Source organism: Thioclava sp. 'Guangxiensis' (assembly GCF_045348365.1).
Taxonomy (GTDB): Bacteria; Pseudomonadota; Alphaproteobacteria; order Rhodobacterales; family Rhodobacteraceae; genus Thioclava; species Thioclava kandeliae.
In genome coordinates, this window is sequence record NZ_CP155822.1 from 900,001 (window position 1) to 1,011,695 (window position 111,695).

111 protein-coding genes and 4 tRNA genes (2 of these 115 only partly in view) are annotated in these 111,695 nt (G+C 60.9%); 60 read left to right on the top strand and 55 right to left on the bottom strand.

The window, feature by feature from the left end; genetic code table 11:
* A protein-coding gene (gene msrP / locus ABEB22_RS04490; RefSeq protein ID WP_406870921.1) for a protein-methionine-sulfoxide reductase catalytic subunit MsrP crosses the window boundary here: on the bottom strand, positions 1 to 842 show its 5' portion. 67 nt of this gene lie to the left of the window's left edge; only the first 842 of its 909 coding nucleotides appear in the window; it begins with the start codon at positions 840 to 842; its stop codon lies beyond the left edge, outside the window.
* Between the two features lie 152 nt (positions 843 to 994).
* On the opposite strand from msrP, the gene smpB reads away from it, so the two are divergent.
* The 4 genes from smpB (at position 995) to ABEB22_RS04510 (ending at position 4,191) form a co-directional block, all read left to right on the top strand.
* Complete coding sequence (gene smpB, locus ABEB22_RS04495; RefSeq protein WP_339114061.1) at positions 995 to 1,471, top strand: SsrA-binding protein SmpB; 477 nt, start codon at positions 995 to 997, stop codon at positions 1,469 to 1,471.
* A gap of 102 nt (positions 1,472 to 1,573) precedes the next feature.
* Entirely contained in the window at positions 1,574 to 2,425 is an 852-nt protein-coding gene (gene sseA, locus ABEB22_RS04500) for a 3-mercaptopyruvate sulfurtransferase (RefSeq protein ID WP_406870922.1), read from the top strand.
* Positions 2,425 to 3,606: an amino acid aminotransferase gene (locus tag ABEB22_RS04505; protein ID WP_339114455.1), complete on the top strand. Its 1,182-nt coding sequence runs from the start codon at positions 2,425 to 2,427 to the stop codon at positions 3,604 to 3,606. Before sseA ends, ABEB22_RS04505 begins: the two co-directional genes overlap by 1 nt.
* A gap of 147 nt (positions 3,607 to 3,753) precedes the next feature.
* Positions 3,754 to 4,191 (top strand): MarR family transcriptional regulator, encoded by a 438-nt coding sequence (locus ABEB22_RS04510; protein ID WP_339114059.1) that lies wholly within the window; start codon positions 3,754 to 3,756, stop codon positions 4,189 to 4,191.
* A 99-nt stretch (positions 4,192 to 4,290) separates the two neighbouring features.
* Here the strand turns inward: ABEB22_RS04510 and ABEB22_RS04515 are convergent, their stop codons facing one another.
* Positions 4,291 to 5,640 carry an ammonium transporter gene (locus ABEB22_RS04515; RefSeq protein WP_339114058.1) on the bottom strand — a complete coding sequence of 450 codons (1,350 nt, stop codon included), beginning with the start codon at positions 5,638 to 5,640 and terminating at the stop codon, positions 4,291 to 4,293.
* Positions 5,641 to 5,667: 27 nt separating this feature from the next.
* Positions 5,668 to 6,006, bottom strand: coding sequence for a P-II family nitrogen regulator (locus ABEB22_RS04520; protein ID WP_339114057.1), 339 nt, complete (start codon positions 6,004 to 6,006; stop codon positions 5,668 to 5,670).
* Between the two features lie 266 nt (positions 6,007 to 6,272).
* Here ABEB22_RS04520 and ABEB22_RS04525 point away from each other — a divergent pair, with 266 nt between their 5' ends.
* The 4 genes from ABEB22_RS04525 (at position 6,273) to ABEB22_RS04540 (ending at position 13,106) form a co-directional block, all read left to right on the top strand.
* The gene (locus ABEB22_RS04525) at positions 6,273 to 8,489 is read left to right on the top strand and encodes a transglycosylase domain-containing protein (RefSeq protein ID WP_406870923.1); all 2,217 of its coding nucleotides are present in this window, start codon (positions 6,273 to 6,275) and stop codon (positions 8,487 to 8,489) included.
* A 118-nt stretch (positions 8,490 to 8,607) separates the two neighbouring features.
* A complete protein-coding gene (locus ABEB22_RS04530) occupies positions 8,608 to 10,365 on the top strand; it encodes a type I secretion system permease/ATPase (protein WP_406870924.1) in 1,758 nt (585 codons plus the stop codon).
* Positions 10,365 to 11,771, top strand: a complete 1,407-nt coding sequence (locus tag ABEB22_RS04535) for an HlyD family type I secretion periplasmic adaptor subunit (protein WP_339114054.1) — start codon at positions 10,365 to 10,367, stop codon at positions 11,769 to 11,771. Before ABEB22_RS04530 ends, ABEB22_RS04535 begins: the two co-directional genes overlap by 1 nt.
* A gap of 957 nt (positions 11,772 to 12,728) precedes the next feature.
* A complete protein-coding gene (locus ABEB22_RS04540; protein WP_339114053.1) occupies positions 12,729 to 13,106 on the top strand; it encodes a hypothetical protein in 378 nt (125 codons plus the stop codon).
* Positions 13,107 to 13,148: 42 nt separating this feature from the next.
* On the opposite strand, the gene ABEB22_RS04545 is transcribed toward ABEB22_RS04540, so the two are convergent.
* Positions 13,149 to 14,327 carry a MalY/PatB family protein gene (locus tag ABEB22_RS04545; RefSeq protein ID WP_339114052.1) on the bottom strand — a complete coding sequence of 393 codons (1,179 nt, stop codon included), beginning with the start codon at positions 14,325 to 14,327 and terminating at the stop codon, positions 13,149 to 13,151.
* Between the two features lie 135 nt (positions 14,328 to 14,462).
* On the opposite strand from ABEB22_RS04545, the gene def (ABEB22_RS04550) reads away from it, so the two are divergent.
* From def (ABEB22_RS04550) to ABEB22_RS04575, 6 genes are all read left to right on the top strand, one after another.
* On the top strand, positions 14,463 to 15,005 hold the full coding sequence (gene def / locus ABEB22_RS04550; RefSeq protein ID WP_406870925.1) for a peptide deformylase: 543 nt from the start codon (positions 14,463 to 14,465) through the stop codon (positions 15,003 to 15,005).
* Positions 15,005 to 15,505, top strand: a complete 501-nt coding sequence (gene def / locus ABEB22_RS04555; protein WP_339114050.1) for a peptide deformylase — start codon at positions 15,005 to 15,007, stop codon at positions 15,503 to 15,505. The genes def (ABEB22_RS04550) and def (ABEB22_RS04555) overlap by 1 nt, the downstream gene beginning before the upstream one ends.
* Positions 15,506 to 15,509: 4 nt before the next feature.
* A complete protein-coding gene (fmt, locus tag ABEB22_RS04560) occupies positions 15,510 to 16,406 on the top strand; it encodes a methionyl-tRNA formyltransferase (RefSeq protein ID WP_406870926.1) in 897 nt (298 codons plus the stop codon).
* 4 nt (positions 16,407 to 16,410) lie between these two features.
* Positions 16,411 to 16,620, top strand: coding sequence for a hypothetical protein (locus ABEB22_RS04565; protein WP_339114048.1), 210 nt, complete (start codon positions 16,411 to 16,413; stop codon positions 16,618 to 16,620).
* A gap of 22 nt (positions 16,621 to 16,642) precedes the next feature.
* Positions 16,643 to 16,846: a hypothetical protein gene (locus ABEB22_RS04570; protein ID WP_350936566.1), complete on the top strand. Its 204-nt coding sequence runs from the start codon at positions 16,643 to 16,645 to the stop codon at positions 16,844 to 16,846.
* A gap of 120 nt (positions 16,847 to 16,966) precedes the next feature.
* Complete coding sequence (locus ABEB22_RS04575; RefSeq protein ID WP_339114046.1) at positions 16,967 to 17,230, top strand: hypothetical protein; 264 nt, start codon at positions 16,967 to 16,969, stop codon at positions 17,228 to 17,230.
* Positions 17,231 to 17,286: 56 nt separating this feature from the next.
* Here ABEB22_RS04575 and pyrF read toward each other — a convergent pair whose 3' ends face one another.
* Entirely contained in the window at positions 17,287 to 17,997 is a 711-nt protein-coding gene (pyrF, locus tag ABEB22_RS04580) for an orotidine-5'-phosphate decarboxylase (RefSeq protein WP_406870927.1), read from the bottom strand.
* A 465-nt stretch (positions 17,998 to 18,462) separates the two neighbouring features.
* Between pyrF and clpB the strand changes: the two genes are divergently transcribed.
* Both clpB and ABEB22_RS04590 read left to right on the top strand, forming a co-directional pair.
* The gene (gene clpB / locus ABEB22_RS04585; RefSeq protein ID WP_406870928.1) at positions 18,463 to 21,075 is read left to right on the top strand and encodes an ATP-dependent chaperone ClpB; all 2,613 of its coding nucleotides are present in this window, start codon (positions 18,463 to 18,465) and stop codon (positions 21,073 to 21,075) included.
* 208 nt (positions 21,076 to 21,283) lie between these two features.
* Positions 21,284 to 22,549, top strand: coding sequence for a DNA polymerase IV (locus tag ABEB22_RS04590; protein WP_406870929.1), 1,266 nt, complete (start codon positions 21,284 to 21,286; stop codon positions 22,547 to 22,549).
* Position 22,550: 1 nt separating this feature from the next.
* Here ABEB22_RS04590 and ABEB22_RS04595 read toward each other — a convergent pair whose 3' ends face one another.
* The gene (locus tag ABEB22_RS04595; RefSeq protein WP_406870930.1) at positions 22,551 to 23,414 is read right to left on the bottom strand and encodes an N-formylglutamate amidohydrolase; all 864 of its coding nucleotides are present in this window, start codon (positions 23,412 to 23,414) and stop codon (positions 22,551 to 22,553) included.
* A gap of 192 nt (positions 23,415 to 23,606) precedes the next feature.
* Between ABEB22_RS04595 and ABEB22_RS04600 the strand changes: the two genes are divergently transcribed.
* The 3 genes from ABEB22_RS04600 to ABEB22_RS04610 all read left to right on the top strand — a co-directional run bounded on the left by ABEB22_RS04600 (position 23,607) and on the right by ABEB22_RS04610 (position 24,287).
* Positions 23,607 to 23,681, top strand: a tRNA-Val gene (locus tag ABEB22_RS04600).
* A gap of 83 nt (positions 23,682 to 23,764) precedes the next feature.
* Entirely contained in the window at positions 23,765 to 23,890 is a 126-nt protein-coding gene (gene ykgO / locus ABEB22_RS04605; RefSeq protein WP_096433353.1) for a type B 50S ribosomal protein L36, read from the top strand.
* Positions 23,891 to 24,053: 163 nt separating this feature from the next.
* Positions 24,054 to 24,287 (top strand): WGR domain-containing protein, encoded by a 234-nt coding sequence (locus ABEB22_RS04610; protein ID WP_350936575.1) that lies wholly within the window; start codon positions 24,054 to 24,056, stop codon positions 24,285 to 24,287.
* Between the two features lie 6 nt (positions 24,288 to 24,293).
* Here the strand turns inward: ABEB22_RS04610 and ABEB22_RS04615 are convergent, their stop codons facing one another.
* A complete protein-coding gene (locus ABEB22_RS04615; protein WP_339114454.1) occupies positions 24,294 to 24,944 on the bottom strand; it encodes a pseudouridine synthase in 651 nt (216 codons plus the stop codon).
* A gap of 177 nt (positions 24,945 to 25,121) precedes the next feature.
* Here ABEB22_RS04615 and ABEB22_RS04620 point away from each other — a divergent pair, with 177 nt between their 5' ends.
* Both ABEB22_RS04620 and ABEB22_RS04625 read left to right on the top strand, forming a co-directional pair.
* A complete protein-coding gene (locus ABEB22_RS04620) occupies positions 25,122 to 25,469 on the top strand; it encodes an STAS domain-containing protein (RefSeq protein WP_339114040.1) in 348 nt (115 codons plus the stop codon).
* Positions 25,459 to 25,971, top strand: coding sequence for an ATP-binding protein (locus ABEB22_RS04625; protein ID WP_339114039.1), 513 nt, complete (start codon positions 25,459 to 25,461; stop codon positions 25,969 to 25,971). The genes ABEB22_RS04620 and ABEB22_RS04625 overlap by 11 nt, the downstream gene beginning before the upstream one ends.
* Positions 25,972 to 25,977: 6 nt before the next feature.
* Here the strand turns inward: ABEB22_RS04625 and hspQ are convergent, their stop codons facing one another.
* On the bottom strand, positions 25,978 to 26,304 hold the full coding sequence (gene hspQ, locus ABEB22_RS04630; RefSeq protein WP_339114038.1) for a heat shock protein HspQ: 327 nt from the start codon (positions 26,302 to 26,304) through the stop codon (positions 25,978 to 25,980).
* A 191-nt stretch (positions 26,305 to 26,495) separates the two neighbouring features.
* Here hspQ and ABEB22_RS04635 point away from each other — a divergent pair, with 191 nt between their 5' ends.
* Positions 26,496 to 27,077, top strand: a complete 582-nt coding sequence (locus ABEB22_RS04635; RefSeq protein WP_339114037.1) for a lytic transglycosylase — start codon at positions 26,496 to 26,498, stop codon at positions 27,075 to 27,077.
* A gap of 9 nt (positions 27,078 to 27,086) precedes the next feature.
* Here the strand turns inward: ABEB22_RS04635 and ABEB22_RS04640 are convergent, their stop codons facing one another.
* The 4 genes from ABEB22_RS04640 to ABEB22_RS04655 form a co-directional block, all read right to left on the bottom strand.
* Positions 27,087 to 27,689 carry an outer membrane lipoprotein carrier protein LolA gene (locus tag ABEB22_RS04640; protein ID WP_339114036.1) on the bottom strand — a complete coding sequence of 201 codons (603 nt, stop codon included), beginning with the start codon at positions 27,687 to 27,689 and terminating at the stop codon, positions 27,087 to 27,089.
* A gap of 89 nt (positions 27,690 to 27,778) precedes the next feature.
* The gene (locus tag ABEB22_RS04645) at positions 27,779 to 31,132 is read right to left on the bottom strand and encodes a DNA translocase FtsK 4TM domain-containing protein (protein WP_406870931.1); all 3,354 of its coding nucleotides are present in this window, start codon (positions 31,130 to 31,132) and stop codon (positions 27,779 to 27,781) included.
* Positions 31,133 to 31,145: 13 nt separating this feature from the next.
* A complete protein-coding gene (locus tag ABEB22_RS04650; RefSeq protein WP_406870932.1) occupies positions 31,146 to 32,324 on the bottom strand; it encodes an aminotransferase class I/II-fold pyridoxal phosphate-dependent enzyme in 1,179 nt (392 codons plus the stop codon).
* A 120-nt stretch (positions 32,325 to 32,444) separates the two neighbouring features.
* Positions 32,445 to 33,764 carry an amidase gene (locus tag ABEB22_RS04655; RefSeq protein ID WP_406870933.1) on the bottom strand — a complete coding sequence of 440 codons (1,320 nt, stop codon included), beginning with the start codon at positions 33,762 to 33,764 and terminating at the stop codon, positions 32,445 to 32,447.
* A 124-nt stretch (positions 33,765 to 33,888) separates the two neighbouring features.
* Here ABEB22_RS04655 and ABEB22_RS04660 point away from each other — a divergent pair, with 124 nt between their 5' ends.
* A complete protein-coding gene (locus ABEB22_RS04660) occupies positions 33,889 to 35,115 on the top strand; it encodes a UbiH/UbiF/VisC/COQ6 family ubiquinone biosynthesis hydroxylase (RefSeq protein ID WP_406871122.1) in 1,227 nt (408 codons plus the stop codon).
* Here ABEB22_RS04660 and ABEB22_RS04665 read toward each other — a convergent pair.
* From ABEB22_RS04665 to ABEB22_RS04700, 8 genes are all read right to left on the bottom strand, one after another.
* Positions 35,112 to 35,270 carry a Trm112 family protein gene (locus tag ABEB22_RS04665; RefSeq protein ID WP_339114452.1) on the bottom strand — a complete coding sequence of 53 codons (159 nt, stop codon included), beginning with the start codon at positions 35,268 to 35,270 and terminating at the stop codon, positions 35,112 to 35,114. The two genes, ABEB22_RS04660 and ABEB22_RS04665, sit on opposite strands and share 4 nt — an antisense overlap.
* A 59-nt stretch (positions 35,271 to 35,329) precedes the next feature.
* The gene (locus ABEB22_RS04670; protein WP_339114032.1) at positions 35,330 to 35,968 is read right to left on the bottom strand and encodes an LON peptidase substrate-binding domain-containing protein; all 639 of its coding nucleotides are present in this window, start codon (positions 35,966 to 35,968) and stop codon (positions 35,330 to 35,332) included.
* Positions 35,969 to 35,995: 27 nt separating this feature from the next.
* Positions 35,996 to 36,913 (bottom strand): thioredoxin, encoded by a 918-nt coding sequence (gene trxA, locus ABEB22_RS04675; RefSeq protein WP_406870934.1) that lies wholly within the window; start codon positions 36,911 to 36,913, stop codon positions 35,996 to 35,998.
* 84 nt (positions 36,914 to 36,997) lie between these two features.
* Entirely contained in the window at positions 36,998 to 37,786 is a 789-nt protein-coding gene (locus ABEB22_RS04680) for an exodeoxyribonuclease III (RefSeq protein WP_339114030.1), read from the bottom strand.
* Between the two features lie 123 nt (positions 37,787 to 37,909).
* Positions 37,910 to 37,992, bottom strand: a tRNA-Leu gene (locus tag ABEB22_RS04685).
* A gap of 52 nt (positions 37,993 to 38,044) precedes the next feature.
* Positions 38,045 to 38,509 carry a cytochrome c-type biogenesis protein gene (locus ABEB22_RS04690; RefSeq protein ID WP_339114029.1) on the bottom strand — a complete coding sequence of 155 codons (465 nt, stop codon included), beginning with the start codon at positions 38,507 to 38,509 and terminating at the stop codon, positions 38,045 to 38,047.
* A 9-nt stretch (positions 38,510 to 38,518) separates the two neighbouring features.
* Complete coding sequence (locus tag ABEB22_RS04695) at positions 38,519 to 40,477, bottom strand: heme lyase CcmF/NrfE family subunit (RefSeq protein WP_406870935.1); 1,959 nt, start codon at positions 40,475 to 40,477, stop codon at positions 38,519 to 38,521.
* A gap of 103 nt (positions 40,478 to 40,580) precedes the next feature.
* Positions 40,581 to 41,045 (bottom strand): Lrp/AsnC family transcriptional regulator, encoded by a 465-nt coding sequence (locus tag ABEB22_RS04700; RefSeq protein ID WP_339114027.1) that lies wholly within the window; start codon positions 41,043 to 41,045, stop codon positions 40,581 to 40,583.
* Positions 41,046 to 41,233: 188 nt separating this feature from the next.
* On the opposite strand from ABEB22_RS04700, the gene ABEB22_RS04705 reads away from it, so the two are divergent.
* Positions 41,234 to 41,647, top strand: coding sequence for an META domain-containing protein (locus tag ABEB22_RS04705; protein WP_406870936.1), 414 nt, complete (start codon positions 41,234 to 41,236; stop codon positions 41,645 to 41,647).
* On the opposite strand, the gene ABEB22_RS04710 is transcribed toward ABEB22_RS04705, so the two are convergent.
* A complete protein-coding gene (locus ABEB22_RS04710) occupies positions 41,631 to 42,110 on the bottom strand; it encodes an Lrp/AsnC family transcriptional regulator (RefSeq protein WP_339114025.1) in 480 nt (159 codons plus the stop codon). The two genes, ABEB22_RS04705 and ABEB22_RS04710, sit on opposite strands and share 17 nt — an antisense overlap.
* 108 nt (positions 42,111 to 42,218) lie before the next feature.
* On the opposite strand from ABEB22_RS04710, the gene putA reads away from it, so the two are divergent.
* The 4 genes from putA to ABEB22_RS04730 all read left to right on the top strand — a co-directional run bounded on the left by putA (position 42,219) and on the right by ABEB22_RS04730 (position 47,174).
* Entirely contained in the window at positions 42,219 to 45,614 is a 3,396-nt protein-coding gene (gene putA, locus ABEB22_RS04715) for a bifunctional proline dehydrogenase/L-glutamate gamma-semialdehyde dehydrogenase PutA (protein WP_406870937.1), read from the top strand.
* An 87-nt stretch (positions 45,615 to 45,701) separates the two neighbouring features.
* On the top strand, positions 45,702 to 46,082 hold the full coding sequence (locus ABEB22_RS04720) for a GFA family protein (protein WP_406870938.1): 381 nt from the start codon (positions 45,702 to 45,704) through the stop codon (positions 46,080 to 46,082).
* Positions 46,079 to 46,774 (top strand): YafY family protein, encoded by a 696-nt coding sequence (locus tag ABEB22_RS04725; protein WP_350936604.1) that lies wholly within the window; start codon positions 46,079 to 46,081, stop codon positions 46,772 to 46,774. The genes ABEB22_RS04720 and ABEB22_RS04725 overlap by 4 nt, the downstream gene beginning before the upstream one ends.
* Positions 46,775 to 46,817: 43 nt before the next feature.
* Complete coding sequence (locus tag ABEB22_RS04730; protein WP_339114021.1) at positions 46,818 to 47,174, top strand: VOC family protein; 357 nt, start codon at positions 46,818 to 46,820, stop codon at positions 47,172 to 47,174.
* On the opposite strand, the gene ABEB22_RS04735 is transcribed toward ABEB22_RS04730, so the two are convergent.
* The 10 genes from ABEB22_RS04735 to pyk all read right to left on the bottom strand — a co-directional run bounded on the left by ABEB22_RS04735 (position 47,175) and on the right by pyk (position 56,092).
* Complete coding sequence (locus ABEB22_RS04735; protein ID WP_406870939.1) at positions 47,175 to 47,444, bottom strand: DksA/TraR family C4-type zinc finger protein; 270 nt, start codon at positions 47,442 to 47,444, stop codon at positions 47,175 to 47,177.
* Between the two features lie 143 nt (positions 47,445 to 47,587).
* A complete protein-coding gene (gene pheT / locus ABEB22_RS04740; protein WP_406870940.1) occupies positions 47,588 to 49,996 on the bottom strand; it encodes a phenylalanine--tRNA ligase subunit beta in 2,409 nt (802 codons plus the stop codon).
* Positions 49,997 to 50,068: 72 nt separating this feature from the next.
* Entirely contained in the window at positions 50,069 to 50,362 is a 294-nt protein-coding gene (locus tag ABEB22_RS04745) for a YrhK family protein (RefSeq protein WP_339114018.1), read from the bottom strand.
* Positions 50,363 to 50,372: 10 nt separating this feature from the next.
* Entirely contained in the window at positions 50,373 to 50,870 is a 498-nt protein-coding gene (locus ABEB22_RS04750; RefSeq protein WP_339114017.1) for a hypothetical protein, read from the bottom strand.
* A 222-nt stretch (positions 50,871 to 51,092) separates the two neighbouring features.
* A complete protein-coding gene (gene pheS, locus ABEB22_RS04755) occupies positions 51,093 to 52,175 on the bottom strand; it encodes a phenylalanine--tRNA ligase subunit alpha (protein WP_339114016.1) in 1,083 nt (360 codons plus the stop codon).
* A gap of 89 nt (positions 52,176 to 52,264) precedes the next feature.
* Positions 52,265 to 53,320: an acyltransferase family protein gene (locus tag ABEB22_RS04760; RefSeq protein ID WP_406870941.1), complete on the bottom strand. Its 1,056-nt coding sequence runs from the start codon at positions 53,318 to 53,320 to the stop codon at positions 52,265 to 52,267.
* A gap of 236 nt (positions 53,321 to 53,556) precedes the next feature.
* Positions 53,557 to 53,916 (bottom strand): 50S ribosomal protein L20, encoded by a 360-nt coding sequence (rplT, locus tag ABEB22_RS04765; protein WP_339114014.1) that lies wholly within the window; start codon positions 53,914 to 53,916, stop codon positions 53,557 to 53,559.
* 18 nt (positions 53,917 to 53,934) lie between these two features.
* Entirely contained in the window at positions 53,935 to 54,135 is a 201-nt protein-coding gene (gene rpmI, locus ABEB22_RS04770) for a 50S ribosomal protein L35 (RefSeq protein WP_339108460.1), read from the bottom strand.
* Positions 54,136 to 54,269: 134 nt separating this feature from the next.
* On the bottom strand, positions 54,270 to 54,506 hold the full coding sequence (locus ABEB22_RS04775) for a hypothetical protein (protein ID WP_339114013.1): 237 nt from the start codon (positions 54,504 to 54,506) through the stop codon (positions 54,270 to 54,272).
* A 131-nt stretch (positions 54,507 to 54,637) separates the two neighbouring features.
* Positions 54,638 to 56,092: a pyruvate kinase gene (pyk, locus tag ABEB22_RS04780; protein ID WP_339114012.1), complete on the bottom strand. Its 1,455-nt coding sequence runs from the start codon at positions 56,090 to 56,092 to the stop codon at positions 54,638 to 54,640.
* A 155-nt stretch (positions 56,093 to 56,247) separates the two neighbouring features.
* Between pyk and ABEB22_RS04785 the strand changes: the two genes are divergently transcribed.
* A complete protein-coding gene (locus ABEB22_RS04785; protein WP_339114011.1) occupies positions 56,248 to 57,003 on the top strand; it encodes an N-formylglutamate amidohydrolase in 756 nt (251 codons plus the stop codon).
* A 125-nt stretch (positions 57,004 to 57,128) separates the two neighbouring features.
* On the top strand, positions 57,129 to 58,685 hold the full coding sequence (locus tag ABEB22_RS04790; protein ID WP_406870942.1) for a calcium-binding protein: 1,557 nt from the start codon (positions 57,129 to 57,131) through the stop codon (positions 58,683 to 58,685).
* Positions 58,686 to 58,762: 77 nt separating this feature from the next.
* Here the strand turns inward: ABEB22_RS04790 and ABEB22_RS04795 are convergent, their stop codons facing one another.
* From ABEB22_RS04795 to dgcN, 3 genes are all read right to left on the bottom strand, one after another.
* Positions 58,763 to 59,626, bottom strand: a complete 864-nt coding sequence (locus ABEB22_RS04795; protein WP_350936621.1) for a D-amino-acid transaminase — start codon at positions 59,624 to 59,626, stop codon at positions 58,763 to 58,765.
* Between the two features lie 20 nt (positions 59,627 to 59,646).
* On the bottom strand, positions 59,647 to 60,612 hold the full coding sequence (gene dgcA, locus ABEB22_RS04800; RefSeq protein ID WP_406871123.1) for an N-acetyl-D-Glu racemase DgcA: 966 nt from the start codon (positions 60,610 to 60,612) through the stop codon (positions 59,647 to 59,649).
* A 118-nt stretch (positions 60,613 to 60,730) separates the two neighbouring features.
* On the bottom strand, positions 60,731 to 61,756 hold the full coding sequence (gene dgcN / locus ABEB22_RS04805) for an N-acetyltransferase DgcN (RefSeq protein WP_350936624.1): 1,026 nt from the start codon (positions 61,754 to 61,756) through the stop codon (positions 60,731 to 60,733).
* Between the two features lie 302 nt (positions 61,757 to 62,058).
* On the opposite strand from dgcN, the gene ABEB22_RS04810 reads away from it, so the two are divergent.
* Entirely contained in the window at positions 62,059 to 63,015 is a 957-nt protein-coding gene (locus ABEB22_RS04810; RefSeq protein WP_339114007.1) for an L-malyl-CoA/beta-methylmalyl-CoA lyase, read from the top strand.
* Here ABEB22_RS04810 and ABEB22_RS04815 read toward each other — a convergent pair whose 3' ends face one another.
* Complete coding sequence (locus ABEB22_RS04815) at positions 63,016 to 63,483, bottom strand: GyrI-like domain-containing protein (RefSeq protein ID WP_350936629.1); 468 nt, start codon at positions 63,481 to 63,483, stop codon at positions 63,016 to 63,018. It abuts the gene before it with no gap.
* A 123-nt stretch (positions 63,484 to 63,606) separates the two neighbouring features.
* Between ABEB22_RS04815 and ABEB22_RS04820 the strand changes: the two genes are divergently transcribed.
* Positions 63,607 to 64,566 carry an acetyl-CoA carboxylase carboxyltransferase subunit alpha gene (locus tag ABEB22_RS04820; protein WP_350936824.1) on the top strand — a complete coding sequence of 320 codons (960 nt, stop codon included), beginning with the start codon at positions 63,607 to 63,609 and terminating at the stop codon, positions 64,564 to 64,566.
* Between the two features lie 77 nt (positions 64,567 to 64,643).
* Here ABEB22_RS04820 and ABEB22_RS04825 read toward each other — a convergent pair whose 3' ends face one another.
* From ABEB22_RS04825 to ABEB22_RS04835, 3 genes are read right to left on the bottom strand one after another with little or no spacing between them, the layout of a single operon-like run.
* Complete coding sequence (locus ABEB22_RS04825) at positions 64,644 to 65,387, bottom strand: lysophospholipid acyltransferase family protein (RefSeq protein WP_350936631.1); 744 nt, start codon at positions 65,385 to 65,387, stop codon at positions 64,644 to 64,646.
* Positions 65,387 to 66,274, bottom strand: coding sequence for a cell division protein FtsX (locus ABEB22_RS04830; protein ID WP_406870943.1), 888 nt, complete (start codon positions 66,272 to 66,274; stop codon positions 65,387 to 65,389). The genes ABEB22_RS04825 and ABEB22_RS04830 overlap by 1 nt, the downstream gene beginning before the upstream one ends.
* Positions 66,274 to 66,945 (bottom strand): ATP-binding cassette domain-containing protein, encoded by a 672-nt coding sequence (locus tag ABEB22_RS04835; protein ID WP_339114003.1) that lies wholly within the window; start codon positions 66,943 to 66,945, stop codon positions 66,274 to 66,276. Before ABEB22_RS04835 ends, ABEB22_RS04830 begins: the two co-directional genes overlap by 1 nt.
* A gap of 157 nt (positions 66,946 to 67,102) precedes the next feature.
* Here ABEB22_RS04835 and ABEB22_RS04840 point away from each other — a divergent pair, with 157 nt between their 5' ends.
* Entirely contained in the window at positions 67,103 to 68,617 is a 1,515-nt protein-coding gene (locus ABEB22_RS04840) for a zinc-ribbon domain-containing protein (protein WP_406870944.1), read from the top strand.
* Between the two features lie 25 nt (positions 68,618 to 68,642).
* Here ABEB22_RS04840 and ABEB22_RS04845 read toward each other — a convergent pair whose 3' ends face one another.
* From ABEB22_RS04845 to argH, 3 genes are all read right to left on the bottom strand, one after another.
* Positions 68,643 to 71,213: a TIGR02302 family protein gene (locus ABEB22_RS04845; protein WP_406870945.1), complete on the bottom strand. Its 2,571-nt coding sequence runs from the start codon at positions 71,211 to 71,213 to the stop codon at positions 68,643 to 68,645.
* Positions 71,214 to 71,258: 45 nt separating this feature from the next.
* Entirely contained in the window at positions 71,259 to 72,524 is a 1,266-nt protein-coding gene (lysA, locus tag ABEB22_RS04850) for a diaminopimelate decarboxylase (protein WP_406870946.1), read from the bottom strand.
* A gap of 144 nt (positions 72,525 to 72,668) precedes the next feature.
* A complete protein-coding gene (gene argH, locus ABEB22_RS04855; RefSeq protein ID WP_406870947.1) occupies positions 72,669 to 74,075 on the bottom strand; it encodes an argininosuccinate lyase in 1,407 nt (468 codons plus the stop codon).
* Positions 74,076 to 74,102: 27 nt separating this feature from the next.
* Between argH and ABEB22_RS04860 the strand changes: the two genes are divergently transcribed.
* Entirely contained in the window at positions 74,103 to 74,645 is a 543-nt protein-coding gene (locus ABEB22_RS04860) for a TlpA disulfide reductase family protein (protein WP_339113998.1), read from the top strand.
* A 15-nt stretch (positions 74,646 to 74,660) separates the two neighbouring features.
* On the opposite strand, the gene ABEB22_RS04865 is transcribed toward ABEB22_RS04860, so the two are convergent.
* Positions 74,661 to 75,890, bottom strand: a complete 1,230-nt coding sequence (locus ABEB22_RS04865; protein WP_339113997.1) for a PAS domain-containing protein — start codon at positions 75,888 to 75,890, stop codon at positions 74,661 to 74,663.
* 185 nt (positions 75,891 to 76,075) lie between these two features.
* On the opposite strand from ABEB22_RS04865, the gene ABEB22_RS04870 reads away from it, so the two are divergent.
* The 3 genes from ABEB22_RS04870 to phbB all read left to right on the top strand — a co-directional run bounded on the left by ABEB22_RS04870 (position 76,076) and on the right by phbB (position 79,109).
* Positions 76,076 to 76,915: an EAL domain-containing protein gene (locus ABEB22_RS04870; protein WP_339113996.1), complete on the top strand. Its 840-nt coding sequence runs from the start codon at positions 76,076 to 76,078 to the stop codon at positions 76,913 to 76,915.
* Between the two features lie 224 nt (positions 76,916 to 77,139).
* On the top strand, positions 77,140 to 78,318 hold the full coding sequence (locus ABEB22_RS04875) for an acetyl-CoA C-acetyltransferase (protein ID WP_339113995.1): 1,179 nt from the start codon (positions 77,140 to 77,142) through the stop codon (positions 78,316 to 78,318).
* A gap of 68 nt (positions 78,319 to 78,386) precedes the next feature.
* Entirely contained in the window at positions 78,387 to 79,109 is a 723-nt protein-coding gene (gene phbB, locus ABEB22_RS04880) for an acetoacetyl-CoA reductase (protein WP_339113994.1), read from the top strand.
* A gap of 282 nt (positions 79,110 to 79,391) precedes the next feature.
* On the opposite strand, the gene ABEB22_RS04885 is transcribed toward phbB, so the two are convergent.
* From ABEB22_RS04885 to ABEB22_RS04895, 3 genes are all read right to left on the bottom strand, one after another.
* The gene (locus ABEB22_RS04885) at positions 79,392 to 79,559 is read right to left on the bottom strand and encodes a YdcH family protein (protein ID WP_339113993.1); all 168 of its coding nucleotides are present in this window, start codon (positions 79,557 to 79,559) and stop codon (positions 79,392 to 79,394) included.
* Between the two features lie 123 nt (positions 79,560 to 79,682).
* Positions 79,683 to 80,438 (bottom strand): tRNA1(Val) (adenine(37)-N6)-methyltransferase, encoded by a 756-nt coding sequence (locus tag ABEB22_RS04890; protein WP_406870948.1) that lies wholly within the window; start codon positions 80,436 to 80,438, stop codon positions 79,683 to 79,685.
* The gene (locus tag ABEB22_RS04895; protein WP_339113991.1) at positions 80,438 to 80,650 is read right to left on the bottom strand and encodes a DUF2007 domain-containing protein; all 213 of its coding nucleotides are present in this window, start codon (positions 80,648 to 80,650) and stop codon (positions 80,438 to 80,440) included. Before ABEB22_RS04895 ends, ABEB22_RS04890 begins: the two co-directional genes overlap by 1 nt.
* A gap of 63 nt (positions 80,651 to 80,713) precedes the next feature.
* Between ABEB22_RS04895 and ABEB22_RS04900 the strand changes: the two genes are divergently transcribed.
* Positions 80,714 to 81,715: a polyprenyl synthetase family protein gene (locus ABEB22_RS04900; protein WP_406870949.1), complete on the top strand. Its 1,002-nt coding sequence runs from the start codon at positions 80,714 to 80,716 to the stop codon at positions 81,713 to 81,715.
* Positions 81,716 to 81,725: 10 nt separating this feature from the next.
* Here ABEB22_RS04900 and ABEB22_RS04905 read toward each other — a convergent pair whose 3' ends face one another.
* From ABEB22_RS04905 to dapF, 4 genes are all read right to left on the bottom strand, one after another.
* Positions 81,726 to 82,601, bottom strand: a complete 876-nt coding sequence (locus tag ABEB22_RS04905; RefSeq protein WP_406870950.1) for a 4-(cytidine 5'-diphospho)-2-C-methyl-D-erythritol kinase — start codon at positions 82,599 to 82,601, stop codon at positions 81,726 to 81,728.
* On the bottom strand, positions 82,598 to 84,325 hold the full coding sequence (locus ABEB22_RS04910; RefSeq protein WP_406870951.1) for a tetratricopeptide repeat protein: 1,728 nt from the start codon (positions 84,323 to 84,325) through the stop codon (positions 82,598 to 82,600). Before ABEB22_RS04910 ends, ABEB22_RS04905 begins: the two co-directional genes overlap by 4 nt.
* Before the next feature lie 140 nt (positions 84,326 to 84,465).
* Positions 84,466 to 85,719, bottom strand: coding sequence for a tRNA (N(6)-L-threonylcarbamoyladenosine(37)-C(2))-methylthiotransferase MtaB (mtaB, locus tag ABEB22_RS04915; protein ID WP_406870952.1), 1,254 nt, complete (start codon positions 85,717 to 85,719; stop codon positions 84,466 to 84,468).
* Positions 85,716 to 86,504 (bottom strand): diaminopimelate epimerase, encoded by a 789-nt coding sequence (gene dapF / locus ABEB22_RS04920; protein ID WP_406870953.1) that lies wholly within the window; start codon positions 86,502 to 86,504, stop codon positions 85,716 to 85,718. Before dapF ends, mtaB begins: the two co-directional genes overlap by 4 nt.
* 191 nt (positions 86,505 to 86,695) lie before the next feature.
* Between dapF and ABEB22_RS04925 the strand changes: the two genes are divergently transcribed.
* The 11 genes from ABEB22_RS04925 (at position 86,696) to ABEB22_RS04975 (ending at position 95,878) form a co-directional block, all read left to right on the top strand.
* Positions 86,696 to 86,771: transfer RNA gene (locus ABEB22_RS04925), tRNA-Lys, on the top strand.
* A gap of 520 nt (positions 86,772 to 87,291) precedes the next feature.
* Positions 87,292 to 88,383, top strand: a complete 1,092-nt coding sequence (locus ABEB22_RS04930) for a helix-turn-helix domain-containing protein (protein ID WP_406870954.1) — start codon at positions 87,292 to 87,294, stop codon at positions 88,381 to 88,383.
* A gap of 19 nt (positions 88,384 to 88,402) precedes the next feature.
* The gene (locus ABEB22_RS04935) at positions 88,403 to 88,843 is read left to right on the top strand and encodes a plasmid mobilization protein (RefSeq protein WP_406870955.1); all 441 of its coding nucleotides are present in this window, start codon (positions 88,403 to 88,405) and stop codon (positions 88,841 to 88,843) included.
* Positions 88,837 to 90,357 carry a mobilization relaxase gene (locus ABEB22_RS04940; RefSeq protein ID WP_406870956.1) on the top strand — a complete coding sequence of 507 codons (1,521 nt, stop codon included), beginning with the start codon at positions 88,837 to 88,839 and terminating at the stop codon, positions 90,355 to 90,357. Before ABEB22_RS04935 ends, ABEB22_RS04940 begins: the two co-directional genes overlap by 7 nt.
* A complete protein-coding gene (locus tag ABEB22_RS04945; protein ID WP_101499128.1) occupies positions 90,341 to 90,655 on the top strand; it encodes a hypothetical protein in 315 nt (104 codons plus the stop codon). Before ABEB22_RS04940 ends, ABEB22_RS04945 begins: the two co-directional genes overlap by 17 nt.
* A gap of 15 nt (positions 90,656 to 90,670) precedes the next feature.
* Entirely contained in the window at positions 90,671 to 91,081 is a 411-nt protein-coding gene (locus tag ABEB22_RS04950) for a hypothetical protein (protein WP_406870957.1), read from the top strand.
* Positions 91,081 to 92,124: a type IV secretion system protein gene (locus tag ABEB22_RS04955; RefSeq protein ID WP_406870958.1), complete on the top strand. Its 1,044-nt coding sequence runs from the start codon at positions 91,081 to 91,083 to the stop codon at positions 92,122 to 92,124. The genes ABEB22_RS04950 and ABEB22_RS04955 overlap by 1 nt, the downstream gene beginning before the upstream one ends.
* A 58-nt stretch (positions 92,125 to 92,182) precedes the next feature.
* A complete protein-coding gene (locus ABEB22_RS04960) occupies positions 92,183 to 92,449 on the top strand; it encodes a hypothetical protein (RefSeq protein WP_406870959.1) in 267 nt (88 codons plus the stop codon).
* Positions 92,450 to 93,004: 555 nt separating this feature from the next.
* Positions 93,005 to 93,436 carry an ABC-three component system protein gene (locus tag ABEB22_RS04965; RefSeq protein ID WP_406870960.1) on the top strand — a complete coding sequence of 144 codons (432 nt, stop codon included), beginning with the start codon at positions 93,005 to 93,007 and terminating at the stop codon, positions 93,434 to 93,436.
* Positions 93,433 to 93,954 carry an ABC-three component system middle component 5 gene (locus tag ABEB22_RS04970; RefSeq protein ID WP_406870961.1) on the top strand — a complete coding sequence of 174 codons (522 nt, stop codon included), beginning with the start codon at positions 93,433 to 93,435 and terminating at the stop codon, positions 93,952 to 93,954. Before ABEB22_RS04965 ends, ABEB22_RS04970 begins: the two co-directional genes overlap by 4 nt.
* Complete coding sequence (locus ABEB22_RS04975) at positions 93,941 to 95,878, top strand: AAA family ATPase (protein WP_406870962.1); 1,938 nt, start codon at positions 93,941 to 93,943, stop codon at positions 95,876 to 95,878. Before ABEB22_RS04970 ends, ABEB22_RS04975 begins: the two co-directional genes overlap by 14 nt.
* Positions 95,879 to 95,981: 103 nt before the next feature.
* On the opposite strand, the gene ABEB22_RS04980 is transcribed toward ABEB22_RS04975, so the two are convergent.
* Both ABEB22_RS04980 and ABEB22_RS04985 read right to left on the bottom strand, forming a co-directional pair.
* On the bottom strand, positions 95,982 to 97,079 hold the full coding sequence (locus ABEB22_RS04980) for a potassium channel family protein (protein ID WP_406870963.1): 1,098 nt from the start codon (positions 97,077 to 97,079) through the stop codon (positions 95,982 to 95,984).
* Positions 97,080 to 97,431: 352 nt separating this feature from the next.
* Positions 97,432 to 97,848, bottom strand: a complete 417-nt coding sequence (locus ABEB22_RS04985) for a helix-turn-helix domain-containing protein (RefSeq protein WP_406870964.1) — start codon at positions 97,846 to 97,848, stop codon at positions 97,432 to 97,434.
* Between the two features lie 108 nt (positions 97,849 to 97,956).
* On the opposite strand from ABEB22_RS04985, the gene ABEB22_RS04990 reads away from it, so the two are divergent.
* From ABEB22_RS04990 to ABEB22_RS05000, 3 genes are read left to right on the top strand one after another with little or no spacing between them, the layout of a single operon-like run.
* Positions 97,957 to 98,166: a helix-turn-helix domain-containing protein gene (locus ABEB22_RS04990; RefSeq protein ID WP_406870965.1), complete on the top strand. Its 210-nt coding sequence runs from the start codon at positions 97,957 to 97,959 to the stop codon at positions 98,164 to 98,166.
* A complete protein-coding gene (locus ABEB22_RS04995; protein ID WP_406870966.1) occupies positions 98,153 to 98,407 on the top strand; it encodes a hypothetical protein in 255 nt (84 codons plus the stop codon). Before ABEB22_RS04990 ends, ABEB22_RS04995 begins: the two co-directional genes overlap by 14 nt.
* Positions 98,394 to 99,464: a tyrosine-type recombinase/integrase gene (locus ABEB22_RS05000; RefSeq protein ID WP_406870967.1), complete on the top strand. Its 1,071-nt coding sequence runs from the start codon at positions 98,394 to 98,396 to the stop codon at positions 99,462 to 99,464. Before ABEB22_RS04995 ends, ABEB22_RS05000 begins: the two co-directional genes overlap by 14 nt.
* Positions 99,465 to 99,532: 68 nt before the next feature.
* On the opposite strand, the gene ABEB22_RS05005 is transcribed toward ABEB22_RS05000, so the two are convergent.
* Positions 99,533 to 99,606, bottom strand: a tRNA-Cys gene (locus ABEB22_RS05005).
* A 169-nt stretch (positions 99,607 to 99,775) separates the two neighbouring features.
* Between ABEB22_RS05005 and ABEB22_RS05010 the strand changes: the two genes are divergently transcribed.
* The 5 genes from ABEB22_RS05010 (at position 99,776) to leuD (ending at position 105,545) form a co-directional block, all read left to right on the top strand.
* Positions 99,776 to 100,426, top strand: a complete 651-nt coding sequence (locus ABEB22_RS05010) for a protein-L-isoaspartate O-methyltransferase family protein (RefSeq protein ID WP_406870968.1) — start codon at positions 99,776 to 99,778, stop codon at positions 100,424 to 100,426.
* A gap of 89 nt (positions 100,427 to 100,515) precedes the next feature.
* A complete protein-coding gene (locus ABEB22_RS05015) occupies positions 100,516 to 101,901 on the top strand; it encodes a TolC family outer membrane protein (RefSeq protein ID WP_350936656.1) in 1,386 nt (461 codons plus the stop codon).
* Between the two features lie 105 nt (positions 101,902 to 102,006).
* Positions 102,007 to 103,254, top strand: coding sequence for a hypothetical protein (locus tag ABEB22_RS05020; RefSeq protein WP_406870969.1), 1,248 nt, complete (start codon positions 102,007 to 102,009; stop codon positions 103,252 to 103,254).
* A gap of 248 nt (positions 103,255 to 103,502) precedes the next feature.
* Complete coding sequence (leuC, locus tag ABEB22_RS05025; RefSeq protein ID WP_339113963.1) at positions 103,503 to 104,927, top strand: 3-isopropylmalate dehydratase large subunit; 1,425 nt, start codon at positions 103,503 to 103,505, stop codon at positions 104,925 to 104,927.
* A 12-nt stretch (positions 104,928 to 104,939) separates the two neighbouring features.
* On the top strand, positions 104,940 to 105,545 hold the full coding sequence (leuD, locus tag ABEB22_RS05030) for a 3-isopropylmalate dehydratase small subunit (protein ID WP_339113962.1): 606 nt from the start codon (positions 104,940 to 104,942) through the stop codon (positions 105,543 to 105,545).
* A gap of 99 nt (positions 105,546 to 105,644) precedes the next feature.
* On the opposite strand, the gene ABEB22_RS05035 is transcribed toward leuD, so the two are convergent.
* Both ABEB22_RS05035 and ABEB22_RS05040 read right to left on the bottom strand, forming a co-directional pair.
* Positions 105,645 to 106,319: a DsbA family protein gene (locus tag ABEB22_RS05035; protein WP_339113961.1), complete on the bottom strand. Its 675-nt coding sequence runs from the start codon at positions 106,317 to 106,319 to the stop codon at positions 105,645 to 105,647.
* 3 nt (positions 106,320 to 106,322) lie between these two features.
* Positions 106,323 to 106,841: a DUF721 domain-containing protein gene (locus ABEB22_RS05040; RefSeq protein ID WP_339114449.1), complete on the bottom strand. Its 519-nt coding sequence runs from the start codon at positions 106,839 to 106,841 to the stop codon at positions 106,323 to 106,325.
* A gap of 152 nt (positions 106,842 to 106,993) precedes the next feature.
* Here ABEB22_RS05040 and mutY point away from each other — a divergent pair, with 152 nt between their 5' ends.
* Positions 106,994 to 108,037, top strand: coding sequence for an A/G-specific adenine glycosylase (gene mutY / locus ABEB22_RS05045; RefSeq protein WP_339113960.1), 1,044 nt, complete (start codon positions 106,994 to 106,996; stop codon positions 108,035 to 108,037).
* Positions 108,038 to 108,108: 71 nt separating this feature from the next.
* Complete coding sequence (locus tag ABEB22_RS05050; RefSeq protein WP_406870970.1) at positions 108,109 to 109,251, top strand: alkane 1-monooxygenase; 1,143 nt, start codon at positions 108,109 to 108,111, stop codon at positions 109,249 to 109,251.
* Here the strand turns inward: ABEB22_RS05050 and ABEB22_RS05055 are convergent.
* Positions 109,229 to 109,945, bottom strand: coding sequence for an alpha-ketoglutarate-dependent dioxygenase AlkB family protein (locus ABEB22_RS05055; protein WP_406870971.1), 717 nt, complete (start codon positions 109,943 to 109,945; stop codon positions 109,229 to 109,231). The two genes, ABEB22_RS05050 and ABEB22_RS05055, sit on opposite strands and share 23 nt — an antisense overlap.
* 153 nt (positions 109,946 to 110,098) lie before the next feature.
* Here ABEB22_RS05055 and dnaK point away from each other — a divergent pair, with 153 nt between their 5' ends.
* Positions 110,099 to 111,695 carry the 5' portion of a molecular chaperone DnaK gene (gene dnaK, locus ABEB22_RS05060; RefSeq protein WP_350936666.1) on the top strand. It continues 329 nt past the right edge of the window, so only the first 1,597 of its 1,926 coding nucleotides appear in the window; the start codon lies at positions 110,099 to 110,101; its stop codon lies beyond the right edge, outside the window.

Below are 111,695 nucleotides of genomic sequence, written 5' to 3' on the forward strand. Positions count from 1 at the left end.
ATCAGTGTCTCCTTGCGGCCACCGAACAGGCCTGCGCCGATGACGCGCTCCGTCGCCTGCGACCAGCGCGGGTGATCCACCTTCGGGTTCACATTGGCGTAGAAGCCATATTCGCTGGGCTGCAGCGCCTGCCAGGTATTGAGCGGCTGATCCTTCACCAGCGAGATCTTCACGATGCTCTTGGCGGATTTGAACCCGTATTTCCATGGCACGACCAGTCGCATGGGCGCGCCGTTCTGTTTGGGGAGATCCTCGCCATAGAGCCCCGTCGCCATCAGGGTCAGGGGATTCATCGCCTCATCCATGCGCAGCCCCTCCTGATAGGGCCAGTCGATACCGGAATAGCCTTTCTGGCCGGGCATCTCCTCGGGGCGCAGGACCGAGGTGAAGGCCACATATTTCGCCTCCGGCTGCACGCCGACCCTTTTCAGCAGCTCGGACAGCTGGAAGCCCGACCATGGGATTACCATCGACCACGCCTCCACACAGCGGAAGCGGTAGATACGCTCTTCCACGGTGACCATCTTCATCAGATCATCGAAAGCATAGGTGCCGGGCTTGTCGACCAGACCGTCGATCTCGACCGGCCATGGCGAGGTCGTCAGCGCGCTGGCATATTTGGCGGGGTCGGATTTATCCCAACCGAATTCATAGAAGTTGTTGTAGGAGGTGATCTCCTCGAATGTGTTGGGCTTGAGCGCCTCCTCGGCCCGCGCGCCCTTGGGCAGCGCCGCCACGAGCCCCGCCCCCAGCCCTCCTGCCATGATCTGGCGGCGGTTGAGGAACATCTCCTTGGGGGTGACGTCCCTATCCTTGTAGATATCCCACTCTCTGCGCGTCATACTCGGTCCTCCGGGATTGCGGCCTTTGGAGAGTATACGGGCAGAAGCGGGGAGAAGTTTCAGCGTTTCCGCAAAAAAGCCTCACGTTTTGGTCAGACAGGACGATTGGGGATCTTTACTCAGACGCCCGCCCGCCCTATCTCTGCGCGACCATGGCAAAGAAACCGAGTTCAGAAAATAACGGCCTGATCGCCGAAAACCGTCAGGCACGCTACCATTACGCAGTCGAGGATACGCTCGAGGCGGGCATCGTGCTGACGGGCTCCGAGGTCAAGTCCCTGCGCAATGGCCGCGCCAACATCGCCGAGAGCTACGCCTCGGTCGAGGAGGCCGAGCTTTGGCTGATCAATGGCAATATCGAGAAATATGCCCAGGCCAAGACCTTCGGCCACGAGGAACGCCGCAAGCGCAAGCTGCTGGTGTCCAAGCGGGAACTCTCGCGCCTGTGGAACGCGACCCAGCGCGAGGGCATGACCATTGTGCCGCTGAAGATGTATTTCAACGACAAGGGCTTCGTGAAGCTCCTGATCGGTATCGCCAAGGGTAAGAAAGTGGCCGACAAGCGCGCCACCGAAGCCAAGCGCGACTGGAACCGCCAGAAACAGCGCCTGCTCAAGCAGAATATGTGAGTCGGGGCGGGCCCTAGATCCCCGCCCTGCCCTATCCCTACTTGCACCGCCGAGCCCCTTCCGTTTAATCAAGGCAATGACCGCAAGGGAGGACGTGGCACGATGGATAATCCCAAGACTCTGGTATCGACCGAGTGGCTCGAGAACCATCTGAAGAACCCCGACCTGCGGGTGATCGACGCGTCCTGGTTCATGCCCGGCTCCGACAGGGACGCCAAAGCGGCCTATGAGGCCTGCCATATCCCCAATGCGCGGTTCTTCGATATCGACGAGATTTCCGATCACCGCTCCGATCTGCCGCATATGGCCCCGCCCGCCGAGAAGTTCATCTCGCGGATGCGGGCGATGGGTGTGGGCGATGGCCATCAGGTAGTGATCTATGACCAGAGCGGCATCTTCTCGGCACCGCGCGTGTGGTGGCTGTTCCGCCTCTTTGGCAAAACGGATGTGGCCGTGCTCGATGGCGGCCTGCCGAAATGGCTGGCCGAAGGCCGCCCGACCGAGGATCTGCCCCCCGTCTTGCGCGAGCGCCATATGACCGTGCAGCGTCAGGCGCAGCTGGTGAAGGATGTGACGCAGGTGGCGCATAGCTCGAAACTGGGTGATGCCGTGATCATCGACGCCCGCGCACCCGCGCGCTTTGCCGGCACCCAGCCCGAGCCGCGCCCCGGCCTGAGGGCGGGCCATATCCCCAATGCGCGCAATGTGCCCTTTGGCGAGGTGCTCACCGGCAATGGCACGATGAAATCCCCCGACGAACTGCGCGCCGTTTTCGAGGCGGCAGGCGTCGATCTGGCGAGACCCGCCATTACGTCCTGTGGATCGGGTGTCACCGCGTCGGTGTTGGCGCTGGCGCTCGAATCGATGGGCAAAACCGACTGGTCGCTCTATGACGGCAGCTGGTCCGAATGGGGCATGTATAACGACCTCAGGGTCGCAACCGGAGAAGCATGATGTTCAGCAATCTCAAACCGCAACCGGCAGACAAGATCCTTGCCCTGTCCGGCCTCTATCGCGCGGATCCGCGCGAGGACAAGATCGACCTCGGCGTCGGCGTCTATAAGACTGCTGAAGGCAAGACCCCGATCATGACCGCGATCTCGAAGGCAGAAAAGATCCTGCACGAGACCGAGACCACCAAAAGCTATGCAGGCCTTGCGGGCCAGCCCGACTTCCACGCGGCGATGGCCTCGATGGTTCTGGGCGAGGGCTATCCCGCCGACCGTCTGGCCTTCCTGTCGACCGTGGGCGGCACCGGTGCCTGCCGTCAGGCGTTCGAACTGGCACGCGTGGCCAATCCCGACATGAAGGTCTGGGTGTCGGACCCCACCTGGCCGAACCATATCACCATCCTGAATTTCATGGGTGTCGAGGTCAAACCCTATCGCTATTTCGACAATGACGCCCGCGCGGTGGCTTTCGATGCGATGATCGAGGACCTCAAGCAGGCCAAGAAGGGCGATGTCGTCCTGCTGCATGGCTGCTGCCATAACCCGACCGGCGCCAACCTGACGCTGGAGCAATGGGCCGTGGTTGCAGAGACCCTGCTCGAAACCGGCGCGACCCCGATGATCGATCTGGCCTATCAGGGCTTCGGTGACGGTCTCGAGGCTGATGCCGCCGGCACTCGCCTGATGGCCGAAAAAATGCCCGAACTGATGATTGCGGCCTCCTGCTCGAAGAATTTCGGCATCTACCGCGAGCGCACCGGCTGCCTGATGGTGCTGGGCGATGCGGCCAATACCGCCGTCACGCAGGACAACCTCAGCAAACTCAACCGTCTGGCCTATTCCTTCCCGCCCTTCCACGGGCAGGCGCTGGTGGCCAAGGTCCTCACCGACCCGACCCTGCGTCAGGAATGGGAAGACGAGCTGGAAGCCGTGCGCAACGGCATGCTGGGCCTGCGCGAGCAACTCGCCTCGGAACTGCGCCAGCTGACCAATTCGGACCGGTTCGACTTCCTGGCCCATCACCGCGGGATGTTCTCGCGCCTGGGCGCGACCGAAGAGCAGGTTCTGAAGATGCGTGAGGACAATGCGATCTACATGGTCGGCGATAGCCGCCTGAATATCGCGGGCCTGAACAAGACCTCTGTGCCGCTTCTGGCCAAGGCGATTGTTGCCGCCGGCGTTTAACCGCGTATAGGCTCCGCAAACATGAAAGGCAGCCTCCGGGCTGCCTTTTCGCATATTGTAACCAGAATATGTTGAAGTTAATTTGAGCGGACTTATAAAATCATAACAATTTCGCCCTAGATTGGCGTTGTACAACAGAGGTCCACTATGCCCAAAGCCCGCCTAGCCTATCTTCTTCATGATGCGTCGCGCGCCGTGCGTAGCCGTTTCGAAACCCATACTGCCGAAATCGGGCTGACTTCCTCGCAATGGCGTCTGATGTCGATCCTGATGCGGGAAGGCCCGTTGCCACAGGCGCGGCTCGCCGAACTGATGGAAATCGAGCCGATCTCGGTCTCGCGCCTTGTCGACCGGATGGAACAGGGCAACTGGGTCGAACGTGCGCCCTCGCCCAATGACCGGCGCGTGCGCCTCGTGGCACCCACCGAAAAAGCCCAGAGCACCTTTGCCGATGCCCGCAGCGCCGCCGATAAGGTCTATGCCGAATCGATGACCGGCATGCCGGAGGGCACCTATGAACAGCTGACCGACATCCTCGAGACGCTGATCAAGAATCTCAATACGCTCAACAACCAGAACCGCTGAGGCGGTGGCGGGAGGGACCTCGGGTTCTGTTATCCTTTGTCCAATGCAAAAGGCCCGGATCGATGATCCGGGCCTTTCTTGTTCACACTGCACCTGAAATCAGGAGCGGAATTCCGGATAGGCTTCCATGCCCAGCTCGGCCTTGTCGAGACCCATGGTCTCGTCTTCGGCGGAGACGCGGATACCCATTACGGCTTTGAGGATCAACCACAGGATCGCCGAGACCACGAAGACGAAGACGCCGACGATGATGATCGAGATCAGCTGGCCCATGAACGTCGCATCGGGGTTGGTGATGCAGACAGCCAGGGTGCCCCAGATACCGCAGAACAGGTGGACCGGGATCGCGCCGACAACGTCATCGATCTTCAGCTTGTCGAGGAACGGAACCGCGAAGACCACGATGATACCGCCGATGGCACCGATGATGCAGGCCCAGCCGAGACCCGGGGTCAGCGGCTCTGCGGTGATCGACACGAGGCCGGCCAGCGCACCGTTAAGCACCATGGTAAGGTCGGGCTTCTTGTAGAGGATCTGGGTCAGAACCATTGCCGCGAAAGCACCGGCACAGGCGGCCATGTTGGTGTTTACGAAGATACGCGACACGTCGGCTGCGTTACCGATCGAACCGAGCGCCAGCTGCGAGCCACCGTTGAAGCCGAACCAGCCGAGCCACAAGATGAAGGTACCGAGCGTGGCAAGGGTCAGGTTGGAGCCCGGGAAGGGGGTCACGCGGCCGTCTTTGTATTTACCGATACGCGGGCCGAGGATCAGACAGCCAGCAAGAGCTGCCCAGCCACCGACGGAGTGCACGACGGTCGAACCTGCGAAATCGAGGAAGCCGAACTGGCTGTCGAGGAAGCCGCCGCCCCATTTCCACGATGCCTGGATCGGATAGATCACGCCGGTCAGGATCGCGGTGAAGATCAGGAAGGGCCACAGCTTGATACGCTCGGCCAGAGCCCCCGACACGATCGAGGCGGTTGCGCCACAGAACATGACCTGGAAGAAGAAGTCCGAGCCGGTCGAGGCATAGGAATAGTCGTCAACCGCATCCGCGCCAACGCCAACGGCTTCGAGAACTGCGGTCGCGAACGCGCCCAGATAGCCGCCGGTCTCATCGGAGCCGATCGACCAATTGCCCAGCGGATACATCAGGTTGTAGCCGATCAGGTAGTACATGATGCAGGCGATCGAAAAGAGCGCGATGTTCTTGAGGCACTGCATCGCCACGTTTTTCGAGCGAACAAGGCCCGCTTCGAGCATGGCGAAACCTGCCGCCATGAAGAACACGAGGAAGCCGCCCACGAGGAACAGCAGCGTGTTCAGGATCCAGACGCTGTCGGTCGGCACTGCGGAGGGAGCCGCCGGTGCATCCTGAGCCAGCGCGGGCATAGCCACCAGCGCGGCCGCGGCCGCAAGGCCGGTAAGTCTTCCGAAGTTTTTCATCAGTAATTCCCCTGTCCCACGGACGCTTTAGAGAGCGTCTTCGTTGGTTTCGCCGGTACGAACGCGAACCGATTGTTCGACGTCGAGCACGAAGATCTTGCCGTCACCGATCTTGTCGGTTTTTGCAGCCTTGAGAATCGTATCAACGACCTCGTCTGCAAGACCATCCGTCACGACGATTTCCAGTTTCACTTTCGGCACGAAATTCACCGCATATTCAGCACCGCGATAGATTTCCGTATGGCCGGACTGTGCGCCGAAACCCTTGATTTCGGTCACCATCATGCCACGCACGCCGATGGAGGTCAGCGCTTCACGCACCTCTTCGAGCTTGAAAGGCTTGATTGCTGCAATAATCAGTTTCACGTTCGATTCCTTCCTGTCTCCTCAGCTCCGCTTATCGGAACCGATAGGCGGCATGCCGCCACAAAGCCCAATACTTAGGCATGTTACAAGGCAACCTTGCCGTCAGCCTCACATTCCCGTGGCCCAGCGAACCGGCAAAGCACACTTTTTGGACAGTAAGTATATTTTTTAATCACGCAATATACCGAATCGTGAGAACCCTAACCTCCACAAAGACCAACAATCCGTGTAAATTGGCCAGAACGATCAAGAACGGATACGAGCAGATGGCAAATAATGGCGGCCCGCGCAAACCGCTGGTAGCGGAGCGACGCTACACAGGCGGCGGCAAACCTGGACCGAAGAAAACCCCTCCGAAAAAGCCCGCCAAAGTGGCGCGCAAACGGCCCCCGCGCAAGCATGGACCGATCCTGGGGTTCATTCTTGGCATCCTTGGCTTCTTCGGTCGCCTGATCTTCAAGGCGACATGGCGCGTGCTGGCGGTGATTGCCATCATTCTCGGGATTTCGGTCTATTATTATTACAGCACCCTCCCCCCGCTGACCCAGCTTCTGGACGGTCGCACACGCGGCTCGGTTACCATGCTCGACCGAAATAACGACGTCTTTGCATGGCGCGGTGAGACCTTTGGCGGGCAGATCACCGCCCAAAACGTCTCGCCCTATCTGCGCGAGGCCGTGGTCGCCACCGAGGACCGCCGCTTCTATCACCATTTCGGGGTCAGCCCGCGCGGCATCGCTTCGGCCATCCGCATCAACCTCAGCGAGGGGCGCGGCCCCTTCTCGGGCAATGGTGGCTCGACCATCACCCAGCAGGTTGCCAAGCTCCTGTGCCTCGGTGTGCCCTATGATCCTAAGACGTGGAAGAACGAAGGCGAATACGAGGATGACTGCCGGTCGGGCGGTCTGACCCGCAAGATCAAGGAAGTGCCCTATGCGCTGGCGCTCGAGGCCAAATATACAAAATCCGATATCCTGACGATCTACCTCAACCGCGCCTATCTCGGTGCGGGCGCGCGCGGCTTCGAAGCCGCTGCCCAGCGGTATTTCGGGATTTCGGCGGCCAATGTGAACCCGCAGCAGGCGGCGATGCTGGCAGGGCTATTGAAGGCCCCGACCCGCTATGCCCCCACCAATAATCTCGCGCGGTCGCAGGCACGGGCCGACACCGTCCTGTCGCTCATGCACGAGCAGAAATTCCTGACGGATGCGGAATACAAGGAAGCCAAAGCCAACCCCGCGACCCTGTCGGAAGCTGCACAGAAACGCGCGGGCGGTTACTTTGCCGATTGGGTCATGGATGACATCCCGCCCTTCCTGTCGAATGACACGACCGAGGATGTGATCATCCATACCACCTTCGACCAGCGCATCCAGACCGCTGCCGAGACGGCGCTGAAGGATGTGTTCGACACCAAGGTAAAAGACGGCTCGACGGCCGAGGCTGCGGTCATCGTCATGAGCGCCGATGGTGCGGTGCGGGCCATGGTCGGCGGACGCCAGACCAAGGTCTCGGGCGCGTTCAACCGCGCGACAATGGCGTTGCGCCAACCGGGCTCCACCTTCAAGCCCTTCGTCTACGCGGCAGCGATGGATATGGGGATGACGCCCGATACCATCGTCGAGGATACGCCCCTGACGATCAATGTCCCGGGCTCCGGCCCCTGGTCGCCCCAGAATTACGAGAAAGGTGTCTTCCGCGGTCCGATCACCTTGACCACCGCGCTGACCCATTCGGTCAATGTGGCGACGGTGCGCCTGCAGGAAGAGGTGGGCCGCGATGCGGTGCGCAAAGTGGCCGAGGATTTCGGCTTCGGGCATAACCTCGCCAAAGGTCCGGCACTGGCGCTCGGGGTCTCCGAATCGACGCTGATCGACATGACCGGCGCCTATGCGGGCATCCTGAATGGGGGCTCTTCGGTGAAGCCCTACGGCCTGACCGATCTGCGGATCAAAGGCGACAAAGAGCCGATCTTCACCTCGGGTGGCGGTATCGGCGAGCGGGTGATCTCGGAAGATGCCGCACGCAAGCTGATCTATATGATGCATAACGTGGTAGAACAGGGTACGGGCCACCGCGCGAAGCTTGATGGCTATGAGGTTGCGGGCAAGACCGGCACCACCCAGTCGGCGCGCGATGCGTGGTTTATCGGCTTCACCGACGACTATGTGACCGGTGTCTGGATGGGCAATGACGACAATAAGCCCCTGACCGGCGTGACCGGCGGCGGCCTGCCCGCCGAGATCTGGCACGAGGTCATGACCCGGGTCGAGAAAGGCCAGCCCGCGAAACCGTTGCCGATGGCCAACCCGTCCGAATGGCAGGCCCAGACGCAGCCCTATGCCGGCCAGACCTATAATAGCGACGGCACGACGACATCGGCGTGGAATGCGCAGAACGCCCCGGTCCAGCAACGGCGTGAACCCAATATCGCCGAGAAGATCATCAACGATGTCTTGGGAGCAATTACCGGAAACCGCTAGATTTTTATCTAGATCAACCCTAACGGTAAAGGTTCCGAAATACCTCGCGGTAAAAATGAAAACCGGCCTCATCTTTGGTGGGGCCGGTTTTTCGTTTCCGACTGTCTGAGAGTATCCCATGCCGGACCGCCGCTCCCCTCTGGGCAAGAAAAGACTGAATGACGAAAGCAAGCGCGAATGGGGCCTGTTCCTGAGCGTCGGCCTGTTCTCGGCTTTTGTGAACATCCTGATGATGACCGGCCCAATGTTCATGCTGCAGGTCTATGACAGGGTTCTGGCATCACGCGCCGAGGAGACCCTTGCCAGCCTGTTTCTGCTGGTGGTCTTTCTTTTCACCGTCATGGGCCTTCTGGATTTTGTCCGCTCCCGCCTGATGTCGCGCGTGGCCAAACGTCTGATGGGCCGGCTCGAGGAGCGGGTCTTCGCAGCCGTCCTGCGCCGCAATGCCCTCAATCCCGAGGATCTCGTCTCGAGCCTCGGCTTGTCCGACCTAGACGCGGTGCAGAAGCTCCTGAACTCGCGGGTGGTGCTGGCCCTGTTCGATATGCCGTGGTCCCCGCTGTTCTTTCTGGCAATCTTCATCTTCCACCCGCTGCTGGGGCTCTTGGCTTTGGGCGGCGGGGCGGTGCTGATCGCGGTGACCCTGCTCAACCGCGTGGCCACCCGCAGCCTTTCGCGCGAGGCGGCGCAGGCCCAGACGGTCTCCAGCAGGCTGGGGGATTACCTGCGCGACGAGGCCGAGCTTTTGCAGGCGCTCGGCATGCAGGGCGCCGCCTTCAACCGCTGGCGCGAGAGCCGCGGAACGGCGCTCCGCGCCGAGGCGCGCGCGGCAGACCGGACGACAGGCTTTACCACCTTCACCCGCAGTTTCCGCCAGTTGCTGCAATCGGCCATGCTGGCCCTTGGTGCATGGGTAGTGCTGCGCGGAGAGATGAGCGCCGGTGCGATGATTGCGGGCTCGATCCTGATGGGCCGTGCGCTCAGCCCGATCGAGACCGTCATCGGTGGCTGGAGCGTGATCGCCCGTGCCCGCGATGGCTGGCTGAGGCTCCCCGACCTGCTCGACAGCCAGACCGACGAGATACATATCACCCCCTCGCGCCCCGCTGCACGGGTCATCGCCAAGAACATCACGGTGGTCCTTCCAGGGACCCGCAGGCCCGCGCTGCGTGCGTTGAGCTTCCGGCTGGAACCCGGACAGGCTCTGGGCGTGATCGGCCCCTCGGGGTGCGGCAAGACCACGCTGGCCCGTGCCCTCTGCGGGGTGCGCCCCCTTGCCGATGGCAGCCTGCGCCTCGACCAGAGTGACCTGCACCGCTTCCCGAGCGACACATTGGGCCAACTCTTGGGCTATCTGCCGCAGAACGTGACCCTTTTTCAGGGCACCATTGCCGAGAACATCGCACGCATGAAAGCCAACCCCTCCCCCGAATCCGTAATCGAGGCGGCGAAACGGGCCGATGCACATGACATGATTCTCGATCTGCCCGACGGGTATGATACCCGAATCCACAGTACATCGGGGCCGCTTTCGGGCGGGCAGATCCAGCGGATCGGCCTGGCGCGAGCCTTGTTTGGCGACCCGCTGCTACTGATTCTCGACGAGCCCAATGCCAATCTCGATGCCGACGGGAATGCCGCTCTCAACCGCGCCATCCGCGAGATGAAAGACCGGCGTGGGGCCGTTATCGTCATGGCGCACAGGCCCGCGGCCATCTCCGAATGCGAGACCCTTTTGATGCTGGAGAACGGGCAATGCCGCGCCTACGGTCCGCGTCAGGAGGTGCTTGCCAAGACCGTCCGCAATGCCAAGGATATTAGCCATATCGGTAAGACCGGTATGTCGGGTGCCACCCAGAGGAAGGAGGCGCCCTGATGCTTCGCAACAATTCCCGCCCGCCACTGCGCGCGGCAGATCTGACCAGAAGAATCGGTGCCAAGGCGCATTCTGGAGGCGCGCAAACTCCCCGCCCGCAGCCCCAGATCGCGGCCAAGGACCGCACGACCTATAATCTGCTGGTCCTGGGCTATGCGGCCCTCTTCGTTCTGGTGGTCATTTTCGGCAGCTGGGCGAGCCTGACAAAGATCGCGGGGGCCGTCATCGTCTCGGGGCGGCTTGAATTCGATACCAACCGGCAGGTCGTACAGCATCCGGAAGGCGGGCGTGTCGAGGAGATTTTCGTGAATAATGGGGATAAGGTCTCGGCGGGCGACATCCTGATCAAGCTCGACGGGCAGGATCTCCAGCCCGAACTGACCATTCTCCAGGACCAGCTCTTTGCGCTTCAGGCGCGGCGGGCGCGGCTGAATGCCGAACGGTTGCGGCAAGACCAGCTGACATATCCCGAGACACTAACCCAGCGCGCCGAGAGCAAGCCCGGCCTGCAGCAGATCCTGTCCGGCCAGACAACGCTGTTCGAGGCGCGCAATACCGCCTTCGCGCAGATGCTGATGCAACTCGACCGCAAGGCCATTCAGGCCGAGGACCGGATCATCGGCATCGATGCGCAGATCAAATCCGTTCAACAACAGCAGGTTCTTCTGGCGGAAGAATTACAAACACAGGGCGGGATCGCGGATACGACCTCCCAGCAACGCGCCCGCCGGCTTTCCTTCGAGCGCGAACTGGCCGTGCTTTACGGGCAGAACGGCCAGCTGATCGCCAAACAGGCGGAGACACGAGAGGATATCACCACGATCGAGTTGCAGAAATTGCAGATCCTGTCACAGAGGCAGGTCGAACTCGAAAGCGAACTGCATGACATAGATCGGCAGGAACTGCAGCAGATGGAGCAGGTACGGAATCTACGCAACAAGATCAAACTTCTCGACATCCGCGCACCGATCGACGGCATCGTACACGAGATGGCCACCACCACCCGTCTTTCCGTGCTGCGCCCCGCGGATCCGGTTCTCTATCTCATTCCGCAGGATCGACCTATGATGATCGAGATCCGCATCCCGCCCATGAATATCGACGAGATCCGGCAGGGTCAGCTGGCGACCCTCCGCCTGCCGGGCCTCGCTGCGCGCGATGTGCAGGAGCTGACCGGATCGATCCAGAGGATCTCGCCGGATGCCTCGATCGACCCTGTCACAGCGACCGCATATTACCGCGCAGAGGTGATGCCGGATGCCAGAACCGAAGCGATTATGGCGCAGATGCCGCTATTGCCAGGCATGCCGGTCGAAGCCTATCTGCGTACGACCGATCGCACCCCGCTGACCTATATCCTTGCGCCCTTCCTGAGCTATCTCGACCACGCCTTCCGCGAAAGCTAGATCCTGCGCAGATATAACACGCCAGCCGTCTGTCGGGCACCCCACCGCCCAAGCCTTCTGAAGTGCCTCCCCATTTCGCGGAAGAGTTTTTTTGTGGCGCATAGCCTGCCTGTTGATCATGCTCCACAAAACGTCCAATGGAGGTGTCTGATGTTGCAAAAGATCTCCCGCAGACGCTGGTCTCGGACAGAGACTCGGCATCCGGCTTTCAGACCACATCCATCCATCAAGAGGCGCGGAGGCCGGGCAATGACCTCGCCATCGCGGATGCTCATAACGTCATTACCGCAGATCCAGAGGGCAAGGCGACCACCGGCCAAGGGCATCGAGCACTCATTGGCCTTACGGCGCAACAACGCTTGAGGCACCGCCCCGCCCAGTGCGCGTCCCAAGCCGCGGAACAGCTAAATGCGTCACTCGCTGGCGCGTTCTATCAGGCAGAATCTTTTCGACAGGGCAGCAGTCTTTACCTTACAAGAGCGATGGGGGTCCGTCCGAAGAACACGACAACGGAATGTGCCGATCCATCCGGAGTGTCGCATGCCAACGGCAGGCTCATCCCGTCGTTACCATGGCCAGCTTATCCAACGCCGTTCTGAACGCCGCCCCGATATCCGACACGCATCCGATCCTCGCCCTCTCGCCAGAACCATCTCTAATCGGGATTCATCTAATCCAACCATGCGTCTGGCCAGTGATTGCCGTGCAGTGGCGCCGCTGAAACATTTCTCGGACGGTTTGAGCGCAAACAGGGTGCGTGGTCCGGCGCGAAATTTCTGCACGCGGATCAAAGGGCGCGCTCCGACCGCGCGCAGGTGCATCGCATGGGTAAGGCTACCATTGTCTTCGGAAAAACTCCCCTATCTTCTGACTGGAGAGTCACCCACACCACAAATATCTTCTCAAATCCTCTCGGGGTTTCACTTGATTTTCATGATTAAGAGAACAGAATTGTGAATGAGAAGACTCATCTGGAAGGAGGACCTGATGGAGTTCTTGCCGAAAGATATCGCCCAGGCGATGCGCGATGCGCAAATCAAGACAGCGGGCAAACGCACGAAGCTCAGCCTTAGATCGGGCGACAAGAACTGGCCGATCCTGCGCCGCTGGGAAGGCGGGCTTGCGCTCAATGCCGACGAGATCGATCATCTCAGAGGTGAGGTCTATCTCTATGACGGCATCCGCCATGTGGCGACGGGGCTGATCATTGCCTCCGAGGTCGAGAATGGCGAGCTGATATGTGCGATCAAACGGGAAACGCCGGTCAGAGACCGCGCGCCTGTGGATTTTGTGCGCGATCCCGATGCGCCAGTGGGCTATCTGCCAAGCGCCTGATGGCACAAAGTCAAAAAGGCCCCGCATTCGGGGCCTTTTCTATTACTGCAGATCTTCAAAAGCCTTTTTCAACCGCGCCACAGCCTCTTCGACCCGTGTCCGCGGCGTGGCCAGATTGAAACGAAGATAGGTTTCGCCGCCCGTGCCGAAGGTCGTGCCGTAATTCGCGGCGATCAGCGCCTCTTTTTCCACCCGACGGGTAAATTCGGCCCGCTCCATCCCCGCGCCGGAAAAATCGACCCATGCCAGATAGGTCGCCTCCAGTGGCATCGATTTCAGGCCCGGAATGGCATTGACGCCCGCGTCGAAAATCTTGCGGTTGCCATCCAGATAGGCACAAAGCGCGTCCACCCAGTCGGCCCCCTCGGGGCTGTAAGCCGCCGTCGCCATCGCCATGCCGAAACTATTGGGCGAAATCCCCAGCGCATTCATCCGCGCGGAAAACTTGGCGCGCAGCGCAGGATCGGCGATGATCACATTGCCCGAATGCGTGCCCGCGATATTGAAGGTCTTGGTGGTGGCGGTCATCATGACCACAGGGTAGTTGCCCGCAACATTGGCCATGGGAGTATGCACCTGCCCCGGCATGACCAGGTCATGGTGGATCTCGTCCGAGACCAGCACCAGGTCATGCTTGCGGGCAAACTCCACAACACCTTCCAGCTCGGCGCGGCTCCAGACACGCCCGCCCGGATTATGGGGCGAACAGAGCACCAGCATGCGGGTCTTTTCATCCACAATGCTATCCCATGCGTCGAAATCCATCTGGTAGCCGCCATCCACCAGCTTCAGCGGGCATTCCACCACATCGCGCCCCGCCGCTTTGATCACGCGGGCGAAGGCGTGATAGACTGGCGTCATGAGCATTACCCCGTCGCCTTCCGCCGTGAACGCATCCACGCACAGCGCCGTGCCATTTACCAGACCATGGGTCGTAAAGATCCAGTCGTCCTGCACCTCCCAATCGTGGCGCGTCTTCATCCACCAGCGGATTGCGGCGTTGTATTCCGCATTGCCGCCCCAATAGCCGTAGACGCCCTGACGGGTCATCTCCTCCAGCGCCTCCTGCACACAGGCGGGCGGACGGAAATCCATATCGGCCACCCACATCGGGATACCCGTCGCGGCGGGCACGCCATAGATGTCTTCCATGCTGTCCCATTTGGCGGAATGGGTGCCGGTGCGGTCAATGATCTCGTCGAAATCGGGCGCTTTGCTCATCAGATGTCTCCTGCGTCTTTGCGCGCATCAGATCACCTCTGGCGGCGGGATACAAATGCCTGATTGTATCCTTATAATGCACCGCCAAGCCGCTGCCCCATTGCCTTGGAACCAACCATCGCCTAAATCGGCCTTATGACCCTACGCCCGATCCTCATTCACCCCGACCCGCGACTGAAGAAGACCTGTGATCCGGTCGTCTCGGTCGATGCCGAAATCCGCAAGCTGGCTGACGATATGCTGGCCACGATGTATGACGCCCCCGGTGTCGGCCTTGCCGCGCCACAGATTGGCGTGCTACAGCGTGTCTTCGTGATGGATTGCGTGAAGGAAGAGAACGCAGCGCCCCAGCCAATGGTGATGATCAATCCCGAGATCACATGGTCCTCGGAAGAGACCAACACCTATGAGGAGGGCTGCCTGTCGATCCCCGATCAATATGCCGAAGTCACCCGCCCGAAACTGGTGCGGATGAAATGGCTGAGCGTGGATGGCAAGGTCATGGAAGAGGAATTCGACGGGCTCTGGGCCACCTGCGCCCAGCACGAGCTGGATCACCTCGATGGCAAGCTGTTCATCGACTATCTCGGACCGATGAAACGCAAGATGATCACCTCGAAGATGCAGAAGCTCAAACGCGAGCGCGCCCGCGCGCCGAAATCCGACGGGATCATCTGATGACCGTGCGCAAGTTCATCCCCTTTGACGACAAGCGTCTGCGCACAGCGGCCGAGCCTGTGGCCGAGATCACCGAGACGGTGCGGATGATCTGGGATGACATGATCGAGACGATGGATGCGATGCCGGGGGTCGGTCTGGCCGCCCCGCAGATCGGGATCATGATGCGTCTGGCGGTGGTGGATGCCTCCGACAAGCGTGGCGAGGCCATCCGCATGGCCAATCCCGAAGTGCTCCATGCCAGCGTCAAGATGCGCAAACATGATGAGGCAAGCCCCAATCTTCCGGGCGTCTGGGCACCGGTCGAGCGTCCGCGGGCGGTTACCGTGCGGTTCCTCAATGCCGATGGCGAGATGGAAGAACGTGATTTCGTCGGGCTCTGGGCGACCTCGGTCCAGCACCAGATCGACCATCTCAACGGCAAGACCTATGTGGACCATCTCTCGCCCCTGCGGCGCAAGATGCTGATCCAGAAATCGAAAAAACTGAACAAAGGCTAAGGTCATGCGCGTCGTCTTCATGGGCACCCCCGAGTTTTCAGTCCCGGTGCTCGAGGCACTGGCGCGCGAGCACGAGGTCGTGGCGGCCTATTCGCAGCCGCCGCGCCCTGCAGGTCGTGGCAAACATCTGCGCCCCTCCCCCGTTCAGGCCCGCGCCGAGGAACTGGGGATAAAGACGCGCACTCCGCTGAATTTCAAGGATGAGACCGACCGTCAGGCCTTTGCCGATCTGAAGGCCGATGTGGCTGTGGTAGTGGCCTACGGGCTGATCCTGCCACAAGCGATCCTTGATGCGCCCGAAAAGGGCTGCCTGAATATCCATGCCTCGCTGCTGCCGCGCTGGCGCGGGGCGGCGCCCATCCACCGTGCGATCATGGCAGGCGATGCCGAAACAGGGATTTGTATCATGCAGATGGAAGCGGGGCTCGATACCGGCCCCGTGCGCCTGCGTCGCGCGACCGAGATCGGCGCGACCGAGACCACCGGAGAGTTGCATGACCGGCTGTCCGTCATGGGGGCCTCGATGATCATCGAGGCGCTGGCCCATCTTGATACGCTCCCCAGCGAGGCCCAGCCCGACGAGGGCGTGACCTATGCCGCCAAGATCGACAAGGCCGAGGCGCGGATCGACTGGACTGCCCCTGCAGCCGATGTAACCCGCAAGATCAACGGCTTGTCGCCCTTCCCCGGAGCGTGGTGCGAGATTGCGGGGGAACGGGTAAAGCTTTTGCGCGCCCGCCAGACCGACGGTCATGGCGCTGCCGGAGATGTTCTGGGCGGGTTCACCATTGCCTGCGGAGCAGGCGCCGTGCAGGTGCTGGAGGCGCAGCGCGCGGGCAAGAAGCCGATGGCAGCCGCGCAGGTCTTGCAGGCCCTGACCCTGCCCGAGCGCCTCGACTGATTCCATGTTCGGCCTCCTGATCGCGCCCCTGACCACCATGACCTCCCGCCTGATCGGCATGATGCTGGTCGTGGCGATCTGGCTGCTGTCGCGACCGGGCGGCTGGGCGGTGCTGGTGGTGCTGGTTCTGGTGGGGGTGAAGCTGCTGCCCGAGCCCGACACTCACTCCGAAGTGACCTCCCCGCCCCCTGTCACCGCGCCTGCTTCGCGTTAAGTCGAAGCCAAAGGAGCGGATCATGCCCATTGCCATCATTCTCGTTATCGCCGTTTTCATCGGTCTCCTGTGGTATCGCAAGCGCAATCCCTGCCGGTGGGAACGTATCGGCGGCAAGGGCGCACTGAAGGAATTCCGATGCAAGACCTGCGGCGCGGTGGCCTATTCAGCCCGCTATGACGGCCCCGAGCAATGCAAGAAAGGGCTTGAGCCGCCCGCGCTGTAAGTGGCCGCGCCGGCTCTATCGGCAGGCTCCCGCCCATGCGGGCGAGCGGCGCCACCGCTCAGGGAACAGCCCCGTCATCCCCGCGTTCTCTCTTCAAATCGAATGTCGAAGGAGACGAAGATGACCGAGAATAACACGCCTCCGCCGCGCCGCGACAACGGCCTCTATTTCGTTCTGGGGGCGATCGTCGTCGCGCTTGGCGTGCTGGTCTGGTATGTGATGGGCTCGCCCGGTGACACCACAACCCCTGCACCTGCGGGCAACGAGGTGTCGATCACCAACGAGGCCCCTGCCTCCGAGCCGGCCCAAGAGCCTGCGTCGGACGCACCGGCCGAGGTCGAGGTGGCTCCGGGAGCCGATGACGCCCCTGCCCCCCAACAGTAATGTAAAAGGCCCGCCAGTTGGCGGGCCTTTTACATGACGCGTTTATCGTGAAACACTCAGATCGCTTTGATCTCCGCCAGAATGGCCTGCGCGGCCGCCTGCGGATCCGCCGCCTGCCAGATCGGGCGGCCAACGACAAGGTGATCCGCCCCCGCCGATAGCGCCGAAGCGGGTGTTTCCACACGCTTCTGGTCTCCCAATGCGGCCCCTGCGGGCCGCACACCCGGCGTGACGATCAGCTTGCCCTCGGCCTGCGGCAGTGCCCGGATCATCGCGGCCTCACGCGGCGAGGCAATAACGCCATCAGCTCCGGCCTCGAGCGCGCGCGCGGCGCGCTCTGTCACCAGATCCGCAATATCGCCCGGCTGGATCAGCGCGGCATCCAGATCGGCGCGATCAAGCGAGGTGAGGATGGTCACAGCGAGGATTTTGAGATCCTTACCCGAGGCGCCTTCCTTCGCGGCGCGCACCACATGGGGGTCGCCATGCACGGTCAGGAAGTCCAGATCGAATTGTGCGATCCCGCGCACCGCAGCCTCGACCGTGGCGCCGATATCGAAGAATTTCATATCGAGGAAGATGCGCTTCCCATGCTCCTGTTTCAGCTCGTTGGCAACGGCCAGACCGCCCCCCGTGAGCATCCCTAGACCGATCTTGTAGAAAGAAACGCTATCGCCCAGTTTCTGGGCCAGCTCGAGCGCGGCCAGCGCGTCGGGCACATCCATGGCAACGATCAGGCGGTCATCGGCGGGCAAAAGGGTGGTCATGCAGCATCTCCTGTGGTTTGCACCCCGATGCGCAAGACGGCACGAAAAATCAACCCCTGAGGAACCACAGGGGGAACTTTCCCGCAATCACTCCGGTATCGGCAGCCCCGCGGACAGGTCTTCAATCCCGAGATTTGACCGGTATCAAGGCACGCACACGCGCACGGTGCATCATGACGATGCCCAGAAGGGTCAAAGCAGCGAGGAAGGGCAGATAATGCAGCACAGTCATGGCGTCTCTCCTGTTCCTTGGGGTCTCACCTTACAGGCGAGACATTTACGGAACCTTGCACGGTGCCTGCGAGTTCCCTAGGCGCTTCGCAAAAGCCAAGATTTTCGCTTCAGGCGTGGTCTGACATCTTGAATAGCCTGACCCACCTACCCAATTATTCGATAAGACCCGACCAGACATGTGCCGCTTACGGGCATGTCGATTTGCGGGGGCTTTAGAAAAGGAGATACCCGATGAACATGGAAAAGTTCACGGAGCGTTCGCGCGGCTTCCTTCAATCCGCGCAGACAATCGCAATGCGGGAAGGCCATCAGCGCGTGGTCCCCGAACATCTGCTCAAAGCATTGATGGATGACGATCAGGGACTTTCGTCCAACCTGATCAATCGCGCCGGTGGCGATGCCGCCCGCGTGGCCGATGCCGTCACCCAAGCCGTCGGCAAACTTCCCAAAGTGTCCGGCACGGATAGCCAGACCTATATCGACCAGTCGCTCGTGCGCGTGCTCGACGAGGCAGAGAAGATCGCCAAGAAAGCCGGTGACAGTTTCGTGCCGGTGGAGCGTATCCTGATGGCGCTGGCCGTGGTCAATACCCGTGCGAAAGACGCGCTTGATGCAGGTGCCGTGACCGCGCAGAAGCTGAACACGGCTATCAACGATCTGCGCAAGGGCCGCACCGCCGATAGCGCCTCCGCCGAGGACGGCTATGAGGCGCTGAAAAAATATGCCCGCGACCTGACCGAGGCCGCCGAGCAAGGCAAGATCGACCCGATCATCGGTCGTGACGACGAGATCCGCCGCACGATGCAGGTGCTCTCGCGCCGCACCAAGAACAACCCCGTCCTTATCGGGGAGCCGGGCGTTGGGAAAACCGCGATCGCCGAAGGGCTTGCGCTGCGCATCGTCAATGGCGATGTGCCGGAGAGCCTGCGCGACAAGCGGCTTCTGGCGCTCGATATGGGCGCGCTGATCGCAGGGGCGAAATATCGCGGCGAGTTCGAGGAGCGGCTGAAATCCATCCTCAAGGAGATCGAAACCGCAGCCGGTGAGATCATTCTCTTTATCGACGAGATGCACACGCTTGTGGGCGCGGGCAAATCCGATGGTGCGATGGATGCGGCCAACCTGATCAAGCCGGCGCTGGCGCGAGGCGAGTTGCATTGTGTTGGCGCCACCACGCTTGATGAATATCGCAAATATGTCGAGAAAGACGCGGCTCTGGCCCGGCGCTTCCAGCCGGTAATGGTCGAAGAGCCCACCGTCGAGGATACGATCTCGATCCTGCGTGGCATCAAGGAGAAATACGAGCTCCATCACGGGGTTCGGATCTCCGATTCGGCGCTCGTATCGGCGGCGACGCTCTCGCATCGCTATATCACCGACCGCTTCCTGCCCGACAAGGCGATCGATCTCGTGGACGAGGCCGCCTCGCGCTTGCGGATGGAAGTCGATTCGAAGCCAGAGGAACTGGATGCGCTGGATCGCCAGATCCTGCAGGCGCAGATCGAGGCCGAGGCGCTGAAGAAAGAAGACGACGTCGCAAGTCAGGACCGTCTCGAGAAACTCGAGAAGGAACTGTCGGAACTGCAGGAACGCTCCGCCGAGATGACCGCCAAATGGCAGGCCGAACGCGACAAGCTGGAGAGCAGCCGCGTGCTGAAAGAACAGCTGGACCGCGCGCGCGCCGAATTGGAAACCGCCAAACGCGAAGGCAATTTCGCCAAAGCGGGCGAGTTGCAATATGGCCGCATTCCGGATCTTGAAAAGCAGCTCGAACAGGCGGAATCGGCAGAGGATGTCATGGTCGAAGAGGCCGTGCGTCCCGAACAGATCGCCGAGGTGGTCGAGCGCTGGACCGGTATCCCGACCTCGAAAATGCTCGAGGGCGAGCGCGAGAAACTGCTGAAAATGGAGGAAGAGCTCCATAAGCGGGTGATCGGGCAGGATGCGGCAGTGACGGCGGTGGCCAATGCAGTGCGGCGTGCGCGTGCGGGTCTCAATGATGAGAACCGTCCGCTGGGGTCGTTCCTGTTCCTCGGCCCGACCGGTGTGGGTAAAACCGAGCTGACCAAAGCCGTGGCCGATTATCTCTTTGATGATGATCAGGCGATGGTACGGATCGACATGTCCGAATTCATGGAGAAACATGCCGTGTCGCGTCTGATCGGGGCCCCTCCGGGCTATGTCGGCTATGACGAGGGTGGCGTTCTGACCGAAGCGGTGCGCCGCCGCCCCTATCAGGTGGTGCTGTTCGACGAGGTCGAGAAAGCGCATCCGGATGTGTTCAACGTGCTGTTGCAGGTGCTCGATGATGGTGTTCTGACCGATGGTCAGGGCCGGACGGTGGACTTCAAGCAGACGCTGATCATCCTGACCTCCAATCTGGGGTCTCAGGCGCTCAGCACCTTGCCCGATGGCACGGATGGAGCACAGGCCAAGGCGCAGGTCATGGAAGCGGTGCGGGCACATTTCCGCCCCGAATTCCTGAACCGTCTGGACGAGATGGTGATCTTCGACCGCCTGTCGCGCGACAATATGGACGGGATCGTTACCGTGCAGCTGGCACGTCTGGAGACGCGTCTGGGTCATCGCAAAATCGGGCTTGCGCTTGATGATGCGGCCCGCACATGGCTCGCCGATAAGGGCTATGATCCGGTCTATGGCGCACGCCCGCTGAAACGGGTGATCCAGCGCTATCTACAGGACCCGCTGGCCAACCTGATCCTGTCGGGCGATGTGCTGGACGGCTCGACAGTCACGGTCACGGCAGGGCCTGACGGGCTTTCTGTCGGCGGGCATATCGTGCCGCCTTCGGAAAACACTCCGCTCAGCGCCTCTCTGCACTGAGCCTCTTGGCGGCGGCTACGGCCGCCGCCTTGCACACGGACCTGAGGGGGCTCTGCCCCCGCTGCCTTACGGCAGCCCCCCGGGATATTTATGGGAAGTGGAAGCGGCTTTTCTCTTCCACTTCCCATAAATATCCTCAGGGGTGAATTGGCACAGAGTGCCAAGAGGGGCGCGAGCGCCCCTATATTTATCACTATAGGGAAGAGGCATGGCCAGTCTTTGCAGATCCTGTTTTGCCTCTTTCAGCGAGGCGACCCGAGGGCGCTGCCCGCGCTGCCGTCGTGACGGGCTGGTCAGCCATGATGAGCTTTTTCACCTGGGCCTCGCCCATATTGATTGTGACAGCTTCTATGCCTCGGTCGAAAAACGCGACAATCCAGAACTGGCCTCGGTGCCCCTGATCGTGGGCGGCGGCACACGTGGGGTGGTGACCACATGCTGCTATGTGGCGCGTATCTATGGTGTCCGCTCGGCAATGCCGATGTTTCAGGCCCGCAAGCTCTGCCCCGATGCCGTGGTTTTGCCCCCACGCATTGCCTATTATGCCGAAGTCTCCCGCGAGATCCGCGCCAAAATGGCGCGCCTGACCCCGTTGATCGAGCCTCTCTCGCTGGACGAAGCCTTTCTGGACCTTCGTGGCACCGATACGCTGCATGGTATGCCCCCCGCCGAGAGCCTTGCGCGGCTTGCCGCCGAGATCGAGAGCGAGATCGGAGTGACCGTCTCGGTCGGGCTCAGCCATAACAAGTTTCTGGCCAAGATCGCTTCCGATCTGGATAAGCCGCGCGGGTTCTCGGTGATCGGTCAGGCCGAGACGCGCAAGTTTCTCCGCGACAAGCCGGTGGGGATTCTCTGGGGGGTGGGAGCCGCGACACGTCAGGCTTTGGGGCAGGCAGGGATCCGCACGCTCACCGATATCCTCCGCATCGGGCGCGACGATATGATCCGGCGTTTCGGGGGGCAAGGGATGCGGCTCTGGTCACTGGCGATGGGCGAGGATGACCGCCGCGTGAACCCGGATGCGCCGGTAAAAAGCGTCTCGAATGAAACAACCTTCTCGGAAGACCTCAGTGACCGCGAAGCGCTTCTGGCGCAACTCTGGCATATGGCCGAGAAGACCGCCGCACGCATGAAAGCGAAGGAACTGGCAGGCAGTATTGTCACCTTGAAGCTGAAGAAATCGGATTTCTCCACCCTGACCCGCCAGTCGCAACTCGAAGATCCGAGCCAGCTGGCCGATACGCTGTTTCAGGTGGGCAAGCGGTTGTTTGACACCCTGCCCGCAGGCACGCCCTATCGGTTGATCGGTATCGGTTATTCGGGGCTAAGGCCCGCACGCGAGGGAGATCCGGTGGGCGATCTTCTGGACCCCGATGCGGGGCGGCGCGCCAAGCAGGAGCGCGCGATGGATGCCATCAGGGCCAAATTCGGCGTGGATGCGATCCAGATGGGGCGGGGGTTCCGGAAAGACTGACCTACTCCGCTGCCATGGTATCTGGCTGGTCCGACCGCCCGATGGCCGCAATCCGCGCCAGAACCCCATCCATCAGGGACTGGAACTCGGCGAAATCCGCACGCCGTTCAATTCGCGCTTCATCCATATAAAGCGCTCGGTTGATCTCGATCTGGATGGCGTGGCGATGATTGGCAGGCTGGCCATAGGTCTTGGTGATATAGGCTCCTGCGAAAGGGGTATTGCGGCTCACCGAGAGGCCTGTCGCGGCAAAAGCGGCCTCGATCTCTTCGACGATATGCTCCGAGGCGGAACTGCCGTAGCGATCGCCGATCACGATTTCCGGTCGTTTAAGGCCGAATGCCTCGATCGCCTCGCTGGGCATGGAATGCAGATCGACGAGAATCGCCTCCCCGAACCGTTTTTTATTGGCCTCCATCAGCAGATCGATCTGACGGTGCCATGGGGTCCAGATGTCATCGAGACGGGTCTCGGCCTCCGCGAGACTTATTTTCCCGCGCAAGATCGCCCGCCCGCCAGAGACCACGCGGGGAATCACGCCCAGACCGGCTGCAACACGGCTGCCACTGCCGCGCTGACGCAGTCCTTCGACGATTCCCGGGTCGAGTTCGTCACGCGCTCTATTGAGGTCGAGATAGGCGCGCGGATATGTTGCGGCGATGCAATAGGCCCCGAGCTGCGCCCCCAGATGCATGAAATCATCGACAAACGCGTCCTCGGATGACCGCAGGCGCGCCAGATCCAGAACAGTATTTTGTTGAAAATCAGTTGGATAGTAACTTCCAGAATGGGGGGATGAGAAAATAACAGAGGTCCGGACTGGATCGGGTTCGCAGAGCCGGAAAGCCGGTCGATCATGTTTCATGGACGGTCATGAACCTCCTTTGTGATGACCTCAGTGTAGCGCAATGCATTTTCTCGTCAAAACCCCCTTGCGCGTCGTGCGAACACCTTTTATAGACCCCTCCACACCGAGGAGGTGAACCGAAAGGTTGCAGACCGGATCAAGCAACAGCTTGAGACCAAACGCAATCCAAGGCAAATCATTTCGGAGCGTGGGCGGTTAGCTCAGCGGTAGAGCACTACGTTGACATCGTAGTGGCCACTGGTTCGATCCCAGTACCGCCCACCATTCTATTCCGCCGCCCCTTCGGCCTGGCTGTCGGGGCTTTTTGCTTTCAAGGCGCACGCGCGCCGCGACAAGGAGATACGACCATGAAGGTTCGCAACTCGCTCCGCTCGCTCAAGCAGCGTCATCGCGATTGCCAGATCGTGCGCCGCAAGGGCCGCGTCTACGTAATCAACAAGACGCAGCGTCGTTTTAAAGCCCGTCAGGGCTGACTCGACCGAGCCATCGGCAAAGACAAGACCGCAAGGGAAACCTTGCGGTCTTTCTTATTGGGCGATCACCATGCCGGATTACCCTGCGGTCAGACCGGATTTCTGTAGCCTGCGGCACAAAGTTCTGATTCTATGGATTTGTAGCGTTTCGGAAGGCACTGCCATGCTGACCCTTCTTCTCCACCGCCCCTCGGCGCAAGAGTTCTACCGCGTCGAGGTGAGTGACAATCTCTTCGGCGAATATACAGTGCAGCGCGAATGGGGTCGCGATGGCCGCGCTTGTGGCATGCGCAACGTGCTGTTCACCAACCTTCGCGACGCCGTGCAGGCGGCCGATACATGGCGCCTCAAGGCCGCCCGCAGGGGATATGCACTGACCGAGGCTGTGGCCGCCTGAAGCCCCTCAGAAGGGCGTATCGGCGGTAAATGCCAGAGGCTCGCCGCCATCGGGATGGCGCAGCCGCAGCGTGTGGGCATGCAGCATCAGCCGTGGAAAGTCCTGCGCCGCGCCCTCGGCATAGAGCGGGTCTCCGAGAATCGGATGCCCTAGCGCTTGGCAATGCACCCGCAACTGATGGCTACGCCCGGTCACCGGCATAAGCCGCACACGCGTCGTTCCATCGGGATCATGCTGCAGCACCTTCCAGTCGGTCTGGGCGGGCTTGCCGGTTTCATGGTTCACATGCTGGCGCGGACGGTTGGGCCAGTCCACGATCAGCGGCAGGTCCACCCGGCCCGTCTTGGGCTCCAGATGCCCCCAGAGACGCGCGAGATAGGTCTTCTTGGTCTGGCGATGCTCGAATTGCAGTCCCAGATGGCGCTGCGCATGAGGCGTCAGCGCGAAGACCATCACCCCCGAGGTGTCGCAATCCAGCCGGTGCACCAGCAGCACCTCCGGATAGGACTGGCGCAACCGCGCGATCAGGCAATCCGCTTTCTCCGGCCCCTTCCCCGGCACCGAAAGCAGCCCTGACGGTTTGTCGACCACGAGAATCTCGTGATCGGCATGCAGGATCTTGGGCGGGTCGGAGGGCGGATCATAGCGATACATCATCGCCACCGATTGCCCGCGATGTGCCAGCCGGTCAAGTCTTCCTTGCGCATGAGGGGTTAAAATAGACATCTCGGCCACTTCCGTTGGGGAATGGAGCGAAATCGATTCGGAATTACGGTTTGGTAAGTTTTAGCCCCTACTCCTAGAGAAAATTGAGTGACGAGCCGGAGACCGCAGATGAACCTCTATGCCGAAGCCCGCCAGGATGCACTGTGGGTCCGCGTCGACGAGAATCGACTCGATGCAGCCATTGCCATCCGCTTCAAGGACCAGATGCGCGAAGTCTGCATGCAGCCGTCACAACGCGTCATTCTCGATCTGGAATCTGTCACCTTCCTCGATAGCTCGGGATTGGGGGCGATTGTCGCCGTCATGAAAGCCCTGCCCAAGGACCGGAAGCTGGAACTGGCCGCGCTGAACATGAACGTCGCGAAGGTGTTCCGGCTGACCCGCATGGACACGATCTTCAAGATCCACCCGACCCTAGAGGATGCCTTCCTACCGGAGGTGCGGAATGCTGGCTAACCACGACGCACATGCGTTGAAAAGTGGCACGGCTGTTCCGCGTGGTGAACGGCAGCCAAGGATCTTCCATCATAGTTTTCCGGCCACTCCGCTGGCCGTGCGCGAAGCCCTGCGCAATGCGCTCGCGAGATTCGTCCTGCATATGAGTCAGGACGAGGCCGGAACGCTCGAACTGTTACTGGCCGAGATCCTGAACAATATCGTCGAACACAGCTATCAGGATAGCGGGGTCGGCACGATTACCCTCTCCATGGTGATGGATAAGCGCGGGCTTAACTGTTCGGTGACCGATGACGGCCTCGAACTTCCTGCCTTCGTTCTCGAGGACCCCGCGACATTCGACACGGTAGAAAACGCCCTTCAGACGCTGGATACCGAGGAGCTTCCGGAGGGAGGATTCGGCTGGTTCCTGATCCGTGATCTTGCAGAAGATCTGGGCTACAGGCGCGAGGATGGTCGCAACATGCTCGCTTTCCGCCTGCCGCTGAAGCAGGACGGCTGATCCGGCTCAGTTCATCTGGAATTGCAGAGGATAGGCTCCATCGGCAAACTCGCCAAAGAGATCCGGCAGGTCCGGATGCTCCACAGGCTCGCCAGTCTGATCCGCCAGAAGGTTCTGTTCGGAGACATAGGCGATGTAATAATCATCATCCGTCTCTGCGAGCAGATGGTAGTAGGGCTGATTCTTTGTCGGCCTGCTGTCTTCGGGGATTGCGTCATAGAACTCCTGCGAATTCGCAAAAGTCGGATCGACATCGAAGACCACACCACGGAACGAGTCCTTACGGTGGCGCAAAACCTGCCCGATATGGAATTTGGCTTGAGTGGCAAACATGTTCGCCCTTCCCTAGTCTTTTCGATTTCTTAATGCTTCTACAAAGAAACTAGGGCTTTTTCCACAAATTCGCAGGAAACAATCTGTATTATTGGTGCAGAAGGCTCGCTGATAGGCTTTGTGATTTTCGTTTGGGGCATTTTCAGATACAATTAACGACAAAACGAGAGCAAAAATCAGGCAAGAGCAGTATGAAGAAATTCGCCTTTCTGGCGCTGGCCCTTCTGGTCGCCTCCTGTGGTGGGGGCAACTACCAGGCGCCACAAAATCTAGACGACGCATGCGCCCTGTCGCGTGAGCGGCCTGCCTATTTCCGGGCCATGAAACGCACCGAATCGCGCTGGGGTGTTCCCGTCTATGTGCAGATGGCCACGATCCATCAGGAATCGCGGTTCGTCGGCAATGCAAAAACCCCGTTCAAATACGCTCTGGGTGTGATTCCCCTCGGCCGTCAGAGTTCGGCCTATGGTTACAGCCAGGCCCTTGATGCCACTTGGGAGGAATATCGCGCGCAGGGCGGCAGCCGCGGTGCAAGACGCAACCGTATTCAGGACGCGACCGATTTCATCGGTTGGTATATGGACGGCACGACAAAGAGCCTCGGTATTCCGAAGACCGATGCGATGAACCAGTATCTCGCCTATCATGAAGGGCGTGGCGGCTATTCGCGTGGCAGCCACAAATCCAAGCCGTGGCTTCTGGCCGTGGCCCGAAAAGTGCAAAGCCGCGCGCTGATGTATCGCGCGCAGCTTGCTTCTTGTGGTCGACTGTAACGAAAGAGCTCAGCCGCCTCGGCGGCTGATTTCCTGATTGATCGAGAAGACCGACGGCGCCAGCGCCTTACCGTTCTGAAGCCCGTTGAGGATGACGGTGGTCTTCGCTCCCGCATTATCGGTGATCACCCATTGGCGCAGCTGCGTCGGGCCATCCGTGAAAACCATCTGGATATTGCCATATTCCGGATGCTGCGGATCATGTGCGGTGACAGTGGTCTTTGTGCCATCGGAGGTGTGGCTGGTCACCATACCCGATTTCGCCAGATTTACATCCGCCGCCAGAATAAGGCTCAGAGGCGTTTTGGACAGCGGATACTGTTCTGGCCGGCCCATATTCGACTTCGGATCGAAGATCGCCACCTGACCGGCCGAAGCCAGCACCAGCGTGTTGTCATTGTCATATTCGAACCGAACGCGATTCGGACGGCGGATATAGATCGTGCCCGTCGAGATCGAGCCGTCGGAGTTTACCTGTGTAAACTTGGACGACGCCGATTGCAGGCTGTTGAGATAACTGGACAAAGTCCCAAGCGGGATCGCATCGGCAAATGCCGGCACGGCAAGAGACAGGGCGAGGACGGGCGCAAGCGCGAAGCGAAGTATGTTCATAGACGAGAATTTAGGCGCTTTTTGAAAAAGGAAAAGCCCCACGCAATCAACTTGCGCGGGGCGTTCATCACAGTTCAGCAGAAAGCCGCTCAGGCCTCGGGGATCAGGATCTCGCGTTTGCCGACATGGTTGGCCGAGGAGACCACATGATTTTCCTCCATCTGCTCCACCAGACGCGCGGCCTTATTGTAGCCGATGCCCAGTTTGCGCTGGATGTAGGAGGTCGAGCATTTGCGATCCTTCGCCACAATCTGCACCGCCTGATCGTAAAGCGCATCCTCATTGCCGGTATTGCCACCGGTATTGAGGCCCAGCACCGCGTCGATATCGGAGGCTTTATCATCTTCCGGCCCCTCGACCACACCCGACATATAGCTGGGCGGCCCGAAGGATTTCAGGTGGTTGACCACCTCCTCAACCTCTTCATCCGAGCAGAACGGGCCGTGGACGCGGTTCAGACGCGAGCCGGTGCCCATATAGAGCATATCGCCCATGCCCAGCAGCTGCTCGGCGCCCTGCTCGCCCAGAATGGTGCGGCTGTCGATTTTCGAGGTCACCTGGAAGGAGATCCGCGTGGGGAAGTTTGCCTTGATCGTGCCGGTGATCACATCCACCGAGGGGCGCTGGGTGGCCATGATCAGGTGGATGCCCGAGGCCCGCGCCATCTGCGCCAGACGCTGGATGCAGGCCTCGATCTCCTTGCCCGCGACCATCATCAGGTCGGCCATCTCGTCGACGATGACGACGATATAGGGGAAGGGCTCGGGCTGGAACTCGTCGGTCTCGAAGATCGGCTCGCCGGTTTCTTCGTCAAAACCGGTCTGCACGGTGCGCTTGAACATCTCGCCTTTGGCCAGCGTCTCTTTCACGCGGCCGTTATAGCCCTCGATATTGCGCACGCCCATCTTGGACATCTTGCGATAGCGGTCTTCCATCTCGCCCACGACCCATTTCAGTGCCACTACGGCCTTCTTGGGGTCGGTCACGACCGGAGACAGCAGATGCGGAATGCCGTCATAGACCGACAGTTCCAGCATCTTCGGGTCGATCATGATCAGACGGCACTCATCCGGCGTCAGGCGGTAGAGGAGTGACAGGATCATCGTGTTGATCGCCACAGATTTCCCCGACCCCGTGGTCCCCGCGATCAGCAGGTGGGGCATCTTGGCAAGGTTTGCTACAACCGGCTCGCCGCCGATATCCTTACCCAGCGCCAGCGGCAGGCGCATATTGCCATCCGAGAAATCACGCGCCGTCAGGATCTCGCGCAGCACGACCTTCTCGCGATGGTCATTGGGCAGTTCGATCCCGATCACCGTCCGGCCCGGCACGGTGGACACACGCGCCGAGAGCGCCGACATGGAACGCGCGATATCATCAGCCAGACCGATCACGCGGCTGGCCTTCAGGCCCGGCGCCGGTTCCAGCTCGTACATGGTGACCACCGGACCCGGACGGACCGACACGATCTCGCCCTTCACACCGTAATCCTCCAGCACGTTTTCCAGCTGGCGGGCATTTTCTTCCAGCTGCTCGTCGGGCAGCTGGTGACGCGGGATCGAGGCCGGATCGGTCAGCAGGTTGATCGGCGGCATCTCGTAATTCGCATGGGTCGCAGGCGGCATTTTCGCAGGCTTCTGGATCGCGCTGCGGTTCAGACTCTCGCCCTGTGCCACAGTTCGGGCATTGGCCATCGGCGCCTCGACTGCCACAGGACGGGCGGGTTCGGCTGCGATCGGGGCAAGATCCTCCATCTCGTCATGATCGTCGCCGCTGAGCGTCGCATCTTCGGCATAGGCCTCACCGCGCTGGATGGTGCGATAGGTGGCCGCAGACATATCGGTCTCTTCTGGCTCATCCTGGGGGGCGTCATAGGGCTCGACAGGAGCCGAGAAACGCGCACGCGGCTCCTCTTCCGGCTCGGGCGACACGCGGGCGCTGCCATAGCTCTCGTCCAGCTCGCCAAAGGCATCCACATCGAAGGGCTCGAATCCTTGCGGCTCGGCCTCTTCGACCTCGTCCATATGGTAGCCCTGATCAAGCCATTGATCTTGCTTCGCGAACTCATTGCGCGGCTCGGCCATCAGACGGGAGCGAGCCTGCGAGACCTCCTCGGGCCGCGCGGCATAAACGGGCGCCTCGGCACCGGCATGTGCCCCGCCGAAGCGCGGCATATAGCGCGGTTCGGCGCGAAGCGGCGGCTCGATCCGCGCAGGTTCTGCCTTCAGCTGCGGTTCGACACGCTCGCGCGGTTTAGGCCCACGTGCCAGGCGGCGGGCAACGGCGGCCATCACCGAGCGCGGGGCCTCGGGACGTGCCGGCTCATAGGATTCGACCTCTTTCAGTTCGGGCTCCGCATAACGCTGCGGGGCGCTGCGCTGCACGCGCGGCGCGGGCGGGGCCTGACGGCGCTGGTGCACTGCCTCGGCAATACGCGCCTTGATCCTGTCGGGGCTCGGGGCTTCGGCAGGTTCGGCACGCAAGTCGTCATACCCGAAATCGACAATCTCGGGCTCCAACTGCGGCTCGGGCATCGTGTCCGTGGGGCGGATAATCCGCGTCAGGAAATTGCCGCGTGGCGGCTCCTGATAGGGTTCCTCGTCATAAAGAACCTCGTCCTCTTCCTCGAATACGGGTTCCTGATATGCCACGCGGCGCGCAGGGCGGGCCACCGCTTCGGCCTGATATTCCTGCTGCGCCTCCCATGCGGCCAGCTCCTCGGCATGGGCCTGCGCTTCGGCGCGGCGCGAACGGTGGCGCTCGGCGGCACCCCGTGCCGCCAGCACGGAGGCCGAAGCCCCCTGCCCGACCATCCGCATGATCGTGTCATAGATCGCCAGCAACCCCAGCAGCAGGAACCGCAGGATATTCTGCAGCTCCGGCTTGATGAAACCGGTGACAAACAGCGTCATCGCGATGCTCAGCGCCACAAAGACCAGCGACAGGAATTTCACAACAAACGCCGAGGCCCCGACGATGCCCAGCATCATTCCCGCGATCATATCGCCGAAATGGCCGCCAAGCCCGAAATTCGCCGTCCATTCGGCGCCGGGCACCAGAAGCGCCGCATGGACCGAGGAGACCGCAATCGCAATCGGCAGGAAGATCAGCCGTGGCAGAGCGCGTTCCTCGCCACGATGGGTCATGAACCGCACCCCCCAGAGCGCCGCCGAAACCGGCAGCAGCCACGCACCGCGCCCGAAGATCACATAGAGCGGCGAGGCAAGGCCCGCACCGATCCGGCCCAGCCAGTTATGGACCTCGCCATCTGTGGCGGCCATCCAGCTGGGATCTTCTGGCGAATAGCTGGCAAGCATCATGGTCAGCAGCGCCGCCAGAACGATCAGGCCCGCTCCGGCGAGTTCCTTACCGCGACGCTCGAGAAGAGCCTGCGTATTCTGGTCGAGAAGGGGGTCGCGCTGTCTCATCTGATACAATGCCATCTGCTGCTCGTCCTCAAAGGTAAAGGCAATCGCGGAGCCTGATCAGCCCCCGCTGCGTTTCTTCTCTCGGGGCGACCAGAGCCACCCGGATATAGGATCTGCCGGGATTTTCGCCCGCGACGTCACGCGAAAGATAGCCGCCCGGAAGCACCCGAACGCCCGTCTCGCGCCAAAGTTTCATAGCGGCGGCCTCGCCATCCTCGACCGGAAGCCACAGGAAGAACCCCGCCTCCGGCATGGCGACCGAATTGATACCGTCAAACACCACGGCCGCATCGTCAAATTTCTCTTGGTAGAGCCTGCGGTTCTCGACCACATGGTCCTCGTCGGCCCAGACTTTCTCCGCCACCCGCTGAAGCGGCTGCGGCAGTGGCGCACCCGAATAGGCCCGCAGCTGACGGATATAGGACATGCTTTTGGGCCCTGCAGCCACAAATCCCGACCGCAGTCCCGGCAGGCTCGAGCGCTTGGAGAGCGAATGGAAGATCACCACCCGCTCGGAATCGGCCCCCACCTCCTGCGCCACCTCAATCAGGCCGGGGGGCGGATCGTGGCGGTAAAGCTCGGAATAGCACTCATCGGCGAAGACGCGGAAATCGTGTTTCTCGGCCAGCGCCAGAAGATCGGCCAGATACGCGCGCGAGGCCACGGCGCCCTGCGGGTTGGCCGGCGAACAGATGAAGGCGATCGCCGTGCGATCCAGCACCTCGGGCGGCAGCGAACGGTAATCGGGCATATAGCCCGTTTCCTTGGTCGCGGGCACAAACACCGGCTCTGCGCCGACCATCATCGTGGCGATGGCATAGACCTGATAGAACGGGTTCGGGATCAGCACGGCGGGTCGCTTGCCGCCCTTCGTTTCGGGGCAAAGCGCCAGAAGCGCGTTGAACAGCCCCTCGCGCGTGCCATTGAGCGCCATGATCCGGTCGTCCCCGACCTCCACGCCATAGCGGCGCTTGATCCATGCGGAAATCGCCGACAACAGCTCGGGCGTGCCATTATTGGCAGGGTATTTGCCGAACTCGGCCACAGAGGCTGCCAGCACATCCCCCACAAACCCAGGCATTGCATGCCGTGGCTCGCCGATGGTCATGTTGATCACTTCCCCGCCCGGCTGGTGGGAATCGAGCAGCGTCCGCAAACGCGGAAACGCGTATTCGGGCAGGTTCGAGAACCGCTCGGGATAATCCATTATGTGCCTCATCTGCCGGAGTCATTTATCGCCCCGTTCGGGACGACGTTACCCAAAAACCACATCACCTGTCTAGATCATGGCAAGAGAGGGGCGCGGTCGCCTCAGGATTGTGGCATTTCAGCCAAGAGCCGATTCCACCGCCGCCGCGACGCAGAGAAGTTTTTCGTCATGCCCATTTTGCCCAAGCAGGCTTAGCCCGACCATGTCCTGCCCTGTCGGCAAGGTGATGGCTGGTCCGCCCGAGAGCGCGGCCAAACGGGCATTCCGGCAGGCCAGCTTCCGTTGCGTCGTGAATAAATCGTGATCTATCAAGAGGCTATCATAGGTGGGCGGCAGCTGCGCGACACTCGGCATGATCACGCCGTCATAGCCCGAAACCAGCCTGCCCCAAACCCGCCGCAGCTCCTGCAGCTGGCGCATTCCCTGTAGATAGCGCTCCGCCGTGACCCCGCCTGCCTTCTCGAAGACACGCATCAGATCCGGCGTGACTTTCAGCGGATTCGCACTCGCCAGTGCCTGCCAGCAGGCATGGATCTCGGTTTCGATCAGAAAACACAGCCCCATCAGCGCCTCGACGACCGGCGGGCTTTGCGCCGTAATCCGTGCCCCCGCCCGCGACAGGACCCCGAGCGCCTTGCTGGTCGCCTCGAGGCAGGCGGGGTCGGCATCATCATAGACCGGCCCCTCCAGCAGCAGGAAATGCGCGCCCGACAGGGTGGCCCCGCGCAGATCCGGCGCGCGCCCGCCTTCGATCAGAGCCAGCCCCTCGGCACAGTCCTCCACGCGACGCGCCATGAGCGCGGGCGTGTCGAACTGCGTGGCGCAGACCATTCCCGCTTGCGGCAACCGCCCGATGCTGGGCCGGAACCCCACCAGATCGTTCCATGCCGCAGGCACAAGCACACCACCGCCACCATCCATACCCACAGCCATCGCACAAAGCCCCAGATTGACCGAAAGCGCCGCCCCCGAGGCCCCGCCCCCCGTTACCCGCGTCGGGTCATAGCGGTTGGGCGGGGTCACCCCGATGGAATTTACTCCCAGAAGATCAATCCCCAGCTCGGTCATCTGGGTCTTGCCCAGACAGACGCCGCCCGCAGCACTTGCCTGCGCCAGAACAGCGGCATCACACTCGGGCACCCGCCCTGCAAACAGCCGCGTGCCAGCCTCGCTCACCCGCCCCGCGCTATCGAAACTGTCCATCCAGCTGATCGCCACCCCGTCGAGCCGGGAGCGCCCCTGCCCTACCTTGGTGCGGGTGCGCGCGGCCATCGCCTCGAACCGCGCCCGATTGGGGGTCAGGCGGGTAAAGGCCATCCGCCCGTCGCGCCCTGCCGCAGTTTCAAGATACAACTCCACCTGTGCCACCGGATCCAGCATACCCGCCGCAATCAGACGGCCCTGTTCCGCAGCAGGCAGATAACGTGTCGAGGTCATCACACTGGCTCTCCAATCATCAACCCCGCAAGGCTAGCCCCGATTTTATCGTTCTGACAATGGGGCTTAGATCAATCATGCACAGGGAATGGACAAGCCGCGCGAAAACGCCATATTTAGCGGCATGAAAACCGATTGCGATATCCTCATCTCCGGTGGCGGGCTCAACGGCCCCACCTTGGCGCTGGCCCTCGCCCAAGCGGGGCTGCGCGTGACTGTGGTCGATGCGACGCCTGCACGGGCGCGGGCCGATCTGGGCTTTGACGGGCGGGCCTATGCGCTGGCTACAGCCTCGCAGCGCCTGCTGAAGGGGCTGGGCCTCTGGGCAGGGCTGGCGCCCGATGCGCAGCCGATGATGGATGTAAAGGCCTCGGACGGTCATGCCGGCGAAGGGGCCGCCCCCTTCTTCCTGCATTTCGACTCCCGCGAGACGGACCAGTCCCCCGTGGGCTGGATGCTCGAGGACCGCTACCTGTCGCGCGCGTTGCACGACGCGATGGAGGCGGAACCCGATATCACGCTGATCCCCGCGACCTCGGTCACCGGACAGGAGGTCGACGCGGGCCATGTCACCGCGACCCTGTCGGATGGCCGGAGCCTCACCGCCCGCCTTCTCGTGGGGGCGGATGGCCGCAAATCCGGCGTGGCCGAGCGTGCGGGAATTGCCCGCGAGGGCTGGGATTACGGCCAGACCGCGCTGGTGGCCGCCATTGCCCATGAAAAACCGCATCACGGTATCGCGCACCAGTATTTCATGCCGACGGGTCCTCTGGCGATCTTGCCGCTGACCGGCAACCGCTCCTCCATCGTGTGGAGCGAGACACGCGAGAATGCCGAGACGCTCAACGGACTGTCAGATGGCGATTTTCTGGGCCTCCTGCGCCCACGGTTCGGGAACTTTCTGGGCCAGATTTCGCTCGCGGGGCCGCGCTTCAGCTATCCGCTGAACCTGACGCTTGCCAAATCCTATGTCCAGACGCGGATCGCGCTGGTGGGGGACGCGGCACATGGCGTGCATCCGATTGCGGGACAGGGGCTGAACCTCGGGCTGCGCGATGTGGCAGCGCTGGCACAGGTGCTGGTGGATGCGCACCGGCGTGGCGACGATATCGGAGCGCTGAATGTGCTCGAGGATTATCAAAGCTGGCGGCGGTTCGATTCCACCTCGCTCGCCTTGGGGATGGATACGGTCAACAGACTGTTTTCCAACCATAATCCGATCCTGAAACTCGGGCGTCAGCTGGGAATGGGGGTCGTTCAGGCCCTCCCCGGCCTGCGTCGCGGGTTCATGGCACAGGCGGCGGGCCTCGGCGGACCATTGCCGCGCCTTCTGAAAGGCGAGCCGCTTTAATCGGCCTCGAGTTCGCGCGCCTCGGACGGAATGAGGATCGGGATACCGCCACGGATCGGGAAGGCCAGCTTGGCCGGTTTCGAGATCAACTCTTGCGCCTGCGCATCATAAAGCAGGATCGCATGGGTCAGCGGACAGACCAGCACCTCGAGCATCCGGCGGTCAAAGGCCGGACGTTCAGGGGCAACGCGGTCGGGATTGTCCTCGGGCTCGCTCACTGCAGGCTTTCCTCGCCATCCCCGCTACGCAGGGCGAAATCGATCAGCGTCAGCAGGGTTTCGCGACGCACCGTCAGGTTGGGCGTCTCCAGAAGCGCCTGCTTGTCTTCGGGCGAAAGCGGCATCAGCATCGAGAGCGAGTTGATTAGCAGCTCGTCCTCGGCATCCTCGAGACTGTCCCAATCCGTCTCCATGCCATTGGCCTCGAAGAAACGGCTCAGGATCCGGAAGAAGCTCTCGCGTTCGAGCCCGGCATCATGTTCGGGCCCGCGCAGGTCGCCAGCAAATTCCTCCCAGTCGACCTCGCCCACCACATAAGGGGTAAAGCCGTCCCGCGCGCCCATCAGACGGAAGCGTGACACACCTGTCAGCGTGATCAGGTAACGCCCGTCCTCGGTCTCCGAGAATCCGGTCAAACGGCCAGCGCAGCCGATGGGCGCCAGCTCGGCCTCCTCGCCATGCTCGCGCGGCAGGATCATTCCGATCAGCCGCTCGGGCGTCTTCAGGCAATCCTCGATCATCTGCAGATAGCGCGGCTCGAAGATATGCAGGGGCAAGGTTCCCCGAGGCAGCAGAAGCGCCCCGGGCAACGGGAAGAGCGGAATGGCATCGGGCAGGTCGATGAGGTTATACATGAGCCACCAGTTAGGCCGAAACGCGCATCAAGCAAATATCATCGATGCGAGTTTCCGGCGGCCTTTGGAGACCAGCGGATCATTGGGTTTGAGCGCCTCGAAAATGGTTTGAAGCTGGGTTTTGGCCGCCCCCTCGTTCCATTCACGGTCACGGCGGAACAGCTCCAGAAGCTGGTCGATCGCGCCTTCGGCATTGCCTGCCGCAAACAGGGCTTGCGCCAGATCGAACCGCGCCTGATGGTCGGACGGATCGGCATCGACCTGCGCCTGCAGCTCGGCCTGCGGACCGGCATTGGCCGATTGCCGCGCCAGTGCCAGCTGGGCGATTGCGGCCTCGACGGGCGCGGCCTTGGCCAGTGCGGGCGAGGCACCTTCGGCCACGGCCTGCGCCTGATCCAGCTGACCTGCCGCAACATGCGCGCGGATCAGCCCGCCAAAGGCCTCGGCATTCTCGGGCTCTTCTTCGAGAATGGCGGCAAAGGTCTCGGCCGCGTCTTCCGCTGCCCCCTCGGACAGCATCTCTTCGGCGGCCGCAATCGCATCGGCCAGACCGTTATCGGCGCCCGGCCCCATCTCTGCGATCTTGGTCACGAATTTCTCGATCTCCGAGCCGGGAAGCGCGCCCTGGAAGCCGTCAACTGGCTGGCCCTGATAGAAGGCATAGACCGTCGGGATCGACTGGATGCGCAGCTGGCTGGCGATCATCTGGTTCTCGTCCACATTGACCTTGGCCATGACCACAGCGCCCTTGGCCTTGGTTACCGCCGCCTCCAGCGCCGGACCGAGCGTTTTGCACGGCCCGCACCACGGCGCCCAGAAATCGACGATCACCGGAACGGTCTGCGATTTCTCGATCACCTCTGCCATGAAATCGGCTTCGGTTACGTCTTTGATCAGGTCTGTGGCCGGAGCGGTTCCGCCCCCGATAATGTCATTGCCGAGCATGCTGTCTTCCTTTCGGAGTTCTGTCGGTTTCTATATGCGTCCAAGGCAGCGTCCCGCCAAGGGGCGCTTGCCGCCGGAACGAAATTAAAGATCGAAGGTCGCGAAGACCGGCGCGTGATCGGAGGGCTGCTCCCAGCCGCGCACATCGCGCAGGATCCGCGAGCCGGACGCCGCGCCCGCGATATCGGCGGTGGCCCAGATATGGTCCAGACGGCGTCCCTTGTCGGCGGCATCCCAGTCCTTCGCGCGGTAGCTCCACCAGCTGTAGAGAAGCCCGTCGGGAATATCCTTGCGGGTCACATCCACCCAGTTGCCCGCCTGCATCACATCGGCCAGATGCTCGACCTCGACGGGCGTGTGGCTGACGATCTTGAGAAGCTGCTTGTGCGACCAGACATCATCCTCGCGCGGCGCGATGTTGAGATCGCCCACCAGAATGGCGCGCTCGGGCGCGCGGGCGGCAAATTCGTCGCGCATATGGGTCAGGAAATCGAGTTTCTGGCCGAATTTCTCGTTCACACTGCGGTCGGGCACATCGCCCCCTGCCGGCACATAGAAATTATGCACTGTCACGCCGTTGGCCAGTCGTCCCGCGATATGGCGGGCATGGCCCAGATTGGCGTAATCCTCGGCGCCCGCTTCCTCCATCGGGATCTTCGAGAAGATCGCGACGCCGTTATAGCCTTTCTGGCCACGGGCAACCATGTGCTCGTATCCCAGCGCACGGAAGGTCTCGAAGGGGATCTTGTCCACAGGGCTCTTGCACTCCTGCAGACACAGCACATCGGGTGCCTCCTCCTGCATCAGACGAGAGACCAGCCCCTCGCGCAGGCGGACCGAATTGATGTTCCAGGTGGCAAGGGTAAAACTCATGATCGTCTCCGTTTAACGCGCGCGGATAGTGGCGATAACGGGGATCGGGCGCAAGGCGAAAGGCTGGAAGCACAAGGGGGAAGACGGCAGGGGCATCGTCTTTTGCATATCGTGGGGAAACCGTACGGGCGACCGGACTCGAACCGGTATGGGCCTAGGCCCCAGGGAGTTTAAGTCCCATGCGTCTACCATTCCGCCACGCCCGCAACGACGCCTTCGCTAAGCGAAACGCCCACCCCGCGCAAGAGGCAGGCGCGGTTACCCCCGCAGAATTTCGTCCAGACGTGCCTTTTCCTCGACACTAAGCGCCTCGGGTCCGGCGTCCTTTGCGCGGTTGCGACGGCGCACCCAGACGAATACCCCGCCAAGCGCCAGCAGGAAGATCACGGGAGCTGCGAAATAGAGGATCAGGTTGACCCCCGTCGCCTGTGGCGAGAACAGGACATATTCGCCATAGCGCGCCTCGACATAATCGAGCACCTGCTGGTCGGTATCCCCCGCCACCAGACGCTCGCGCACCAGAACGCGCAGATCGCGCGCCACGGCGGCATTGGAATCGTCGATATTCTCGCCCTGACAGACGGGGCAGCGCAGCTCGGCGCTGAGATCGCGGGCACGCGCCTCGAGCGCCGGATCGGACAGCATCTCGTCGGGCTGGACGGCCAGGGCCGACACAGATTGCACTAGGATCAGGGAAAGAACCAGAAAGACCTTACGGATCATCGCTCTACCTCATTCCGCCGGAGTGGCTGCCACGGCCTGTTTGCGCGCACCCACCGCCACGCGGTAGCGGCGGTCCGACAGGCTGAGAAGCCCGCCAAGCGCCATGATGATCGCGCCGCCCCAGATCCAGATCGCGAAGGGTTTGATATAGGTGCGCACTGCCCAGCCGCCATCCTCCTGCGGATCACCGATCACCAGATAGATATCGCGCAGGAAGCCGGTATGGATCGCGGCCTCGGTGGTGGGCATGCCCTCGGTCGGGAAGACCCGCTTCTCGGGATGCAGCACGGTCACGATATCGCCGCCGCGTTTGACGGTCATGGTGGCGGTGGTCGCGGTATAGTTGGGGCCTTGGCGGCGGTGCACCTCGTCGAGCGAGATCTGGTAGCCCGAGACCTCGAAAGGCTGGCCGATCTGGGCCACGCGGATATCCTCGGTCTGGCCCGCGGTCAGAAGACCAACGCCCATGATGGTGACGGCAAGCCCCGAATGCGCCAGCGATTTTCCCCAATCGGCGCGCGGCAGGCGGGTCAGGCGGGCGGGCGTGCGGCCCGCGCGTTGCCACAGCTCGGCCATAGCCCCCAGAATGATCCATGCGCCAAGGAAGGTCGCGATCAGCGCCATCATCGAGCGTCCGGTCTCGAAGGTCCAGGCCAGCCCCGCAATCGCCAGTGCCAGCACGAGCACGGGGATCAGCGGCCGCAGCACCCGACCCATCTTGGCGCGTTTCCACGGCATCATCGCCCCCACCGGCAGGATCAGCGCCAGCGCGATGAAGAAGGGCGTGAAGCTCTTGTCGAAGAAGGGCGCGCCCACCGACAGCTTGCGGCCCCAGAACATTTCGGCCACCAGAGGCCAGATCGTGCCCACAAAGACCACGAGCGCGGCAATCGCCAGAAGGATATTGTTGAGCACCAGCACATTCTCGCGCGAGAGCAGGGAGAACACGCCGCGCGCCTGCATCGCCCCCGCACGGAAGGCATAAAGCGTGAGCGCCCCGCCGATGAAGATGCCCAGAATGATGAGGATATAGATGCCGCGCTGCGGGTCATTGGCAAAGCTATGCACAGAGGTGATGACACCCGAGCGGACGATGAAGGTCCCGATCAGCGAGAAGCCGAAGGCCAGAATCGCCAGAAGGATCGTCCAGCTTTTCAGCGCCTCGCGCTTTTCCACCACGATGGCACAATGCAGAAGCGCCGCCGCCAGAAGCCACGGCATGAAGGAGGCGTTTTCCACAGGATCCCAGAACCAGAAACCACCCCAGCCCAGCTCGTAATAGGCCCACATGGAGCCAAGCGCGATACCGACAGTCAGGAAAATCCACGCCGCCAGCGTCCACGGGCGCACCCAACGCGCCCATGCCGCATCCACGCGCCCCTCGATCAGGGCCGCCACCGCAAAGGAGAAGGCCATCGAGAGCCCGACATAGCCCAGATAGAGGAAGGGCGGGTGGAAGGCCAAGCCCGGATCTTGCAGGAGCGGGTTCATGCCGCGCCCGTTCATCGGCGGATTGGCCATGCGCAGGAAGGGGTTGGAGGTGAAGAGGATGAAGATCAGGAAGGCCACCCCGATAAGCCCCTGCACCGACAGCACCCGCGAGCGCAGCCGCGCGGGCAGATTGCCGCCAAACCATGCCGCCGCCGCCCCGAAGAGCGACAGGATCAGCACCCATAGCAGCATCGAGCCCTCGTGGTTCCCCCAGACGCCCGAGATCTTATAGAGCATCGGCTTGTCGGTATGGCTGTTCTGGTAGACCAGCGAGACCGAGAAATCCGACACGACAAAGGCATAGGTCAGCGCGAAGAACGAGGTCGCGATCAGCAAAAACTGCACGGTCGCCGCCGGCCCAGCCACCGCCATCCAGCCGCGCCAGTTCTTCTGCGCCCCGATCATCGGCACGACGGATTGGATAATGGCGACGAACAGCGCCAGAATGAGGGTGAAATGACCGAGCTCGGCAATCATACGCGGGGGCCTCCTATTGCGCGGGCACCTTACCGCTCACGCATGGTCAGGGAAAGCACCCGACAGATCACAACCGCGAATGCAGGGTTGAAATACGCGCCGCCTATCCGAGGGCGGTCGGGCGATGCGTCCCCAGAAGCAGGCTGGTCTCGCTGCGGCGCACCCCGTCAAAGGCGCGGATCACCAGCAGAAGGTCATCGAATTCCGGCAGAGCGGGCGCTCCGACTTCGACCAGAAGATCCCATTGGCCATTGGTGGTATGCACCGCCTGCACCAATGGCAGGCCCAGCAGGTTCTGCACGATCTGATCGGTCTGGCGGCCATCGATCTCCAGCATCATGATGCCCCGCACCGCCGCCTGCGGCGCATCCGAACGGGTGGTCACCGAAAAACCGGTGATCTCGCCGCGCGCGACCATCTTCTCGATCCGCGAGCGCACCGTGGCACGCGACAGATTGAGCTGGATCGCCAGTTCGGACACCGCCGCGCGACCATCGCGACGCAGTGCCGCAATCAGACGACGATCCGTCTCGTCGAGCGGATCCGTATGGACGCTCTCACCTTTCATGAACCACCTCGGGGTCTTATGGATTTTGCAACAGACACCGCATTCGCGGGCTGTCCTTGCACAAGCAGGACTTCTTACGCGGCGTATCTGCTGAATTTACGAGCATTAAGCAAGCTAATTCTCTTCCCCTCCCCCGCTGCCGGATCTAGCCTGCCCCGACCCGTCTTGTTCAACCGGAGTGAGCCTCCATGCGCCCTGTCCTGACCGCCCTTCTCCTCCTCCCTCTCGCCGCCTGCCAGAGCACGCCTGCCGCCGATCCGCTCGCGCCGCTGGTCGTGGGAGAAACATGGCAGATCACGCAGATCGGCGGGAGCCCCGTGCCGGAGAGCGCCGACGTCACGCTCCTGCGCGCCGAGACGGGACAGATCGCGGGGCGTTCGGGATGCAACCGCTACAGCGCGCCGGTCGAGGCCCGCGCGGGCAAGCTGCATATCGGGGCGCTTGTTGGCACCCGCATGATGTGCCCCGCCCCGCAGATGCAGATCGAACAGGCGTTCCATACGGCTCTTGGCCGTGTGGATGGGGTCCTCCCTACGGCGGACGGAATCGCCCTGCAGGCGGATGGTGAAACGGTGATGACCGCGGTCAGACCTGCGGACTAATCGCGGAGGCATCCATCACCGTCTCCATTGCGACATAGGTCGTGGTCGAGGACACATGCGGCAGCGCCGAGATCTTCTCGCCCATCACGCGCCGGTAATCGGAGATATCACGGGTGCGGACCTTCAGCAGGTAATCGAACCCGCCCGCGATCATATGGCACTCCTCCACCTCGGGCAGCGCACGCACCGCGCGGTTGAAGGCCGCCAGCGAAACCTCGCGCGTATCGAGAAGCCGCACCTCGACAAAAGCCACATGGCTCAGCCCCATCCGGATCGGGCTGAGCACGGCGCGATAGCCCTTGATCACGCCCAGTTCCTCGAGCCGCTTCATCCGTGCCTGCACTGGCGTTTTAGTCAGCCCGACACGGCGGGCCAGTTCGGTCACCGAGATCCGGCCCTCCTCGGAAAGGGCCGCGAGAATCTTCTGGTCGTAATTATCGAGATCCGGCAGATCATTTGGCATGTCAATTTGCTTATCTTTGGTTTCTTCGTCCAATAATCACCAATCAATAGGCAAAACAAAAGGCATATTCGCGCTACTGTGGATCAAATCCCTTGTTCGAGGCCCGCCATGACCAAAATTTCATCTCCCCTCGCCGAACCGGCACTGGATCTGCGCCAGATCGACGCCCTGACCCTGCAACCCGAAGAACCCCTTCTGGACCGTCTGATCGCACAGGCCGCGCTGGATGAGGCCGCACGGGCCAAGATCACCGCACGCGGGGCCGAGCTGGTGCGCCGCATCCGCGCCGATAGCCGTCCGGGCCTGATGGAAGTGTTTCTGGCGGAATATGGTCTCTCGACCGAGGAAGGCATCGCGCTGATGTGTCTGGCCGAGGCGCTGTTGCGCGTGCCCGATGCCGATACGATGGATGCGCTGATCGAAGACAAGATCGCGCCCTCGGATTGGGGCAAGCACTTGGGCCATTCCGCTTCGCCGCTGGTCAATGCCTCGACTTGGGGGCTGATGCTGACGGGCAAGGTGCTCGACGACCGCCCGCCGGGGATGGCAGGCCATCTGCGCGGCGCGATCCGCCGTCTGGGCGAGCCGGTGATCCGCAAGGCCGTGGGCCGCGCGATGAAGGAGATGGGCCGCCAGTTCGTGCTGGGCGAGACCATCCATTCCGCGATGCAACGCGCCAAGAAACAGGAAGCCAAGGGCTATTCCTACAGCTATGACATGCTGGGCGAGGCCGCCCGCACCATGAAGGACGCCAAGCGCTACGAGGAAGATTACTCGAACGCCATCGACGCCATCGCCACCAACTGCCGCAAGGGTCACCTCTATGACAACCCGGGCATCTCGGTGAAATTCTCGGCGCTGCATCCGCGCTACGAGATCGCCAAGGAAGAGCGCGTGATGGCCGAGCTGGTGCCGGTCGTGCTGCGTCTGGCGCAAAAGGCCGCCGCCGCCGATATGAGCTTCACCGTCGACGCCGAAGAAGTCGACCGCATGACGCTGTCGTTCAAGGTGATCGAGGCGGTTCTGGCCGATCCCTCGCTTGCGGGGTGGGACGGCTTTGCCGTGGTGGTGCAGGCCTATGGCCGCCGCTGCGCACAGGCGCTCGATTGGCTATACGATCTGGCGGGCCGCCACGACCGCAAGATCATGGTCCGTCTGGTGAAGGGCGCCTATTGGGATGCCGAAGTGAAGCGCGCGCAGGTAATGGGGCTCAGGGATTTCCCCGTTTTCACGCGCAAGGCCTCGACCGATGTCAGCTATATCGCCAATGCCCGCAAACTGCTGAGCCTGCGCGACCGCATCTATCCGCAATTTGCCGGCCATAACGCGCATACCGTGTCCGCCGTTCTGGAAATGACCGAGGGCGAAGACCGCCGCAATTTCGAGTTCCAGCGCCTGCATGGCATGGGCGAGCGTCTGCATGATATCGTGCTGGGCGATCTGAAGACCCGTTGCCGGATCTATGCACCCTGCGGCGCGCATCGCGACCTGCTGGCCTATCTGGTGCGTCGTCTGCTGGAAAACGGCGCGAATTCCAGCTTCGTGAACCAGATCGTCGATGAGGATGTGACCCCCGAGGAAGTGGCCGCCTGCCCCTTCGCGCAGGTCGAGACCACCCGCCATGTGGAAAACCCGATCCTGCGCAAGCCCGAGGCCCTGTTCGGCACCCGCAAGAACTCGACGGGCTTCGATCTGACCGAGCGCGAGGCTCTGGCCACCATTGATGCCGCCCGTGCGCCCTTCAAGACCGCCCGTTTCGAGGCTCACCCGCTGATCGCAGGCACCGTCCAGCCGCTGGCCGCCGTGGCCGCGCTCAACCCCGCAAGCGGCGAGGTGATCGGTCAGGTGCTTAATGCCTCGGAAGCCGATGTCGAGACCGCCCTTGCCGCAGCCCAGCCTTGGACCGCCTCCGAGACCGAGCGTGCCGAGGTGCTCAACCGTGCCGCCGCGCTTTACGAGGCGCATTACGGCGAGCTGTTTGCGGCACTCGCCCGCGAGGCCGGCAAGATCCAGCTCGATGCTGTGGCCGAACTGCGCGAAGCGGTCGATTTCCTGCACTTCTATGCCCATAACATCCCGATGAATGCGCAGGCGCGTGGCATCTTCGCCTGCATCAGCCCGTGGAACTTCCCGCTGGCGATCTTCACCGGGCAAGTGGCGGCTGCTCTGGCCACCGGCAATGCCGTGCTGGCCAAACCCGCCGAGCAAACGCCGATCATCGCGACCCTCGCCGTGAAACTCCTGCATGAGGCCGGTGTGCCGCGCGAGGCGCTGCAACTTCTGCCCGGCGATGGTGCCACGGTGGGCGCGCGCCTGACCTCGGACGCGCGGATCAATGGCGTGGCCTTCACCGGCTCCACCGAGACCGCCAAGATCATCCGCAAGGCTATGGCCGATACGATGGACCCCGGCGCACCGCTGATTGCGGAAACCGGTGGTCTGAACGCGATGATCGTGGATTCTACCGCCCTGCCCGAACAGGCGGTGCGCGACATCCTCGTTTCGGCCTTCCAGTCGGCAGGCCAACGCTGCTCGGCCCTGCGCTGCCTCTATGTGCAGGAAGATATCGCGCCGACCATTCAAGAGATGCTGTTCGGCGCGATGGACGAGCTGTCGGTGGAGAACCCGTGGGATCTGGACACCGATGTGGGCCCCGTCATCGACGATGAGGCCGCAGGCATCATCCGCGACCACGTCGCGACCGCGCGCGCCGAGGGCCGTGTCCTGAAGGAGATCGGCGCTCCCGCACAAGGCCATTTCTGCGCCCCAGTCGCCATTCGTGTGAACGGCATCGAAGAGATGACGCGCGAGATCTTCGGCCCGGTGCTACATATCGCGACCTTCAAATCCGACGAGCTGCATAAGGTGGTCGATGCGGTCAATGCCACGGGCTACGGGCTGACCTTCGGGCTGCATACCCGCATCGACAATCGCGTGCAGGAAGTCACCACCCGCATCCATTGCGGCAATATCTACGTCAACCGCAACCAAGTGGGCGCGGTCGTGGGCAGCCAGCCCTTCGGTGGCGAGGGGCTCTCGGGGACCGGCCCCAAGGCGGGCGGCCCCGACTATCTGTGGCGCTTCACCACCTCCGCCCCCTCGGACAAGCCACAAGAGGCGCGCTCGCTTCCGGGGCCCACGGGCGAGTCGAACCGCCTGACGCTGCATGCCCGCGCGCCGCTGCTGTGCATGGGCCCCAGCGCCGAGGATGCCCGCAACCAGAAAGCCGCCGTCGAGGCGCTTGGCGGTGTGGCCGAGGTCGCGACCAATGTGACGCCTGACGGGCTGACCGCGAAACGCGGCATCTCGGGCGCGCTCTATTGGGGCAAGCCGGAAGAGGCGCGCAAATATGCGCAGGCGCTCGCCCGTCGTGACGGCCCGATCCTCGCGCTGATCACCGGCCATCCCGATGTGGGCCATGTCTGGCACGAGCGCCATATCTGCATCGACACCACGGCAGCGGGCGGCAATGCCCAGCTTCTGGCCTCGGCAGGCGCCAAATAACCACAGATGGCCTCCCCTCGCGGGAGGCCATTTTACTTGCAGCCCCCCTGATGCGGGCTACTCTGGACCGAACCGGAGGAGCCACCCATGATCGTCGACCCCAAAGCCCCGCAAACCGTCAGCTGCCATTGTGGCGCCGTGACACTCGACATCGTCCTAGCTGACGGATTGAACACCGCCCGGCGCTGCGACTGCTCGTTCTGCCGCAGACGCGGCGCCGCGGCGGTCTCGGTGAAACTCGATGATCTGACGGTCACACAGGGCGAGGAGAACCTGACCGTCTACCAGTTCAACACCAACACGGCGGTGCATTATTTCTGCAAGACCTGCGGGGTCTATACCCATCACCGCCGCCGCTCCGACCCCACCCAATACGGCGTCAATCTCGGCGCCATCGAAGGCGTGAACCCGCGCGACTGGGAGCCGATCCCGTGGGTGGACGGCATCAATCATCCCTCTGACAGATGACCCGCTCCGAGCGGCTGCTCCAGCTTCTGGATATCCTGCGCCGCCATCGCCATCCCGTCACGGGCGTCGCTATGGCGCAGGAATTGGGCATCAGCCTGCGCACGCTTTACCGTGATATTGCAAGCCTTCAGGGCCAAGGCGCGCCGATCGAAGGCGAGGCGGGCCTCGGCTATGTTCTGCGTGAAGGGTTCCTGTTGCCGCCGCTGACATTTCCGGTCGAGGAACTGGAGGCGCTAGTAATGGGCGCGCGCTGGCTGGCGACCAAGGGCGACGAAGATATGGCACGCGCGGCCGAAAGCGCGCTCGCGCGGCTGCGCGCCGTGGTGCCGCCTGCGCTGCGCACCGAGATGGACCTCACCACATTGGTGGTGGGTGGCCCGCGCCCTGCCCCCGATCAGGTCAGATCGGACGCGCTGCGTCAGGCGATCCGCCAGCAGCAGAAGCTGCGCATCACCTATCGCACGGGCGAGGGCGCCCTCTCCGAGCGGGTGATCTGGCCGGTCGCTCTGGCGTTTTTCGACCAGTCGCGCGTGCTCCTCGGCTGGTGCGAGCTGCGCGGGGATTTCCGCAGTTTCCGCACCGACCGGATCATGGCGGCAACCGCCACGGGCGCGACCTACCGCCCGCCGCGCAAGAAACTGTTCGATGACTGGCGCCGCGCACATGGGCTGATGGCTGCTGACAGAAACTGACACAGGGGCACGCTAGGAAGGCTCCATTCACAAGGAGCACATCATGCGAACCACCCTCTTTCTCTATGTCAGCGATATCGCGCGGTCCTGCGCTTTTTACGAGGCGGTTTTCGGCCAGAAGCCCGTCGAGCAACGCGATCTTTTCGCGCTGTTCCTCCTGCCCGACGGACAGACGCTGGGGCTTTGGCAGACGGGCAATGTCATGCCTGCCCCCAATGGTCAGACCGGAGGCTGCGAGATCGGCTTCAGATGCGAGGCCGGGGATCTCGAGGGAGAGTTCCTCCGCTGGCAGACGCTCGGCCCTGTCCTGATGGCACCGACAGACCTGCCCTTTGGCCGCAGTTTCATGATCGCCGATCCGGATGGCCACCGTCTGCGGCCCTATGCGCTGGCCGCCTGATCACTTCAGCAGGCTGTCCTTCGACGCGCGGCGGTTCATCCCGCCGCGATTTGCCCGACGGGTATCATGCCCGTCCTGACAGTCGACGCAGAGCTTCACACCCGCAATGGCCTTGCGCCGCGCCTCGGGGATCGGCTCGTCGCATTCCACGCAGAATTCGGCGCTCTCGCCCACAGGACCGCGGCGCTGGCGCATGCGGGCCAGTTCGTCCTGAACCGACGCCTCGATCTGTTCGTTCACGGCCCCGTCGCGGGCCCATCCTCCTGCCATGGCGGATACCTCCTGCACTCAAGATGGTCAGGATAGGGGCGTGGCTCAAGGGCGCAGGCCTGCGGCAGACACCCGATGTTCGAATATCGACATAAAAACGCCCCCGCCAAAGGCAGGGGCGTCGATCAATGTTGCAAAAAGGATCAGCTGCGCAGGCTGCCTTTGGTCGCTTTGGTGACCTTGTCGATGATCTTGGCGGAAACCGCCTCGATATCCTTATCGGTCAGGGTCTTCTCGCGCGGCTGCAGGCGGACGCTGAGGGCGATGGACTTCTTGCCCGCCCCCATCTGTTCTTCCGCTTTCGAACCGGTGAACTGGTCGAAGACATTCACCGCCTCGATCAGCGCCTTATCCGCGCCCAAGGCTGCATTTACCGCCGTCAGGACCTCGGTCTTGGCATCCACGACAAAGGCGAAGTCACGTTCGACCGCCTGCAGGTCGGACATTTCGAGCGCCGGACGCGAGGGGCCCTTGGCTTTCGGGAAGGGCACATTTTCCAGCCAGATGGTGAAGGCCACCGCCGGACCTTTCACGCCCATCTCGCGCAGAACCTTGGGATGGATCTCGCCAAAGGCGCAGAGCGCGTTCGGCCCGAGCGCCATCACACCCGACCGACCGGGGTGCCACCAGCCAGCGAGTTTGCGGTTGATCTGCACCCGCGCGGGCGCACCGATGGCCGCCAACACGGTCTCGGCATCGGCTTTGGCATCGTAAAGATCCACCGGACGGCGCGAGCCGAAGGGGTCACGCGGGCCTGCTTGGCCCACCAGAAGCCCCGCAACCTGCAGATGCTGCTCGCCCGGCTCGCCGCCGGTGAAGGCGGGGCCAACCTCGAAGAGCGCCAGATCACCCGCCCCGCGCGCCTGATTGCGGGATGCGGCCTGCAGCAGCCCCGGCAACAGGTCGGGGCGCAGATGGGTCATTTCGGAGGAAATCGGGTTCTGCAGCTTCGTCGCGTCCTGACCGCCGCCGAACAGCGTGGCGGAGGCCGCATCGATGAAGCTATAGGTCACGCATTCATTGTAACCCGCGCCCGCAATGGTGCGACGTGCCATCTTCTCGCGGCGCTGAAGCGGCGTGAGAATGGCCTCGGGGACACCTGCGGTCTCGCGCGCCATCGGCTTGCCTTCCAGCTGCGAGAGCGAGGCGATACGCGCCACTTCCTCGACCAGATCGGCCTCGCCAAGAATATCGGGACGCCAACTGGGCGGGGTCGCCATATCACCATCCAGCGTGAAACCGAGCGCCTCGAGCGTTGCGCGTTGGGTCGCCTCGGGGATTTCCATGCCCACAAGGCTGATCACGCGGGCGGGGTCGAGCTTGTAAGCGCGCTCCACCTGCGGCATCGCGCCATCGGACACCACATGGCTTGCCTCGCCGCCGCACAGGTCGAGCACCATCTGCGTGGCCAGCTCCAGCCCGTCCAGCGTGAAGGCCGGATCGACGCCGCGCTCGAACCGGTAGCGCGCATCGGAATTGATCTTCAGCGCACGGCCCGTGGCCGCCACGGTGATCGGGTCCCAATAGGCGGATTCGAGGAACACATCGACGGTCTCGAACTCGGCGCCCGAGGCCGCTCCGCCCATCACACCGGCAAGGCTCTCGACGCCATTGTCATCAACGATCACCATCTGGCCTTCGCGCAGGGTATAGGTTTTCTCGTCGAGCGCGGCAAAGCTCTCGCCCCCCTTGGCGGGCTCGATACGCAGGCCACCGGCCACTTTGGCGGCATCGAACACATGCAGCGGGCGGTTCAGGTCGAAGGTGAAATAGTTGGTGATATCGACCAGCGCCGAGATCGGACGCAACCCGATCGCCTCGAGGCGCTTTTTCAGCCAGTCGGGGCTCTCGCCGTTTTTCACGCCACGGATCACGCGACCTGCGAAATAGGGGCAGCCCTTGGATTTCAGTCCCGCGTCGATCGACACGGAGACGGGGCTGTCGAAGCTGCCCGCAACCGGCGTCACCACCAGCGGCTTCAGCTTGCCCAAGCCGCGCGCGGCCAGATCGCGTGCGATCCCGCGCACGCCGAGTGCATCGGGGCGGTTCGGGGTGATCGCGATATCGATCACCGGATCGACCGCCGCGGGATTGTTCACCGCCAGCCAGTCGACGAATTTCTGGCCGACCTCGCCCGAGGGCAGTTCGATGATGCCGTTATGCTCGTCCGACAGCTCCAGCTCGCGCTCGGAGGCCATCATGCCGAAGCTCTCCACGCCACGGATCTTGCCGACCGACAGGGTCACATCGAGGCCGGGCACGTAATCGCCAGGCTTGGCCAGAACAACGGTGATACCTTCGCGGGCATTGGGCGCGCCACAGACGATCTGTGTCTCGCCCTCGTCGGTGGCCACTCGGCACACACGCAGGCGGTCGGCATCAGGGTGCTGCTCGGCATGGACCACTTTGGCGATGGTAAAGCTGGCCAGCTTGGAGGCGGGGTCGATGACCTCTTCCACCTCGAGTCCCAGATCGGTCAGTGCATAGAGGATCTCGTCAAGGCTTGCCTCGGTGTCCAGATGCTCTTTCAGCCAGCTCAGCGTGAATTTCATGGGTCAACCCTTCGTCTATTCCCCGTACGGGATGCGGGCCTGTCCTAGCCGATAAGGGACCCGATGGGAAGGTCAGTCCTGCCGCTTCGCGACATCCTTTGCATCGCCCATCTGCAAAAGCCGGATTTCGCGGACCAGACGGATCGTCGGCTTGGCGGCAAACAGGATCGAGCCGATCAGGAACAGCCAAGTGCCGGGTGTCATCCATGCCTCGGAGAAGAACATGACCGACCCCACAACAAAGCAGAATGCCGCCCCGAAATCGACCAGCGTATAGGCGAGTTCATAGGCGGCATAGAGCTTGCGTTTTTCATGTGAATCACCGCGTTGATCGCGGTGAAACAGTGGCTTTCCGGATATTTTCATCGAGCACCCGTTAGTGGGCGTGCTCTCCCGCCTCGCTGGCAGCGGCCTTGAAGACCGAGCGGAAGATCACGCTGACCAGAACGATCACCAGCTCGACAAAGATTAGGCTGAGCATATCGAAATTCCAGCCGAACGACCCCATCATGATCCCGAAGACCACATGCATCGCGGCCACGACAAACATCACGGCGTCATATTTCATGCCCAGATCATAGTTGCGCTCGTTCATCGTCTGGCGTGTATCGGCCCAGGCAATGACCAGCGTGACACAGATACCGGTAGCGAAGGCCATATAGCTTGCCAGCGGCGAGATGTTATCCACCCCAATGGCCAGCAGGAAGATGAACAGGATTACCCCGCCAAGGCTTGCCGCACCGATGCGGGTGATCCCCGCCTCATACTCCGCGTCGCGCGTGCGCGTCGGGCCCTTGCCCCAGACATATAGCTGGCCCGCGAGGCTGACGACACAGCCCAGCACCATCAGAAATATCAAACCACCCCAGCTCATGAGATCCCTCCGGTTCGTCAATTTGCGTTTCCATCGACCATAGCGGGCCATGGCGGTGCGGCTAGCCACTTGGCGTGAAGTTGATGACCAAGCTGTTAATATCGGGGCAAACCGTCGGCGGGATGCTGCTCGTTGCCCATTTCTTGGGCAGAGCTTTCGCCTGGGTAGAAATGCGCAATGCCGCTCCCGAAGGCGCGGCATTGTGCGAAAGCGTAAAGAAGATCAGCGGCTCAGGCCGCCCAGAACGCTGGGCATATCCTGCGGCGCAAAGCCGTAATGTTTCAGCCAGCGCAGATCGCTGTCAAAGAATGCGCGCAGATCGGGGATGCCGTATTTCAGCATCGCCAGACGGTCGATCCCGATCCCGAAGGCAAAGCCCTGATATTGGGTAGAATCCACGCCAGCAGCCTCGAGAACCTTGGGGTGGACCATGCCGGAGCCCAAGATCTCCATCCAGCCGTCGCCTTCGCCGATCTTCAGCTGTTTGCCTTCCCACGAGCACCGGATATCGACCTCGGCCGAGGGCTCGGTGAACGGGAAATGCGAGGCGCGGAAGCGCAGCTCGACATTATCGACCTCGAAGAAGGCCTTGCAGAACTCTTCCAGCACCCATTTCAGGTTCGCCATCGAGATGTCGCGGCCGATCGCCAGCCCCTCGATCTGGTGGAACATCGGCGTATGGGTCTGGTCCATATCCATGCGGTAGACACGGCCCGGCGCGATCACGCGGATCGGCGCGCCTTTTTCCTGCATCGCGCGGATCTGCACGGGGCTGGTATGGGTGCGCAGCACATGCGGCGGGCGGTCATCGCCCTCGTCGCGATGCATGAAGAAGGTGTCATGCTCTTGGCGGGCGGGGTGCTCGGGCGCGATGTTGAGCGCGTCGAAATTATGCCAGTCATCTTCGACCTGCGGTCCTTCGGCCACCGAGAAGCCCATATCCGCGAAGATCGCGGTCACCTCATCCATCACCTGAGAGACAGGGTGGATGGTGCCCTGGCGGCGCGGACGGCCCGGCAGGGTAACATCGAGCCACTCGTCTTGCAGGCGCGCCTCGAGAGCCGCATCGGCCAGCGCCTGTTTCTTCTCGCGCAGAGCGGCGTCAATCTCGTTTTTCAGCTCGTTGAGGGCCTTGCCGAAGGTCTGCTTTTCTTCCGGACTCATCTTGCCCAGCTCGCGCATCATCAGGCTGATTTCGCCTTTTTTGCCAAGCCCAGCCAGACGCAGCTCTTCCAGAGCTGCCTCATCCGCGGCATCCGCCACGCCGGAAAGATACTTCGTGCGAAGCTGGTCGAGATCGTTCATCTGCCTCTCCATAATGTCGGAGCCGTTGCTAGCCCTGTCAGGGGCGAAATTCAAGCGGCTCTCGCGCAGAACCCCGCCCGAAGCCGCATTCACTCTGCCAAGGCGATGGTCTGGGGAAGCTCGGCATGCGGACCATAAGTATACATCAGCACGCCCGAAAGCATTCCAACGGCAAAAAGCGCGTAGGCCGCAAACATCACGCGACGTCCGACCACTGCATTATACCAGCCCGACCGGCGCTTCGTGACCACGCAATCGATCATCAGATACATTGGCAGCGTAATCGCGAAAGCCGCTGCATATTGCACGAAGGGCAGCCAGAGCGCATCCCCCTGCCCGAACTGATTGGCGATCCCGTGGCAGAGCGCCAGCCCCAGCCAGTGGTTAAGATACAGCGGAAAAGAAATCCCGCCCAAGAACTTACCCACAGAAGACCGCGGGCCGCTTTGCGACAGCGCCAGCACAACCGATACACAGAACAATGCCTGCACTGCGGGCGGCACAGAGACATCCACAGGTCCAAACAACAGGAAACCAAGCCCGAGAGCCACTAACACTGTCAGTCGCCGCACCCACGGACGCTCCGTGAGGTCATAGTCGCGCTGCAAGATGGCAGCCAGAACGCCCAGAGCAATATTTCCGAAATAGGGGTAGACCGACAAAAGCACCGCAGAGACCACAACCCAAGTCAGTGCTTTACGCCCCCATGGCAGGCCAATGATCACCAAGGGCGCCCAAAGATAGAATTGCTCTTCGACGGCAAGGCTCCAGAACTGGTTACCGGACCCGTCGAGCGGCATTTCGAATTTCGCCACGGGGAAAATGGTGAAAATCTGGTGGGTGAAGGTCAGATCCATCACCAGATATTTCAGCCAGAAAAAGCCGGTGCCCTCGCGCACAGCGGCGGCGGTGTAAAGCAGTGCGACTGCCGCAGCGTAGGGCAGCCAGATCCGCGTCGCGCGATTGAAGAAGAAATGTGGCAGATCCGTCACCGAGGTCCGAAGCAGGATCGACCCGATCAGCCAGCCGCTCAGCGCAAAGAACACCCCTACCGACAGACCTCCGGCGTGTCCCGGTATACCTGGCAGATGCGCATGGACCATGACCACCAGCGACGCCAATACAAAACGCAGCCAGTCGAACATCGGGTACGAAGCCAGCTTCGTCGTTTTCGAATTGCCGGCTGCAAGGAAATTTTTCCGGCCTAGACCACTAGCGAGCATAATCACTCCTGCGGGGCTGAAATGGTGAAAATAAATTCAAATTAAATAAAGCACGTTTGCTGCGCTGCAGCAAGCTTCTGTCGGAAACGACGCTTAACACATGCAAAAGCCCGCACCTTTCGGTACGGGCTTTCAAGAACTCATCGGTGCGGCAGCGATCAGGCTGCTGCTTTTGCCTGTGCAACGATTGCAGCGAAGGCTTCCGGCTCGTGGACGGCCAGATCGGCGAGAACCTTGCGGTCCACTTCGATACCGGCAACTGCGAGCAGGTTGATGAATTTCGAGTAGGTCATTTCGGCGTCGATTGCGCGGACACCTGCGTTGATACGCTGGATCCAGAGCGAGCGGAAATTACGCTTGCGCGCCTTACGGTCGCGGGTTGCGTACTGGTTTGCCTTGTCGACGGCCTGAGTGGCGGTGCGGAAGTTACGCGAGCGCGAGCTGTAGTAACCTTTTGCGGCCTTCAGGACCTTCTTGTGACGGGCGTGGGTGACCTTACCGGATTTAACGCGTGCCATAGTTCAAGTCTCCCAGTATCAGCGGTTGTACGGCATGTATTTTTTGACGATTTTCTCGTCGGAGTCGCACAGGACCATGGTGCCAGCGGTGTTACGAATGAACTTCGTGGTCCGCTTGATCATGCCGTGGCGCTTACCTGCGTGACCAACTTTGACATGGCCGTTCGCGGTGAACTTGAACCGCTTCTTGGCAGCGGATTTGGTCTTCATCTTGGGCATTTCCGTCTCCTTAACGTAAGAGGGGTTTACGCGCGACTCGGCATGCCTCGTGGCCGGCCGCGCGGCCGTCTAGAACGCGCCTTCTAGAAAGGTTCGGGATCTATTGCAAGCCTTATTTCAAGCCCTCCGCCCCTTCAGGAGCCTACTCCCGAAAGAACCTGCGCCACCACACGGGCCACGGCATCGGGGATATCGCCCCAGCCATAACCCTCAGGCGCGATGAGGAATGCCACAAGAACCAGAACGCCGCCCAACACCGCCGTAACCGCCGCAAATCTGGGCGGCTGCATCTCGGAGTAGGCCGAAACCCCCGCTGGAGCAGCAAAGACCAGAACCAGCAGACCGAAGGTCAGACATATATCCGCCAGCATCGACGCACCCTCACGACCGTCCCTGTAAAAGAGACCCACCCCGGACAGCGTATGTCCGGGGTGGGGATTAGGCTAGAGGGTTTCGCGCGCCGCGGACGCGCCGTCAGGCGCGCCGGGCGACAATGGTGGCCTTATTCCGGCTCGGTGCGGAAGATCTGGCGCTCGTCGCAGGGCGCCACGCGCAGGATGTTGGTCGTGCCTTCGACATTGAAGGGCACACCCGCCACCACGACGATCTGGTCGGTTTCTTCGGCCAGCCCCACATCGCGCACCGCGCGGACCGCATTGACCACGGCCATCTTGAAGCGACCAACCTCTTCGGATTTGATCGCATGCACACCCCAAGTGAGGCAGATCTTGCGCAGTGTCTTCGTCACCGGAGACAGTGCGACGATCGGCACCTGCGGACGCTCGCGCGCCACCAGACGCACCGAGGTCCCCGTCTGGGTGTAGCAGCTGATCGCCGCGATATCGGTGGTCTCCGCGATCTCGCGGGCTGCGGCCACGATCCCGTCCGCAACGGTCTGACGACGCGCAGCGGTGAAGGTCCGGCTGGAATTGATGACCTCTCGATAGGTCGAATCGCCTTCGACCTGCTCGGCGACATTGTTCATCGTCTTGACCGCTTCGATGGGATAGCGGCCCGCCGCAGATTCCGCCGACAGCATCACCGCATCCGCACCTTCGTAGATGGCGGTCGCCACATCGGAGACCTCGGCGCGGGTCGGCATCGGGCTCTCGATCATCGATTCCAGCATCTGCGTCGCGACGATCACGGGCTTGGCTGCCGCACGCGCCTTGCGCACCAGCTTCTTCTGGATTGGCGGCACGTTCTGCACAGGCAGTTCGACGCCAAGGTCACCCCGCGCGACCATGATCCCGTCGGAGACCTCAAGGATCTCGTCATAGGCTTTCACGGCGGCCGGTTTCTCGATCTTGGACAGAATGAGAGCACGGCCCTGCGCCATAGCTCTCGCCTCGAGCACGTCATCGGCACGCTGCACGAAGCTGAGCGCGAGCCAGTCGGCGCCCAGCTGGCAGGCGAATTCCAGATCCTTCTTGTCCTTGGGCGACAATGCGGGGATCGGCAGAACCACATCCGGCACGTTCACGCCCTTGCGGTTGGAGATGGTCCCTCCCACTGTCACGGTGCAATCGGCGAAATCCGGACCGCATTTCTCGACCTTCAGGCGGATCTTGCCGTCATTGACCAAAAGCGTGGTGCCAGCCTCGAGAGCTGCAAAAATTTCGGGATGGGGCAGACAGACGCGGGTCTTGTCCCCGGCGGTCTCGTCGAGATCTAGACGGAAGGCATCGCCCTCCACGAGATCTTCCGACCCCTCTGCGAACACCCCGACGCGGAGCTTGGGACCCTGAAGGTCCGCCAGCACGGCGATCGGGCGCCCCAGATCTTCTTCAACCTGACGGATGATGTCGTAGCGCGCGCGCTGCTCGTCATGCGTCCCGTGGCTCATGTTCAGGCGGAACACATCGGCTCCGGCTTCGAACAGACCGCGAATGGTTTCATAATCGGAAGATGCAGGGCCCAGAGTGGCGACGATCTTTACTTTGCGAAGGCGTCTCATGCGACCTCGTTGGCTAGGAATTACAATTTAGTCGTGGGCCGGCCCAAGGTATTGCGCAATTTTGTCGCAGGATCAACTGGCACTTCGGGGCAGGCTCGCTTATTCACGTCAATGCAGTAATAAAACTAAGAATACGTGACATCGGACGCTTCCCCATGACCGCACCCCCGACCAACCCTGCCTTCCTTATCCACGGCATCGACCGAGCGTCGCGCTGGCTGATTACCTGTGATCACGCCACCAACCATGTGCCCGACTGGATCAATGGCGGCGATCTGGGGCTGCCGCCCGAAGATATGGGGCGCCATATCGCCTATGATCCGGGCGCGCTGGGGGTGGCCCGTGCACTGGCCGATCTCATGGGCGCGCCGATGATCAGTTCGGATTTCTCGCGGCTCGTCATCGACCCGAACCGCGGCGAGGCCGACCCCACGCTCCTGATGAAGCTTTATGACGGGACGATCATCCCCGCCAACCGCCATGCCGACCGCACCGAGAAGGCCCGCCGTCTGGAGCGCCTGCACCGCCCCTATCACGCGGCGCTGGAGACACTTGCCGCGCGACGCGAGGATACCGTGATCTGCGCGATCCATTCCTTCACACCGCAGCTGCGCGGACGCCCGCCGCGGCCGTGGCAGGTGGGGATCCTGTCGGACCCGCGCGACCGCCGTCTGGCCGAACCGCTGATCGCGGCGCTACATGCCCAACATATCCCGACCGGCGATAACGAACCCTATAAAGGCCATCTCGCGGGCGACTCCATCGACCGCCATGCGCTGCAATCGGGACGCCTCAATACGCTGATCGAACTGCGGCAGGACCTGATTGTAACGGAAGAGCAGCAGAAGGGTTGGGCCGCGCGGCTTGCTCCGCTTCTGACACAGGCATTGGACAGCCTCCAGAACCCATAACAATCATACCCGAAGCACCCAACTGTTTCCATAAGCTGCGATTTTTACCCCTGTATTCGATTAAGATTGACTAAACCATAAACGAAGTGCTCCAAAAGGTTCCATTATAGTTTGTGGAACAGGTTATGGGCGCGCTTTTACTTCTCTCGCTTCTTCCGATGGCATTCACCTGGGGCGTTTACGATCACTTCAAGGATGATGAGGACGATGACGACCATCATCAGCAGCTCGATTCAGGCGCGGATGAGTCCGACGACAACGTAGTCGCGAATGATACTACGACAGATACCGACAGCTCCGGCGCAGACAGCTCGGACGGGGACGCAAGCGACGCGGACGACACAGCCACCGATGATGACGTGACTGACGACGACAGCGTAGCCGTGGATGACAGCACCACAGGTGACGACAGCTCCGACGGGGATGCGAGCGACGCGGAAGACACAACCTCCGACGATGATGCGACCGATGACGACAGCGTAGCCGTGGATGACAGCACCACTGGTGACGACAGCTCCGACGGGGATGCGAGCGACGCGGAAGACACAACCTCCGATGATGACGCGACCGATGACGACAGCGTAGCCGTGGATGACAGCACCACTGGTAACGACAGCTCGGACGAGGATGCGAGCGATGCGGACGACACAGCCACCGATGATGACGTGACCGATGACGACAGCGTGGCCGTGGATGACAGCACCACAGGTGACGACAGCTCGGACGAGGATGCGAGCGATACGGACGACACAGCTACCGATGATGACGACAGCGTGGCCGTGGATGATGGCACCGGCGACAACACCGCCGCTGAAGAAACCGTCGAGGACACGAGCCCCGTCCTGCAGGTGAGCGCCTCCGGTGAGGTCACGCAAGGCACTGCGGGGCGCGACTGGATCCACGGCAGCGATGGCAGCGACACGATCCTGGGCAATGATGGTGACGACACGCTCATGCTCGAAGGCGGCGATGACAGCAATGCGGACGCGCTCGACACGCTCGATCTCGACGCGCTCGATCTCGACTCGGTCGACCCCGGTGATCCGGATGCCGTGGGCGATGCGCTCGGGGATCTGGTCAATTCGCTCGAGGACGAGGGCTTCTTCGGCGGCTCGGGCGGAGATGGCGACGACTATATCGATGGCGGCGCGGGGAATGACGCCATTCTGGGCGGGGATGGCGATGACACACTGCGCGGCAATATCGGCAGTGACGTTCTGGTCGACACGAGCGGCGAGGACTCCCTCAATGGCGGCTATAACGATGATCTTCTGGTCGCGCTCGATCAGCAGGCTGGCCAGTCCGATACGCTGGAAGGTGGCGCGGGCGATGATCTGCTTGTGGGCGATGACGGGGACGAGATGACCGGCGGGGCTGGCAACGACGCGTATATCGTCAGCACCGTCACGGGCGGCGGCGACCCTGTGACCATTACCGATTTCGGCACGGCTGCCAGCGGGGATGACCCCGAAGCTCTGGAACTCGTGTCCGATGAGGCGCCGAACGGCTTCACGATCTCGGCGGATTCGAACGGCACAAGCGTGAAGATCGATGGCGAGACCGTGGTCTATCTGGATGGCGTGACGGAAGACCTCGAAACGCTGAGCCAGCAGATCTCGCTCTACAGCGTCACAGCGGACGAGTATTACTCGCCGACAATCGAAGTGACCTCGGCCATCTGACCCCGCGCAGCAATGCAAAAACCCCGGTCTTGCGGCCGGGGTTTTCTTTTGTCTGAAGATATGCGGATCGCAAAGGATCAGATCGCCGATTTGGCGCTTTCTTCCAGATAGATCTCGCGCAGGCGCACGGCGACGGGGCCGGGCTTGCCGCTCGCAACCGGCTTGCCATCCACTTCGACGACCGGCGTCACGAAGGCCGAGGCCGAGGTGAAGAAGGCCTCATCAGCGGCTTGTGCTTCCTCAATAGTGAAGGGGCGCTCCTCGATGGTCATCTGCGCTTCGCTCGCATAGCGCAGCAGCGCCGCACGAGTGATCCCGTGCAGGATGTCATTCGACAGCGGGCGCGTGATGATCTTGCCGTTTTTCACGATATAGACGTTATTCGACGAGCCTTCGGTCACGAAGCCGTCCTCGACAAACCATGCATCATCCACATGCGCTTTCTTGGCCGCCATCTTGGCCAGCGACGGGTAGAGCAGCTGCACGGTCTTGATGTCGCGACGGTGCCAACGCAGATCCGGCACGGAAATGACCTTGATGCCTTTCTTGGCCTTGGGGTCATCCAGCAGGCCGTTCTTGGCTTGGGTATAAAGCACTACGGTCGGCTTCACATCGGCGGGCGGGAAGGCGAAGTCGCGGTCACCGGCATTGCCGCGCGAGATCTGCAGGTAGATGCCGCCGTCGATGAACTCGGGATTGCGTGCGATCAGCTCGCGGTGGATCTCCAGAAGCTCTTCGCGGCTGAGCGGGTTCTGCATCTCCAGCTCGTTCAGCGAACGGGCAAGACGCTTCACATGGCCCTCGAAATCCCACAGCTTGCCGCCGATCACGGCAGTCACCTCATAGACGGCATCGCCCATGACAAAACCACGGTCGAAGATCGAAACCTTGGCCTCTTCTTCGGGGATATACTCACCGTTGAGATAAACAATACGGCTCATCGGCCTTACTCCTTCTTCCCTCAGCCCCAAAGCGACGCTTCGGGCGGATAAACTTTACCGTCTTCGTAATGCAGCGGCTGGTCACGGTCTTCTGCCAGAAGCAGCGGGGCGTCAAGATCGACGATGTCCGCCCCCTGCGCCACGAGCGTCGCGGGCGCCATGCCCAGAGACGAGCCCAGCATACACCCGACCATTACCTTATAGCCTTCGGACAGAGCCAGATCGCGCAGCGCAAGCGCCTCGGTCAGGCCGCCGGTCTTGTCGAGCTTGATGTTGATCATATCGTATTTGCCGCGCAGATGCGCCATCGAGGCGCGGTCATGGCAGGCTTCATCGGCGCAGATCGGCACCAGACGCTCGACGCCCATCAGGCCCTCATCAGCGGCGGCAGGCAGGGGCTGCTCGACCATCGCGATATTGAGGCGCACCAGATGTTTCTGGATATCGAGGAATGTCTCCATCTCCCAGCCTTCATTGGCATCAAGGATGATCTTGGCCTTGGGCGCACCTTCGCGCACGGCCTCGAGACGCGGAATATCGTCAGGTGTGCCGAGCTTGATCTTCAACACGGGGCGATGGGCGTTTTTCGCGGCCTTCTCGCGCATCTTCTCGACTGTATCGAGCGAGAGCGTATAGGCGGTCACTTCCGGCTTGGGTGCAGCAAGCCCCGCCAGCTCCCAGACGCGCTTGCCGGCCTTCTTGGCCTCCAGATCCCACAGCGCGCAATCCACGGCATTGCGCGCGGCACCGGCGGGCAGTGCCTCCTGCAGCTCCATACGGGTGATACCGGCGGGCAGCGAATTGATCTGCGCGGTCACACTATCGAGCGTCTCGGCGTAGCGGGCATAGGGCAGGCACTCGCCCCAGCCGGTCAGGCCATCGCGGTCGATCCGCACGGTCAGCACGTCGGATTGCGTGCGCGAGCCGCGCGAGATGGTGAATGCCTCGGCGAGTTTGAAACTGTCGGGGGTAACTTTGATCATGATATCTTCCTCACTCTGGCTCTGGCCATGCGTTCTGACGGCCCTTCGACCGGCAAGCTAAGACTTTTTGCGAGAGTGTCAGTAAAAACCCGCCGAGACGTGATCCCGGCGGGTATAGGGCTTACTCGGCGGCGACGGCGTCGAGAGCTTCGAGCGCATCGACCAGCGGACCGGCACCGAAGCGGAAGGGGTCGGTTGCGGGAAGGCCCATTTCGGCTTCGACCTTGGCCAGATAGGCTTTGGCTTCGGCTTCCGGCATATCCTTGGTGTTCACCGAGACACCGACAACCTTACAGTCGGAGTTCGCGACCTGCGCCAGTTGCAGCGCCAGATCGGCCACGGCCTGGATCGACGGCAGCTGGTAGCCCGGCAGACCACGCATATGCGCACGGGTCGGCTCGTGGCAGATCACCAGCGCATCGGGTTGGCCGCCATGGATCAGCGCCATGGTCACGCCCGAATAGGACACATGGAACAGCGAGCCCTGACCCTCGATCAGATCCCAGTGATCATCGTCGTTATCGGGGGTCAGATATTCGATCGAGCCGGCCATGAAATCGGCGATCACGGCATCGAGCGGCACACCGTCACCGGTGATCAGGATACCGGTCTGGCCGGTGGCACGGAAGCTGGCCTTCATGCCGCGCTCGCGCATCTCTTTTTCCACGCAGAGCGCGGTATACATCTTGCCGACCGAGCAATCGGTGCCCACGGCCAGCATGCGCTTGCCGCGGCGCTTCTCGCCATTGGCGATCGGATATTTCACCGAAGGGATACGCACGTCATGCAGCTGACGGCCGTGTTTCTCGGCAGCGGCCACCAGATCGGCTTCTTCGCGCAGCAGGTTATGGAGGCCCGAGGCCAGATCCATACCGGCTTCGAGCGCCTTAATCAGAACTTCTTTCCATGCTGCGGAAATTACGCCACCACGGTTGGCCACGCCGATCACCAGCGTCTTGCAGCCTGCCGCAACAGCCTCGTCCAGCGTCATGTCGGTCAGACCCATATCGGCCTTGCACCCGTCCATGCGGAACTGGCCCACGGCGAACTCGGGACGCCAGTCCTTGATACCTTGCGCCACTTTCGCGGCCAGAGAGTCCGGCGCGTCACCAAGGAAAAGCAGATACGGGGTTTCGATAAGCGCCATAACAAGGCCTCCAAATTAGTCGTTGATCCTAAGCTAGGCTCTTTTCGATGAAATTTCTTTGGTATTTGGGGATCATTCGAATGATAATTCTGAAATATATTTTGTCAAAAGGCCATTTGGCCGATTTTATTTGCACGATGCCGGAAATTCGTCGGAGATTGAGCGGTGATTTTAATGATTCAAGCAAGACTGTGCCGCATAAACGAGTCGTTCATTCTGCAATGCAGAAAATCATTGAAAATCGGCTCGCAACAATATACCAAACGAAGCATCAGGATAGAAACATCATTACCGGAGGACCGATGAGTTTCCGCATCCAGCCCACCCCGCCTGCCCGCCCGAACCGGTGCCAGCTCTTTGGCCCCGGTTCCAACACGAAGCTCTTCGCCAAGATGGCAGCCTCTGCGGCGGATGTCATCAATTTGGACCTCGAAGATAGCGTCGCGCCCAATGATAAGGCGGTTGCCCGCAAAAACATCATCGCCGCCAGCCACGAGATCGACTGGAACACCAAGTATCTCTCGGTGCGGATCAACGCGCTCGATACGCCCTACTGGTATCGCGATGTGGTCGAGCTTTTGGAGGAAGGCTCGGAGCGCATCGACCAGATCATGATCCCCAAGGTCGGCTGCGCAGCGGATGTCTATGCGGTGGATGCGCTGATTACCGCGATCGAAGCCGCCAAGGGCCGCCAGAAAAAGGTCAGCCTCGAGGTGATCATCGAATCTGCCGCCGGTATCGCCCATGTCGAGGAGATCGCGGCCTCCTCGCCCCGCCTGCAGGCGATGAGTCTCGGTGCCGCCGATTTTGCCGCCTCGATGGGGATGGCGACCACCGGTATCGGGGGCACGCAGGAAAACTACTATATGCTGCATGAGGGCGCGAAATACTGGTCCGACCCGTGGCATTGGGCGCAAACAGCGATTGTGGCGGCCTGCCGCACGCATGGGCTCCTGCCGGTCGACGGCCCGTTTGGCGACTTCTCCGACGACGAGGGCTTCCGCGCACAGGCGCTGCGCTCGGCCACGCTGGGCATGGTCGGCAAATGGGCGATCCATCCCAAACAGATCGCGCTCGCCAACGAGGTCTTCACGCCCTCCGAGGCAGCGGTGACAGAAGCGCGCGAGATTTTGGCGGCGATGGAACAGGCAAAATCCGAAGGCGCTGGCGCGGCGGTCTATAAGGGCCGTCTTGTCGATATCGCCTCGATGCGTCAAGCCGAGGTCATCGTGCGACAGGCCGAGATGATCGGCGTGTGATTACGTCAGCGGGAGCCGGATCTCTGTCCGCAGCTCCCGCTCGGGCACTTCTTCGGGATTGTTGAGATAGACCTCATAGGCCACCAGCCCGCGATGGGTCTCGCCCGAGGCCGGATACCATTCGTCGCCCAGCTTGGCATAGGCCTGCGGTAGTTGCCGGTAGGAGCCTGTCACTTCCAACACCGCATAACGGCCCTCGGGATAATGGATTTCCCTGAGGGGGGCGACGATGGGACAGCCCTCGGACACGATGAAACAGGCATCCGAACGCAGCTTGTCCACAGGGGTCACACGCGGATTGTCGTAACCTATAGCCGCCGCCCCCAGAACATGACGCCACAAAAGTCCTTCTTCGAAAACATTGACCAGACGTCCGAACGCCTCCTCCAGATCCTCATAGGCTCCGCGATGCGCGATCCCTGCCAGCCGGACGGCCGCAACATCCCGAATAGTGACCTCGCCAATCATCCTACTCTCCTCACCACCTGAGGCTCATGTAGCATAGGTTTCACATCCTCACAGCCCTACCGTTGCATTTCCATGCGCACGAGGTCATATAGGCGCCATCGAGCCAACCGGAGGGTCACGATGATCAGCTATCTCGAATTCGAAAAGCCCCTTGCCGAGATCGAGGGCAAAGCCGAAGAGCTGCGCGCCTTGGCACGGGCAAACGATGAGATGGATGTAGAGAAGGAAGCAGCCGCGCTGGACAAGAAAGCCGCGCAGATGCTGAAAGACCTGTATAAGGATCTCTCGCCCTGGCGCAAATGTCAGGTCGCCCGTCACCCCGAGCGTCCGCATTGCAAAGACTATATCGAGACGCTCTTCACCGAATTCACGCCGCTTGCAGGCGACCGCAACTTTGCCGATGACCATGCCGTCATGGGTGGCCTTGCGCGCTTCAACGACCAGCCGGTGGTGGTGATCGGCCACGAAAAGGGCCATGACACCGCCTCGCGCATCGCGCGCAATTTCGGCATGGCGCGCCCCGAGGGCTACCGTAAAGCGATCCGCCTGATGGAAATGGCTGATAAGTTCGGCCTGCCGGTGATCTCTCTGATCGACACCCCCGGCGCCTATCCGGGCAAGGGCGCGGAAGAGCGCGGCCAATCGGAAGCGATTGCACGTTCGACCCAGACCTGCCTCAACATCAAGGTTCCGATGATCTCCATCGTAATCGGTGAAGGTGGTTCGGGCGGGGCCGTGGGCTTTGCCGCAGGCGACCGCGTCGCGATGCTCGAACATTCGATCTATTCGGTGATCTCGCCGGAAGGCTGCGCCTCGATCCTGTGGAAGGATGCCGAGAAAATGCGCGAAGCCGCCGAGGCGCTGCGCCTGACCGCGCAGGATCTGAAAAAGCTCGAGGTGATTGACCGGATCATCAAGGAACCGATGGGCGGCGCACAGCGCGACCGCGCCGCGACCTTTGACGCTGTGTCCAAGGAAATCACCGCGATGCTGAAAGAGCTTGCTGGCCGTGACGGTGCTGCGCTCGTCAAGTCGCGACGCAAGAAATTCCTCGATATGGGATCCAAGGGCCTCGCGGCCTGATCCTGATCCCTGCCGGACAGTAAAAAGCCCCCGCCAGTCCTGCTGAGCGGGGGCCTTTCTTTTGGTGCGGAGCGGGATCAGCCTTTCGGATCCAGTTCGGCCACAATCGGCATCCCGGCCTCCGCCATCAGCATATTCGACCGCGTCTCGATCTGGGTCTCGATCTCTGCCATGAAGGCATCGACCTTCAGACCGGGCTCGATGGCAGGCAGGAACTCGATCACCGCCAGACCGGGTTTGCGCAGGATCGCATGTTTGGGCCAGAACAGCCCCACATTCACCGCCACCGGCACCGCCGCCGTCTTCAGCGTGGAATAGAGTGCCCCCGCACCGACCTTGTAGGGCTTGGTATCACCGGGCGCGACACGGGTGCCCTGCGGGAAGATCACCAGTTGCCCGCCCTTTTCCTGCCCTTTCTTGGCGGCTTTCAGCATCGCCTTCACCGCTGCACCGCCCTTGCCGCGGTTCACCGGAATGCAGCCGATGGCCCATGCGAACCATCCCAGAAACGGCATATAGGCCAGCTCGCGCTTCATGATGAACTTGCCCTTCGGCAGGGCCGAATAGATTATCAGGATATCCATGAAGCTCTGGTGTTTGGCGCAGACCAACACATCGCCATCGGGCACCGTGCCGCGCACCTCGGTGCGCAGCCCCACCAGCCAGCGCGCGGTAAATCGGATCCAGTGGCAGTAGGTCCGGCAGATCATCACCGCCACGTTACGCCCGCCAATCAGCGCGAACGGAAACAGGCAGACCGTCATCACGGCCATCACCAGATACATCTGGACGATAAAGACGAGCGAGCGGAGATATTGCATCAGCGGATCCCTTTCAGCATGCGCATAGCGGCAAATTGCGTGGCCCCATAGGCCACAACAGCCGCCAGAACCGGAATCAGAAGCGGCCAGAACCAACCCGCCCCTGTGAAGCCGAGCCCCGTAAGGAAGGCCCCTGCGGGGCTTGCATCGGGCAGCATCGCCACAGCGGCCATGCCCAGAAGCGTTCCGATCATCGCCCCCGCCAGTCCGCGGGCGGTGAAGCGGCGCACAAAGGCGCGGGCGATGAACTGGTCGCGCGCGCCCACAAGGCGCAGCGTGCGGATCACCTGACCATTGGCCGCCAGCGCCGCTTGCGCGGCCAGTGTGATCATCCCCGCCATGGCCCCTCCGATCAGGACAAGCGACACCAGCCCGAGCATCCGCAGCCGGCCGGCCGCCTGCACCAGCGGGCGCCGCCAGCGGGTATGGTCATCTAGCACCGCACCGGGGGCCTCGGCCTGCAGCCTGAGCCGCAGCCCTTCCACATCGATCCCCTGCCCGCTTTCGGTGATCTCGACAAGGCGCGGCAGCGGCAGCGTATCCACCGGCAGGTCGGAGCCGAACCACGGCTTCAACAGCTTCAGCATCTGGTCATCATCCAGCGCCTTGTAGTCCGAGATACCCGGCGTCTCGCCCAGCACCTTGAGAACCGCATCGACCTGCGTCTGCATCTGGTCCTCGGGCGCCGAGATCCGCACCGTGGCGGTGCGCGCCAAGGCATCGGCCCAGCGATGCGCCAGCCGGTTCGTCGCGAGCGATAGCGCCAGCGCGAAGACCGCCAGAAAGGCCATCGCGGCGGCCGTGATCAGCGTCAGCCGCGCGGTGAAACCCGTGGGCGGGACGACCCTCCCCGCCGTGCCCTGCTCGATCTTGAGGAAATTCATCATCACAGGTCCGCCCCCGCCAATTGCAACCGCCGCCCCGATATTCGCAAAACCCGCGCCTGCACCTGCGCCTTGGCCTGCCGGATCAGGTTGAGGTCATGGGTGGCGATCACCACCGTCTTGCCCATCCGGTTCAGCTCCACCAACAGCCCCAGCAGCCTGAGCGACATTTCCCAATCGAGGTTGCCGGTAGGCTCGTCAGCCAGAATGACATCGGGGCTCATCATCACCGCGCGGGCCAGCGCCGCACGCTGACGCTCGCCGCCCGAAAGCTGGGGCGGCAGGGCATTGGCCTGCGCCTTCAGCCCGACCCAGGCCAGAAGCTCGCCGATTTCCTGCGGATGCGCGGGCCGCCCCGAGACGGTCAGCGGCAGCGCGACATTCTCGATCAACGGCAAATGGTCGAGAAACTGGCAGTCCTGATGCACCACGCCGATCCGTTGACGCATCATCGCGCGGTCATCGCGGGTCATGGCGCGCACATCCTGCCCCATCAGGCTGATATGGCCCGCCACCGGCAACAGTTCGGCATAGCACATCTTCAGAAACGAGGTTTTCCCTGCGCCGGACGGGCCCGTCAGAAAATGGAACGATCCGGGGACGAGCCTGAGAGAGACCTCCGACAGAAGCTCGATCCCGTTATAGCCAATCGCGACATTTTCTAATTCGATCACCAAAGGCCCCCTCGCATCGTCATTTTTGCTCTGATCGATGCTAATACTTGGATATTGATTGGCTGCTTGCTACAACATCGTAAAATGAATTGCCAGATTGGCGGTAACGTCCCGAGCGGACATTGGGCCCATATATAGTGACCGAGGCATATCCCCAATGCGATTGACCTGCCCCAAATGCGCAGCCCAATACGAAGTCAGCGACAAGGTCATTCCCGATGGCGGGCGCGATGTGCAATGCGCGAACTGCCAGACGATGTGGTTCCAGCCGTCGGCGCGCATGCTGGCCATGCCCCATCCGGCCGAGGATCCCCGTTATGCCAAGGCCCCCGGTTTCAGCGAGGCCCCACAATCCGAGTGGCAACCGGGCGGCACGATCCGCAATCTGGCCGATGCCGACCGCGCGCAGGATCTCCACGACGATGCCATTGCCGCCGAAATCGCCAAGGCGCTCGAGGATAACAAGGCCCTGCCGGAAGAGCCCGTGATGGCAGAGAGCTCCGAGCCCGAGGAGCTCTCTGGCGATCCGGACAACGAGATCGGGGAGGAGCTTCGCCCCGCACCCCAACCGGGCCTGATGCCGCGCCGCAAGCTTGATGACGGGCTTCTGGCGATCCTTCGCGAAGAGGCAGAGCGCGAGGCGCAAGCCCGCCGTGCCGAGGGCAGTCTGCTGCAGACGCAAGAAGAAATGAACCTCGAGCCGGTCGCCAAGGCCGCCGCCAGCCGTGTGCAGGCCAAGCTGGCTCTTCTGCGCCAGACACAGAAAGCCGAAACCGCGCAGCCGGTCGAGGACCGGACCGTCGAGGAAGATAGCCCGGCGGACACCGTCTCCGGAGAGGAGGATAACTTCTGGCCAGAGGGCACGCCATGTGCCGAAACCGAGGACGGCCTGGAAGACAGATCCGCGGAATACGAGCCCGACGAGGCGATCCCCGAGGACGAGCTATCCTTTGGGGAGGACGCATTCGAGGCCGTCCTTCCCGCACCCGAATTCTCGCAGGACGACCCCGAGGACATTCCCGTCGTGGCGGCCTATGCAGAACCGCTGAGCCCCGAGGAATTTGCGAACGAGGATCCCGATTACCATATCGGCGCGACGCTGGACGAGGATGATTTTCTTGGTTCCGAAGAGCCGGAACCCGAAGCTTCCGAACCCCAAAAGCCCGAGGAAGCTGCCAAGGACAAGGCCCATGTCTCGGTCAGCTATACCGGAAACACCGCGACCGAGCCCGAAGCGCCACAAGAGCCCGAACCGGAAACGCCGGAGGAAGAAACCGAACTCCTGCATGTCGAGCCAGTCCTCGTGCCGCCTGCGCCGCCTCTCCATCCGGTCGACAAGGTCAACCATTTCAGCCGTCGCGACCAGTTGCCCGATATCGAGGAGATCAACTCCACGCTGCGCGCCACTTCTGATCGCGGTCGTCATGCCGCCGCGTTCGATGCGCCGCAGACACTGGCACGCCAGCGCAGCGGGTTCCGGCTGGGCTTCGGGCTGGTGGTAGGGTTGGCAGTGATCATGGCGGCGCTCTATCTGGCCTCGGACCAAATCTCGGCCACGATCCCCGCACTGCAGGTGCCTCTGGCAGGCTATGTCGCGGCTGTCGATCAGGCGCGTCTGGCACTTGATATACAGCTTGAGAAGCTGATTGTCTGGCTGGGCGGCACGAACTGAACGCCGCGCCGCCAAATCCCGCCCGTCAGAACCGGTCCAACAGCCGGTCGAGATAATCGCGCTCGTCCGCGCTGCGGTCGCGTTCGGCCTGACGGCGGCGGATTTCGTCCAGCAGATCGCGCGCGCGGCCATAGGGGTTCTCCCCTTGGAGCATATTCTCGTCGGTGCCCACGCGGTTGCCATCGCCCGCCGAGCGGCCGAGTGGATCCCTCGGCACCTCGCGCTGGCCATTCTGTCCGCCCTCGCCGCCGCGTGCCTCGCCCTGTTCGCCCTGCTGGCCCGCCTGACGGCGTTCCTCGCCGTTTTGTGCATTGTTCAGCGCCTGCATCCCGTCGCGCAGGGACTGGATCGCCTCGGCCTGATTATCGAGCGCACGGCCATTATCCCCCTCGCGAAGCGCCTCCTCGGCACGTTCCATCGCCTCGCCGGCGTCATTGAGACGCTTCTGCGCGCGGTCGCTTTCTTTCGAGCCCAGATCGGGTAGCAGGCCCTTCTGGCGGTCGAGTTCCTGCCGCAGCGCGCGCTGGCGCTCGGACAGGCTCTGACCAGAGCTGCCATTGCCCTGGCCAGGTTGACCCTCTCCGCTCTGCTGGCCCTGACCATTCTGCTGACCCTGCGACTGGCCCTGTTGACCCTGACCCTGCTGACCTTGGCCCTGTTCGCCATTCTGCAGATCGCGGAAGGCTTCGTCGGACAGTTCCTGCTGGTCGCGCAAGGTGTCGCGCAGGCTCTGCATCTGTTGGTTGCCCTCGCCCTGGCCCTGCGTGACCTGCATGTTTTCCATCATGCGGTTGAACTGTTCCAGAAGCTCCTGCGCCTCGGCCATGCGGCCTTCCTTCATCAGGCGCTGGATCTCGTCCATCATCTGCTGGAGCTGGTCACCGGTGATCTGCTGGCCCTGCTGCTGACCGTCCTGCGGCGGCTGGTCGCCCTGATCCTTGTTCCGCTCGGCCAGCATGCGGATATAGTCGTCGGTCGCCTCTTTCAGCTCCTGCATCAGCTTGTCGATCTCGTCCTGCGAGGCGCCGTTGCGCATGGCCTCCGACAGACGCTCCTGCGCGCGCTGCATCCGTTCGAGCGCATTGGACAGCCCGCCATCCTCGACCAGCTCGGCCATCTGCCAAAGCATATCGGCCAGCTCATCGCGCACCCCGGGCGTCTCGAGCCCCTGATCGAGCCGCCCGATCACGCCCCGCAGCAGAACCCGCACCTCGGTCGAGCGGATCAAATCGGTAGCGCGATTGTTCAGGGCCTTCAGGATCTCGGCGACATAAGGGCCATTCTCGCGGTTCCACAGCAGGTCCTGCCGCATCTCGATCAGCGCCGAGGCCAACGGATCGAAGAAGCGCCGCCCCGGTAGGGTGATCTCCTGCCAGCCGCTGCTGCCGGTCTGGCCGCGCCCGTCGGTCACATCCAGCTCGAGCTTCACCGGCAGGTTGGCCCAAGGGTGCTTCTCGGCCTGCTCGACCAGTGAACCATCGAAATCGCTGCGCGAACCGGTATAGGGCATCGGCAGATCGAAAATCAGGGTCTCGCGCGGCTCGGGATCGATTTTCAGCCCGAATTTGCGCGGGATGGCCGCCAGATCCAGCTTGATCTTCGCCTGCCCACTGGTCACGGCATAATCATCGGAGGCGTGGAAGGGCAGAACCATCGTGCCATCGGCACGGCGTTCCACGCTGCCCGTCAGCGCCACTTCGGGGGCGTTATCAGGGGCAATTATGATGTCGAACTTGCGCCCGCCATTGGCAGATATCTCGACGATCCCGTTCTGCACCGCCTCGAAATCGCGGCGCGAGACATCGGTGGTGGCCTCGGATTGCGGGACCGCCGCAGGACTAGACACGCTTTCGGTAAAGCCGATCGCGCTTGCATCGCCATAGAAGCGGAAAGAAAACCGCGTGCCCTCTGGCAACGTGAGCGTATCGGTCTTGAGATTGTTCAGGTAGAGGCCGGGCTGGCCGGTATAGCGCGGCGGCTCGGCCCAACCTTCCCAGCTGGGGCCCATCGCGGCGAGGGCGGGCGCGGTGCCGCCCGGCACAGCGCCCGGATTGAACATCCGCGCGGGCGCGCCAAAGACGAGCGCAACAACCAGCAACAGGATCGCTGTCATCCTGAGCGCGTAAGGGTCGCGCGGTGCGAGATCGGGATCGGGGCGCACTGCCTTGGCCGCCTTGGCACGCTCGGCCATGCGGGTCATATGGGCCTGCCATAAGGCCGCGGTGGCCGGATCGTCCCCGCCCAGAGCCATACCATCACCCAAAGCGGTCAGTGGACGACCTGGGAGGGTTTCATCAACCCGCGCGAGGGCCTCGGCACGGCTGGGCCAATGGAACGCTCTGAAACCAATGGCTAATGTGGCACAAAGCGCCAACGCCCAGAGGAGCACGATCCCCCAGAACACACCCGCAGGCAGTTCAGCCAGCCCGAAGGCAAGCGCCGCCACCGCAACGGCCAAGAGCGAAAGCGCGGGCCAGAAGGCACGCAAACCACGTTCGACCACAAGCCCGAGGCGGGTCTGCGAAATCTTGCGGGACACCTTCCGCAGAGCGGGATCGGTGGATGAGAGGACGGGATCAGGCTTGCGCTTTGTCATCGGTCCTTTCCGGGCGTGTCGGACACGCCCGAAACAGGGTCGTGCTTAGAGCCACTCTGGAATGCTATCGCGAGAAAGCATTTCCTCAAAGCTTGGTCGTTGGCGGATAACAGCGAAGTGATCACCACGCACCAGAACCTCGGGGATCAGCGGGCGCGAGTTATATTCGGAGGCCATGACCGCACCATACGCCCCTGCCGAGCGGAAAGCTACAAGATCTCCGGCACCTACGGGTGGAAGATTGCGGGCCTTGGCGAAAGTGTCGCCGGTCTCGCAGACAGGGCCCACAATATCGAAGGGCTCCTGCTCGACGCCGGCTTGTGCCTCGACCACCGGAATGATGTCGTGATGCGCGCCATACATCGACGGGCGCACCAGATCATTCATCGCCGCGTCGAGAATCAGGAAGTTCCGGCCCTCGCCCTCTTTCAGATAAATCACCTCGGAGACCAGAATACCGGCATTGCCCGAGATTAGACGGCCCGGCTCGATCTCGATCTCGCAGCCCAAATCGCCCACCGCACGGCGGATGACATCGCCATATTCGATCGGCAGGGGCGGTGCGTTATTATCGCGCTGATAGGGAATGCCCAGACCGCCACCCAGATCGAGACGACGGATATCGTGACCGTCGGCGCGCAGGGCGCGTGTCAGTTCGGCCACCTTGTTGAAAGCGGCTTCGAAGGGTTCGAGATCGGTCAGTTGCGAGCCAATATGCACGTCAATACCCACGACATCGATCCCCGGCAGCTTTGCCGCCATCGCATAGACAGCCTGCGCCTTAGCGATAGGAATCCCGAATTTATTCTCGGATTTGCCGGTGGCGATCTTCTCATGGGTCTTGGCATCCACATCGGGGTTCACGCGGATGGCGATGGGGGCCTTGAGCCCCTTGGCCGCTGCGATGTCCGAAATGGCCAGCAATTCAGGCTCGGATTCCACGTTGAACTGGCGGATACCACCGTCAAGCACCAGCGCGATCTCCTCGCGGGTCTTGCCCACGCCCGAGAACACGATCCGCTCGCCGGGGACGCCCGCAGCCTTGGCGCGACGATATTCCCCACCCGAGACCACATCCATACCCGCGCCCAGATCACCCAGCAGTTTAAGCACCGCCAGATTGCTGTTCGATTTGATCGCGAAACAGATCAGATGATCGGTCCAGCCAAGCGCCTCCTGGAACAGCTTGAAGTGACGTTCCAGCGTGGCGGCCGAATAGATATAGACCGGCGTGCCGACCGATTTGGCGATCTCCGATACGGGCACATCCTCGGCATGCAACGCACCATCTTTATATGTGAAGTGATCCATGAGGTCTTTCCGATACCCTGTAAGAGGACCGCCCGTGCCGGGCGGCCTGATATTATTGGTTCTGCTGTGCTTCGGCAGGCGAGACCGGCGGACCTTCGACCCCGCAGGCCGCCAGCGCCAGAAGCGCTAGGACAAGTGCAGCCTTCATGCCAGCGCCTCTTTCCAACGGGTGATCTGGGCGCGCACCTGCGCGGGCGCGGTGCCACCATATGACATCCGCGAGGCAACAGAGTTATGCACACCCAGCACCGTGAAAATGTCCTCGGTGATAGCTGCATTGACCGACTGCATATCGGCAAGCGTCAGATCCGGCAGATCGCAGCCCTTGTCCTCGGCCATTGCAACCAGAGTGCCGGTCACATGGTGGGCGTCGCGGAAGGGCAGACCCGCCTCGCGCACGAGCCAGTCGGCCAGATCGGTCGCGGTGGAAAAGCCGCTCGATGCCGCCGCTTCGAGCTTGTCGGTCTTGACGGTCAGATCGGAGATCATGCCCGCCATCGCCGCCAGCGACAGCATGAGGTTGTCGGCGGCATCAAACACCTGCTCCTTGTCTTCCTGCATATCCTTGGAATAGGCGAGCGGCAGGCCCTTCATGATGGTAAAGAGGGCCACTGTCGCACCGAGGATACGGCCGATCTTGGCGCGGATCAACTCGGCCGCATCGGGATTGCGCTTTTGCGGCATGATCGAGGAACCCGTCGACCATTTGTCCGACATTGCGACAAAACGGAACTGCGCGGAGGACCAGATCACCAACTCCTCGGCCAGACGGCTCATATGCACGGCGCAGATCGAGGACGCCGAGAGGAATTCGAGCGCGAAGTCACGATCCGATACCGCATCGAGGCTATTGGCCATCGGACGGTCGAAATCGAGCGCCTTCGCGGTCGCATGGCGATCGATATCGAACCCGGTGCCAGCCAGCGCCGCCGCCCCCAGAGGTGATTCGTTCATACGTTTGCGGGCATCGGTGAACCGGCCCAGATCCCGCGCGAACATCTCCACATAGGCCATCATGTGATGGCCCCAGGTGACCGGCTGCGCGGTCTGCAGATGGGTGAAGCCCGGCATAACCCAATCGACGCCAGCTTCGGCCTGACCGATCAGCGATTTGATCAGCCCGTCAAGCCCGTTGATTGCTGCGTCGCATTGATCGCGCACCCAAAGGCGGAAATCGGTCGCAACCTGATCATTGCGCGAACGCGCGGTGTGCAGGCGGCCCGCTGGTTCGCCAATGATCTCTTTCAGCCGCGCCTCGACATTCATGTGGATATCTTCGAGCGCTGTGGAGAAGGTGAACTTCCCCTCTTCGATCTCTGACAAAACGGTGAGAAGACCTTCCCTGATGGCGCTTGCATCGTTATCAGTGATGATACCCTGCGCGGCCAACATCGCGGCATGGGCCCGGCTACCCCGGATATCCTGTGCGGCAAGACGCTGGTCAAACCCGATCGAGGCATTGATCGCCTCCATGATCGCGTCGGGACCTGCGGCGAAACGCCCGCCCCACATTGCGTTGGAGGATTTCGGTTCGCTGGTCTGTTCGGTCATCTTTCGGCCCTGTCATCTGGAGGCAAAATGCTGCGGTCCCTCGTCCTTTATACGGCCCTCGCGCTTGGTGCAAATGCGGCGATGGCTGCGGAGCTCGATCAGTACAAAACCGGCGAGATGCAGAAACTGGTGACCTATGACGCGCCGATCAGCCTGCCGGATGTGGCGTTCGAGGATGAAGGGGGCCAAGCGCACCATCTCGCAGACTACCGGGGAAAGGTGGTCGTGCTGAATTTCTGGGCCACATGGTGCGTTCCCTGCCGCGAGGAAATGCCGGCACTGGAAAACCTGCAGAGATCAGTGGGTGGGGATGATCTGTCGGTGGTCACGGTTGCGAGCGGACGAAATTCGGCGCAGAAGATCGACCGGTTCTTTGCCGATATCGGGGTCGAGAGCCTGCCGAAATATACCGACCGCTCCCAACGGGCCGCACGGTCCTTAGGGGTGCTGGGCCTGCCGGTAACGATTATCATCAATCGCGAGGGGCAGGAAGTAGCACGGCTCATCGGCGGCGCCGACTGGTCCGGCACGGACGCGCAGGCATTTCTGCGCGCCGTTGTTTCCGAGTAGATCTAAGGGGTTGGATCAGGCGGTGCTGCGCATATAGGAGGACATCGCATTTTCGATGACCTCGGAAAGCTGCATGATCGCCTCGAGCCGTTCCTTGATATCGGCATGGAAGGAATCAAGCTGGTCGATCGTTGTCGAAAGACCACCGACATCCCGCATCCGGCCGCATTCCACGCGCCCGAGCACGCGGATCGTGTCGAGGCCCAGCATCTGGCGCCGAATATCGGCACTGGCGCGATTGAGTTCGGCCGCGTAACCGACGGCGCGTGACATGGCTGCCCGAGCATCATCGGTGCATTTCGCCTCGAGGCGGTTCAGAAGTGCCTGCTCCTCCATCCAGTCAATCTGCGGGACCGGAACGCTTTTATCGATATTCACGACCATCTCGGACATGACACGGTTACAACCGATCAGGAAGAGGACACGCGCGACCTCGCGGGACAGCCGCTCGCACATATTGTCGCTACCGCCGACGAAACTTGCCAGACGCTGCGAAATAACCTGAGAACTCGCTTTGTAATTCTCGGAAATCGCCGATACCGGCCCGCCCGAAGGCTCCATCCGCGAAGCGACGATTCGCATATTGTTCGGAACGGATTGCAGCGCCTCGAAGCTGCGCAGCAGCTTCACCTGCTGTTCGGTCGCCTTCTCAAGCGCATGGTTCATCTCGGCAAGTATACGGGTACGGCGGTCTGCGGTACGTTTCAGCCGGTCATCACGCTTTGCAAGCTCCTGCCCCAGAGCATAGGCGATAAAGCTCGTATAGCTCGAGAACCCCTGAGTGGCCGCCTCTTCGCGCAGCAGATCTGCCGAGTCTTCCGCTGTCAGCCCCTCACGTTGCTCCCGCTCCACGATTTGCGGATAGATCTCCTTGATCCGCTGGAACACATCACTCGACGGCTTGAGACGCACACTGAGATACCCCCCCTCAATTGGGAGAATTACAGCCAGAACCCAGTAATAATCACCATTTTTACAACGGTTCTTCACATAGGCCCCGATCGGGTTTCCCTTCTGGATCGAGTCCCACATGATGCAGAACACGCCCTTGGGCACATCCTTATGGCGAACAACCTTATGGGGGGCGTTGATCAGCTCGTCCCACGAGAAACCAGCGACGCGCTGGAAGACATCGTTCCCCGCCTGAATGACACCGCGCGTATCGGTGCGAGAATAAAACAGTTCATCAAAACCGAACGGGGCCTCACTCTCGTGAGTCGTCGAAAAACCGGTCTGCGCGTTCATAAACCAATGCCCTTTTGCGTGGATCTGCAGGCACCATATGCCGATTGCGGTTACGGTTTGGTTTACGCCGCTGAGCACACAGACATTCAGGATCCGTTTACCATAAAGGTAAGAGAAAATTCCTATTTACAAAATCTTAGCCCTAAAGTTGCAATCTCACACGGTCCACTGACGGAGCGCAAAAGATGAAAAGCGATTCTAATCTCGATCTCGATACCGACCATTCGTCCGAAAGCCCGCTTTCCTTCGCGATTGCCCAGCGTGACAAGAATACCATAGCTATGGTGGAGCGTGCAGTCGAACGGCACGACGTCGTGCTCGCGTTCCAGCCCGTCGTCCAGACCTCGCGGCCCGATCAGATAGCATTTTACGAAGGCCTGATCCGTGTTCTGGACGAGCGTGGCCGTGTCATTCCGGCCAAAGATTTCATCGAAACGGTCGAGAATACCTCGCTCGGGCGCAAGCTGGACTGCCTCGCGCTTGAGGCAGGCCTGATCGCCTTGCGTGAGAATGACGGGCTTCGCCTGTCCATCAATATGTCGGCGCGTTCGATCGGCTATCCGAACTGGATGAAGACGCTGAACAAAGGGCTGGCCGCCGATGAAACGGTTGCCGAGCGGTTGATTCTGGAAATAACCGAAAGCTCGGCGATGCAGATGCCGGAACTGGTCACCGTCTTCATGCAGGATCTACAGGCGCGTGGTGTTGCCTTTGCACTGGATGATTTCGGCGCGGGCTACACGTCTTTCCGTTACCTGCGCGAGTTCTATTTCGATATTCTCAAGATTGATGGCCAGTTCATCAAGGGCATCGCCGAAAGCCCCGATAATCAGGTTCTGACCGAGGCGCTGATGTCGGTTGCGCGGCATTTCGAGATGTTCACCGTCGCCGAAGCTGTCGAGAACTGCGACGATGCCGCATTTTTGACCTCATTGGGTGTCGATTGCATGCAAGGTTACTATTTCGGAGCGCCAACAATTATGCCACCTTGGAAGACGCCCCCGGCGGGCAGAATGCGTGCGTGAACGGTTTAACTCGTATTTGTCCTGAAATTGCATTGTTGCAGATATTTTCTCTGACGCGGTCCTTGTGTGGCAAGGTTTACCGAACAGATCGTTCTTGCCATCATCTGAAAAACAATATTTCAAAAAATCATTGAAATCTTTACGATTGACACTTGACCTCCTCCTGCGAGACGGCATCCTGCGATGCAAGCGCGATAGAAATCGCTTCTCAGGAGGAAAGAATAATGACCAATGTCGTCATCGTTTCGGCTGCACGCACCGCAGTTGGCAGCTTCAACGGATCACTCGCAGACGTTCCAGCCCAAGACCTTGGCAAATCCGTCCTCGAGGCCGTCGTCGAGCGTGCAGGCATCGACAAGGCGGATGTCAGCGAGACGATTTTGGGACAGGTCCTCACGGCCGGCCAAGGCCAGAACCCTGCGCGTCAGGCGCATATTAACGCCGGTCTGCCGATCGAGTCGGCGGCATGGAGCATCAATCAGGTCTGCGGCTCCGGCCTTCGCTCGGTCGCGCTGGCGGCACAACATATCATGCTGGGCGATGCCTCCATTGTCATCGCGGGCGGACAGGAAAACATGTCGATGTCGCCCCACGTCGCCCATCTACGCTCGGGCACCAAGATGGGCGACATGAAAATGATCGACTCCATGATCAAGGATGGCCTGTGGGACGCATTCAACGGCTACCATATGGGCCAGACAGCGGAGAACGTCGCCGCCCAATGGAAGATCAGCCGCGAGATGCAGGACGAATTTGCCCTCGCCTCACAGCAGAAAGCTGAAGCTGCGCAGAAGGCCGGCAAGTTCAAGGACGAGATCATCCCCTTCACGATCTCGACCCGTAAAGGCGAGATCATCGTCGATGCCGACGAATATATCCGCCACGGTGCCACCATCGAGAGCATGCAGAAGCTACGCCCCGCGTTCATGCGCGACGGCGGTACGGTCACGGCCGGGAATGCTTCGGGAATCAACGACGGCGCCGCTGCGGTTCTACTGATGACCGAGGAAGAGGCCGAGAAACGCGGTCTTACCCCGATGGCGCGAATTGCCTCCTATGCAACGGCTGGCCTAGATCCCTCGATCATGGGCTGTGGTCCGATCCCGTCGTCGCGCAAGGCGCTCGAAAAGGCAGGGTGGTCGGCCGCAGATCTGGACCTGATTGAAGCCAATGAGGCGTTTGCCGCCCAAGCTTGTGCCGTGAACAAGGATATGGGCTGGGACACCTCCAAGGTGAACGTCAATGGCGGCGCAATCGCAATCGGTCACCCGATCGGTGCAAGCGGGGCCCGTATCCTGAACACCCTGCTGTTCGAGATGAAGCGCAGCAAAGCCAAAAAAGGCCTCGCCACGCTGTGCATCGGCGGCGGCATGGGCGTGGCAATGTGCCTTGAAGGGCTATGAGCCCTCAACCGCACTACGAATTATAACGGACAGACTATAAGGGCCAGAACCGGCCCAGGAGGAAAAGAATGCCCAGAGTTGCACTCGTGACCGGCGGATCCCGCGGTATCGGCGCGGCGATCGCCAAGGCTCTGAAAGCCGCAGGCTATACCGTTGCCGCCAATTATGCCGGTAACGACGAGGCCGCTGCCAAATTTACCGAAGAGACCGGCATCCCGACCTATAAATGGTCAGTTGCCGATTATGATGCCTGCGCCGCAGGGATCGCCAAGGTCGAGGCCGATTTGGGTCCCGTGGATATCCTCGTCAACAATGCGGGCATCACGCGTGACGCACCGTTCCACAAAATGACCAAAGATCAATGGGATCAGGTCATCGGGACCAACCTGTCGGGCGCGTTCAACATGACCCATCCGCTCTGGCCGGGCATGCGCGAGCGCAAATTCGGGCGCGTGATCAACATCTCGTCGATCAATGGCCAGAAAGGCCAGTTCGGGCAAGCCAATTACTCGGCGGCGAAGGCGGGCGATATCGGCTTCACCAAGGCACTTGCACAGGAAGGCGCGCGCAACAACATCACCGTCAACGTCATCTGCCCGGGCTATATCGCGACCGAGATGGTTATGGCCGTGCCGGAAAAGGTGCGCGAGGCCATCATCGGCACCATCCCTGTGGGCCGTCTGGGCGAGCCGGAAGATATCGCGCGAGCCGTGGTCTTCCTCGCCTCCGACGAGGCAAGCTTCATCACCGGCTCGACGCTCTCCGCGAATGGCGGTCAGTATCTGTCCTGAAGCCTTGGATATCGCACATGAAAAAGGCCCGACACGCGCGGGCCTTTTCCTTTTGGGGTCCCTCGGAAGCTCCGGCCCGTTCTCGACCGGAAGGCACAGAGGGGCTGCTCGGCAAACGCTGCTGCCGATCACTGTCGTTGACATCCCGACCCGTGTCTACGGGCCATCATGGATAGGGTCTGGGGTTGAGGTCCACGGTGCTGGCCAGCTGATCCTGCGGATCCCGTGTGTCCTCGCTAACGTGCTGCGCTGCAGCCCAAGGATCGGGCTACAACAGTGAGGTCACGCCTGTTCGAGACGCACGATCTCCTGCTTGATATGCAGTTTCTGCTTCTTCATCTGGGCAATTTGCAGCCCGGGGAAGCCAGGATTTCGAGTCGCGCGCTCAACCTCGGCGGACAGAGCCTGGTGCTTCTTGCGGAGTTCGGTGATATGCGAACTGAGCGACATGGGCAGTCTCCTCTCTGTTTGAGCCCTTACAGTTCAGCACGTTTTTTCGTTTCTGTCACGAGTTTGTCGTGCTTGCGGGCTTACCTCCAGATTGGGTGGCGAATTATTGCGAAAATGTTAAAGTCATATCGGCAATTTTTGCCCCATACGCAGTATGGACTGCGCAACTTCGCTCAAGTCCTCGGCATCCCCCGTGTGATGTGCGCGTGCATGCAGAATCAGAGGCGCCAGCAGCTTCAGTGGCGTTTTCGCACCTTTTCGTGAGATCACGATCACCCGCCCCGCATCACGCCCCTGACGCGCCGCAATCGGCAGAATCCGAATCGCTCCAGACCGCCCATGCAGGGCACACAGGATGTCATCGAGCCGGTCGGCATTCTGGATCAGCACCAGATGGCCCGAGGGTTTCAGGCGTTTCAGCCCTTGGCGGATCCATTCGGAAAGCGGAGTCGCCTCGCGTTGGGCCGTCTCGCGACCTGCGTCTCGCGCCGCGGTCCCGTTCTGCGGTGCAAAATAGGGCGGGTTGGCGATGACATGATCGAAGCTCATCTGCCGCAGCGCAGCGGGCATCTGCTCCAGATCGCCCTCATGCACGGTAAGCTCCAGATCATTGGCCTGCGCATTGCGGCGCGCCAGATCGGCATAGACGGGCTGCAATTCCAGCCCGTGCAGATCGAGCCCCGCCACACGCCGCCCCAGACACAGGCTTGCCACCCCTGCCCCGCAGCCCAGCTCCAACACGCTCTCGCCCGCCTGCGCGCCACAGGCCGCCGCCAGCAGCACCGGGTCCATTGCCGCGCGATAGCCGAAACGCGGCTGGTAGATTCGCAGCGCCCCACCGATGAAATCATCGCAGCTCAGATCTTCGGGGGCAAACATCAGTCCGAGCCGATCTCGTTATCGTCCAGCACCACCCTTGCCCGCGCCAGATCCCCATCCGTGACCATAAGACGACGCGGCAAAATACCTATGCTGCCTTCGAGCACGCTCATATGGACGTCCATTTCAAAGCTGTTTATACCCTCGCCGGTAAGAAGGGCTTTGGCCAAGGCCAATTTCACGGGATTTGTCGTGCGCAGAAGCTCTTTCATCCATCCTCATTACCGTCCGGCCCCGTGCCTGTCGAGATGGGGAGAGCGGGAAGGACAAGGAAGATGAGCCTCGACGACAAGGCAGTAAAACCGCATGACCGGCTTGCGCAGGCTCTCGCCGGCGATATGGAGGCGGTGAATGCCCTGATCCGCACCAAGATGGCCTCGAAACACGCACCGCGCATTCCTGAAGTGACCGCGCATCTGGTCGAGGCGGGCGGCAAGCGCCTGCGCCCGATGCTGACGCTGGCTGCCGCGCGGATCTGCGGCTATGACGGCCCCTATCACGTCCATCTGGCCGCCACCGTCGAGTTCATCCACACCGCGACACTTCTGCATGACGATGTGGTCGATGAAAGCGCGCAGCGTCGTGGCCGCCCGACCGCGAACCTTCTCTGGGATAACAAATCCAGCGTCTTGGTCGGCGATTATCTCTTTGCCCGTGCGTTCCAGCTGATGACCGAGCCCGACAATATGCGTGTGCTGGGCATCCTGTCGAATGCCTCGGCCGTGATTGCCGAGGGCGAGGTGCTGCAGCTGACGGCGGCGCAGGATCTGGCGACCACCGAGGACATCTACCTGCAGGTCATCCGTGGCAAGACCGCGGCGCTGTTCTCGGCGGCGACACAGGTGGGCGGTGTTCTGGCCGAAGCCGATCCGGCCTCGGAAAAGGCGCTGTTCGATTATGGCGATGCGCTGGGTATTGCCTTCCAGATGGTCGATGACCTGCTCGATTATGGCGGGGTGACCGATGTTATCGGCAAGAATACCGGCGATGATTTCCGCGAGCGCAAGCTGACCCTGCCGGTCATCAAGGCCGTGGCGGCCGCCGATCAGACCGAGCGCGCCTTCTGGAGCCGTGTCATCGAGAAAGGTGACCAGCAGGAGGGCGATCTGGAACAGGCGATGGCGCTGATGGCCAAACATGGCACATTGGCGGCCACCCGCGATGCCGCGATTGTCTGGGCGGATCGCGCCCGCGCCGCACTCGGCGCTCTGCCCGACCATCCGCTGCGCGCCATGCTGGATGATCTGGCCGATTACGTCGTGGCCCGCGTGCGCTAAGGCGCCGCCTTCAGGATAACATCTGCGCCGGCTGGACCCACCAGCCGGCGTTTTTGTTTGCCAGCATCTCTGCTGCGGTCTCGGCCTGTGTCCGCGTAGCAAAGAGCCCCCAGCAGGTGCTGCCGGAGCCCGAAAGGTTCTGCATCAGGCAGCCCGGCTGCAAGGACAGCGCCTCGAGGATCAGGGCGATCTGGGGCATATGCTCCGGCCCCTGCACATCCGTCAGAACATCCGCGAAATCATTGCCGTGCGCGGCCAGCCAGAGCGCGAAATCCTCATGCCCCATCCCCAGCGGCACATGAAGGACAGGCGCGGGGGTGGGGCCTGTCTCGCGCGCCAGAGCCCTGAACATCGCCCCTGTCGGCGTCTCGATCTGCGGGTTGACCAGCACCAGCCAGCTATCGGGCAGAACCGGTGCGGGCACCAGCAACTCGCCGATGCCGCGCATGATCTGGGGCTGCGGCGCCTGCATGCACACGGGCACATCCGCCCCAAGGGCCAGCGCCTCCCCGGCGCTTAGCGGCGGCACATCCCACAGCTCGGCCAAGAGCTTCAGCGCCAGCGCCGCATCGGATGACCCTCCCCCGATCCCGCCACCATGCGGCAAGGTCTTGGTCAGCGTGATCCGCGCACCCTTCCGGCAGCCCGTTCTTTCCTGCAACAGATGCGCGGCCTTCAGCACCAGATTGCGCCCGTCGACCGGCACACCTCTGGCAAAGGGGCCATCGACCTCAAGCACCAGCGCCTCATGCGGCGCAACCTCCAGCCGGTCGCCAAACCCTGCAAAAACAACGAGGCTCTCGAGCGTATGATAGCCATCCGCCCGACGCCCCGTCACCGCAAGCGACAGATTGACCTTGGCAGGCGCGATACCGGACAGGGTCATTGGACCGCCGGTTGTGCCTTCAGGGGCGCTGCGCCCTCTTCTTTGAGCACCGCATCAAGCCCCATATCCAGCTTGCGCTGCACACGGTCCATATCCACATCCTCGCCCGGACCGAAGGCAATGGCGCGCTTCCACTGGAACCGTGCCTCGCGCTCGCGGCCCACGGCCCAGTAGACATCGCCCAAGTGGTCATTGACCAGCGGATCGACGGATTCCAGCGTGGCGGCCTTCTCCATCTCGGTCACCGCCTCGTCGTAACGGCCCAGACGGAAGAGCGCCCAGCCGAGACTGTCGATGATATAACCGGAATCGGGCGAGTTTTTCACCGCCTCGCGGATCATCTTCAGCGCCTCTTCGAGGTTCTCGCCTTTTTCCACATAGGAATACCCGAGATAGTTCAGCACCGAAGGCTGGCCCGGATTGAGCTCGAGCGCCTTGCGGAACTCGCCTTCGGCACGGTCCCATTTGTCCGACCGCTCATCCGAGATACCGGCGGCATAATAGACAAACCAGTCGCGCGGCTCGGGCGTCTGGATGCGCGAGAGCGCCTTTTGATAGGCCTCGGCAGCCTCGCCGAACCGCTCCTCGCGGCGCAGCATATCGCCCAGCGAGACCCAGACCCCGCGCAGTTCGGGATCGGCTTCGGCCACGGCCTGCACGGTCTTGATCGCCTCGTCGGCTTGGCCGGCGCGCATCATGGTCTCGGCCTTGCCAAGCTCGGCGGCGTAATGCAGCTGGCTCGCGGCATCGATCTGGTCATAGGTGGCAATCGCCAGATCATATTGTTCCTGCTGGTCCAGCACCGAGGCCGCCAGCAGCGTGGCATCGGCATTGCGCGGGTTCAGCCATTGCGCGATCCGCGCATGCAGAAGCGGCACCGCATCCTCGACATCGCCGCCCGAAAGCGCCGCACCGATGGAATAGTAAAGCTCGCCCACACCTTCCTGCGCATTGGTGGCCACATCGAAGGGCAGCGTCTCGCCATCCTCCAGACGTTTACTCAGCGCGGCAAGCTGCGGATCGAGCGCATCCCCGAAGACCGATTTCAGAAGCGCTACCGCATCCGCGTTACGGTCGAGATTGGACAGCACCTCGACATGGGCCATCACGCCGCGGCGGGTCGCGTGGATCGCATCGGATGCCTCGCCCGAGAGGATCTTGTCGGCGCTCTCGAAATCGCCCACCTGCGCCATGGCCAGCGCCTTATGATACTCGGCAAAGCCCTGCAGGCCCGGCAATTTGGCAACCTGATCGAAAGCATCGAACGCATCCGTCATCTTGCCTTGGCCCACATAGACCCATGCGCGGTAAAGCTGGGTGAAGAGTGGCCCGATATTCTGGGTGCTATCGACCAGCTTCAAGGCCTCGTCGAAACGGTCATTGCGCACGGCATCCGCCAGACGCATCAGAAAGACCGGCTGGCTATCGGCCGCATCGGCATCCGTTGCCGCAACCTGATTGGCGATCTCGACGGCCTTGTCGAAATCCCCCAGCACCAGTTGCGCCGTCATCGAGGATTCCGCCACACCGCGATCAACGATCCCCTTCTGCAACAGCTGGGCATAATAGCCCGTCGCGGTCTGGTAATCATTATCCGCAGTAGCAGCCCGCGCGGCAAGATAGGCACCTGCGGCATCGGGTGCATCGGCGGCAAAAGCCATCGGCGCCTGCAGCGCGGCGATTGACAGGGCCAACGCGCGAACCGGCGTCATTCGAAACGGCATGGATATGTCCTCTCTCGTGTTCCCCAAATCCTAGCCGCGTAGGACACCATACGCAATGAGCCGTGCCACGCCGCCAAGCTATCGCTGCGGCAGAACACGCTTTCTTGACCGGCACGAGGGGCCGGCAGGGAGACCAAAGCTCACACCAGCAGGCGTTTTCCGTCATGGCCGCGGATTGTTGCGGTCAGGATGGTGCCCTCGGGTTGATCGGTGTCGAACTGGACCTCGGTGAAGGTTTCGGTACGTCCGGCCTGCGGCCCCTCGGTCAGGATCACCAGCTCGCGCCCGACCTGCGCCTGAAGATGCGCCCCGAGTGCATGGTCCCCCGCCTCGCGCAGACGCCGCGCACGATCCTTGATCGCCGTGCCATTCACTGCGGGCATCCGCGCCGCAGGCGTGCCCTTGCGCGCCGAATAGGGGAAGACATGCAGGAAGGTGAGCCCGCATTCCTCGACCAGTTTCAACGAGTTCTGGAACATCTCCTCGGTCTCGGTGGGGAAACCGGCGATAATATCTGCACCAAAAACGATACCGGGGCGCAGCCTGCGCGCCTCTTCGCAAAATGCAATGGCATCGTCACGCAGATGGCGGCGCTTCATGCGTTTGAGCACCATGTCATCGCCCGCCTGCAGCGACAGATGCAGATGCGGCATCAGGCGCGGCTCGGTGGCAATCGCCAGCATCAGGTTCTCGTCGGCCTCGATGGAATCGATCGAGGAAATCCGCAGACGCGGCAGATCCGGCACAAGTTTGAGGATGCGCATCACCAGATCGCCCAGGCGCGGCTCTCCCGGCAGATCCGCCCCCCATGAGGTCAGATCGACACCGGTCAGCACCACCTCGTTGAATCCGCGGTCACGCAGACGCTTGATCTGCTCGACCACGACCCCCGCAGGCACGGAGCGCGAATTGCCGCGGCCATAGGGGATGATACAGAAGGTGCAGCGGTGATCGCAGCCGTTCTGGACCTGCACATAGGCGCGGTGGCGGCCGAAGCCGTCAATCAGATGACCCGCTGTCTCCTTGACCGACATGATATCATCGACCTGCACCTTCTCGGTCTCGCCGATCAGGTTGGGCACACGCATCTGCGCCCATGTCTCGGGCAGCATCTTCTCGTGATTGCCGATGACCTTGGTCACCTCTGCCATACCGGCAAATGTCTCGGGCTCGGTCTGCGCGGCACAGCCGGTCACAATGATCGGCGCGTCGGGATTCTCGCGCGCCAGACGGCGGATTTCCTGCTTGGCCTTGCGCACGGCCTCGGCCGTGACCGCACAGGTATTCACCACAACAGCGCCCTCGACGCCTGCCGCGGCCGCGAGTTCCTTCATCGCCTCGCTCTCATAGGCGTTCAGGCGGCAACCAAGCGTGGCAAAGACAGGCGGTTTCATAGGGCACCCAGGAAATCAGAGGTCAGTTCGGCGCGGAACACGAAAGCGGTGGGGCCGGTCATCCAGACGCCATCCTCGCGCCAGTCGATCTCGAGGCGGCCGCCATCGACATCAACGATCACCCGACGCCCCGTAAGACCACGCAGATGCGCCGCCACGGCAGTCGCACAGGTGCCCGAGCCGCAGGCAAGCGTCACCCCTGCCCCGCGCTCCCAGACCCGCATCCGCAGATGGTCGGGGCCGGTGACGGAGGCAAACTCGACATTGGTGCGCTCCGGGAAGCCCGGGTGATGCTCCATCTCGGCGCCCCAGCTTTCCAGCGCGACCTTTTCGGCATCCTCGACAAAGAAAACGCAATGCGGATTGCCCATACCCACAGCCACCGGATCGCCCTCTATCCCCGTCGCTTGCGGATCGCCGTCAAAGGGAATCATCGCAGCGTCCAGAATCGGCGCCCCCATATTGACCGAGACCAGTCCATTGGCTGCACGCTTCGCCTCCAGCTGACCACGATCGGTAGTGAAACGCACATGGTCCTTGCCCAGTTCTTTCATCATCCAGTCGGAAACACAGCGCGAGGCATTGCCACAGGCGCCCGAGAGAGAGCCATCCGAATTATAGAATTTCAGATGGAAATCGGCCTCTTGCGAGGGGCCGATCAGGGCGAGCTGGTCAAAGCCCACCCCGCGATGCCGGTCTGCAAGGGCCTCGGCCAAGGCAGGGGTCACCGGATCGGCACCATTACGGGCATCGATCACGACGAAATCGTTTCCAAGACCATGCATTTTCATGAAGGCCAGTGAGGACTGGGGTAAAGACGCGTTTTCCATGGGCGCGATATACGCTGCCCGAGAAGTTTTTTCCAGAGATCTCATTTTTTTTGAATTTCGCTGTTGACGCCCCCCGTCTAGGACCGTAGAAGGCGCCCACACCAGCAGGGAAGCACACAGCGAACCGGTTGGAAACGAAAGAAAGTGGGCCGTTAGCTCAGTTGGTAGAGCAACTGACTTTTAATCAGTGGGTCGCAGGTTCGAATCCTGCACGGCTCACCACTTTCACTCTAGAAGCAAAAAGCCTCGCCCAAAGCGAGGCTTTTGTTTTTCTACCTTTTCGCTATCCGTGACAGACAGCCTTGGCGCATCCGCCCCGATCGCAAGCGGCGTCGGACCGCGCGAAAAACCGGCACTGAGCGCAGCCGCCCGCCGGCGAACAATCGCAACAGGATTTTTACGCCGATCAAACGCAAACCAGCAGATACCGGACCGCTACGATCTTTCTTGCTGTCTAAATTGAATGAAGAATTTGGAGGCGAGTAGGAGAATCGAACTCCTGTACACGGATTTGCAATCCGTCTGGAAGATTTGAAATAAAAGGATTTTTCTGTAAACGGCCCCTGTTTGTTCACGGCCAAAGATCAGGGACTTACCGGCCTAATGTAAACGGACTTCCAGCGTTCTGCAGACAAAGAAAAACCGCCGGGGAAGCTGCAACTTCCACCGACGGCAATTCAAAAGTAGGTCTCTCCATAGCGTATAGTGTCGTGCCCTCTCTCGCAAGCTTCGGGAGGACGGTATGAGCACGACGCTGACCCATTCCGGCCTGCCCGCAGGCTTAAAGCCGTTTGAGCTGCTCGATATACTCGCCAAGCTTCGCACGGACTTAGGCTTGCGTGACGAGGACCTGACCTATCTGCGCAGTCTGTTCAGGCTGTCCCGCGCAGAGGACTTCTTGCCTGGTCGTATCTGCGCCGTGTGGGAACGTGTGGCAGGATTGGCCGACCGCATGAACTTCCACATCCGCAGGGTCACTCGGATTGAGACCCGGCTCGAACAACGTGGCCTGATCCTCAGGACCAGCGCCGCGAATGGACGGCGCTTCGGACGACGCAGTGACGATGGCCGCATCGTCTCGGCGGGCGGGGTTAACCTCGCGCCGCTTATCGACCGCGCCTCAGAGCTCTTGGCGCGCATCCGCCAGACATCAGTAGCCGCGCAGGGGCTGAAAGAGGACCGGAACCAGCTGAACGACCTGATCCGTCAGATACGTGGTCTGGACGTACCTGAAGCGCTCAGCGCCGCCCGTGAGGCCTTCCCACGCCTCCGCCCCTCCGAGGTAAGAGACGCGGGCCGGATGAATGCGCTCATTGACGCCCTAGAGGCCATTCTTGCTGAGTTTTCGCCCGCATCTGGTCAGACAGTTGAGGCCGCGCCGCCGGACAGTTCGGTCGGACCCAATACCGATCAGAAAAAGAAAATCGAAACCTGTAGACCGCAAGCCAGTGTGAGGATCACGCCAGCACAAGTTCTCACTTTAGCTGACGGGGAGTTCCGGGAAGTCATCGCGATCTACGCCGAGGCGGCTGGAGAGAGACACCTACCGAGCTTGCCAACGATCTTTCTGGCGGCGCGTGAGCGAGCGCAGATGCTGGGCATATCCTGCATGGAGTGGGATGTCGTGCGCGATCAACTTGGAGAGCTAAGGACCGTTCTCTGCCTACTAATCGCAGATCGAAACTCCGTTCGCATGGGTCGTTTCGCGGTGCGCAATCCAGCCGCGGCTTTCATCGGCTTAGCGCGAAAGACCACTCGTGGTGACGAAGTGATTGCTGCGCTGATCGCCGAACTTAGAAACTTCACAGTCGGAGTGCCTAGTCATGACCGCTAGGCAAGGAGCAAGGCGACCCATGTCATACGCTGGCGCTTCTGACACGGGGCCTCGCGAGGGGTGGCAAGCCTCCCCTTCGAACCCCACCGGCACGGGACAAGCCCGCGCCAAGGAGCCGCTCTCGGAAACCTTCGTCTTCCGCTGCACTGCCCAAGAAAAGGCGACGCTCCGAGGCAAGGCTAAATCGGCCAGCCAGCCTGCCTCCGAGCTCCTGCGCGAGGCGCTCTGGGGCACGCGATCTCGGAGGCGCAAGCCCGTAGTACCCGTCGACCCGCTGTTAGTCCGCGGCATTGGAAAGATCGGGGGCAACATGAACCAGATCGCTGCTCGGCTGAACAGCTCAGAGCGTCGTGGCTTCATTCCTCGCATCAATGCCATGAAGCTGTACGCCTGCTTGGTCAGCATTGAGCGTCTGCTTGCGGCCCTTGTGGATGCACATCGGAGGCCGCCGGGATGCTGATCAAGTTTTTCCGGAATGGCAGGGGCGGCGGCGCAGGGCCAGTCGAGTACCTGACCGCAGAAACCGTACTCGCGTACGATGGCAATCGCGATCTGATCCGCGATGCAACAGGTCGACCAGCGTCCGTGACCCGCGAACCGCTGCCCCAAGTTGTGCGCGGAAACCCCCAGCTGATGATCGACCTGATCGACACCTGCCCCCACCAGTGGACCTACCGCGCTGGCGTCGTCAGCTTCGCCCGCGAGGACGCCCCGACCGAGCGCCAGCAGCAGGAGGTTATCAACCGCTTCGAGAAGGTCGCCTTCGCCGGGCTCGATGCCGACCGCTATGCCTGCCTCTGGGTGCGCCACACCCACGAGGATCGCGTCGAGCTGCATTTCTGCACGCCGCGCATGGAGCTGCACAGCGGGCGCAGCCTCAATATTGCCCCACCCGGCTATGAGCGCGCCTTCGACAGCCTGCGCGACCTCATGAACAAGACGCACGGCTGGGCAGATCCCATGGACGTAGAGCGCGCGGCCGAGGTGAAGACAGTCTCAGAGGCCCCAGACCGCGCTGCAGGGCGCGACGGGCTCCATGCCTGGGTCGGCGACCAGATTTCCATGGGGCTGATCGAGGATCGGGCGGGCATGGTCGCCGCCCTGACTGATGCAGGCTTCGAAGTGCCCCGAGCGGGCAAGAATTATTTGACAGTCAAAGACCCCGAGACCGAAGAGCGGTTTCGCCTGAAAGGAGCGATTTTCCATGAAGATTGGAGAGCCGAAGCAACGGCTGAGCGAGAGACTGAATGCGGACATGGAGCGGATCAGGGCAGAGAACGCCGCCTCGATCGACACACAGTTGCAGAGCTTCAGGACCGATTTGAAGGGCATTGCCGAAAACGCGCTGGCTACAATCAAGACCGATACGGAAGGCTACCTGCTGCGCGTGAGGAAACACCTCATGAGACAGAGCGCGAACGCAGCACGGCCAGAGTGGAAAGCCCTGATGTGGCCGACACTGGTAGCTTGCTGCCTGATGATCAGCACTGGGATTTCGACATGGTCGGTCATGACCTGGCTGATGCCGAACCTGAACACGATGGGGCTGCGAGTGATCGACCGTCCCGAGGCGACATACCTGATCCCACGCGATGGCCGGGCGACACTGGACCGCTGCCAATTGGCGGGGGAGCCGGTGGACTGTCTCGTTCTGCCAAAGGAGTGAGCGATGCATGGTCTGACAGCGTTAGAGCGCGAATTACTGAGCTGCGTCGAGCGGTTGACGGAAGCCTCGAAGGAATCCGCGCGGGAATTGACCAGCTCCGGCGAGGAGACGCGCACGGAACTGGCTGGCTTACGCAGCTCCGTGATCGCGTTGCTCAGATCACAGCTCTCCTTGGCCGCAGCGTTGAGCGCCTGGATGCCGGATTCCGCGCAACTCAACGACAGCATGGAACAGGCGCAGAGGGCGAAGAAGCACCTCGAGACGCGCTGAGCGAAGACAGGGAGGATACCCATGCGCTCCGACACTAAACCGCGCTTCCCGGTGAACCCATGGTTGGCATGGCGTCCAGGCAGTGATCGCGCGTTCGACGCCTTGGAACGTATCGGAGTGCTTATCCGCAGCGGGGCGATCTGGGACGACAGCTACGCGTTTGAGCTAGGCGCGCAGGCCCGCCGCTACGCAAACCAATGCCCGAAGGGCTTTCGCCAAGGGCTGGAAATCGTGCTCAGCGAACACGGCAATCTCGCCGCGATCCAAGGTTGGCTGAGCGCGGCGCCGAGCCGCGACTTCACGCACATCGACCAATCACCTCGAAGCGCCGACTGACCGGAGGAAACCGACATGAAATTGCTCACCACGCTAATCCTGATCGCCTCAGCTGGCCCCATCTACGCAGACACGGCCACGCCTTTACTTTCCGCCAGCTCTGTCCGGACAGATCGCTACGGCTGCACGGTCAGACAGCGCCCGGATGGAATGACCTACAGCGGATTCCGCGATGTATGGCGCAACACCGCCGCCGATGACCTCTATTCACTGCGAAGACAACAGGCGGCGCTAGAGGCCGGCTCATGTGCCTGCGATGCACTCTGGCCTGACTGGTCCAGCATCGAAGAGGAGTTCGAGGCGCTTGGCTTCGCTGATCCGCAGGCAACGGACAGCCTTCATGTCACCTGGGCCACCGCCGAGTATTTCCCTGTCATTTCGAACCTTCGCGCGGCGCTGCGGGAACAGTGTCAGGAGGCTGATTGATGGGGATCGTTACATTCATCGTAGAGGCAGCCGACAAGGGCCTCGATACCGTCGCGACTTCGCAGTTCGCCGCCGTAGCAGAGATTTCCGGCACGATCATCATGGGGGCCGCGACCGTTGCGATCATCGCGCTCTTCATCAACATGGCATGGCAAATTCGGCCCATGGACGGGCGAGAGATGCTGGTGCTGCTCTTCAAGATCAGCTTGATCAAGGCGTTCGCGCTGAACTGGGCGAACTTCAACTTCGTAAGCCAGCACATAATCGACGGACTAGATGAGCTCGCCGGAAATTTGATTGGATCGGCGACCGGCGAGGATGCTGTCGGGTCATCCTACTTTGCAGCACGCTTCGATCTTCAGATGGACCGGCTGGCGGAATACGGGAACGAAGCCGCGTCCCATATGTCTAGGGTCAGCAAAGCACTCATGGGTGTGTTCTTTATGGCGTTGATCGCCGTAGTCGGAGGACTGGCTGGAGCGGTCTTGGTTCTTGCAAAGATGATGATCACGCTTCTGATTGGTCTAGCGCCGGTCATGATCCTCTGCTCGATGTTCGACGCGACCAAGGACTACTTCCATCGCTGGCTCTCTTCTCTGGCAAGCTTCGCGCTTTACCCGGTCGTGATAGCCGGAGTGTTTTCGATGGTCTTTGGTCTAACAACGCTTCTGGTCAGTGATCTTGGCTCTGTGGATACCGCCGATAAAGCAGGCAAGATGGTGCCCTTCCTGGGTGTCGTCATCCTGTCCCTTGTAATGATAGTCGCGATCCCCGTTATTGTACCCATGATATCAGGGAACCTACAGGCTGGCTGGGCTGCTTCCGCGATCAGCGGAAATATCGCTAAGATGATGCCGGCTAGGCAGAAAGGATGGCAAACACGCTCTTCCTCCAACGTACCTAGTAAGGAGACCGCGAGCCGAGCAAGCTCACGCAGCGCCGGGGTACCGACAGATGCGGCCACAGCCGACAGCCATACTGCAACAGGTACAGGGGCCAAGATGCAACGCCTAATGGATCGAAACGCTCGGTTGAATAGATGACCTCTTAGTAGCTATTCGAGCCGTAATCCGTGGTGAAATCCTCAATAGGAGTGCAAAAATGTCCATAATGGATGAAGAAAATCTTCGCCAGACTATCCGTGAAATCAACAGGAGCTTGCCTCCGCCCGCGCAGCATGACGACATTCGACAAATTTGCGACTGGGAGCTCTACGGACCCAAGGATCCGAGAATTTACTTACTTGTGAGGGAACTCGCGTTTTCTCACGGGCTCCGGGTCTCCAAGATCGAGGAGGTCATCTTCACCGCGCTGGCGCGTGAACTCGACGAACTCCGGAGAACTGAAAACGGTCTGACCTGTGAGTGACGACACGAGTCAATGGGTTAACATGTTGTTTATAGTGTATTTTTTCTTCTTAGATTGATATGAGCTGGGGACTGTTGAACCCAAACCTCCCGTAAAACGCTAGCGTTGCGCGCCGGTGCCCGGTTGGAAAACCTAGCATGTTTTCACTGTTTTCATAGGTTTACAGTGGCTCACATTCGCCGCTATGGTCCAGTCGAGGTGTAGCGAATTTAGGGGTCTGAAATGGAATACCTGTCTGAGTTCATCAGCTTAATTGTTGGCGCAGTAGGTGGCTCATTTATCACGTGGCGTATTACTAGAAACAGTGTGTCCGGCAGTGGGTCGATTGTTAATCAAAACAATGCAAAAGCTGGCCGCGACATTGTAGGCGGCAACAAACGCTAACCCCAGTGCATGTCAAATTTAATTCCTAAACGCACTGATCAGCGTGGTGCGAGCGCGGGCCGTAATGTCGTCGCCGGAGATTACTCTGAGCAGAGTGTTCATTACCACTTTCCTGACCATAATAGCGCCCGAGGTGTCATCGACTCGCTAGCCGAGAGGTTGGGCGTCGAAATGGACGCGGAAGAGGTCATTTCAGACGATGTCGCGAATCTCGCCTACTTTAAGCGCCGTCGTGAGGCGGAGGACGGAGTGGTGGGGTTGAAAGCAAAACTCGAAAAGGGTCAAAGATCAGACCTTTGGATGCAGGCGCAGGAACAGAAAGTCGAGTTTGAGCGGCTGCTCGAAGAATGGGCGCTTTACGCATCTGCGCAAGAAATATTCGCAGAAGTTTTGGCCAGAGTTGAGAGGCGTTTCAACCGGCGGGCTAAGCCTCATTTTTTAGAAGTCTCGCTTGTCGACGCTGACATGCTGATTGATGAGATTGTTCTCGATCCTACCGTAAGAGATTGCGCTGGCGTTACTCAGTTTCGCCTCAATTCAACGCGAGCTATTGGCATGCTCTACTGGCTCGCCGATAGATGTTTCATTAAGTGGCACAAATGACCCAACTGTCATACCAGCCTGCTTTTGATCCTTTCAATGCCGTCTTCCGTGGACTTCAGATAACGCAAGGTCTGGAAGAATCTGTCAACTTTGATGCGTTTCGTATCTGCGATTTCTTTTTTGTATTTCCATTTTTTTTGGCGGGCTCGGAAATTCGCTACAAGCAGGGCCATCAATGGTTGAGAAGCGTCGGCAAAAAATATGCAGATAGAAAGCCGTATGGGAAGATACCTGATCGAAAGCTCCTATTCCAACGAGTTCATCCTTTCCAAGTCGCCGCGATCAGCAGCCTAGCAAAGAATGAGCTCATCGATCACGATGCGTGGGTGGATGGAGAAGTGAAGAGGACTGACAAGAAAGTGCCATCCCCTCTTCTCGAAAGGATAGAGCTAGAGAACGAGCGAAACGAAGAGCTCGTACGCGCGATTAAGACGCTTATTGCTGAGTACGATCTTCAAGGTGAGAATGGCCTGAAGCACAGAACTGGACTTCTGGAATATAGATATGACGCGACTTGATCCGAGCCTACTTGTTACCAAGTTCCTTGTTGAGAAAGATGGGTTTGAAGCCTACCAAGGGGATTTTAAGTCCGGCGTAAACATTATCAGCGGTGCTAACGGTGCTGGAAAATCCACTATATTGAATCTTCTTTATTACTCCCTAGGGGGAGTGATCAATGAAGACGACTGGAGCAAAGAGGCGCTACTTTGCACTCGGACACTTGTTGAGGTGGAGGTCAATGGAATGCCTGCCACCTTGGCACGCGATATCTCAAGATCTGGAAATGCGCAGATGGAGATATTTGGGGGTCGACTTTCTGACGGACTTAGCGCTTCGCAAGATAAGTGGAAGCGGTACCCATACGCGCGGAGCGCAAATGGCAAAGGCGCAGAGAGCTTCTCTCAAGCCTTGTTCCGCCTTTTGGATATCCCAGAAGTCGTCAACGAGTCCTCGGGAAAGCTGACTATCAACCAGCTGCTGCGCCTACACTATGCAGATCAGCAGAGTGCGGCGAGCAGCTTGTTTAAAACGGACGACAGCTGGGATCAACCGGTCATACGCGATGCCGTAGGGCGACTAATCTGCGGGTCGGAAGAAACGAAAGTACTAGAGAACAAGCTCAAGATTAGAGAAAGCGAAAAAAAATTCGCAGCGCTAGATTCCGAAATGAAAGGTATTTTTCGGGCGTTCGGTGCAACTGAAGAGAGCTTCACGTTATCTGGAATTGAAGAGAGAACTCTCAAGTTAGAGCAAAGCATCAAAGATTTAGATGAGAGGATTTCTCAGCAAGAGCGCGAAATGCTCACTGCCTCAGTCGATCCAACTGTGCTCCAGGCTCAGAAATCTGCTTACGAGGATTTTGTCGAATCTCAGAGTCAATTCGTCGACAGCAAAGCTGAGCTAGACAGCCTGAGTTTTTCGGTTTCAGACTTCAAGCAGTATCTGGCCAGCTTAGAGCGGAAACTGGATGATCTGAGAAACTCGGAGGTCGTGCAATCGGAGTTAGGAAGCATCTCATTTGACGTTTGTCCGGCATGCTTCGAGCCATTGGTCCCGGAAGGTGACCACGCTTGTCACCTCTGTAAAGCACCCCTCGATCCCGACAAGCAGCGAGAACAAATGGTTTCCGTCATTAACGAACTTGCACTGCAGGTTCGTGAAACTGGGCAGGTTCTCGAGCGAAAACAAGCTCGTGTATCGGAGGCTAAGGCCAAATACGAAGCGGCATATTCTAGCTGGCAGTCCTCGGCGCGACGCTTGGACCGTGTGAAATCACGACCAGTCACTGAAGCACAACACTTGATGAGTGAACTTCAGGTGCGGAGAGGATATCTAGAGCGCGAACTCGAAGACCTTGGGAAATCATCGTCCATTGCCCGACGCGTAGCGGAACTTTCAGCCGAGAAATCGAAAATTTCAGCGCTTATACAGGAAATGGAAGATGAAAATGAAGCGCTAGAAATAGCCTTGCAGAAGAGGATGGATGAGGCATATCTCCTCATTTCAAAAGAAATCAAGTGGTTCCTGACAGGTGACTTGCCCAGAGACGCTAACTTTCAGAAACCTGATCATATAGACTTTGACTTTGGCTCTAATAAGATCAGTGTGAATGGAGAGAGCTATTTCTCTGCAAGCTCTCGGGCTGTTCTTAAAACGAGCTTCACCACCTCTTTGATGTTCGCGGCGCTAGAGAAGAAGTATTTCCGGCACTTTCGAATGTGCTTGATCGACACGATCGAAGACAAGGGGATGGAAGAAAGCCGAAGCCACAAGCTGCAAGAAAGACTCGTAGAAAGGTCGGCGAAGCAAAAGGTTCGACATCAGATAATATTCGCGACATCCAAACTTTCGCCAGAACTCGTAGATAGCGATCTAATTGTAGGTAAGCACTATCCGAAGGGATCGCATACGTTGAATCTTAAAAGCGGTAAGGTGCAGTAAAAGGCATCTTGAGAGAGGGGTAGCTGATAGCCCGCCCCTCTCTTTCGCCCGACATATTCTAGCAACGCCTTTCTTACCAACACTCCGATGGGTTAAGCAGTTGTCATTTGGGAATGGAGCCATTGTTGGTGAGGCGATCAATATACCTTCCGGTCGCTTTTATAGAGATATTAAGTTTCAGCGAAATCTTTTTGTTGGTGTCTTTGGGCCAGTTCGACTTTGGGCCCGCAGGCAATGCTTCATAAACTTTATTCTGCAAATCCGAAGTATAGTTAGTTCTTCGCCACGAAGTCAGCTCATCTATATTGAGCTTCATGCGTTCTCTAGTTTCCAGCCACGACTTAGGTATGTTCGGTGTTTGGCTTTCTCTATTATTGCCCCTGATGAACCTTGATCCATATGCTAGAATCCTTTCCGCATATGACCTTGCTGGATCGCCAGCCTGCAGATGTTCAATAAAGTAATTGGAGGTCCATGGAAGTATTGATGCGATATTCAACGACCTTCGAAGAACGCTGTCCTCACCGCTTTGGCTGTAGCGCTTGTGGAGGCTTATTAAAGTCTCTTGGAGCTTCTGTTGCTCCGAGAACAGTCGCGTAATTCCGCTATTATTTCCATGGTACAGGGAAACGGATTGATGGAGATTGAAAACTAGATATCCGGAGGCCGCACTCGTTTGCGCCTGCAAATCCTTGAGCCGCTGCCGAAGTAATTTATCTTCGCCGTTCTCAGCTAGCTTATCCAAGTCTGAGCGAAAACTCTCTATCTCTGATGAAAACGCGGACAGCCTGCGCTGCACATCACTCCGATGAAGTAGCGTGAGAGTTGCGTGGGTTCTTTCTGAGGCGATTTTCCCTATAATCAGTGCAAAAAATGAAAGGCCTACCACTACGGTCATACTGGCCACGAATCGACCGAAGCCGACTGGAGCCATATCGCCATATCCCAGAGAGGTGAAGGTGACTAAGGAAAAGTACACGGAATCTGGAAATGAGACATCGATAACCTCGCCATTCGACGATAGGCCGTGGTCGGGTGGAGCGAAGGTGAAGTACACCGACGAGATCGAAAAGATAAATAACACCGAAAGGATGATATCTACGTAAGCGGCCTTATCGACAAACTGACCAATCCTCGTCGTCAAGAATGGCTTGGAATGGGGGCGGGCGTCATGAAATTCATCGTTAGGTTCTTCGGTCACTTCGTGCTTTCACTTCAAAATTGGTGGGTTTCATGTCAAACATCCCATTCGAGGGGGCGGCTGGGTATTCACCCTGTTCACTTCAAACGGAGCAGTTCCCGCCGAAGGTGGTCAATCGCCGCTGCGGCGCAGATAAAAATGAGGCAACAGGCCCAAGCCGCAACATTAATGCTGCGTGGCGCTACCCCGGATACAAAAATGCCAGTGCAAATTATCGCCAAGAATATTGCTACTCGACACATTAACTGCGCGCGTTTCCTAACTGGTAGTGTCTTTTGCGCGAGGATGAGCTGGGCCGCCTGTTCTGGGCGATACAGCGATACGTCGTCCCTGTTAGCATAGTCTGGAGCTCTCATTTTTTCTCCCCGATCATCAAGATAGCTTGGGCGTCCTCCGAGCTAATGAAGTGTTTTTGCTTCTCACTTAGTTTCGTCAGGAGAAGAAGGTAATCTGCCCAGGCATCGGTTGACGATATGTTCGTTTGCGCTCGAAGGTGTTCCAGCCCTGAGCGCAAGGAGAGGCGGATCGCGTCCAGGGCTTCCGGGCTGAGTCGGTCGCGCTCGCCAGTTAAGAGCCAGCTAGGTGAGACACCACTAAACTCACATAGTCGCAGAATTATGGAGGTTGGCAGCTCGCGCTGGCCGCTTTCATAACCTTTGTAGGAGCGTAGGGAGGTCCCCAAAGTTTCAGCGAACTCAGCCTGGGTCTGACCTGCTCCGCTCCTGAGCCTACGCAGCCTATCGCCTATCGCTTCAAAAGTGGTAGACATTGATCCGTTCTTATATAAAAGTGCCAAATATGGCCCTCTTGGGCGTATATGAGCGCATTAGATGCGTCTCGCTTCCATTTAGTACCAGAAGCATCACGAGGGCAACATATGGCTCAAACATTGCTTACGACGGCGGAGGTTGCACAGAAGCTGGCGATCTCTGTGCGAAAGGTGAGGGAACTCATGGCCATCAGGGAGTTGCGGTACGTTCGGGTCTGCCGAAGGAATCTGATCCCGCCAGAAGCGATAGACGAGTTTCTTGAGCGGAATACCGTGGCTCCCCTTGATCGCAGGAGCGCAGGTGATGCCGATGATTGAACTGATGTCCGCCCATGAACTGGCGACGCGTCTAGGATTTGCGAACTCCAGCGGACCTTTCCGGAACTTCTGCGCACGCGTCGGTATCCAGCCGATCCGCCGCAATCCGCACTACTTCGACCCCGTTCACGTTCGATTCCAGCTGGACAAGGCCCAGCACATCCCGACCCACCCCGCGGAAGGCGAGGGCAAAGAGACTGGGCTGGTGGCTCAGCGGAGGTTGCGCCGTGCGCAGCAGTGACTTGCCAAAAGGAGTGCATCGAGTTCGGCGCAAAGTTTCAGCAGGCTATAAGTATCATTTCTATGCTTGGCGCGGCGGCCCGAAGTTCTGGGAGGACATGGTACGCACCCCTCGCGTGCCTGACTTTTTCCAAGCGTTTGCTGCGAGCACTTCTAAGCCAAAGCAGCATGCGTATTTGGTGGCGCAGCTCGTTGAGGAGTTCCTGAGCGGCGACGCGATGCCTCCAAAGGCTCGCTCGCGGGAAGATGTCGAACTCTGGGTGAAGCGATTCCAAGTCGAGTTTGGCGAGGATCCGGTCGCAATGTTCGAAGAACCTGCGTCTCGGGCGGAGTTTAATGCTTGGCGGAAGCGCTGGATTCATTCACCGAAGCAGTATGACATGGCGGGAACTCATGCCGTCAAACTCCTAAATTGGGCCGTCAGTGAAGGACGGATCAAGGAGCACCACTGTAATCGCCTGAAGAAACTCTACTCCTCAAATCGTAGCGAGATCGTGTGGACCCCGACAGACATTGAGGCATTTAAGAAGGTGGCGCCAGGTTGGGTGCAGCGCATCCTGTTGTTGGGCTGTGAGACCGGACTGCGAGTGTCAGACTTGGTGCAGGTTCGGATTGATCACTTCGAAGACACCCGGTCTGGGAAACGCCTGCGCTTCAAGACAGGCAAGCGTGGCCGGGTTGCATATATCCCCGTGACTACTGGCTTGGCGGAGCTCGTTGAAGCGACGCCAGTAGGACAAGAGACACTTCTTGTCAGCCAGCTTGGCCATCACCTATCTGCTCGCTGGGCCTCCAACCAAATCACTAAGTGGCGGCGCGAAGCCAAGATACCGCCTTGGGAAGATGGCCGCGAGAAAACGTTAGCCGATACACGGGGCACAGCGGCTACTCGCTTGCTCAATGCGGACCTCTCTCTACGCCAAATTGCAACCTTGATGGGGTGGTCTGTCCGCTACGCATCGCAAGTGATCGAAATTTACGCTCGCGTTAGCCCAGACGAAAGTGACGAGGTGAGCAGGAAGCTTGAGCGCGCCAAACAGCAAGAAAATTTGCGATGAATGTAAACGCGTATGTAAACGGCAAGGCCGCTACACTGAAAGGAGTGACGCAAGTGCTTGAAGATAGATGGAGGCGAGTACCGGAATCGAACCGGTGTACACGGATTTGCAATCCGCTGCGTCACCACTCCGCCAACTCGCCAGCCAGTGGTGAGGCGCGGTCTAACCGATTGTGCAAGGTCGCGCAAGAGGGTGTGACACCCAAGCAGCATTGATTTTCACATCTTCACCCTGAGACAATGCCTAACTTGCCCCGAAAAGCTTTCTATGTAAGTAATGGCACAACAATCCAGACTGAAGAGTTTAGCAAAATGCAGGACTTCGAAACGCGCCGCGTGGTCATGGTGGACACCCAAGTCCGGCCCAATGATGTAACGAAATTTCCGATCATCGAGGCCATGCTGAATGTCCCGCGGGAAAGCTATGTGCCCGATTCCCTGCGCGAGGTCGCCTATCTGGGCGAAAATCTCGAACTCGCGCCCGGCCGCGTTCTGCTCGAGCCGCGCATTTTCTCCAAGCTGCTGGATGCCCTGAACATCACCGCAACCGACCTCGTGCTCGATCTGGGTTGCGGATACGGATATTCCTCCGCCGTGATCGCGCATCTGGCCGAAGCTGTCGTTGCGGTAGAGGAAGATCCGCTGGCCAAACAGGCCGAAGCAACCCTGGGTGCTGCCGAAGTCGACAATATCGCAGTGGTGCAAAACGCGCTCGAACAGGGCGCGCCGCAACACGGCCCCTTCGATGCGATCATTATCGAGGGCGCCGTCGAGGAGGTCCCCTCGGCCATTATCGACTCCCTCAAGGAAGGCGGCCGGATCGGTGCGGTCTTCATGGAAAACAATCTCGGGATCGCGCGTATCGGCACCAAGACCGATGGTGTGGTGAACTGGCGGGATGTGTTCAACGCAGCAGCGCCGGTTCTCGAGGGCTTCCGCAAAGTAAAAAGTTTCAGCCTGTAACGCGCCCCATCGGGCATATCGCAGGATGTCTATCCAAAGCCCTCGCCGTCAGGCCGGGCAGATAACATAGCAGAGGCATGACGGGCAAAATGTTCAAATCACTTGTATTGGCCGCAGGAACTGTAGGGTTCATGGCAATCGGATCGGCGATGGCAAGCGCAGAGACGCTCGCCGATGCCATGATCTCCGCATATAAGAACTCCAACCTTCTGGAGCAGAACCGCGCCACGCTGCGGGCCGCAGACGAGAATGTTGCACAGGCGGTTGCCGCGCTGCGTCCTGTCGTGCAATGGACTGCGGATTATGGCTGGAGCAAGTCGGAAGGCGTGTCGTCCTCGACGGGCCGCGAAGTGACCACCGAAGGCTCCTCCGCCTCGACCGCACTGAGCGCCTCGATCACGCTGTTCGATTTCGGGCGCAACCGCCTGACCGTCAGCTCGCAGAAAGAGGCCGTCCTGGCCACCCGTGAGACCCTGCGCTCGATCGAGCAACAGGTGCTTCTGGCCACCGTTCAGGCCTATTCCGATGTGAAGAGCGCGCAGGAACAGGTCTCGATTAACCAGAACTCGGTCCGCGTGCTGCAAGAAGAACTCAACGCCACCAATGACCGTTTCGATGTGGGCGAAGTCACCCGCACGGACGTGTCGCTGGCCGAAGCCCAGCTTGCCTCGGCTAAGGCCTCGCTGGTAAGCGCGCAGGGCTCGCTCGTGACCGCGCGCGAGGATTACAAGGCCGCAACTGGCCATTATCCGGGTCAGCTGGCACCGCTGCCCAAGGCTCCCAATCTACCGAAATCGCGCGACGAGGCCGCAAGCACCGCACAGCGCAACCATCCCAGCATCAAATCGCTGCAGCATTCGGTGACGATCTCGGAAATCGCGATCCAATCGGCCAAAGCGAACAAGCTGCCGGAAGTCACCGGTTCGCTGTCGCTCTCCAATGACGAGGGCGGCTATGTCGGCCAATCCGCCAGCATCGGGCTGAGCCAGACACTCTATTCGGGTGGTGCACTGGATTCGGCCTATCGTCAGGCCGTGGCAAACCGGGATTCAGCCCGTGCGGAACTGCGTCAGGAAGCCGTGGATGTGGCGCAGGCCGTGCTGTCGTCCTATTCCTCCATCGACGTCTATCGTGCCCAGATCCGCTCCTATGACGAGCAGATCCGCGCCGCCAATGTCGCCTATGACGGCGTGAAGGAAGAGGCCACCCTCGGTGCCCGCACCACGCTGGATGTTCTCGATGCAGAACAGGATCTTCTGGATGCTCGCGCCTCGCGTATCACCGCCGAGGCCGATTTGCAGGTAGCGTATTATCAACTATTATCTAATATGGGTTTGCTAACGGTGGAAAACCTGAAGCTGGGGATCCCGACCTACGATCCGGCCGCATATTATAACGTTGTGCATAATGCGCCGCTGACCAGCATCCGGGGCGAGAAGCTCGATCGCGTTCTGAAGGCGATCGGCCAGAAATAAGCGCCTCCACCGTTCCGCGGGCCCGCCACCGGGCCCGCCTTGTGTGAATGTTCGGATCCGGGTGGCACTGTCTCTCTCCGGGTCGCCTGCCGGATTGGAGAGCCTATGGCCGAGCCCGAGAAAAAGATCGAAATCGAGGACGTCCTGTCCTCCATTCGCCGTCTTGTCGCGCAAGATCCACTTCGTTCCAACACGCGCATATCTCCGGAAAGCCCCGATCCCGAGCCGGAAGAGGCTCTTGTGCTGACGGCATCGGATCGGGTAGAGGACGCGCCTGCCCCCTCCTTTGCGGAAGAGGATGAGGCGGCAGAGGCCTATGACCCAGCCACAACCTTCGCGATGGCGGGAGACGACGCCCCCTTTACGGATGAAGCCCCGCAGCCCGAAAGCGCCATGACGGACGCGGATGCCGAGACTGACTTCGGGGCCTCCGCCGATACCGAGGAAAGCCTCGATCAGGAATGGGAAGCGGTCAACCAGACCGCTCCCGCCCATGACTGGCCCGAGAGCGAGGAGACCGATATTTCCGACACTGAAGCCGATTTGTCCGAAACAGCCGCCTTCGACGCTGCAGAGATGGATCACACCAGCCCCGATGCACCGGAGATGACCGATGATGTGCTGCAGCTGGAACCGCATATGCAGACCCGGCCAGCCAGCCCTCTCCCGTCTCCGGCTCAAACTCCGCTCCTTCCCTCGGTCGGGGAGGATTTCGAGCCGGAGGAAGGCGATCCAGCCCCTCTGGCGGGCGCGCTGAACGCATTCGGTCATGGCGGCACCGCAACCGGCAAGACAACCTCTCCCGTAACGACGGCATTCGGCGCCACGGAGCCGGAAGACGACACCGGCACGGCCTTCCCTGCTTTTGAGGGCGGAGATGATGATGGTCCAGCGGAAGCGGAGCCTGCCGGGATCAATGCTGTGGAGGAGCCGGACAGCGAAGACCCCGATCTCGCCTCGCAGGACTGGGCCGCCGAGCCGGACGGAGCCTCGCCGGAAGCAGACTGGCATCCCGAAGAGGACCTTCCCCCCGAGCTGGAAACCGCAGCCGAGGCGCTAGCCGGATCCGTTGTCGCAGCGGCTGAGGTCGATGTCCTGCGCGAAGCCACCCGCAGGCTGCATCTTACCCGCCCCGCAACCGAGCTGACGGCCGAGAGCGCCCGGCAAGGCGTTGCACGGCAGAGCCCCTCCGATGGCGCACCGGTCTTTGACGAGGACGCCCTGCGCCAGATGGTCGGGCGTATGATCCGCGCCGAGTTGCAGGGCGCTCTGGGCGAGCAGATCACCCGCAAGGTGCGCCGTCTGGTGCGGCAGGAAATCAACCGCGCCCTGATTTCGCGCGAATTCGAATAGGTCCTCGGCCGAAACTACGTCAACATCCCTGCCCCGAGATTTCCTTGCGGCACACGGGGCAGGAGAGTATAGGCAGGGTATGACTCGGATTTTTGACATCATGGAACGTGTTCGCCTGCGCGAACGCTTCTACGGCGAAAGCCGCTCGGTCCTCGCACGACTTTGATGCGCCGCCTGTTTAGGCGGCCTTGTGTCATGCCTGAACCTCCCTGAGTAATTCCACAGCTATCCCTATGAAAGTGAGAGCCATGTCTGCTCCGAAGACCCTTTATGACAAAATCTGGGACGCCCATGTCGTTTCCGAAGACGAAGACGGCACCTGCCTGCTTTATATCGACCGCCACCTCGTCCATGAAGTGACCAGCCCGCAAGCCTTCGAGGGCCTGCGTATGGCGGGCCGCAAGGTGCGCGCGCCGGAAAAAACCATTGCCGTTCCGGATCATAACGTCCCCACCACGCTGGATCGTGCCTCCGGCGTGATCGAGAACGAGGAATCCCGCATCCAGGTCGAAGCGCTCGACAAGAATGCCAAGGATTTCGGCGTGAATTATTATCCGGTATCGGATGTCCGTCAGGGCATCGTGCATATCGTCGGTCCCGAGAACGGCTGGACGCTGCCGGGCATGACCGTCGTCTGCGGCGATAGCCACACTGCGACCCATGGCGCATTCGGCGCGCTGGCGCACGGGATCGGCACCTCGGAAGTGGAGCATGTTCTGGCAACGCAGACGCTGATCCAGAAGAAATCCAAGAACATGAAAGTCGAGATCACCGGCAAGCTGAAACCGGGCGTGACCGCCAAGGACATCACGCTGGCCGTGATCGGCGCCACCGGCACCGGCGGCGGCACCGGCCATGTCATCGAGTATTGCGGCGAGGCGATCCAGAGCCTGTCGATGGAAGGCCGGATGACCGTGTGTAACATGGCCATCGAAGGCGGTGCCCGCGCGGGTCTGATTGCGCCCGACGAGACGACTTTCGAGTATGTCAAAGGCCGTCCGCACGCGCCCAAGGGTGCGCAGTTCGAAGCCGCTCTGAACTGGTGGAAGACTCTCTTCACCGATGAGGGCGCGCATTTCGACAAGGTCGTCACGCTGAAAGGCGAAGAGATCGAGCCGGTTGTGACCTGGGGCACCTCGCCCGAAGACGTTCTGCCGATTTCTGGCGAGGTTCCGGCACCGGACTCGTTCAAGGGCGGCAAGGTCGAGGCGGCCAAACGCTCGCTCGACTATATGGGCCTCGAACCGGGCACCAAGCTTGAGGATATCGCGATCGACGTGGTGTTTATCGGGTCCTGCACAAATGGCCGTATCGAGGATCTGCGCGCTGCCGCAGAAGTGCTCAAAGGCCGTAAGGTCGCCGAAGGCGTGCGCGCGATGGTCGTCCCCGGCTCGGGACTGGTCCGTGCGCAGGCCGAGGAAGAGGGTCTGGACAAGATCTTCCTGGATGCAGGCATGGAATGGCGTATGGCAGGCTGCTCGATGTGCCTCGCCATGAACCCCGACCAGCTGGCCGAGGGCGAGCGCTGCGCCTCCACCTCGAACCGTAACTTCGAGGGTCGTCAGGGCTACAAGGGCCGCACCCATCTGATGAGCCCGGCAATGGCCGCCTGTGCCGCTGTGACCGGCAAACTGACCGATGTGCGCAAGTTCATGGAACTGGCGGACGCATAAGGAGCGACGACAATGGAAAAATTCGAAAAAGTTACCGGTATCGCCGCCCCCATGCCGCTGGTCAATATCGACACCGATATGATCATCCCCAAGGGCTTCCTGAAGACGATCAAACGGACCGGCCTCGGCGTGCATGCCTTCGCCGAGATGCGCTACAACCGCGATGGCAGCGAGAACCCCGATTTCATTCTCAACAAACCCGCCTATCGCGAGAGCCAGATCCTGATCGCGGGCGACAATTTCGGTTGCGGTTCCTCGCGCGAGCACGCGCCGTGGGCGCTGGCGGATTTCGGCATCAAGGTGGTCATCTCGACCTCCTTCGCCGATATCTTCTTCAACAACTCGTTCAAGAACGGGATGCTGCCGATTGTGCTGCCGCAGGACGCCGTTGATACGCTGATGAAAGACGCGGAAAAAGGCGCCAATGCGCGCATGACGGTGGATCTCGAAGCGCAGGAGATCACCACCTCTGAAGGCACCGTGGTCAAGTTCGACGTCGATCCTTTCAAGAAGCACTGCCTGCTGGAAGGCCTCGATGATATCGGCCTGACACTGAACAAGGCCTCCGCCATCGACAGCTTCGAGGCACAGGCCGCGCAATCGCGCCCGTGGGTCTGAACGGGCAGGTCTCAGGCAGGGGGCTTCCCCCCGCCGATCCCAAATGAAAAGGGCCGCCTCTCGGGGCGGCCCTTTTCATTGCTTCACATGAAACAGCGCTCAGGCGCCAAGTGCTTCATCCACGGCTTTCTTGAAATCATCCCAAGCCATGTTGGAATATTTCTTGCCATTGATGAAGAAGGTCGGCGTGCCATCCACCTTGTCTTCTTCGGCATGTTTCTGGAAGGTCGCAACCATGTTGCGGGCGCGGGTCTGGTCATTGAGGCAATTCTCGATCGCGTCCTTGTCCAGACCGGCCTTAAGCCCCAGCGCGCGCAGGTTGGCGGCAATCGTGGCCTGCTGGCCGTCGCCGATCCAGTCTTTCTGCTCGTCGAAGATCATATCCGCCACGGCGTAATATTTCATCTCGCCGCCGCATTGCGCCAGCAGCCCTGCCCAGAGGCCGAACTTGTCGAAATAGACCTCGCGCATGATGAAACGCACCTTGCCGGTGTCGATATATTCCTTCTTCAGCTTCGCCCACGAGGTCTCGTGCCAATGCGCGCAATGCGGGCAGGTGAAGGAGGCATATTCGATGATCGTCACCGGTGCATCCGCCTGACCGATCGGGATATCGGGCAGGATTTCCGCCTTGGGCGTGTCAGCAGCATCTTCGGCGGCGGCAGGCGTTGCAAAGCCGGTCATGGCGCTCTGGCCGCGGCTGCTGATCCAGCCCCCCAATGCAGCCACAACGGCGGCACCGGAAATCCCGAGCAGGAAGGAACGTCTGTTCATAAGTTAGCCTTTCTTCTGGTCAGACCGCTTGGCCGACTTCATCAACACATTCTGCGCCAGCATCTCCAGCGCGGATTTGAGCCCCGGATCCTTGCAATCGGCCGCTGTCGCTTGGGCCTGTGCACGGATTTCGGGAGTGGGTTCGGGCCGCGCCTTGGGGGCTGCGGTAAACTGCGCCTGCCCATCGGCAAAGCCTGTGGGCGCGGTCTGGGTCAGTGTGATCCGCGAGATCGCATTATAGCCATAGCAGGCATTCACCTTCTCGCGGATCCGCGGGATCTCCATCTGCATCATCGGACCCGCGGCGCCAAGCGTCAGCAGGGTCAGGGTGGCCCCCATCCCATCCCGCGCATAGCCGATTTTCACGGGGCGGCACTGGGCGGCGATTTCCTCACCCACGATCTCGGACCAATGGGTCAGAAGCCGCGTCACGGCAAAGCCCCGCGTCTCGCCCACCGAGCGGATGCGGTCTTTCAGCAGGCCGGAGGCGGATTCGAACCCCCGCATCCGGCGCGAGGACATAGGGTTATAGCCGGAGCCTTTGCCCCGTTTCGCTTTCCCCGTATCGCTGGTCGTCGTTTTCTTTGCGGCCATCTGTCAATCTCGCGTTCAACTGTTATTTTAGGCACTCCGAGGCCCGATACCAACCACTTGCCGATAAGAGAGCATAAATATTGCGTGACGTAGCCGATATCAGCCCCGCCCTACTGGCATGGTATGACCGAAATGCCCGCGTTCTGCCATGGCGCACAGGGCCTGCGGACCATGCAAAGGGGCTGCGGACCGCGCCCTATCGCGTCTGGCTGTCGGAGGTGATGCTGCAACAGACCACCGTGGCCGCCGTGCGCGACTATTTCCGCGCCTTCACCACCCGCTGGCCGACCGTCACCGATCTGGCGCAGGCGGAGGATGGTGATGTCATGGCGGCTTGGGCGGGGCTCGGCTATTATGCCCGTGCGCGCAACCTGTTGAAATGCGCCCGTGTTGTGGCGTTCGAGTTGGGCGGAGAGTTCCCGCAGACCGCACGCGAGTTGCAGGCATTGCCCGGTATTGGCCCTTATACGGCGGCGGCCATCGCCTCCATCGCCTTTGACGAGCCCGCCACCGTGGTGGATGGCAACGTGGAACGTGTGATCTCGCGCGTCTTCGCGCTGACCGATCCGCTGCCCGGCACACGCCCTGAAATCGCACGGCTGGCGGGGTTGGTTACGCCCACGCACCGTGCGGGCGATCATGCGCAAGCGATGATGGATCTGGGCGCTACGATCTGCACCCCGCGCAATCCGGTCTGTGCGTTGTGTCCGCTCGATACGGCCTGCGAGGGCCATGCGCAGGGTATCGCCGCGACCCTTCCGGTCAAGGCGCCCAAAAAGGTGAAGCCCACACGCTTGGGCCATGCCTATGTGCTCACTGGCCCCTCCGGCGAGGTGCTGGTCGAGCGCCGCCCCGATCGCGGGCTTCTGGGCGGCACGCTGGGCTTTCCGACCAGCGACTGGGCCGAGACGCTCCCCGCTTTCGCGCCTCCCGTCACGGCTGACTGGACGCAAGCCCCCACCGACGTGCGCCATACATTCACCCATTTCCATCTGGTTCTGACCGTTCATCGCGCAACCGGCCATATGGAAGGGATGCTGGGCGATAACGCGTTCTCGCCCGAGGATCTGCCCACGCTGATGCGAAAGGTCTGGGAGGCGGCGCAGACTGCTCCTGCCAAGTAGCCGCCGCGCAAGCCCGATTGCACCCCCGCGCCCATCATGTCTATGCTGGCGGCGAATAACGGAGGCCCGATATGTCCACACGCGAAGAGCTGGCCCAGCCGGAACGCGCCCTGCCTTTCTGGCTGTCTCTGGGGACGATTCCGCTGGTACTGATCGAGATGATGTTCGGCGGCTGGACGCTGATCCTGCTGCCGCTCTATGCGTGGTGGGTGGTGACGCTTCTCGACAAGATCCTTGGCAAGAATGCCGACCAGCCGGATGTGGACACGCCCGAGGAGGATCTGTTCTGGTATCGCGCGATTACCATGGCATGGCTGCCGCTCCAGCTCTGCGTGATCTATGGCACGATCTATTTCGCGACCCATGACAGCGGGATGAACCTTATTGAAATCGTGGGGCTTTTCTTCGGGGTAGGCGTAATCTCGGGCACGATCGGCATGGTCTATGCGCATGAGCTGATGCACCAGAAAGACCCCGTGGAACGCTGGCTGGCCGACCTGCTGCTGGCCTCGGTGCTCTATTCGCATTTCCGCAGCGAGCATCTGCTGGTCCATCATTCATGGGTGGGCACCCCGCGCGATGCGGTGACGGCGCGCTATAACGAGGGCTTCCACCGCTATTTCCTGCGCGTGTTGAAAGACTGTCCGACCTCGGCGCTCGAGGCCGAATGCCGCCGGCTCGACCGCGCGGGCCGCCCGCATTGGGATCTGTCGAACCCGTTCTGGCGCTATGCGGGGCTGCAGCTGGCGGCACTTCTGCTGGCCTTCATGGTGGGCGGGATCTTTGGCGTGATCCTCTTTGCACTTCAGGCGATTTTTGCGATCTGGCAGCTGGAGCTGACCAATTATATCGAGCATTACGGGCTGACACGGCGCTATCTAGGTGAGGGCAAATACGAGCATGTCCAACCGCATCACAGCTGGAACGCCTCGCATACTGCCTCGAACTGGCTGCTGATCAACCTGCAGCGCCATTCCGACCATCATTACAAGCCCAGCCGCCGTTTCCCGCTTTTGCAGACCTATGCCAAATCGGAAGCGCCGCAGCTTCCCTTGGGCTATCCGGCAATGACCACGCTGGCGATGTTCCCCCCCCTCTGGCGGCGACGGATGAACCCGCGGGTGCGGGCATGGCGGTCGCAGTTCTACCCCGATATCGAGGATTGGTCGCCCTATAACATGGGGCTTTTCCCTAATCCACGCGGCTCGGTGTGACCACGCGCATCGTCAGATTGATCCGGCCGGGCTGTTTGAGAAGCAGGCTGGTGCCCGCTGCGATCCGGTCCACGCCGTGATAACGCAGGCGGGCCGCGCCCTCCATCACCACCACATCGCCCGAGCGTAGCCAGAGGCTTTCGGTCTTGCCGCCGCGCTCCAGATTGCCGATGCGGAAGAGCGCCTCGTCCCCCAGCGAGACCGACACGACCGGCTGGCTCAGATCGCCCTCGTCGCGGTCCTGATGCATGCCCATTTTCGCCTCCGGCCCGTAATAGTTGATCAGGCAGGTCTCGGGCGGGCGGGCTTGCGGCACCAACGCGCCCCAAAGCGCCGTAAGGACAGGCGGGATCGGCGGCCACGCGCTCCCTTGCGGGTGGTGCGGCGCATAGCGGTAGCCCCGCGCATCCGACATCCAGCCGAAATTCCCCGCCGAACTCATCCGCACCGACATCTGCGCGCCCGAGGGCGTAACCGGCGAGAAAAGCGGAGCCTTGCGCAGCATTTCGCGCAGATCCGTCACCAATCCGGCCTGCTCTTCGGGCGTGAACCAGCCCTCATAGACCCTGAAACCACGCAACTCCCGCGCTTCGGGCCGCACCAGAGACGGGTCAGGCGGGAAATTTGCAGGCGGGTTCGAAAAATCTGTTCGATTCTTGTCATCTTCGGGCATCTCGAAACCTTGCAGCAGCATTTTGCCCTCCTTATATAGCTTCCGAAGCCGATTGCAGAGCCCGCGCCAAAGGTCGTGCAATGTTATCGGAAGCTAAAACTGCAAACCCTGGGATGGGAGGCAGGGGCCTTGACGGACCTGTTTCCCGACATCGCCAAAAGAAGAGGTATTGATATGGGTAAAGTCATCGGGATTGACCTCGGGACCACCAACTCCTGCGTCGCCATCATGGACGGCGCACAGCCGAAAGTCGTTGAAAACTCCGAAGGCGCACGCACCACGCCGTCGATCGTGGCCTATACCGACGAAGAACGTCTGGTCGGCCAGCCGGCAAAGCGCCAAGCGGTTACCAACCCCACCAACACGATCTTTGCCGTGAAACGCCTGATCGGCCGTCGGACCACCGATGCCGAAGTACAAAAGGACAAGGATCTCGTGCCCTATTCCATCGTTGACGGTGGCAATGGCGACGCATGGGTCGAAGTGAAGGGTGAGAAATACTCCCCCGCTCAGGTTTCTGCCGTGACCCTGCAGAAGATGAAAGAGACCGCTGAATCCTATCTGGGCGAGGAAGTGACGCAGGCCGTCATCACCGTTCCGGCCTATTTCAACGATGCTCAGCGTCAGGCCACCAAAGATGCCGGCAAGATCGCGGGCCTCGAGGTTCTGCGTATCATCAACGAGCCGACCGCCGCCGCACTGGCCTATGGTCTGGACAAGAAAGACAGCAAGACCATCGCTGTTTATGACCTTGGTGGCGGCACCTTCGATATCACCATTCTGGAAATCGACGACGGTCTGTTCGAAGTGAAATCCACCAACGGGGACACGTTCCTTGGCGGTGAAGACTTCGATATGCGCATTGTCAACTTCCTCGCCGACGAGTTCAAGAAAGAGCACGGCGTTGATCTGACCAAAGACAAGATGGCGCTGCAGCGTCTGAAAGAAGCGGCTGAAAAAGCGAAGATCGAACTGTCGTCGAGCCAGTCGACCGAGATCAACCAGCCCTTCATCTCGATGGACGCAAAAACCGGCACGCCGCTGCACATGGTCATGAAGCTGACCCGTTCGAAGCTGGAAACCCTCGTGGGCGACCTGATCAAGAACTCGCTCAAGCCCTGTCAGGCAGCGCTGAAGGATGCAGGCATCTCCAAGGACGAGATCGACGAGGTCGTTCTGGTCGGCGGTATGACCCGTATGCCCAAAGTCGTTGAGGAAGTGACCAAATTCTTCGGGAAAGAGCCCCATAAAGGCGTGAACCCCGATGAGGTTGTGGCTCTTGGCGCGGCGATCCAGGCCGGTGTTCTGCAAGGCGATGTGAAAGACGTTGTTCTTCTGGACGTGACCCCGCTGTCGCTTGGTATCGAAACGCTGGGTGGCGTGTTCACCCGTCTGATCGACCGCAACACGACGATCCCGACCAAGAAATCCCAGATCTTCTCGACCGCGGAAGACAATCAGAACGCTGTGACGATCCGCGTGTTCCAGGGTGAACGCGAGATGGCTGCCGATAACAAGATGCTCGGCCAGTTCAATCTCGAGGATATCCCGCCGGCACCGCGCGGTATGCCGCAGATCGAAGTGACCTTCGATATCGACGCCAACGGTATCGTCTCTGTTTCGGCCAAAGACAAAGGCACGAACAAAGAGCAAAAGATCACCATCCAGGCATCGGGCGGCCTGTCCGACGAGGATATCGATCGCATGGTGCGTGACGCGGAAGAAAACGCCGAGTCGGATAAAAAGCGCAAGGAACTGGTCGAGGCGACCA

Coding starts and splice junctions, on each gene's coding strand:
- smpB (WP_339114061.1), top strand. CDS start 995: ATGGCAAAGAAACCGAGTTCAGAAAATAACGGCCTGATCGCCGAAAAC.
- sseA (WP_406870922.1), top strand. CDS start 1,574: ATGGATAATCCCAAGACTCTGGTATCGACCGAGTGGCTCGAGAACCAT.
- ABEB22_RS04505 (WP_339114455.1), top strand. CDS start 2,425: ATGTTCAGCAATCTCAAACCGCAACCGGCAGACAAGATCCTTGCCCTG.
- ABEB22_RS04510 (WP_339114059.1), top strand. CDS start 3,754: ATGCCCAAAGCCCGCCTAGCCTATCTTCTTCATGATGCGTCGCGCGCC.
- ABEB22_RS04515 (WP_339114058.1), bottom strand. CDS start 5,640: ATGAAAAACTTCGGAAGACTTACCGGCCTTGCGGCCGCGGCCGCGCTG.
- ABEB22_RS04525 (WP_406870923.1), top strand. CDS start 6,273: ATGGCAAATAATGGCGGCCCGCGCAAACCGCTGGTAGCGGAGCGACGC.
- ABEB22_RS04530 (WP_406870924.1), top strand. CDS start 8,608: ATGCCGGACCGCCGCTCCCCTCTGGGCAAGAAAAGACTGAATGACGAA.
- ABEB22_RS04535 (WP_339114054.1), top strand. CDS start 10,365: ATGCTTCGCAACAATTCCCGCCCGCCACTGCGCGCGGCAGATCTGACC.
- ABEB22_RS04540 (WP_339114053.1), top strand. CDS start 12,729: ATGAGAAGACTCATCTGGAAGGAGGACCTGATGGAGTTCTTGCCGAAA.
- ABEB22_RS04545 (WP_339114052.1), bottom strand. CDS start 14,327: ATGAGCAAAGCGCCCGATTTCGACGAGATCATTGACCGCACCGGCACC.
- def (WP_406870925.1), top strand. CDS start 14,463: ATGACCCTACGCCCGATCCTCATTCACCCCGACCCGCGACTGAAGAAG.
- def (WP_339114050.1), top strand. CDS start 15,005: ATGACCGTGCGCAAGTTCATCCCCTTTGACGACAAGCGTCTGCGCACA.
- fmt (WP_406870926.1), top strand. CDS start 15,510: ATGCGCGTCGTCTTCATGGGCACCCCCGAGTTTTCAGTCCCGGTGCTC.
- ABEB22_RS04565 (WP_339114048.1), top strand. CDS start 16,411: ATGTTCGGCCTCCTGATCGCGCCCCTGACCACCATGACCTCCCGCCTG.
- ABEB22_RS04570 (WP_350936566.1), top strand. CDS start 16,643: ATGCCCATTGCCATCATTCTCGTTATCGCCGTTTTCATCGGTCTCCTG.
- ABEB22_RS04575 (WP_339114046.1), top strand. CDS start 16,967: ATGACCGAGAATAACACGCCTCCGCCGCGCCGCGACAACGGCCTCTAT.
- pyrF (WP_406870927.1), bottom strand. CDS start 17,997: ATGACCACCCTTTTGCCCGCCGATGACCGCCTGATCGTTGCCATGGAT.
- clpB (WP_406870928.1), top strand. CDS start 18,463: ATGAACATGGAAAAGTTCACGGAGCGTTCGCGCGGCTTCCTTCAATCC.
- ABEB22_RS04590 (WP_406870929.1), top strand. CDS start 21,284: ATGGCCAGTCTTTGCAGATCCTGTTTTGCCTCTTTCAGCGAGGCGACC.
- ABEB22_RS04595 (WP_406870930.1), bottom strand. CDS start 23,414: ATGAAACATGATCGACCGGCTTTCCGGCTCTGCGAACCCGATCCAGTC.
- ykgO (WP_096433353.1), top strand. CDS start 23,765: ATGAAGGTTCGCAACTCGCTCCGCTCGCTCAAGCAGCGTCATCGCGAT.
- ABEB22_RS04610 (WP_350936575.1), top strand. CDS start 24,054: ATGCTGACCCTTCTTCTCCACCGCCCCTCGGCGCAAGAGTTCTACCGC.
- ABEB22_RS04615 (WP_339114454.1), bottom strand. CDS start 24,944: ATGATGTATCGCTATGATCCGCCCTCCGACCCGCCCAAGATCCTGCAT.
- ABEB22_RS04620 (WP_339114040.1), top strand. CDS start 25,122: ATGAACCTCTATGCCGAAGCCCGCCAGGATGCACTGTGGGTCCGCGTC.
- ABEB22_RS04625 (WP_339114039.1), top strand. CDS start 25,459: ATGCTGGCTAACCACGACGCACATGCGTTGAAAAGTGGCACGGCTGTT.
- hspQ (WP_339114038.1), bottom strand. CDS start 26,304: ATGTTTGCCACTCAAGCCAAATTCCATATCGGGCAGGTTTTGCGCCAC.
- ABEB22_RS04635 (WP_339114037.1), top strand. CDS start 26,496: ATGAAGAAATTCGCCTTTCTGGCGCTGGCCCTTCTGGTCGCCTCCTGT.
- ABEB22_RS04640 (WP_339114036.1), bottom strand. CDS start 27,689: ATGAACATACTTCGCTTCGCGCTTGCGCCCGTCCTCGCCCTGTCTCTT.
- ABEB22_RS04645 (WP_406870931.1), bottom strand. CDS start 31,132: ATGGCATTGTATCAGATGAGACAGCGCGACCCCCTTCTCGACCAGAAT.
- ABEB22_RS04650 (WP_406870932.1), bottom strand. CDS start 32,324: ATGGATTATCCCGAGCGGTTCTCGAACCTGCCCGAATACGCGTTTCCG.
- ABEB22_RS04655 (WP_406870933.1), bottom strand. CDS start 33,764: ATGACCTCGACACGTTATCTGCCTGCTGCGGAACAGGGCCGTCTGATT.
- ABEB22_RS04660 (WP_406871122.1), top strand. CDS start 33,889: ATGAAAACCGATTGCGATATCCTCATCTCCGGTGGCGGGCTCAACGGC.
- ABEB22_RS04665 (WP_339114452.1), bottom strand. CDS start 35,270: ATGCTCGAGGTGCTGGTCTGTCCGCTGACCCATGCGATCCTGCTTTAT.
- ABEB22_RS04670 (WP_339114032.1), bottom strand. CDS start 35,968: ATGTATAACCTCATCGACCTGCCCGATGCCATTCCGCTCTTCCCGTTG.
- trxA (WP_406870934.1), bottom strand. CDS start 36,913: ATGCTCGGCAATGACATTATCGGGGGCGGAACCGCTCCGGCCACAGAC.
- ABEB22_RS04680 (WP_339114030.1), bottom strand. CDS start 37,786: ATGAGTTTTACCCTTGCCACCTGGAACATCAATTCGGTCCGCCTGCGC.
- ABEB22_RS04690 (WP_339114029.1), bottom strand. CDS start 38,509: ATGATCCGTAAGGTCTTTCTGGTTCTTTCCCTGATCCTAGTGCAATCT.
- ABEB22_RS04695 (WP_406870935.1), bottom strand. CDS start 40,477: ATGATTGCCGAGCTCGGTCATTTCACCCTCATTCTGGCGCTGTTCGTC.
- ABEB22_RS04700 (WP_339114027.1), bottom strand. CDS start 41,045: ATGAAAGGTGAGAGCGTCCATACGGATCCGCTCGACGAGACGGATCGT.
- ABEB22_RS04705 (WP_406870936.1), top strand. CDS start 41,234: ATGCGCCCTGTCCTGACCGCCCTTCTCCTCCTCCCTCTCGCCGCCTGC.
- ABEB22_RS04710 (WP_339114025.1), bottom strand. CDS start 42,110: ATGCCAAATGATCTGCCGGATCTCGATAATTACGACCAGAAGATTCTC.
- putA (WP_406870937.1), top strand. CDS start 42,219: ATGACCAAAATTTCATCTCCCCTCGCCGAACCGGCACTGGATCTGCGC.
- ABEB22_RS04720 (WP_406870938.1), top strand. CDS start 45,702: ATGATCGTCGACCCCAAAGCCCCGCAAACCGTCAGCTGCCATTGTGGC.
- ABEB22_RS04725 (WP_350936604.1), top strand. CDS start 46,079: ATGACCCGCTCCGAGCGGCTGCTCCAGCTTCTGGATATCCTGCGCCGC.
- ABEB22_RS04730 (WP_339114021.1), top strand. CDS start 46,818: ATGCGAACCACCCTCTTTCTCTATGTCAGCGATATCGCGCGGTCCTGC.
- ABEB22_RS04735 (WP_406870939.1), bottom strand. CDS start 47,444: ATGGCAGGAGGATGGGCCCGCGACGGGGCCGTGAACGAACAGATCGAG.
- pheT (WP_406870940.1), bottom strand. CDS start 49,996: ATGAAATTCACGCTGAGCTGGCTGAAAGAGCATCTGGACACCGAGGCA.
- ABEB22_RS04745 (WP_339114018.1), bottom strand. CDS start 50,362: ATGAAAATATCCGGAAAGCCACTGTTTCACCGCGATCAACGCGGTGAT.
- ABEB22_RS04750 (WP_339114017.1), bottom strand. CDS start 50,870: ATGAGCTGGGGTGGTTTGATATTTCTGATGGTGCTGGGCTGTGTCGTC.
- pheS (WP_339114016.1), bottom strand. CDS start 52,175: ATGAACGATCTCGACCAGCTTCGCACGAAGTATCTTTCCGGCGTGGCG.
- ABEB22_RS04760 (WP_406870941.1), bottom strand. CDS start 53,320: ATGTTCGACTGGCTGCGTTTTGTATTGGCGTCGCTGGTGGTCATGGTC.
- rplT (WP_339114014.1), bottom strand. CDS start 53,916: ATGGCACGCGTTAAATCCGGTAAGGTCACCCACGCCCGTCACAAGAAG.
- rpmI (WP_339108460.1), bottom strand. CDS start 54,135: ATGCCCAAGATGAAGACCAAATCCGCTGCCAAGAAGCGGTTCAAGTTC.
- ABEB22_RS04775 (WP_339114013.1), bottom strand. CDS start 54,506: ATGCTGGCGGATATATGTCTGACCTTCGGTCTGCTGGTTCTGGTCTTT.
- pyk (WP_339114012.1), bottom strand. CDS start 56,092: ATGAGACGCCTTCGCAAAGTAAAGATCGTCGCCACTCTGGGCCCTGCA.
- ABEB22_RS04785 (WP_339114011.1), top strand. CDS start 56,248: ATGACCGCACCCCCGACCAACCCTGCCTTCCTTATCCACGGCATCGAC.
- ABEB22_RS04790 (WP_406870942.1), top strand. CDS start 57,129: ATGGGCGCGCTTTTACTTCTCTCGCTTCTTCCGATGGCATTCACCTGG.
- ABEB22_RS04795 (WP_350936621.1), bottom strand. CDS start 59,626: ATGAGCCGTATTGTTTATCTCAACGGTGAGTATATCCCCGAAGAAGAG.
- dgcN (WP_350936624.1), bottom strand. CDS start 61,756: ATGGCGCTTATCGAAACCCCGTATCTGCTTTTCCTTGGTGACGCGCCG.
- ABEB22_RS04810 (WP_339114007.1), top strand. CDS start 62,059: ATGAGTTTCCGCATCCAGCCCACCCCGCCTGCCCGCCCGAACCGGTGC.
- ABEB22_RS04815 (WP_350936629.1), bottom strand. CDS start 63,483: ATGATTGGCGAGGTCACTATTCGGGATGTTGCGGCCGTCCGGCTGGCA.
- ABEB22_RS04825 (WP_350936631.1), bottom strand. CDS start 65,387: ATGCAATATCTCCGCTCGCTCGTCTTTATCGTCCAGATGTATCTGGTG.
- ABEB22_RS04830 (WP_406870943.1), bottom strand. CDS start 66,274: ATGATGAATTTCCTCAAGATCGAGCAGGGCACGGCGGGGAGGGTCGTC.
- ABEB22_RS04840 (WP_406870944.1), top strand. CDS start 67,103: ATGCGATTGACCTGCCCCAAATGCGCAGCCCAATACGAAGTCAGCGAC.
- ABEB22_RS04845 (WP_406870945.1), bottom strand. CDS start 71,213: ATGACAAAGCGCAAGCCTGATCCCGTCCTCTCATCCACCGATCCCGCT.
- lysA (WP_406870946.1), bottom strand. CDS start 72,524: ATGGATCACTTCACATATAAAGATGGTGCGTTGCATGCCGAGGATGTG.
- argH (WP_406870947.1), bottom strand. CDS start 74,075: ATGACCGAACAGACCAGCGAACCGAAATCCTCCAACGCAATGTGGGGC.
- ABEB22_RS04860 (WP_339113998.1), top strand. CDS start 74,103: ATGCTGCGGTCCCTCGTCCTTTATACGGCCCTCGCGCTTGGTGCAAAT.
- ABEB22_RS04865 (WP_339113997.1), bottom strand. CDS start 75,890: ATGAACGCGCAGACCGGTTTTTCGACGACTCACGAGAGTGAGGCCCCG.
- ABEB22_RS04870 (WP_339113996.1), top strand. CDS start 76,076: ATGAAAAGCGATTCTAATCTCGATCTCGATACCGACCATTCGTCCGAA.
- ABEB22_RS04875 (WP_339113995.1), top strand. CDS start 77,140: ATGACCAATGTCGTCATCGTTTCGGCTGCACGCACCGCAGTTGGCAGC.
- phbB (WP_339113994.1), top strand. CDS start 78,387: ATGCCCAGAGTTGCACTCGTGACCGGCGGATCCCGCGGTATCGGCGCG.
- ABEB22_RS04885 (WP_339113993.1), bottom strand. CDS start 79,559: ATGTCGCTCAGTTCGCATATCACCGAACTCCGCAAGAAGCACCAGGCT.
- ABEB22_RS04890 (WP_406870948.1), bottom strand. CDS start 80,438: ATGTTTGCCCCCGAAGATCTGAGCTGCGATGATTTCATCGGTGGGGCG.
- ABEB22_RS04895 (WP_339113991.1), bottom strand. CDS start 80,650: ATGAAAGAGCTTCTGCGCACGACAAATCCCGTGAAATTGGCCTTGGCC.
- ABEB22_RS04900 (WP_406870949.1), top strand. CDS start 80,714: ATGAGCCTCGACGACAAGGCAGTAAAACCGCATGACCGGCTTGCGCAG.
- ABEB22_RS04905 (WP_406870950.1), bottom strand. CDS start 82,601: ATGACCCTGTCCGGTATCGCGCCTGCCAAGGTCAATCTGTCGCTTGCG.
- ABEB22_RS04910 (WP_406870951.1), bottom strand. CDS start 84,325: ATGCCGTTTCGAATGACGCCGGTTCGCGCGTTGGCCCTGTCAATCGCC.
- mtaB (WP_406870952.1), bottom strand. CDS start 85,719: ATGAAACCGCCTGTCTTTGCCACGCTTGGTTGCCGCCTGAACGCCTAT.
- dapF (WP_406870953.1), bottom strand. CDS start 86,504: ATGCATGGTCTTGGAAACGATTTCGTCGTGATCGATGCCCGTAATGGT.
- ABEB22_RS04930 (WP_406870954.1), top strand. CDS start 87,292: ATGAGCACGACGCTGACCCATTCCGGCCTGCCCGCAGGCTTAAAGCCG.
- ABEB22_RS04935 (WP_406870955.1), top strand. CDS start 88,403: ATGTCATACGCTGGCGCTTCTGACACGGGGCCTCGCGAGGGGTGGCAA.
- ABEB22_RS04940 (WP_406870956.1), top strand. CDS start 88,837: ATGCTGATCAAGTTTTTCCGGAATGGCAGGGGCGGCGGCGCAGGGCCA.
- ABEB22_RS04945 (WP_101499128.1), top strand. CDS start 90,341: ATGCGCTCCGACACTAAACCGCGCTTCCCGGTGAACCCATGGTTGGCA.
- ABEB22_RS04950 (WP_406870957.1), top strand. CDS start 90,671: ATGAAATTGCTCACCACGCTAATCCTGATCGCCTCAGCTGGCCCCATC.
- ABEB22_RS04955 (WP_406870958.1), top strand. CDS start 91,081: ATGGGGATCGTTACATTCATCGTAGAGGCAGCCGACAAGGGCCTCGAT.
- ABEB22_RS04960 (WP_406870959.1), top strand. CDS start 92,183: ATGTCCATAATGGATGAAGAAAATCTTCGCCAGACTATCCGTGAAATC.
- ABEB22_RS04965 (WP_406870960.1), top strand. CDS start 93,005: ATGGACGCGGAAGAGGTCATTTCAGACGATGTCGCGAATCTCGCCTAC.
- ABEB22_RS04970 (WP_406870961.1), top strand. CDS start 93,433: ATGACCCAACTGTCATACCAGCCTGCTTTTGATCCTTTCAATGCCGTC.
- ABEB22_RS04975 (WP_406870962.1), top strand. CDS start 93,941: ATGACGCGACTTGATCCGAGCCTACTTGTTACCAAGTTCCTTGTTGAG.
- ABEB22_RS04985 (WP_406870964.1), bottom strand. CDS start 97,848: ATGTCTACCACTTTTGAAGCGATAGGCGATAGGCTGCGTAGGCTCAGG.
- ABEB22_RS04990 (WP_406870965.1), top strand. CDS start 97,957: ATGGCTCAAACATTGCTTACGACGGCGGAGGTTGCACAGAAGCTGGCG.
- ABEB22_RS04995 (WP_406870966.1), top strand. CDS start 98,153: ATGCCGATGATTGAACTGATGTCCGCCCATGAACTGGCGACGCGTCTA.
- ABEB22_RS05010 (WP_406870968.1), top strand. CDS start 99,776: ATGCAGGACTTCGAAACGCGCCGCGTGGTCATGGTGGACACCCAAGTC.
- ABEB22_RS05015 (WP_350936656.1), top strand. CDS start 100,516: ATGTTCAAATCACTTGTATTGGCCGCAGGAACTGTAGGGTTCATGGCA.
- ABEB22_RS05020 (WP_406870969.1), top strand. CDS start 102,007: ATGGCCGAGCCCGAGAAAAAGATCGAAATCGAGGACGTCCTGTCCTCC.
- leuC (WP_339113963.1), top strand. CDS start 103,503: ATGTCTGCTCCGAAGACCCTTTATGACAAAATCTGGGACGCCCATGTC.
- leuD (WP_339113962.1), top strand. CDS start 104,940: ATGGAAAAATTCGAAAAAGTTACCGGTATCGCCGCCCCCATGCCGCTG.
- ABEB22_RS05035 (WP_339113961.1), bottom strand. CDS start 106,319: ATGAACAGACGTTCCTTCCTGCTCGGGATTTCCGGTGCCGCCGTTGTG.
- ABEB22_RS05040 (WP_339114449.1), bottom strand. CDS start 106,841: ATGTCCTCGCGCCGGATGCGGGGGTTCGAATCCGCCTCCGGCCTGCTG.
- ABEB22_RS05050 (WP_406870970.1), top strand. CDS start 108,109: ATGTCCACACGCGAAGAGCTGGCCCAGCCGGAACGCGCCCTGCCTTTC.
- ABEB22_RS05055 (WP_406870971.1), bottom strand. CDS start 109,945: ATGCTGCTGCAAGGTTTCGAGATGCCCGAAGATGACAAGAATCGAACA.